We start from the raw sequence: 115,343 nt of genomic DNA, 5'->3' as shown, positions 1-115,343 counted from the left end.
CGCTGGCTCCGCATGGAGCGGTTGTGACCATCAGGCCCTTTGCCTGATCCGCTCCAGCCTATTGTTTTACCGCGATTTCCGAGACGGCAGATGTTTCCATCCGCCTGGCAATCGCTCTAGCGCCTGACCACCAGGATCGCGATGTCGTCGAACTGCGGCGCGGTGCCGACGAAGGCGCCGACCCGGTCGGCGAGGCTGGTGGCGATCGAGCGGGCGGTGCGGTCGGCGGGCAGGGCCGCGAGCGTCTCGACGATGCCCTCGACGGTGAACTGCGCCTCGTCGGCGCGGGTCGCCTCCGACACGCCGTCGGTGAACAGCACCAGCGCATCGCCCTTGTCGAGCCGCACGACCGCGCCGTCGAACGCGACGTCGTCGAACACGCCGAGCGCCATGCCCTCGGGCTTGTCGAGCCGGGTCACGCGGCCATCGGCGCGGAGCAGGTAGGGCGCCTCATGGCCCGCGTCGCTATAGGCGACGGTGCCGTCGCGCAGGTCGATGATCCCGGCGAAGGCGGTGACGAACAGGTTCGCCGCATTGTCGCGCGCCAGTTCGGCATTGACCCGCGCCATCAGGTCGGCGGTCGACACGGCCGACAGCGCGTTCGCCTTGAACAGGGTGCTGGTCATCGCCATGAACAAGGCCGCTGGCACGCCCTTGCCCGACACGTCGCCGATCACGAAGAACAGCCGGTTCTCGTCGATCATCACATAGTTGTAGAGATCGCCGCCGACCTCCTTGGCCGGTTCGAGCAGCGCGTAGATGTCGATGTCGTCGCGCTCGGGGAAGGGCGGGAAGCGGCGCGGGACCATGCCGATCTGGATGTCGCGCGCGGCCGACAGCTCGCCCTCGACCCGCTCGCGCGCCGCCGTCGCCGCCTGGATCTCGATCAGGTAGCGTTGCAGGCGGGAGATCATCCCCGACATCGCCTCGGCCAGGCTGCCCACCTCGTCGGCGCGCGAGCCGCTGATCGCCTGCATCGCGCGCATCTCCTCCTCGTTCGACTGGAAGCTGCGCTCCTCGATATTGCGGGTGTAGGAGGTCAGCCGTTCGAGCGGCCCGGTGATCCGGGTGATCAGCAGCGACCCGACCACCATCGACAGGACGAAGGTCGCGAAGCCGACCAGGATCGAGGTTCGCAGCGCGCCGGCCAGCCGCTGGTCGAGCGAATCGAGCGCGATGTCGGCGCCGATGACGTGGATGCGCCCGTCGGGCGATCGCACCGGCATGTAGATCGACCGGAAGCGGCCGAAGCTGTCCTCATATTCGTCGAAGCGGATGCGGCCGTCCTGGAAGCTGCGGTAGAGCTTGTCGGGGGCGGTGTCGTAGCGGGTGAAGAAGCCGGTCTCGGTGCCCTCGCGGATCTCCCGCTGGGTCGCGCTGGTCGCCACCGTGTAGATGTGCGGCCCGAACCGCATATAGCTGTAGACATAGACGAGGTTCGAGCGGTTGGAGAAGCGCGACAGCCGCGCCTGGAGCCGGTCGAACTCGGCGGTCGGGATCGAATCGGGGCCCTGGATGCGGCGGTGATAGCCCTGCGGGATGATCTCGCGCGCCGCATGCACCGCGGTCATCAGCCGGTCGTCTATGCCGCTGATGATCTCCCGCCGGTCGATCGAATAGAGCATCGTCGAATAGGCGACCGCGGCGACGAGGTTGAGCACGAACAGCAGCAGCAGCAATTGCGGCCGCAGGCCGAAGCGGCGACGGCGCTCGATCTCGGTCACGCGATCTTGCCCCTTGCATCCACCTGCAATCCCCCCGAAGCTGTTGCCCACGCTCGACCAGACCTTGATCGTTTCAGGCTGAATCAGCCTGAAACGTGAATCAAGGTCTCAACATTTTGAAGAGAGCCTGATTCATGCCATCGGCGGAAGCGCAAAGCGCTTCCACCTCAGACGATCAGGCTCTATCGCACCGGCGGGGCGCCAGCGGTAGCCCCAACGGCATGAAGGGGGAACTTTGGGGGGCTTCGTCAACCGGCTGCTGCGCGTCGTCCCCGGCGAATGGCCGAAGCTCGCCCAGTTCGGGCTGCTCGGCTTCCTCCTGCAAATGGGGCTCGGCATCGGCTTCAGCGCCGGCGACGCCGCCTTCCTGGCGCATGCAGGGGCCGACCGGCTGGCGCTGATCTTCATGATGACGCCGGCGATCATGCTGGTCTACACGGCGGCCTTCTCCTACCTGATGGTCCGCTTCTCGATCGACCGGGTGATCGACGCGACGATCGCGCTGCTCGTCGTCGGCGGGCTGCTATCCTACGCCGTGCTCGGGCTCGACCTGCCGCCGCACTGGCAGCTTCCCGTCTATATCGGGCTGAAGCTCTATCTCGCGATGTGGTACATCGCGCTCTACACCCAGTTCTGGAACTATACCGACGGCTATTTCGCCATCCAGGACGGCAAGCGGCTGTTCCCGCTGCTCGCCGCCGCGACCGCGCTGGGCATGACCTGCGGCGGCCTGATCGTCAGCCAGCTCGCCGGCACGGTGTCGCTGCGCGGCTTCTTCCTGATCTGGGCGGGCATCGCCGCCGTCACCTTCCCGGTCGCGCTCGGGCTGCGCCGCCGCTGGACGCGGATCGCCGACAGCGAGGTCGAGGCGGCCGAGGAAGGCGTCGGGCGGCAGGTGCGCCAGGTCGCCGACACCTTCCGCAGCTCGCGCTACACGCTGGTGCTGACGCTGATCCTGTTCGTCACCCTGCTGATGACCAACCTCGCCGAATTCCAATATTCGGCCATGTTCGAACAGGGCCGCAGCGAGGCCGAGCTCGCCAGCCTGCTCGGCACCCTCTACGCGGCGGCGAACATCTTCAACGTCATCGTCTGCCTGTTCGTCTTCAACCGGCTGGTCGGACGGATCGGGGTGCGCAACGTCGCGCTGATCATGCCGCTGTCCTATTTCGCGGCGTTCGGCTTCCTGTTCGTGACCGGCTCGTTCGAAGGGGCGCTGGCCGCCTTCTTCGCCTATCACGGCGTCCTCACCTCGATCGAGTACAACAACCAGAACCTGCTGTTCAACGCCGTCCCGGCCGAGACCAAGCGCCCCGTCCGCACCATCGTCGAGGGGCTGGCCGAGCCGCTGGCCAGCTTCATCGCCGGCGGCTTCCTGCTGGTCTTCGCCGATCGCACCGACATCCGCGACCTGTCGGGGCTCGGCGTCATCCTCGGCCTCGTCCTGCTGCTGGTCGTGATCATGCTGCGCCAGCTCTATCCCGCGGCGATGGCGCGCAACATGCGGTCGATGCTGCTCGACGTCGGCAAGGGGCGCGGGGTGGCGCCCGCCGCCGACACCGGCGGCGCCGATACCGACGCGCTGCTCGAACATTTGCGCTCGCGCGACCCCGCCGTCCGGGCGGAGGCGATCACCCGGCTCGCCGCGGGCCGCGACCTCGAAGCACTGCCCCGCATCCTCGACCGCGCCTCCTGGCTCTCCCCGGCCGACCGCCACGATATCGAGACGATGATCATCGGCTGGGGCGACACCGCCATCCCCCGCCTGGTCTCGGCGGTCCCGGACCCGACCTTCCGCTATCGCGGCCGGGCCATGGCGGCGCGCGCGCTCGCCCAGCTCTCCTATCCGCTCTTCTCGTCGCAGCTCGACGCACTGGTCCGGGCCGAGCTGGAGCGCGCCGAGCCGCGCTTCGTGCTGGCCGAGGCGCTGGAGGCGATGCCCGAGCCGACCCGCGCCACCCGCCTGCTCGCCCGGCTCCAGCGGCAGCTGATCGGCAAGGGCACCGACTTCGTGATCGAGCTGCTCGCGCTCGGCGGCCGGCTGCCCGACTTCGACCTGCTGATCGTCACGCTCCATTCGAAGAATCCGAAGGTTCGCGGCAATGCGATCGAGACGATCGAGAACGGCGTCGACCACGCCACCTTCCTGCTGCTGAAGGGGCTGCTCGACGAGCGCGCGGCGGGGTCGCCGGCCGGCGGTGCGCGGCTGCTCGCGATGCTCGAGGAGCGGCTGGCCTCGCCCGACCCGCTCGAACTGGTCACCGCCGCGCAGTCGATCCGCGACCTGGTGCCGGCCGAAGAGCTTGGCCCCCGACTGCGCAGGGCGCTCCGCCCCGACCTCTACCTGCTCGAACGCGCCGACCTGGCGACGCTGCTCGCCCTGCCCGGCGCGGGGCCGCGCACCATGGTCGACAAGATCGACGCGATCGCCGCCTTCCCCGATTTCGCCGCCGCGTCGATCGACGTGCAGGCGCGGCTGGCGATCAAGCTGCGTGACGCGCCGCCGGAGAAGGACGTCCGCCGGGTCGACGTCGACGGCGTGACGATGTGGCTGTCCAACGCCTATACGCTCGACCTCGCCGCCCGGAATGTCGATCTGGCGCTGGCGATGTACCGCGCCTCGGACGATCGCGCCTATGCGGCGTAGCGGCCTGCCGATCCGGACGCTGCTGCTGCGCGTCTTCCTGCCCGCCGTCGCGGTCGTCGCGATCGGACTGGGGCTGCTCGCCTATGACCGGATCTACACCTCGATCGTCGACGGCTTCGACCGCAAGCTGATCGCGACCAGTGCGCTGACCGGGGCGCTGCTCGACGCGCGCGACCATGACGCGCTGATCGCCATCGCCCGCGCCAAGCCCGACAGCGACGCGGCCGAGCACAGCGCCGAATATCTCCACGCCGTGCTGCCGATGCGGCGCATCCTGCACGAGCTCGACATCACCTATCTCTACACCCAGGTGCTGGGCGGATCGCAGGACGTGATCTACGTGCTCGACGCGACGGTGGGCGAGGACCATTCGCCGATCGGCGCGGAGGACGACCTGCCGGCCGAGACGCTGGCCGGCATCCGCCGCGCGACGGCGCAGGGGACCGTCCACCTCTCGCCGATCGAATTCCAGCAGCAATGGGGGCTGCTCAAGACCGCCGCCGCGCCGGTCCGCGATCAGCGGGGCAGGATCGTCGCCACCGCCGGCGCCGACGTCAACGTCTCGCTGATCCGCGTCGCGACCCAGAACGCGCTGTTCGTCAGCGTCGTGATCGGCCTCGCCTCGCTGCTCGGCTGCGCGTTCGTCACCCTCCTCACCGTGCGCCGCATCGCCGAGCCGCTCGACCGGCTGCGGCGCGAGGCGCTGCGCATCGCCGGCGGCGATCACCGCCCGCTCGACCGCTTCCCCGCGCCGCGCGACATCGCCCAGCTGCAGGCGGCGCTCGCCGCCAGCACCGCCGAAACCACCGGCAAGCTCGCCGACGCCCGCGACCGCCGTGCCGTCGCGATCCGCGCGGCGGGCATCGCCGAAACCGAGGCTGCGCTGGCGCGGCGGGGGCAAGCATCCGACCGCCTGGCCTTCACCGGCGCGGTCGCTGACGACGGCCTGCCGCTGCGCCGGGCGGCAGCGGCGCGACTGGCCGACCGGGTCGCCACCGATCCGGCGCTCGCCGCGCGGATCGAGGCGGAGGGCCCTCCGCTCGCGCTGGCGCCCGGCGAGCGCGCCGCCGTCCGGCTCGACGACGGCCGCGAGCTGCCGATCGGAGCCGGGGCATGATCGAGCGGCTGCGCGCCCTGCCCGGCTTCGAGGCGCTCGACGACGAGGTCCTGGCAAGGATCGTCGCGCGCGCGCCGCTTCGCACGGTAGCGCCCGGCCAGGTCGTGCTGGCGGCCGGCGGCGTCGCCGAAACGCTGTTCGCCTGCATCGAGGGTGGACTGGCCGGGCCGGACGGAAGCGCGCTCCCGCCGGTCTATGACGCGCCCGGCCTGCTGTTCGGCCTCGCCGCGCCCCGCGACGGCCTCGCCGGCCCGGCGGGCGCGACGCTGCTCGCCGTCGCCAAGCCGCACGTCTTCACCATCGCCCGCGAATTCCCCGAATTCGTCGTGTCGCTGATGCATCGCAACGGGATGCCGCGATGAGCGTCCGCACCGTCATCATCCTGCTCGCGCTGCCGCTGTTCCTGTTCCTCGCCGGGATCAACAGTGCCCTGCTCTATCGGCAGGAGACGAGTCACATGGAGGCGGGCCTGCGCGGCGAAGCGCTCGCCGCCGCCGTGACGGTGGCCGAGTTCGCGCGGCAGGCCGACGATCCCTTCGCCGAGCTGGGCGAAACCGGCCGGCGGGCGGCGCTGCGCGACGCGGCGCACAAGATACCGGGGCTCGTCTCGCTCTATCTCGTGCGGCCGGGCGGCCCGCTCCTGAACCTGCTCGATACCCCCGCCGTCGCGCGGAAGGGGCTGGTCCTGCCGGCCAGGGCGCATGTGGTGCGCGACTGGGTCGATGCGGAGGGCGATCCGCTCGTCACCGCGATCGCCCCCGACGGGCATGGCGCGATGGTGGTCGCGGAGATCAGCGCCGAACCGCTCGCGCGTCGCGCCTTCCATCTCAAGCGGCTGTCGGCGGCGCTGATCGCGGGATCGGCGGCGCTCGCGGTGCTGCTCGGCCTGATCGTCGCGCGCCGGGTCGGGCGCGCCTTCAACCGCACCCGCGCGATCATCGAGACGCGGGCCGGCGCGGACGATGACCGGGCGCTCGGCATCCGCGAGGTCCGCGACCTGGCCGACGCGATCGGCCTGCTCGACAAGAGCGTGGCGAGCGAGCTCGAACGCCTCGCCCAGCGCCCCGGCGGCGGCCTGATGGACGGCATCGCGGCGCTGAGGGAGCGCCACCTGCCTGGCATCGAACGGACCGAAGGCGGGGTCGCGCTGTCGATCCGCCCCCTGCCCGAGGCCCCGGCCGGCGCCGTGCACGTCGCCCTGCCCTGCCCCGACGGCGGCTGGGCGATCGCGCTGGGCGTGGCGGACGGCGAGCCTGCCGAGGCGCTCGCCGCCGCGATCGCCGCGCGCGACCATGTCGCGGCCGGGCCAGCCTCCGCCTTCCGCGACCGGCTGGAGCTGGCCGCGCAGGCGTTCGGCATCGACTGGCGGGTGATCGCGACCGGCGCGACCGACGGCGCCTTCGCGCTCGCGGCCGACGCCGCCGCGATCGATGCCTATCGCAGGCTCAATCCGGGCTTGTCGGCGGAGGCGCTGGCCGCCGACCTCGCGATCCTGTTCGCAGAGAGCGGCATCGTCGCCGCGGTGAGGCCGGTCTAGAGATCTATTCCGCTCATCCTGAGGAGCCATTGAGCGAAGGCGAAATGGCATCTCGAAGCTCCTTCGAGACGGGCCTTCGCCAAAGCTCAGTCCCTCCTCAGGACGAGTGGGTCGGACAAATTCTAGCCGAGCGAGGCGATCGCCGCGTCGACGTCGGCTTCGATCGCGAAGATCTTCGAGAAGCCGCTGATATCGAACACCTCGCGCACCGCCGGTGCGACGCCGGTGATGACCAGCCGGTGCCCGGCGGCCTTCGCGCCCTTGGCGCCGATCAGCAGGACGCGCAGCCCGGCCGAACTGACATAGGGGACCCCGGACAGGTCGACGACGACCGCGCCATGATCGCGGACGCGGGCCGGCAACACCGCCTCCAGCTCGCCCGCCGTGGTGCTGTCGATGCGGCCGGCGGCCGAAATCACGAGGGTGCCGTCTCGGCTATTTTCGCTGATGTCCATCTGGTCTAGAATCCGCTCCGGCTCCGGCTCGTCGGCGTCGCTGCATATCAGGAGTGGGTCTCGATTTACCACAGGATTATCGTAGGCGGCGGCGCGGCGAAACGGCGGGCGGCACGGCGACATGGGGGCTAGGTTCGAACGCTCCCTGCCCGCCGGCGCGGCCGGTCTTCCCGCATTGCTCGCGGAGATAGAGACCTGGCTGGACGCCGCCGGGGTCCCGCCCGTCGAGGCGGCGCGGATGATGATCGCGTTCGACGAGGTGCTGAGCAACATCGCCAAGCATGGCGGCGGGATGCTGTCGGTCTCGCTGGCGATCGCCGACCGGCGCCTCGCCGCCACCATCGTCGACGACGGCCCACCCTTCGACCCGCTCGCCCGCGAGGCACCCGATACCGATCTCGACATCGACGACCGCGCGATCGGCGGGCTCGGCATCCACCTGGTCCGGCAATTGATGGACGACGTCGCCTATGCCCGCGACGAGGATCGGAACCGGCTGATCTTTAGCAAGACTTTCTGAGCTTTTCGGCCTATCCTGCCGCCGGGCAAACGGGGACAGGACAGCATGACGTCTGCGCCGGAGTGGGCAACGGCACGGCAGCTTCAGGACGACGAGGCGCTCGACGTCGTGCGTCTCGACGATTCGCGCGGGCTGGGCGTGCGGACGCGGCAGGCGTTCGCGGCGGGCGCCGTCGTCCATCGCTTCGCCGGCGTCGTCAGCGGCGACATCTGCCAGCACAGCCTGCAGATCGACGCCAGCCGCCATATCAGCGGCACCCGCTATATCGGCTATCTCAGCCATGGCTGCGATCCCAATTGCCGGCTCGACATGGTCGGCTTCACCCTCGTCGCGCTGCGCGCGGTCGCGCCCGGCGAGGTGCTGACCGTCGACTATGCCGACACCGAGGACCGCCTCCATCGCCAGTTCGCCTGCTGTTGCGGCGCGGCGACCTGCCGGAGCTGGATCCATGGCCGCCGGGAGAGACCGAACCAGGAGGGCCTGGCCTGGCTGGCGGAGCATGATGCCCGCTGAGTGGTGGGCGCGCGACGACCTGCACCGCGACGCCGACGGCCGGCTGATCTTCGCGGGCGCCGACGTCGAGACCCTCGCCCGCGCGCATGACAGCCCGCTGTTCGTCTACGGCGCCGGCCGCATCCGCGCCAATCTGAACCGGCTGCGCGGCGCGCTGGGCGCGAGCGGCTGCGCGCACCGCGTCTACTATGCGATGAAGTGCAACCGCTTCGCGCCGCTGCTGGAGATGCTGGCAGCGGACGGCGCGGTCGGCGTCGACATCTGCTCGCCCGACGAGCTCGACCTCGCCCTGGCCTGCGGCTTCCGCGCGGGCGACATCAGCTTCACCGGCACCAGCGTCGCCGACCGCGACCTCGACCGGCTGCTCATCCACGACGATCTCCACATCAACTGCGACTCGCTCGGCCAGATCCGCCGGATCGGCGAACGCCGGCCGGGCCGCGCGATCGGCATCCGCATCAATCCCGGCTTCGGCACCGGCTATGGCGATTCCGCGCGGCTCACCTATGCCGGCGCGCGCACCACCAAGTTCGGCATCTATCGCGAGCAATGGGCCGAGGCGCTCGGCCTCGCCGCGCGCCACGATCTCCGCATCACCGCGATCCATTTCCATGTCGGTTGCGGCTATCTGTCGGGCCAGCTCGACGCCTGGGACCGGGCGGTCGGCGCGGCGGCGGATTTCCTCGCCGATCTTCCGGAGGCGACGACGGTCAACATCGGCGGCGGCCTCGGCCTGCCCCACCGCGCCGGCGACGCGCCGCTCGACCTCGCCCGCTGGTCGTCGATCGTCGCCCGCCATTTCAGCGGCCGCGGGCTGACGGTCGCGGTCGAGCCGGGCGACTATCTGGTCAAGGACGCGGGGCTGCTGCTGCTGTCGGTGGTCGGGGTCGAACGCAAGCGCGACACGCTGTTCGTGGCGGTCGACGGCGGGTTCAACCTCCACCCCGAACCCGCGCATTACGACCTGCCCTGCGAGCCCGTCGCCTGCGTCCTGCGCGAGCCGGACCCGGCGCGCTGGCAGCCGGTCAGCGTCGCCGGCAACATCAACGAGGCGCTCGACCTGTGGGCGGAGGATCATCCGATGCCGCCGCTGGAGGAAGGCGACCATGTCGCGCTGATCAATGCCGGCGGCTATGGTTCGGCGATGAGCTCGAACCACTGCATGCGCGGGGCGTTCACCGAGCTACTGGTGTAGCTCCGCGAAGAAGCGCGCCTCGACCGCCGTCGCGCCGAGCGGCTCCGCCAGCAGGAAGCCCTGCAGCACGTCGCAGCCGATGCTCGTCAGGAAGCGCCGCTGCTGCTCGGTCTCCACCCCCTCGGCGGTGGTTTCGAGCCCGCTCAGCCGCGCCAGGTCGACGATCGCCTGGATCACCGGGCTGCCCGCCTGGCCCGGCTGGATCGTCGACACGAAGCTGCGGTCGATCTTGATCCGGTCGACCTCGAAGCCGCGCAGGTGGCGGAAGGAGGAATAGCCGGTGCCGAAGTCGTCGAGCGCGATCCGCACGCCGATGTCGCGCAGCCAGCCGAGATTGGCGCGGCACTTCTCGCTGCTGTCGACGAAGCTCGTCTCGGTGATCTCCAGCTCGAGCCGGCTCGGAGACAGCCGGGTCCGCCGCAGGATCGCATAGACCCGCTCGGCCAGCGCCGGATTGCGGAGCTGCATCGCCGACAGGTTGACCGAGATGGTGCCCGCCGGCCAGCGCGCCGCGACCAGGCAGGCCTGTTCGAGCACCCATTCGCCCAGCGTCTCGATCAGCCCGCACTCCTCGGCGACCGGCACGAACTGGGCGGGCAGCATCCGGCCGCGCACCGGATGGTCCCAGCGGATCAGCGCCTCGGCGCCGAGCAGCAGCCCGCTCTTCGCGGCGAAATAGGGCTGGTAGGCGATGTCGAGCCCTTCGCCGGTGCGCATCGCCTCGCGCAGCTCCGCCTCGATCTCGTGGCGATCGCGGATGCGTTCGCCCATCGTGTCGGCATAGAAGCTGTGCCGGCGGCGGCCGCCACGCTTGGCGTCGTAGAGCGCGATGTCGGCCTTGCGGACCAGCTCGACCCGGTCGAGCCCATCCTGCGGGGCCACCGCGACGCCGATGCTCGCGCCGATCAGCACCTCGCCATTGCCGAGGTCGATCGGCCGCGCCAGCGTCCGATGGATGCTGCGCGCGAGTTGCTCGGCGGTCGCCGCCGAATTGTCGGAGCCGTGGATGATCGCGAACTCGTCCCCGCCCAGCCGGGCGACGACGTCGCCGGGCGCCAGCTCGCTCAATATGTCCGCCAGCGCGCGGATCAGCTGGTCGCCGGTCGGATGGCCGAGATGGTCGTTGACGTTCTTGAAATGGTCGAGATCGACATAGACCAGCGCCAGCGTCTCCCCGGTCAGGCAGATCTCGCCCAGCCGCTCGTTGAGCCGCCGCTCGAACAACGCGCGGTTGGCGAGCCCGGTCAGCGGATCATGGTCGGCGAGATGCTGGGCCTGCGACTTGGCGGCGCTGAGCTGTCGCGTGCCGCGACTGATCCGGTGCAACAGCCAGGCGACCAGCGCGAAGACGAGCAGCAGCGATCCGACCAGCACCGGGCCGACCTGCCGCAGCATCGCGCGGCCGGGCCGGAAGGGCTCCCAGGCGAAATAGCCGATGCCCGCGCCCGATCGGGTCCGCAGCGCGACCGTGCTGTCTTCCGCGTCGCGCGGCGGCCGGCGCGAGAAATGGCCTCCTTCGAGCTGATAGCGGCGGGCGAGGTCGGCGATGAAGCTGCCGTCCAGATAGCGGATGCTGACATGGACATATTCCTTCCCCGGCGGCACCGGCCGCTCGCCGGTGTCGGTGACGATCGGCTTCGCGCTGACGATCGCGGGGCGGCCATGGATGGTGGCGAGGTCGATCGCGCCCGGAGAGAGGACCGTCCCCTGCCGCGATACCTTGGCGCCGGCGCGCATCTTGGCGCGCAGCTCGGCGATCAGCCCCCGGCCGGTCGTGCCGATCGACCGGGCATAGCGCGCCGCGTCCTCGCGCCGGCCGCCGCGCATCGCATGAACCAGCCGATCCTGCGGGTCGACGATGAACACCTCGTCATGGCCGTAATAGGTGTAGAGCCAGACGCCGAGATTATCGTCGATCCAGTCCTGATCGATCGGCCGGCGCGCCAGTTGCTCGACCGCGTCGTCCCAGACGGTCGCCACCTCCTGGTCATGCGCGATCGATCGGAAATTCTGTTCGAGGACGGTGGCGATCAGCTTCTGCTGACGATCGATCGACAGTTCGTCGGCCTTGCGCGCGGCGTACCAGAGGAAACCGCCCAGCATCGCCGCCATGAGCAGCACGATGAAGATCGTCCGCGCGATGATCTGGGAGGTGAGCGCCTCGCGCGGTTCGGTGCCCGCGCGATCGCCGAGGCGCACCAGCCCCGTCAGCAAGATATCGACCCGTTACGCCACATCACCACGAATCGCCGGCTCCTCGCCGCCATCCTATCGCCCGGCGCCGGCTTTGGCCATCGAGAGCGCTCCGCCTGGCCGGGGCGATCAGGGCCTCACGCCGAGCGCCTCGTCGATCGCCTGGGCTTCGCGATCGAACATCGCGGCCATGGCGGCCAGCCGCTCGCGTTCCGCCTCGTCGGCGGTGTTGTGGGCCAGCAGGCGCGCCCTGGCCGCTTCACGCCGCAGCCGCGCGGCGGAGCCCTTCGATCGATCCGGCATGGCGGTCAGGCGGCCTTGCCGAATATCTCGCCGAAGAAGGCGATCATCTCGTCCCAGGAGCGCCGGTCGGCGGCCGCGTCGTAGCGGGCGAAATCGGGCATTCCCATCGCATCGGCGTCCTTGTTGGTGAAGCTGTGGACCACGCCGCCATAGAGCTTCATCTGCCAGTCGACCTTGCCGGCGCGCATCTCCGCCTCGAAGGCGGCGCGCTGCTCGGGGGGAATCCCCGGATCGTCGGCGCCGATCAGCACCAATATCCGCGCCCTTATGTCCTTCGCGTCCTGCGGCCGTCCGGTCGCGAGGCCGCTATGGAAGCCGACCACACCCGCGATCGGCGCGCCGCCGCGCGCCAGTTCGAGCGACATGGTGCCGCCGAAGCAATAGCCGATCGAGGCGATCCGCGCCGGATCGACCTCGTCCCGGCCGAGCAGCGCCTCGAGGCCGCCGCCGGCGCGCGCGCGGATCCGCTCGGGCGCCTCGCGCAGCGGGCCGAACAGCGCCATCATCTGCTCGCGATCGGCCATGAACCGGCCTTCGCCATAGAGGTCGCAGGCCAGCGCGGCATAGCCGAGCCCGGCCAGCCGGCGCGCCCGCTCCTTGGCATGATCGCCCAGGCCGAAGGCTTCGGGGAAGACCAGCACGCCGGGCCGCCGGCCGCTCTGCGCGGGATCGACGAAGAGGTGGCTTTCCATACGCAGGCCGTCGGCCTCGTAGGTCAGAATTTCGGTGTGCATGACTCTCCCCATTCGACCTTCCCACCCCAGATCGCCTGTTAAGCATGTCACGAGCCGTACACAATCGCTGCTTTTCGCCTCTTCTGATCCATCTCGGACCAATAAGGGACGGGTCGGCCTCCCGGTCCTCCGCCCCCTTTCGAATCCCGAAATATCCTACCGGCGCATGAACCCCATCCAGCGGAGCAGCAGATAGGTCGCGCCCGCCGCGGCGCAGGCGAGCAGGGTGGCGAGGAAGGTGCCGTGCGACGTCTGCGCCCAGGGCAGGCCGCCGGTGTTCATGCCGAACAGGCCGGTGACGAAGGTCGCCGGCAGCAACAGGGCGGTCATGATCGACAGGATGTAGAGATTCTGGTTGGTGCGCTGGTCGACCTGGGTCTCGATCTCCTCGCGGAGCTGGCGGAGCTGGCGCTGGACGCCCTCGACGTCGGCGTCGAGCGACTGGAGCCGCTGCGACAGCTTCTCGACGGTGGCGAGCAGCGCCTCGGGAAGCTCCTCGTCCTCTTCGAGGCGCCGGAATACCGTGCTCATCCCGGCGAGCATCCGGTGGAGCTGGGCGAGCCGCCGCCGGATCGCGATCAGGCTCCGCGCGGTCGGCGCGTTGACGTCGTTGAGGAAGCCGTCCTCGGCGCGCTGCACCTCGCCGCTCAGGTCGCGGACCTCGGCGGACAGCCCCTCGGCGATGGTGGTGACGAGCAGGTCGAGCGCATCGCTCGGCTCCTCGATGCGGCGGCCATGCGTCAGCCGGTTGCGGACATTGTCGGCCGAGCGGATCGGGTGGAGCCGCGCGGTGATCATCATCACCGGGGTCAGCGCCATCCGGATCGCGCCGACCTGGGTGCTGCGCTGCTCGAAATCGCGCTCGAAATCGTGGAGCACGCAACCGACCACGCCCTCGTCGACCAGCGCGCGCTGGTGGTTGTCGCCGGCCAGCAACAGTTCCTTGACGTCCTCGGGCAGCGTCTCCAGCCGGTTGATCCAGCTCGCCGTCCCCTGATGCGCCAGGCTGAGGTGCAGCCAGCGGAAGCCGCCGCCCTTCTCCTCGCACCGCTCCGTCGGGTGCGCGCCGGCCGCGTCGAGGTCGAACCCCCAGATCAGCCCCGGCGCCGCCGGGAACGGCGTGATCGGCAATGGATCGCTGTTCGTCGGCACGTCCCGGTCTCGCTCCGTCCCTGCGCCCCGCGCATCCGGCGCGTCCCGCCGAATCGCCGTGCGACGCTTCGGGCACAGCTTAGCCGCGAACGGTGACAAGGGGGAACGATGCAAGGAAGGCTGGCATGACCGCGCGATCCCGATAGAAGCGGCGATGGTGGGCGACGATCCGAATCCTCCTTCCGGCTGGAAACCCTGGCTGGCGCTTGCGCTGCCGATGGCGCTGGGCCTCGCGCTGCGCATCGCCGCGGCGCAAGGCGACTATTGGCTCGACGAGGCCTGGGCCGCGCTGTTCGCGCGCGATGCGCGGACGCCCGGCGAGATGCTGCTCGCGATCGGCCATGGCCATGGCGACCTGCTCACCATCGCCTGGCTGCAATTCGTCGGCTGGGGCGGATCGCCGCTGCTCGGCCGCGCGCTGTCGATCGCCTGCGGCACCGCCGCGATCGGCGTCGCCGGGCTGATCGGGCTGCGGCGCGGACCGGGCGCCGCGCTGCTGACCGCGACGATGGCCGCCGTCTCGCCGATCCTCGTCACCTACGGGTCCGAGGCGAGCGGCCATGCGGCGGCGCTGCTGGCCCTGCTCGCCTCGATCTGGATGGTCGACCGCGCGCTGTTCGGCCGGCCGGTGCGTCACGCCGCCGCATGGCTGAGCCTCGCCGCCCTGCTCGGCATGCTCGCGCATGTGTCGATGCTGTCCGGCGTCGCGGCGCTGAGCGGCTGGGTGCTGATCGAGCGCGGACGGCACATGCCGGCCGGCCGCGCGCTGGCCGCCACCGCCCGGCTGATGGGCGGGCCGGTCGCCGCAGCGGTCGCGGCGCTCCTCATCGTCCTGCTCGGGACCTATGCCGGCGCGGACGGGCCATGGATCGGCGGCCGCGCCGCCTTCACCTGGCCCGGCTTCCTCGACGCGCTCGTCCACATGCTGGCCTTCACGATCGGCTGGACGCCGCTGATCGGCCTGCCGATGCTGGCGCTGCTGCTGCTTCCGCTGACGGTGCGGCGGAAGGGGCCGCTCGCCGACCGGGCGCCCTTCTTCCTGATCGCGATCCTCGGCTTTCCACTGCTGGTGGCGCTGCTCCGCCCCGACGGCAGCGCCCTTCCCGGCTATTATCTGCTCGTCCCGGTCGCGCTGCTGCTGCTGATCGCCGACCTGCTCGCGGCGCTGATCGCGCGGGAGAAGCAGGCGGCGGCGGTCGCGGCCGGCATGATCCTGGTGGCCGGCCTGGTCGCCGACGCGGCGATCATCGGCAGCCGGCGCGGCGATCCCGGCCCGGCGGTCGATGCGATGATCCGCCGCGCGCCGGGCGGCGCGGCGGTGCTGCTCGACCATGGCGCCGACAGCGCGGTGCTCGAAAGCGCGGCGGCGTCGCGGGTCTATCAGCTTCTCGCGCTGGAGAGCTGCGCGCCCGCCCGCTTCGTCTATCTGTCGAGCGACGGCACCCGTCCCCTGCCGCTCGCCGCGCTGCGCTGCGGCGCCGCCTTCCGCCCGATCGCCGCGGGCCATGCCGCCGGGCTGTCGGGCATGGACTGGCAGCTGTACGAGCGGGTGCGATGAGACGGGGCCAAGGCGTCGCGGTTTCGAAACCGTCTGGAGCAAGGGGGGCCGTCGCTCCTCGAAGGGATTGGCACCATGCCATCGCGCCGTGTACAGCGCCGTCCCTAGGGGCCCGGACCCCAGTTCCGTGTGCGGAGAAGCGAGCGGGGACATGAGCAGCACCGGCCTGGAGGCCGTCTTCCTGTCGAGCCGGGGCCGGCTGCTCGCCTTCCTGCGCGCGCATGGGGCGGGCGACGCGGCCGAGGACCTGCTGCAGGAATTGTGGCTGAAGGTCTCGTCCGCGCCGGCCGGGCCGATCGCCCAGCCGCTCTCCTATCTCTACCGCGCCGCCAACAACCTGATGCTGGACCGCTATCGGTCGCAGCAGCAGGCGACCAAGCGCGACCAGGACTGGACCGAGGCCGCCACCACCGTTCCCGGCCAGTCCGACGAGCCCTCGACCGAACGGCGGCTGATCGCGCGCGAGCAGCTCCGCCTCGCCCAGGCGGCGCTCGACGCGCTGGGCGAGCGGCCCGCCGCGATCTTCCGCCGCCACCGCATCGACGGGGTCGGCCAGCGCGAGATCGCAGACGAGTTCGGGGTCAGCATCAGCACGGTCGAAAGCGACCTGCGCCGCGCCTATCGCGCGATGACCGAGCTGAGGAGCAGCTTCGATGAGGGATGAGCCGGTCGATTCCGTCCTGCCTATCAGGGAGCCGTTTTTTCATGGCTGAGGACAGGCACGATATGGAAACCGCGGCACTCGACTGGGTGATCCGCCAGCGCGACCCCGGCTTCGACGGCTGGGAGGAATTCGAGGCATGGCTCGCCGGCGATCCGGCGCGGGCCGAAGCCTATCATCGCCTGGCGATCGCCGATCAGGACATGGCCGCTCTGCTCGCCGCCGCGCCGCCGGTTCCGGCAGAGGTTCCGTCCAACGTCGTCCCGCTGCGGCGCCCGGGGCTGAACCGCCGCGCCTGGCTGGGCGGCGCGATCGCGGCATCGGTCGCGGGCCTGATCGGCTTCGGCATGATCGAGCGCCAGCCGTCGCTCTACCAGATCGAGACCGCGCCGGGCATGCACCGCACCGTCACCCTCGACGACGGCAGCCGGATCGCGCTCAACGGCGGCACCCGCATCACCCTCGACCGCAAGGACCCGCGCCACGCGACGCTGGAGCGGGGCGAGGCGCTGTTCGACGTGGTCCATGACGACGATGCGCCGTTCAAGGTGCTGGTCGGCGACGCGACGCTGGTCGACGTCGGCACCAGCTTCAACGTCGTCCGCGACGGCCGCGTCACCGCCGTCCAGGTCGCCGAGGGCGCGGTCGTCTACAATCCCGACAGCGAGGCGGTGCGGCTCGACGCCGGCCGCCGCCTGCGCGCGGTCGACGGCGATCCGCACATCGAGCTCGCCGCCGTTGCGCCCGGCGCGGTCGCCGGCTGGCGCGAGGGGCGGCTGATCTACGACGGCCAGACCATGGCCGACGTCGCCGCCGACCTCAGCCGCTGGTCGGGCGAGACCGTCCGCGCCGACCCGCGCGTCGCCGGCCAGCGCTTCCGCGGCGTGCTGAGCCTGGGCCGGGACGACGACGTCGCCGGGCTCGCCGCGCTGCTCGACGTCGACGTCCGCCGCAGCGGGCGGGAATGGATATTGTCGCCCCGGACCCCGTGAAGCGCGCCCTCGCCCTCGCCAGCATATCGCTGCTCGTCGTGGCCGCCCCTGCCGGCGCCGCGGAAAGGGCGGCGCTCGACCTGCCGGCGGGCCGGCTGAGCGACGCGGTGGCGGCGCTCGCGGCGCAGACCGGGGCCAGCATCAGCGTCGCCGACGGATCGATCTGGGCGATGCGCGTGGCGCCGCTGCGCGGCCGGATGAGCGCGGAGGACGCGCTGCGCCGCCTGTTGCGCGGCAGCCGCGCCCGGCTCGTCGTGCTCGGCGACCGGAGCTTCCGCATCGTCGCCGCGCGGGATGCCGCCGCGCCGCCCAGGTCCGCCCGCCCCGCGCGCCCCGCCGCGATCGTCGAGGGCGAGGAGCCGCCGATCATCGTCACCGCCTCGAAGCGGGACACGCGGCTGCGCGACTTCCCCGGATCGGTCAGCATCCTCGACGGCGCCGACCTGACCTTCGGCGGAGAGCAGGGGATGGAATCGGTGCTGGCCCGCGTCGCCAGCCTGTCCTCGACCCATCTCGGCGCCGGCCGCAACAAGCTGTTCATCCGCGGCATCGCCGATTCGAGCTTCACCGGGCCGACCCAGGCGACGGTGGGCCAGTATCTGGGCGACATGCGGCTGACCTACAACGCGCCCGATCCCGACCTGCGCCTCTACGACATCCGGTCGGTCGAGATCCTCGAAGGGCCGCAGGGCACGCTCTACGGCGCCGGATCGCTCGGCGGGATCATCCGCATCGTCCGCAACCCGCCCCGGCTCGGCCAGTTCGGCGGCGCGCTGTCGGCGGGCGCCTCGGTCACCGCGCATGGCGATCCCTCCGGCGATCTCGGCGGCATGCTCAACCTGCCGGTGATCGGCGACCGGGTGGCGCTGCGCGCCGTCGCCTACGGGCTGCGCGAGGGCGGCTATATCGACGATGTCTGGCGGCAGAAGAAGGACATCAACCGCACCCGCATCGCCGGCGGCCGCGCGACGCTCCGGATCGATGCCGGCGACGGCTGGACCGTCGACCTCGGCGGCGTCTACCAGGACAATGAGGGCCGCGACAGCCAATATGCCGACCGCAGCCTCGGCGGCCTGAAGCGGTCGAGCCGGACGCCGGGCGGCTTCGACGGCAATTACGCGCTGGGCGAGCTGGTCGTCGCCAAGAGCTGGGACGGGCTGTCCTTCCTCTCCTCGACCGGGCTGGTCCGCCAGAAGCTGGACGAACGCTACGACGCCAGCATGAACGGGGCGGAGCGCCTGTTCACCCAGCGCAACCACACCCGGATGTTCGCGACCGAGAACCGGCTGTGGCGGCCGACCCGCGACGGTTTCGGCTGGGTGATCGGCGCCAGTTACACCCACAATCGCACCGATCTCGACCGGTCGCTGGGCCCGGTCGGCGTGCCGGTCGCGGTCACCGGCGTGTCGAACCGCATCCGCGAGACCACGGTCTACGGCGAGGCGAGCGTCGAGCCGGTGCGCGGGCTGACCGTCACCGGCGGCGCGCGCTACACCTGGTCGAAGCTGGGCGGCGGCGCCGACGACCCTCTGCCGGTCTTCCTGCCCAGCCTGGAGGCGGCGCGCGCGGCGATCGTCGCCAGCCGCAAGGAGAACAGGCTGCTGCCGTCGGCCTCTGTCTCTGCCGCGCTGCTGCCGCGGCTGATCGTCTATGCGCGCTACCAGCAGGGGTTCCGGCCCGGCGGCCTGGCGATCGAGGGCGGCTTCGTCCGCCGCTTCCGCAACGACCATGTCGCGACGATGGAGACGGGCCTGCGCTACGGCGTGCGCGGCGACGATCCGTTCGACCTGTCGCTGAGCCTGTCCTACACCGACTGGCAGGACATCCAGGCCGACTTCATCGACAGTGGCGGGCTGCCCACCACCGACAATATCGGCGACGGCCGCATCTATTCGCTGAGCGCGGCGCTGGGCTGGGCGCCGCTGCCCGGCCTGATCTTCGACGCCGCCGCGACCTATAACGACAGCCGCGTCACCGATCCGTCGCCGTCGCTGCTGTTCGCGCTCGCCTCGGCGGCGGTCAGCGACAAGACCGGCGCCTTCACCGGCGGGCAGAGCCGCATCCCCAACGTCGCGCGTTTCACCACGCGGATCGGCTTCGACTATCGCACCCCGGTCTCCGACGCGATCGAGCTGCGGCTCAACGGCTGGGTCCGCTATATCGGCAAGTCGCGGCTCGGCATCGGCCCGATCCTCGGCGACCTCCAGGGCGACTATCTCGACACCGCGCTGACCGCGCGGATCGGCCGTCCCGATTTCGGCGTCAGCCTGGGCGTCACCAACCTGACCGACGCGATCGGCAACCGCTTCGCGCTCGGCACCCCCTTCCAGGCCTCGGGCGGCCGGCAGATCACCCCGCTGCGCCCGCGCACCATCCGCATCGGCCTCGACAAGAGCTTCTGAAGCCCCCGCAAAAATCTTCCAAGGCTCCGGCGCATCGGCCCCGTCTTCCGGTCATGCGGGAAGGAGGGACGCGCTCCCTTCTCCCCACGACAAAGGGAATGGAAACTCGATGCGCTACCTGCTTGCCTCCACCTGCCTCGCCGCGATCGCCGCCGTGCCCGTCCATGCCGAGACGACCGTCGGCGACAAGCGCACCGCGACGATCCGCACCTCGACGATCAAGGCCGGCGCCGCCGACGACATCCGCATCACCTCGGCCGGGTCGGTCGTGCCGACCGTCGCGGGTCCGGCGGTGGTGCTCGACAGCGCCAACAAGATCGTCAACGAAGGCACGATCCAGGCCACCAACCTCGACAATTCGACCGGCATCCGCGCCGAGGCGGGCGCCGCCGGATCGATCACCAACGCCTCCGGCGGCAAGATCATCCTCGACGAGACCTACACCGCCGAGGACAGCGACAAGGACGGCGACCTCGACGGTCCGTTCGCGGTCGGCACCGGCCGGGTCGGCATCCGCACCGCCGGCGCCTTCACCGGCGACATCGTCAACAGCGGCTCGATCGCGATCGAGGGCAAGGATTCGGCGGGCATCCGGCTCGACGGCCCGCTGACCGGCAAGCTGACCCAGGACGGCACGATCGGCGTCGTCGGCGACCGCTCGGTCGGCGTCCGCGCTGGCGACGTGACCGGCAACGTCCGCATCGCCGGCACGATCACCGCGGTCGGCCAGGACGCGGTCGGCGTCTCGCTGGACGGCACCGTCACCGGCGCGCTGGTGATCCAGGGCGGGGTCACCTCGACCGGCTATCGCAACACCACCCCGCCGAGCGACACGAGCAAGCTCGACGCCGACGACCTGCTGCAGGGCGGCCCCGCCGTCCGCATCGCCGGCAACGTCACCGGCGGCGTCATCTTCGCGGTGCCGCCGAAGGACAACAGCACCACCGACAATGACGAGGACAAGGACGGCATCGAGGACTCCAAGGAGGGCTCCGCGTCGATCACCTCCTACGGCGCGGCGGCCGCGGTCGCGATCGGCGCCGTGGACCATGCCGTCACCCTGGGCGCCGTCGCCGGCAATGCCGACGGCCACGGCCTGGTCAACGAGGGCACGATCCAGGGCGCGGGCACCTATGCCGGCGTCGACGGCAGCGGCATGGTGATCGGCGGCCAGGGCGGCGCGGTGACGATCGCCGGCGGCATGACCAACCGCGGCACGATCAGCGCCTCGGGCGCCAACGCCACCGGCCTGCGGATCGGCGACGGCGCGACCGTGGCCGAGGTCAAGAACATGGGCGTGCTCCAGGCGTCGGGCACCAACGCCGCCAACGCGAAGACGGTGGCGCTGCAGATCGACCAGGGCGCGTTCACCTCCGAGATCGTCAACAGCGGCACGATCAAGGCGGTCGCGAGCGGCACCGCCTCGGCCAACGGCGCGACGGCGACCGCGATCCTCGACCGCTCGGGCGAGGTCGACCTCGTCAGCAACAGCGGCACGATCTCGGCGGCCGGCGCTTCGGCGGGCAGCAACGTCGCGATCGACCTGTCGGCCAATGACCGTGGCGCGCGGATCGGCCAGACGGTGGTCGCGAGCGGCACCGCGCCGTCGATCGTCGGCGACGTCCGCTTCGGCAACGGCAACGACCTGTTCGACATCGCCGACGGCAGCGTGACCGGCGACACCAGCTTCGGCGGCGGCGCGAACAGCCTGCTGCTGTCGGGCGACGCCACCTATGCGGGGAAGGTCCGCTTCGGCGGCGGCAACGACGTCATGACGCTGAGCGGCACCGCTTCCCACAGCGGCGACGTCGACTTCGGCGGCGGCAGCGACAAGCTGACCGTGAACAGCGGCGCCAGGTTCCGCGGCGCCCTCTCCAACGCGCAGGGGCTGGCGGTCGCCGTCAACGGCGGCACGCTCGACATCGGCAAGTCGACCGCCGCGATCCAGTCGCTCGCGGTCAGCGGGTCGGGCACGCTCGGCGTCGCGATCGACGTGGCGAGCAAGAGCAGCACCCTCTACCAGGTCGCGGGCGAGGCGAGCTTCGCGCAAGGCTCCAAGGTCGCGGTCAGCCTCAACGGCATCGCCGGCGCCGAGGGCCGCTACACCTTCCTGAAGGCCGGGACGGTGACCGGCGCGTCCAACGTCGCGACCAGCGATGCCCTGCTGCCCTTCATGTACAAGGGCAGCGTCGCCGCGGTCTCGCCGAACGAGCTGGCGATCGACGTCAAGCGCAAGACCACAAGCGAGCTGGGCCTCAACCGCTCGCAGGCCGCCGCCTATGACGCGATCTTCGCCGCGCTCGGCAAGGATGCCAAGGTCGCCGGCGCCTATCTGGAGACCAACGACGGCGACGCCTTCCGCAAGAAGGTCCGCCAGATGCTGCCCGATCATGCCGGCGGCGCGTTCGAGACGGTGACGATGGGGTCGCGCGCGACCGCGGGCTTCCTGGCCGATCCGAACGCCCCCTTCGCCGACATGGGCAAATGGGGCTACTGGATCCAGCAGGTCGGCTGGGGCACGTCGAAGGGGCTGGGCGACACCGCCTCCTACGACATCACCGGCTGGGGCGTCGCGACCGGCGGCGAGATCAAGACCGACCTCGGCAGCTTCGGCATCTCGCTCGCCTATCTCTACGGCAAGGACGCCGACGGCGGCACCGACAACAAGGTCGACGCCGGCCAGTACGAGATCGGCGCCTATTGGCGCGGCTATTGGGGGCCCTTCCAGGGCTGGACCCGCGCCAGCTACGCCCATGTCGACTTCAAGGGCGAACGCGTCTTCCAGGGCAGCCTGGGCACCGACACGGTCGAGCGGCGCGCCAAGGGCCGGTGGAACGGCAAGCTGATCTCGGCGGCGGCCGGCGCGGCCTACACGCTGCAGATGGGATCGTTCAGCGTCCGGCCGAAGGCGGCGCTCGACTATTACCGGCTGAAGGAGGACGGCTATGCCGAGAAGGGCGGCGGCGACGCGTTCAACCTGATCGTCGGCGGCCGCAAGAGCGACGAGCTGGCGGTCAGCGGCACGGTCGCCGCCGGCTTCGACTTCGGCGGCCAGAACGAGGAAGCGGGCTGGTTCCGGATCGAGGCCGAGGGCGGCCGGCGCGAGCTGGTCGGCGGATCGCTGGGTTCAACCACCGCGCGCTTCGCCGGCGGCACCGCCTTCACCCTGGAGCCCGAGAAGCGCACCAGCGGCTGGATCGGCAAGCTGCGCGCCGTCGGCGGCGGCAACGGCTTCCAGATCGGCGGCGAGGCCGGCGCCGAGCAGCAGCAGGGCCGCGCCGCCATCTCGCTGCGCGCCAGCCTGGTGGTCGGCCTCTGAAGGACGAAACGGATTCCCTCCTTTGAGGAGGGACGGGGTGGGTGATCTCCCCATCGAAAGCGGCACGAGGCCCCCGCCGCTACCCACCCCGACACTATGCCTGCACCCTGTATCTGGTCCCCCGCCCTCCCCTGGGCGGGGGATTTTCTTTCGCCGCGCGCGATTCAAAAATTCCATCCACAGATTCTTTTGTTGCGCCTTCGTTCCGCCCCCATGGCCAAGTGGCTGAGCCGACTCATTATTCCATCGCGTCAAGGGGGTCGGGACTCGTTTCGTCGTGCGACGAACAGAGTCCCCGAACCGTCATTTTGACTCTTGAACTGTGACTCAGATGAGGCACTATAGGTTGTGTAAGGCAACAGGGGCAGCGCTAGAGATGGTGGATCACGTTCGGGAGCTTCGCTCCGGGCGGATGGCCTTCGGCGGCGTTGCGGAAGCCGGGGAATGGGTCAAATCGGTGCTGGTATCGCGCCGAAGACGCACTATCTTCCCAGTGACGCCTGTGTCGAACGGATCACGAACGGGGCCGCTGAACCGGTCCGTTCCAAACGGATGTGCGGAGGCGGCGTAATGGACCTTTCTGGCAGCAGCGAAGTGAGCGCGAGCGACGTGGCGACAACGATGGATTCCCCGGCGAAGGACGCCAAGGCGGCGAAGCCCGCGGCCGCGCCCGAGGCGGAAGCCAAGGCCGCCGCCCCGGCCAAGGCCCGCGTGTCGACCGGCAGCACGGAGATTCGCCCGCAGCTCTACCCGATCGAGGTGGACCATAGCCGCGACGCGCTGCTCACCGACTTCGGCAAGGAGACGCTGACCGACCGCTACCTGCTGCCGGGCGAGAGCTACCAGGATTTGTTCGTCCGCGTCGCATCGGCCTATGCCGACGACCAGCCGCACGCGCAGCGCCTCTACGACTATATCTCGAAGCTGTGGTTCATGCCGGCCACCCCGGTGCTGTCGAACGGCGGCACGGGCCGCGGCCTGCCGATCAGCTGCTATCTCAACTCGGTCGACGACAGCCTGGAGGGCATCGTCAACACCTGGAACGAGAATGTCTGGCTGGCCTCGCGCGGCGGCGGCATCGGCACCTACTGGGGCTCGGTGCGCGGCATCGGCGAGCCGGTCGGCCTCAACGGCAAGACCTCGGGCATCATCCCTTTCGTCCGCGTGATGGACTCGCTGACCCTCGCGATCAGCCAGGGCTCGCTGCGCCGCGGCTCGGCCGCCGTCTATCTCGACGTCTCGCACCCGGAGATCGAGGAGTTCCTCGAGATCCGCAAGCCTTCGGGCGACTTCAACCGCAAGGCGCTCAACCTGCACCATGGCGTGCTGCTGACCGACGCCTTCATGGAAGCGGTCCGCGACGGCGCCGAATGGGATCTGGTCAGCCCGAAGGACGGATCGAAGCGCAGCTCGGTCGACGCCCGCGCGCTGTTCCAGAAGCTGGTCGAGACCCGCCTCGCCACCGGTGAGCCCTATATCGTGTTCAACGACACGGTGAACCGGATGATGCCGAAGCATCATCGCGACGTCGGGCTCAAGGTGTCGACCTCGAACCTCTGCTCGGAGATCACCCTGCCGACCGGGCGCGACCAGCACGGCATGGACCGCACCGCGGTCTGCTGCCTGAGCTCGCTCAACCTCGAGACCTGGGACGAGTGGAACGGCGACAAGCGCTTCATCGAGGACGTGATGCGCTTCCTCGACAATGTGCTGCAGGACTATATCGACCGCGCGCCGGACGAGATGGCGCGCGCCAAGTACAGCGCCAGCCGCGAGCGTTCGGTGGGCCTGGGCGTGATGGGCTTCCACAGCTTCCTCCAGGCGCGCGGCCTGCCCTTCGAGGGCGCGATGGCGAAGAGCTGGAACCTGCGCATCTTCAAGCATATCGCCGCCGCCGCCGCCGAGGCCTCGATGCTGCTGGCCAGCGAGCGCGGGCCGTGCCCCGACGCCGCCGACCTGGGCGTGATGGAGCGCTTCAGCTGCAAGATGGCGATCGCGCCGACCGCGTCGATCTCGATCATCTGCGGCGGCACCAGCGCCTGCATCGAGCCGATCCCGGCCAACATCTACACCCACAAGACGCTGTCGGGCAGCTTCTCGATCAAGAATCCCTATCTGCAGAAGCTGCTCGCCGAGAAGTCGAAGGACAGCGACGCGGTGTGGAACTCGATCCTCGAAAAGGGCGGATCGGTCCAGCATCTCGACTTCCTGACCCAGGACGAGAAGGACGTGTACAAGACCAGCTTCGAGATCGACCAGCGCTGGCTGATCGAACTCGCGGCGGACCGCACGCCCTATATCGACCAGGCGCAGTCGCTGAACCTGTTCATCCCGGCCGACGTCGAGAAGTGGGACCTGCTGATGCTCCACTTCCGCGCCTGGGAGCTGGGCATCAAGTCGCTCTACTATCTCCGCTCCAAGTCGGTGCAGCGCGCCGGCTTCGCGGGCGGGGTCGAGGCGGACAACACCCCCGACCTCAAGCAGATCGAGCTTGAGACCAAGGATTATGACGAATGCCTGGCCTGCCAATAGGCGGACGGAACTGAACGAGGGTTCGGGACGGCCGCGTGAGACGATCACGCGGCCGTTTCGTTTCGCCCCCCCGATCTCCTCATACGTCACCCCAGCGCAGGCTGGGGTCCATGTCTCTCATCCGCCAGATGGCCATCGGGGAGAGAACAGACATGGATGCCAGCCTTCAGCCTTTGGCTGAAGTTTATCCCGAGCGCCTGCCTTGCAGGCAGTCGAGGGGCTGGCATGACGGAGAGGGCACCCCACAGACATAGCGATGGTGTGTGATGTGCAGCCGGACACACAAGCTCTTGTGGAAAACCTCGGAAAAACATTTGTCGGCGAGTCCGGCTTGGCATAGGATGGGCGACGCGCTTCGACGGCAGGGGACTTGGCCTGCGAAGTGGTTGAATCACGGGACGGAAATCCCGATCTACAGGGTGGAGCGATCGGATGTCGCATGCTTCCGAACCGGTGGGCCGGGACTGATCGATGGATGTTTCGGTGCCCCTGATCATCGCCGTCGCGTCGGCGCTCGTCGGCCTGCTCTGCCTGTGGCTGCTGCTGGTCGCGCTGGTCCGGCTGCGCAAGGTGAGGAAAGGCACGGGCGGGTTCACCGACACGCCGGCCGACCTCAAGAGTTTCGCGCTCAGGCAGGGCCTGAGCACCGTCGTCATGTTCGCGCTCGCCGCGTTTATCGTCTTCTATAGCTGAAAGGTCGTCCCATGCCGCTTCTCCAGGCCAGCCGCACCTACAAGCCCTTCGAATATCCGTGGGCGTTCGAATATTGGAAGCGGCAGCAGCAGCTCCACTGGCTGCCCGAGGAAGTGCCGCTGGGCGAGGACTGCCGCGACTGGGCGCAGAAGCTCACCGACCATGAGCGCAACCTGCTGACGCAGATCTTCCGCTTCTTCACCCAGGCCGACGTCGAGGTGCAGGATTGCTACCACGACAAGTACGGCCGCGTGTTCAAGCCGACCGAGATCAAGATGATGCTGACCGCCTTCTCCAACATGGAGACGGTCCACATCGCGGCCTACAGCCACCTGCTCGACACGATCGGCATGCCGGAGACCGAGTATAGCGCCTTCCTCCAGTACAAGGAGATGAAGGACAAGCACGACTATCTGTCGACCTTCGGCGTCGACACCGACGAGGATATCGCCCGCACCCTGGCGATGTTCGGCGGCTTCACCGAGGGGCTCCAGCTCTTCGCCAGCTTCGCGATGCTGATGAACTTCCCGCGCTTCAACAAGATGAAGGGCATGGGGCAGATCGTCACCTGGTCGATCCGCGACGAGACGTTGCACTGCGAGGGCATCGTCCGCCTGTTCCACGCCTTCGTGAAGGAGCGCGACTGCCTGACCGCGTCGGTCAAGGACGACATCCTCGACATGTGCCAGAAGACGGTGCGGATCGAGGACGCCTTCATCGACCTGGTGTTCGAGATGGGCCCGGTCAACGGCATGACGCCCAAGGACATCAAGAAATATGTCCGCTACATCGCCGACTGGCGGCTGGGGCAGCTGGGCCTCAAGCCGATCTACATGATCGAGGACCATCCCCTGCCCTGGCTGGCGCCGCTGCTCAACGGCGTCGAGCACGCCAATTTCTTCGAGACCCGCGCGACCGAATATTCGAAGGCCGCGACCAAGGGCCAGTGGAGCGACGTCTGGGACGCCTTCGACAGCCGCATGAAGGCCAAGAACGCCGCCGCCGCCAATGAGGACAATGCCGACGGCGGGCTGTTCGGCCATGCCGGAGTGGCGGCGGAGTAAGCCGCCCACTCGATCCTGAGGGGATAGAAGAAAGCCCGGCTCCTTCGAGCCGGGCTTTTTCATTATGGCCGTCATTCCGGCGAAAGCCGGAATCTCACTTCTCTTTGTTTTTCGCTCCACGGAAGCGCGAAAAGGCAGGGGGATCCCGGCTTTCGCCGGGATGACGGAGAGTCATCCCTCCTCCCGATCGGCCCGGAGCTGCTGCGACAGCCGGTCGAGGCGCTGGTGCAGCACCGACTCCTCGTTCGCGGTCAGGCGGTTGCCCGAGCGGCGCATATTGGCCTCGTCGCGGCGGATCGAGGCAAGCTCGGCCTGGGCGCGGCGGGCTTCGCTCTTGCTGATCAGGCCGCGGGCGCGCTGGCGATCGATGCGCTGCTCGATCCGGGCGGCGCGGGTGGCGACATCCATGTTGCGGGCGGCGATGTTGACCGGCCCCTGCGAGACCCAGCGGCCGCGCGCGTCATAATAGCCGGTGGTCTGGCCGCGCACCCAGCGGCCGTTCGCGTCATAATGGCCGGGCGCGCTGCGCGCCTCCCAATAGCCGACCGGATCGCCGCCGCGGCTGCCCGGGACCCAGCGGCCATTGGCGTCGTAGCTGCCCGAGGTCGGCCCCGCGACCCAGCGGCCGCGCGTGTCGTAATAGCCGGGCGCGTTCGCCTGCACCCACTGACCGTCGGCGGCGTAATAGCCGCTCACCCCCACCGGCACCCAGCGGCCGTCGCGGTCGCGATAGCCCGAATATTGGGCGTCGCCGTCGAACGCGACCCAGCGGTCGTTGCGGTCGTAATAGCCGTTGGGCGGGCCATCGACCCAGCGATTGCCCCGGTCGTAATAGCCGCGCGGCGCGCGGTCGCCGATCCGGTTGGCGTGCCAGCGGCCGCTCTCGTCATAATAGCCGTAGGCGACCTCGCACTTGTTGTCCTTGGCAAGCTGGTTGCCGGCGACGCCGCCCGCCACGCCGCCGACGATCGTGCCGACCTCCTTGTGGCGGCCGCCGTCGATGACCCGGCCGAGGATCGCGCCGATGCCCGCGCCCGCGATGGTCGCGACGGTGCGGCCGGTATTGTCCTGCTTGCAGACGGTCTCGGCCCCCGCCGCCTGGGCGCCACCCAGCGCGATGACGGCCGTTGCGATCATCAACCTGTACATGTCACTCTCCCGAAACAATCCCTACCAAGAACCCTCGGGTGGAGAGGCGGTTCCCGCGACAGGGCCGGGGAAATTCAGGATCGGCGCGCTTGACGGCCGATGCGGTCGTGACGATGAAGGAACAAAGGAGTTGCGCCGATGCGTCCATTCGTCCTCGCCGCCCTGATCGCCTCCGGCGCCGCGCTGCCGGCCGGCCCCGCCCTCGCCGTCGACATCCCCGCCGCCGATGCCGAGCATGAGGGCGCGCGGATGACGCGGCTGCCCGACGACTGGCTCGACAAGGACATCGCCGCCGATCCGGAGGCCGAGAAGGCCGACATGCGCGAGGCCGAGTCCGAACGCTGGGAAGAACGCGGCCGGGCCGACGGCGATGCGGACGCGCCCGTCGCCGGGATCGACTGCCCCAAGCCAAGCGGCACGACCGGGGCGATCCTGGGCGCGGTCGCGGGCGGGCTGCTCGGCAACGTCGTCGACGGCGGCCGCCACCGTGCGCTCGGCACGATCGTCGGCGCGGGCGGCGGCGCCCTGCTCGGCCGCGAGGTGGAGCAGCGCTCGGCCAAGTGCAAATAGGGACAGCCCTCGCACCCGAGGGATAGATTCCTGATTTCAGGCGTTTTTCCGTCGACCGCCCACCTGTCCGCCGCATGAACCCGTCGTAGTTTTCGGTTCATGCAACCTTGTCGCGCGCCTGTCGTTCTGCCCCCGTCCTATTTTCGGACGGGAGACATGACATGCGTAAGTTCATCCTGGCCGCAGCGCTGATCGCCACCGCCGTCCCGACGGTCGCGATGGCCGATCCGCCACCCTGGGCGCCCGCGCATGGGCGGCGCGATCATGACTGGCGCGAGAACCGCCGCTACGACTGGAACCGGCCCGATCCGCGCTACGGCAACCGCTATGACGCGTCGCGCTATTATCGCGACGGCCGCTACTACAAGGAGCGCCGGCTGAGCCGCAACGACCGCATCTATCGCGGCAATGACGGCCGCTATTATTGCCGCCGTTCGGACGGCACCACCGGCCTGATCATCGGCGCGGTCGGCGGCGGCCTGCTCGGCAACGCGCTCGACAACGGCCGCTCGTCGACCCTGGGCACGATCCTCGGCGCGGGCGCCGGCGCGCTGCTCGGCCGCTCGATCGACCGCGGCGACATGAAGTGCCGTTGAACACCTAAGGCCGTCACCCCGGCGGAGGCCGGGGTCTCGGGAGAGGCGCGATTCGCTTCTCTCATGAGATGCCGGCCTCCGCCGGCATGACGATCAGAGCTCAGTACCAGTTGCGTAACGCTTGACCCTGCCCCTCCGTCGCGCCAATCCGGCGCGACGAGAGGGGATTTTCATGGCAGACAGCGAAGCCAGGCCGTCGACCCGCCGCATCCTGCTGGCGAGCCTGACCGGCACGTCGGTCGAGTTCTACGATTTCTACATCTTCGCGACCGCGGCTTCGCTGGTGTTCGGACCGCTCTTCTTCGGCGGCTTCGCGCACCAGACCCAGCTCATCTGGTCCTACACGCTGCTCGGCCTCGCCTTCCTGTCGCGGCCGCTCGGCGCCTGGGCGTTCGGCCATTTCGGCGACCGGATCGGCCGCAAGTCGACCCTCGTCGCGTCGCTGATGGTGATGGGCCTGTCGACGCTGCTGATCGCCTTCCTGCCCTCCTATGAGACCGCCGGCTGGCTCGGCGCCTTCCTGCTCGCGCTGCTGCGCTTCGGGCAGGGCTTCGGCCTTGGCGGCGAATGGGGCGGCGCGGCGCTGCTCGCGGTCGAGAACGCCCCGCCGGGCAAGCGCGCCCGCTACGGCATGTTCCCGCAACTGGGCGCCCCGGTCGGCTTCATCGCGGCCAATGGGCTGTTCATGCTGCTCGGCCTGGCGATGACCCAGCAACAGTTCATGGACTGGGGCTGGCGCCTGCCCTTCCTCGGATCGGCGGTGCTGGTCGGGGTCGGCCTGTGGGTGCGGCTCAAGCTCACCGAGACCGCCGCGTTCAAGGCTGCCATGGCCGAGGCCGAACCCGCCAAGGTGCCGATCGCCGAGCTGTTCCGCGACCATCTCGTCCCGACCATCGCCGGCACCTTCGCGGCGATCGCCTGCTTCGCGACCTATTATCTCGCGACCGCCTTCGCGCTCGGCTACGCGACCAGCAATCTCGGCATCGCCAAGGAGACCTTCCTCGGCGTCCAGCTCGTCTCGATCCTGTTCATGGCGGGCGGCATCCTGCTCGCCGGCTGGTGGGCCGACATGAGGAGCCCGCGCTACGTCCTCATCGCCGGCTGCGTCGGCACGATCGCGACCGGGCTGCTGATGGGGCCGATGCTGCTGAGCGCCGACCTGACGATCATCGCGCTGTGGCTGATGCTCGCGCTGTTCATGATGGGCTTCGTCTATGGTCCGCTCGGCGCCTTCCTGCCGTCGCTCTTCCCGCCGCGGGTGCGCTATACGGGCGCGTCGATGACCTTCAACATCGCCGGCATCCTCGGCGCCGCGCCGGTGCCGGCGGTCGCGCAATATCTCACCGACCATGGCGGCCTCGGCTATGTCGGCTATTATCTGAGCGGGTCGGCGATCGTCAGCCTCGCCGCGCTCTGGTGGACTCGCCACCACGACGCTAAGGTCCATTGATGTTCTTCGGCTTCCTCGACGAGCTCCGCGCCGCCGGCATCCCCGCCAGCCTCAAGGAGCATCTGACCCTGCTCGAGGCGATGGACCGCGACGTGATCGGCTGGTCGCCCGAGGAATTCTATTATCTCGCCCGCGCCACCTATGTGAAGGACGAGGGCCTGCTCGACCGCTTCGACCGGGTGTTCGGCAAGGTGTTCCGCGGCGTGCTCGACCAGGCCGGCGAGGGGCATGAGATCCCGGAGGACTGGCTGAAGGCGATCGCCCAGAAATTCCTGAGCCCCGAGGAGATGGCCAGGATCGAGGCGCTCGGCTCCTGGGACGAGATCATGGAGACGCTCAAGAAGCGGCTCGAGGAGCAGCAGGGCAAGCACCAGGGCGGCAACAAGTGGATCGGCACCGGAGGCACGTCGCCCTTCGGCAATTCGGGCTATAATCCCGAAGGCGTGCGGATCGGCGGGCAGAGCGTCCACAAGCGCGCGATCAAGGTGTGGGAGAAGCGCGAGTATAAGAATCTCGACAACGACGTCGAGCTGGGCACCCGCAACATCAAGGTGGCGCTGCGCCGCCTGCGCCGCTTCGCGCGCGAGGGGGCGGCGGACGAGCTCGACCTCGACGGCACGATCGACGGCACCGCGCGGCGCGGCTTCCTCGACATCCACATGCGACCGGAGCGGCGCAACGCGGTCAAGCTGCTGCTCTTCCTCGACATCGGCGGATCGATGGACCCGCACGTCAAGCTGTGCGAGGAGCTGTTCTCGGCCGCGACCGCCGAGTTCAAGCATCTCGAATTCTTCTACTTCCACAACTGCATCTACGAAGGCGTGTGGAAGGACAATCGCCGCCGCTTCCAGGAGCGCACGCCGACCTGGGACATCCTCCACAAATATGGCCACGACTATAAGCTGGTGATCGTCGGCGACGCGTCGATGAGCCCCTATGAGATCGCCCAGCCGGGCGGATCGGTCGAGCATTTCAACGAGGAGGCGGGCGAGGTCTGGCTGAAGCGGATGCTCAACGTCTACGCCTCTGCGGTGTGGCTGAACCCGACGCCCGAGGCCTATTGGATGCACACCCAGTCGACCCGCATGATCCGCGAGATCATGCACAACCGCATGTTCGGCCTGACCCTGTCCGGGCTGGAGGACGCGATGCGGAGCCTGGCGCGGAAGAAATAGATCGAAGCGCCCCCCCATCACGTCACCCCGGCGGAGGCCGGGGTCTCGGGAGATGAGGCGAGCCGCGACTCTCCTGAGATGCCGGCCTCCGCCGGCATGACGGCTTGGAATCAGGGCCGGTGCGTCACCCCGCCCGTCAGCGGCTCCGCCACCCCGGTCGTCCCCGGGAAGCTGATCGCCTGCCCTTTCAGCGAGCGCACCGCCATATAGGCGAAGCCCTCCGCCTCGGTCGCGTCGCCGTTCCAGCCGAGCGCCTCGATCGGCTCGGGGGTTATTTTTGTAGCGGTCGCTATCATTTTCATCAGGGTCGGATTGTGCCGCCCGCCACCCGCGACGATCAGCCGGCGGGGCGGCGCCGGCAGGTGGCGCAGCGCGAGCGCCACCGTCTCGGCGGTGAAGGCGGTCAGGGTCGCGGCGCCGTCGGCGGCGGAGAGGCCGCGCGCGGGCTGGATGGTGAAGTCGGCGCGGTCGAGCGACTTGGGCGGCAGCGCGTCGAACCAGTCATTGTCGAGCATCGCCCCGAGCACCGCGCGATCGACAGTGCCGCGCGCGGCGAAGGCGCCGTGCGCGTCATAGGGCGATCCGGTCTCCTGCAGCATCCAGTCGTCGATCAGGCCGTTGGCCGGGCCGGTGTCGAAGGCGATCAGCTCGCCCTCGCCCGCGCCCAGCCAGGTGATGTTGGCGACCCCGCCGAGGTTGAGCACCGCGACCGGCCCCTCCATCCCGGCGGTCAGCGCGCGGTGATAGACCGGCAGCAGCGGCGCCCCCTGCCCGCCCGCGGCGACGTCGGCCGAGCGCAGGTCGTTGACCACCCTGATGCCGAGCGCACGCGCCATCGCGGCGCCGTCGCCGATCTGCCAGGTCCAGCCGCGATCGGGGCGGTGGGCGATCGTCTGCCCGTGGAAGCCGATCACGTCGACCTGCCCCGCCTCGACCCGCGCCGCCGCCAGGAGCTGCCGCACCGCCGCGACGTGGCGATCGGTCAGCATCGCCTCGGCCGCGGCGATCTTCGGGCTCGGGCGCGGCGCGTCGAAGCTCAGCGCCAGCGCCGCCGCCTCGCGCAACTGCTCGCGCGCCTGGGCGGCATAGGGATCGGAGCGGAAGGCGATCGGCCGGATATGCCCCGCCCCGTCGGTCTCGATCAGCGCGGCATCGATCCCGTCGAGCGACGTGCCCGACATCAGCCCCACGGCCAGCATCTTCGTCATGCGCCATTCTTTCGGCGCGATCGCACGCGAGCACAAGGAAGAACATGACGATGGGGCTCCGCCATGCTAACGGCCCGCGCGCTATGACCGAATATAAATCCGACCTCCTGCGCCTGCTCGACGAGCGGGGTTACATCCATCAGGTGACCGACGGCGCCGCGCTCGACGCGCTCGCGCTGTCTTCGGTGATTCCGGGCTATATCGGCTTCGATCCGACCGCGCCGTCGCTGCACGTCGGCAGCCTGGTGCAGATCATGCTGCTGCGCCGCCTGCAACAGGCGGGGCACAAGCCGATCGTGCTGATGGGCGGCGGCACCGGCAAGATCGGCGATCCGAGCTTCAAGGACGAGGCCCGCAAGCTGATGACGACCGAGACGATCGCGGCCAACGTCGCCTCGATCAAGCGGATCTTCGAACGCTTCCTGACCTTCGGGGACGGGCCCAGCGACGCGGTGATGGTCGACAATGCCGACTGGCTCGACACGCTGGAGTACATCCCCTTCCTGCGCGAGGTGGGCCAGCATTTCTCGATCAACCGGATGCTGAGCTTCGACTCGGTGAAGCTGCGCCTCGACCGCGAGCAGTCGCTGAGCTTCCTCGAATTCAACTACATGATCCTGCAAGCCTACGACTTCATGGAGCTGGCCAAGCGCCGCCAATGCCGGCTGCAGATGGGCGGATCGGACCAGTGGGGCAACATCGTCAACGGCATCGAGCTGTCGCGGCGGATGCTGGGCACCGAGGTGTTCGGCGTGACCACCCCGCTGATCACCACCGCCGACGGCGGCAAGATGGGCAAGACCATGTCGGGCGCGGTGTGGCTCAACGAGGAGTCGCTGCCGGCCTATGATTATTGGCAGTTCTGGCGGAACAGCCACGACAAGGACGTCGGCCGCTTCCTGCGCCTGTTCACCGACCTGCCGCTCGACGAGATCGCCCGGCTGGAGGCGCTGGAGGGCCAGGAGATCAACCAGGCCAAGATCGTCCTCGCCAACGAGGCGACCGCGATGTGCCGGGGCGCGGACGCCGCCGCCGCCGCTGCCGAGACCGCGCGACGGACCTTCGAGGAAGGCCAGGCGGGCGGCGACCTGCCGACGCTGGCGGTGCCCGAGGGCGGCATCTCGCTGATCGACGCGCTGGTCGGGCTGGGCTTCGCCGCGTCGAAGGGCGAGGCCAAGCGCAAGCTGGCCGAAGGCGCGGTCCGCGTCGACGGCGAGCCCGAGAAGGACGACCGCCGCGTCGAGATCGGCGCGACCGCGCTCAAGATCAGCCTCGGCAAGAAGAAGCACGGGCTGCTGACCCACTGATCCCCCCGTCATGCTGAACTCGTTTCAGCATCCACCGGGAGGCTGGGCCTTGTCGCTGGGGTTCCTGCGGCAACGCGCTCGCATCCTCTCCCGACCAGTCCGAGTGGCCTGGTGGATGCTGAAACAAGTTCAGCATGACGATGGGGATATGGCGCATTAGGGTGCGGGCCATGACCCGCGCCCTGCTCCTCGCCGCCGCCCTGTTCCTCGCCATCGGCGCCAAGCGCGCGCCGTCGCCGCTCGACGGCATTGCCGCGGACTATGTCCACCTGACGCTGGAGGCGGGGGAGCGCGAGGAGGGCTATGTCGACGCCTATTACGGCCCGAAGGACTGGGCCGAGGCGGCGAAGGCCCATCCCCGCGACGTCGCCACGCTGCGCAGGGACGCCCATGCGCTGGCGCAACGGCTCGCCGCGGTGAAGCCCGCCGCGCTGACCGCCGACGACCGCATCCGCCAGCGCTTCCTCGCCGCCCAGCTCGAGGCCGCCGAGACGCGGCTGGCGATGATGGAAGGCGAGAAGCTGAGCTTCGCCGACGAGGCGCAGGGGTTGTTCGGGGTCCGCCCCGACCTCAAGCCGCTCGCCGCCTATGATCCGATCCTGAAGACGATCGATGCGATGGTCCCGGGCGAAGGGCCGCTGTGGCAGCGGGTGGATGCCTGGCAGAACCGCTTCGTCGTGCCGACCGACAAGCTCGATCCGGTGATGCGCGCCGCGATCGCCGAATGCCGCGCGCGGACGGTGGCGCATATCCGGCTGCCCGAGCAGGAGCGCTTCGACCTCGAATTCGTCACCGGCAAGAGCTGGTCGGGCTACAACTGGTACAAGGGCGACGCGCACAGCCTGATCCAGGTCAACACCGACCTGCCGGTGCGGATCGACCGCGCGGTCGATCTCGGATGCCATGAGGGCTATCCGGGGCACCATGCGCTCAACATGCTGCTCGAACGCAACCTCGCCCGCGCCAGGGGGTGGGTGGAGTTCACCGTCTATCCGCTGTTCAGCCCGCAGAGCTTCATCGCCGAAGGATCGGCCAATGCCGGCATCGACCTGGCTTTCCCGGGGGCCGAGCGCGCGCGGTTCGAGGCGAGCCGCCTCTATCCGATCGCCGGGCTCGATCCGGCCGGGGCCGCCGCCTATGATCGGCTGCTCGACCTGCTCCACCAGCTCGCCGGCGCGCGGATGACGATCGCGGCGATGTATCTCGACGGCAAGGTCGATCGCGCCGCCGCGCTCGACCTGATCCAGACATATCAGCTCGTCAGCCGCAAGCGCGCCGAACAGTCGCTGAGCTTCACCGAGCAATATCGCAGCTATGTGATCAACTACGGCCTGGGCCAGGACATGGTCGCGGCCGACCTCGACCGGGCGGGCCGCGATCCGGCCGCGCGCTGGAAGCGGATGGAGGCGATCATCTCCCAGCCGACCCTGCCCGCCGACCTGCGCCGTTGAGAGCGCATTGGATGGGCGCGGCCTCATCCGAGGGTCGAACTATTCGCGATTAACCCCCGGATAACCGTAACGATTAGGAAGTTGGCAAAGCCGCTGGCCGATTCTCGTGGTTCAACAAGGACATGAAACCATGAGCCAGATTGCGGAACAGTCGACGTCGACGGCCGACGATGACGCAAGATATGCCGAGCAGCGGCGGGCTCCGCGCGACGAGGTGGCGCTGCCGACGCGCATGTTCACCATGGACCACAAGGCGAGCGACGTGCTGCTCGTCAACATCTCGCGCCTCGGCTTCATGGTCCGCGAATATGGCCAGACGCCCAAGGACACGATCGTCCGCCTCGCCCTGCCCCGGCTCGGTCAGGTGACGGCGCGGGTGGTCTGGTCGCTCGGCGGCCGGGTCGGCGCCGAGTTCATCAAGCCGATCGACGAATATGCCTATGCCGCGATGCTGAACGCCGCCCGCGCAAAGCGCCAGCGCTGGCCGATGGGGTGAGGGTCGACGCCTAAGCCCCCCTCCCTTGAAAGGGAGGGGGATTTAGCCCGCCCGCAGCAATCCCACGGCGGCGTCGCGTTCGAACAGATAGAGGGCGATCCGCGCCGCCTGTCCGCGCTCGCTGTCGAGACCACCGTCGCGGTCGACCAGCAGGCGGGCGTCCTGGGTCGCCGCCTCGATCAGCGCGGCGGTCCGTTCGGGGCCGGCCAGGCGGAAGGCCGCCTCGCCCGACTGGCGGGTCCCCAATATCTCGCCCGCGCCGCGCAGGCGCAGATCCTCCTCGGCGATGCGGAAGCCGTCATTGGTCTCGCGCATCAGCGCCAGCCGCGCGCGCGAGGTCTCCGACAACGCATTGCCGCGCAGCAGCAGGCAGACCGATCGCTGGTCGCCGCGCCCCACCCGGCCGCGCAGCTGGTGGAGCTGGGCGAGACCGAAGCGGTCCGCACCCTCGATGATCATCAGCGTCGCGTTGGGAACGTCCACGCCGACCTCGATCACCGTCGTCGCGACCAGCACGCCGATCCGGCCCGCCTGGAACTCGGCCATCACCGCGTCCTTCTCGGGCCCCTTCATCCGGCCATGGACGACGCCGACCTTGTCGCCGAACCATTGCCGCAGGCTCTCCGCCCGCCCCTCGGCGGCGGCGAGGTCGGACTGCTCGCTCTCCTCCACCAGCGGGCAGACCCAATAGGCCTGCCGGCCGGCGGCGAGGTGGCGGCCGAGCGCCTGCGCGACCTCGTCGAGCCGCTCGCCCGAGATCACCCGCGTCTCGATCGGCTGGCGGCCCGGCGGCATCTCGTCCAAGCGGCTGACGTCCATCTCGCCATAATGGCTGAGCGTCAGGGTGCGCGGGATCGGGGTCGCCGTCATCACCAGCAGGTGCGGCGGCCGCTCGGCCTTGGCCTGGAGCATCATCCGCTGGGCGACGCCGAAGCGATGCTGCTCGTCGACCACGGCGAGGCCGAGCTTGCGGTAGCCGACCTTCTCCTGGAAGATCGCATGGGTGCCGACGAGGATGTCGATCGATCCGTCGGCCAGCGCCATCAGCGTCGCCTCGCGCGCCTTGCCCTTCTCCCGCCCCGTCAGGATCGCGACGTTGACGGGCAGGCCGGCGAGGGTGCGGCTCAGCGTCTCGAAATGCTGGCGGGCGAGGATCTCGGTCGGCGCCAGCAGCGCGCCCTGCGCCCCCGCCTCGACCGCGCAGAGCAGCGCCATCGTCGCGACCAGCGTCTTGCCCGAGCCGACATCGCCCTGGAGCAGGCGGGTCATCGGCGCCGGCTGGACGAGGTCGCCCTCGATCTCCGCCACCGCGCGGCTCTGCGCGCCGGTCGGGGCATAGGGAAGCTTGAGCTGGTCGCGCAGCCGGCCGTCGCCCTTGAGCGGCAGGCCGCGCCGCTTGCGCGAGGAGGCGCGCACCAGCATCAGCGCGAGCTGGTTGGCGAACAGCTCGTCATAGGCGAGCCGCGCGCGCGCCGGTTCGTCCTGCGCGTCGGCATGGGCGCGGACGACCGCGTCATGCCAGGACGGCCAGCCCCGCGCCTGGAGCAGGCTCGGCTCGATCCATTCGGGCAGCTCGGGCGCGCGTTCGATCCCCTGCTCGATGAGCTGGCCGAGCCGCCGCGAGGTGATCCCCTCCGACAGCGGATAGACGCTCTCGCGGGTCGGCAGGTCGGCCGCCTCGGCCGGGGGCAGGACATGATCGGGATGGACGATCTGGAGCTCCTGCCCGTAGAGATCCAGCCGGCCCGAGACGATGCGCGGCTCGCCGATCGGCAGCAACTTCTTCGCCCAGCCGGGATTGCCGCCGAAATAGACGAGGCTGACGACGTTGCCCGCCTGGTCGGTCGCGCCGACCCGGAACGGCCCGCGCCCGCCGGACGCGCGATAGCTGGTCGGCACCAGCCGGACGGTGACGATCCGGCCGGCGTCCTCGGCCTCGACCGTGTCGACCGGCTTGCGGTCGATCGATCCGGTGGGAAGATGGAAGAGCAGGTCGACGACCCGTTCGAGCTCCAGCTTGCGCAGCGGCTTGGCGAGCGTCGGCCCGACGCCCTTCAGCGCCTCGACCTCGGCGAACAACGGATTGAGTATATCGGGCCGCATGGATTCGCCTGCTGTCGCATTTTCCGCGTCGCGGGTCGATTGCGCGCGGCTCGAAAATGCTTATTTCCGCTTCTGGCTTTCCGCCGACGGGCCTGTCAATCGCCCGCCGGCCCATCGGCATTGGAAGACGATGAACCACGACGACCGCCTGAAACGCCTGCGCTTCCGCGCCTGGCACCGGGGAACCCGCGAGGCCGACTATATGATCGGCGGCTTCTTCGACCGCCTTCACCAGGGCTGGGACGGCGAAGCCCTCGACTGGTTCGAGGGGCTGCTCGCACAGGAGGACGCCGACATCCTCGGCTGGGTGATGGGCACCATCCCGGTCCCGGCCGAATGGCAGGGCGCGCTGATGGAGCGGATGCAGCGGATCGACTATGTCGACATTCCGCGGTGATCGAAGCGATGCGTCATCCCGGACGTGATCCGGGATCCAGATACGCGGCGATCCGCCTCGATCTCGAACGTAGCGGCAATGGATCCTGACGTTCGTCAGGATGACGAATGACAAGACAGATATGACCGATCTCGACCGCATCCTCTCCGCCTCCGAAGCGCTGACCCTGTCGCGGGCGCCGATGGGCTTCCAGCCCTGGCTGGCCGCCGACCTCGCCCGCGCCGCGGCGGCGAAGCGCGGGCGGCTGGTGTTCGTCGCGGCCGACGACCAGGCGATGCAGTCGCTGGCCGACGCCGCGCGCTTCTTCGCGCCCGAGCTGACGGTGCTGACCTTCCCGGCCTGGGACTGCCTGCCCTATGACCGCGCGAGCCCGGCGCTGCGCGCGACCAGCGAGCGGCTCGCCACCCTCCATGCCTTGCAGGGCAAGCCCAGGGGGCCCGTCCTGGTCGCGACCACGGTCAACGCCGTCACCCAGCGGGTGCTCACCCCGTTCCGCATCCGCCAGCTCGTCGCCCGGCTGGCGCCGGGCGAGCGGGTCGATCGTGACCGGCTCGCCGCGATGCTGCAGGCGAACGGCTATGTCCGCACCGACACCGTCACCGAGCAGGGCGAATATGCGGTGCGCGGCAGCCTGGTCGACCTGTACCCGGCGGGCGAGCCCCATGCCCTGCGCCTCGACTTCTTCGGCGACGAGATCGAGAGCGTCCGCCAGTTCGACGCGACCGACCAGCGGACGATCGGCCCGGTCGACGGCTTCACCCTGCTGCCGGCCTCCGAAGCCCTGCTCGACGAGGAGACGATCAAGCGCTTCCGCGGCCGCTATCGCGAGCGGTTCGGCGCCAGCGCGACCGGCGACCCGATCTACCAGGCGGTGTCGGACGGCCGCCGCCTCGCCGGCATGGACCATTGGCTGCCGCTGTTCGAGGAGCGGCTGGAGACGCTGTTCGACCATTTGGCGCCCGAGGACCTGATCCTGCGCGAGGCCGGATCGATCAAGGCGGCCGAGGCGCGGTTCGAGGCGATCGCCGACTATCACGCCAACCGGGTCCGCGCCCGCACCACCGATCCGGGCAGCTACCGCCCGCTCGAACCGGGCGAACTCTATCTGGCCGCCGACGAATGGCGGACGGCGATCGCCGACCGGCCGATCCACCTCGTCACCCCCTTCGCCGAGCCGGAGAGCGCCCGCGTGCTCGACCTGGGCGTCGATGGCGCGCGCGACTTCGCGCCCGAACGGACGCAGGGCGTCAACATCTACGACGCGGTGATCGAACATGTCGAAGCGCTCGGCAAAGCGGGCAAGCGCGTGGTGCTGGCGAGCTATTCGACCGGCTCGCGCGAGCGTTTCGCCGGGCTGCTGGCGGAACATGGCCTCGACCGGGGCGATCTGGTGGAGGATTGGCAGAGCGCCATAACCCTCCTCCCGCTTGCGGAGGGGCCGGGGTGGGGCCTTCCCCGCAAAGAAAAAACGATGGCGCCCAGGCCGGAGCTCACCCCCGCCCCCTCCCGCAAGCGGGAGGGGAGGCAATATGGTCGCCCTCGCCGTACTGCCGCTCGACCATGGCTTCACCAGCGGCGACATCGCGCTGCTGACCGAGCAGGACATGCTGGGCGACCGGCTGGTCCGGCGGCAGAAGCGCAAGAAGTCGGCCGACGCCTTCCTCGCCGAACTGGCGACGCTCAGCCCCGGCGACCTGGTCGTCCATATGGACCATGGCATCGGCCGCTATGAGGGGCTGACCTCGATCCCGGTCGCCAAGGCGCCGCACGACTGCGTCGCGCTGACCTATGCCGGCGGCGACAAGCTCTACGTGCCGGTCGAGAATATCGACGTGCTGAGCCGCTACGGCGCCGAGAACGACGGCGTCCAGCTCGACAAGCTGGGCGGCGTCGCCTGGCAGGCGCGCAAGGCGCGGATGAAGGAGCGTATCCGCGAGATCGCGGGCGAGCTGATCAAGACCGCCGCCGAACGCGCGCTCCGCCCGGCCGAGGCGATCGAACCCGACAGCGGCTATAACGAGTTCGTCGACCGCTTCCCTTATCAGGAGACCGAGGACCAGGACCGCGCGATCGCCGACGTGATCGAGGACCTGGCGGCGGGCAAGCCGATGGACCGGCTGGTCTGCGGCGACGTCGGCTTCGGCAAGACCGAGGTCGCGCTGCGCGCCGCCTTCGTCGCGGCGCTGGGTGGAATGCAGGTGGCGCTGATCTGCCCCACCACCCTGCTCGCGCGGCAGCATTACCGCAATTTCGTCGAGCGCTTCCACGGCATGCCGGTCAATATCGGCCATCTGTCGCGGCTCGTCTCGGCGGGCGAAGCGAAGAGGACCAAGGACGGTCTCGCCGACGGATCGATCGACATCGTCATCGGCACCCATGCGCTGCTCGCCAAGGGGATCGCGTTCAAGCGGCTCGGCCTCGTCATCGTCGACGAGGAGCAGCGCTTCGGCGTCACCCACAAGGAGCGGCTGAAGGCGCTCAAGACCGACGTCCACATGCTGACGCTGACCGCGACGCCGATCCCGCGCACCTTGCAGATGGCGATGTCGGGCCTGCGCGAGCTGAGCGTGATCCAGACCCCGCCGGTCGACCGGCTGGCGGTGCGCACCTATGTCGCGCCGTGGGACGGCGTGGTGATCCGCGAGGCGCTGCTGCGCGAGCATTATCGCGGCGGGCAGAGCTTCCTCGTCACCCCCCGGATCAAGGACCTGCCCGACATCGAGGACTATCTGCGCAAGGAGGTCCCCGAGGTCAGCTATGTCGTCGCCCACGGCCAGATGGCGGCGGGCGAGGTCGAGGAGCGGATGTCGGCCTTCTACGACAAGAAGTTCGACATCCTCGTGTCGACCACGATCATCGAGAGCGGGCTCGACATCCCGTCGGCCAACACGCTGATCGTCAACCGCGCCGACCGTTTCGGCCTCGCCCAGCTCTATCAGCTGCGCGGCCGGGTCGGCCGGTCGAAGACGCGCGCCTATGCCTATCTGACGACCGGCGACCGGGGGCTCACCGAGACCGCCGAAAAGCGGCTCCACATCCTCCAGAACATCGACACGCTGGGGGCCGGCTTCCAGATCGCCAGCCACGACCTCGACATCCGCGGCGCGGGCAACCTGCTCGGCGACGAGCAGTCGGGCCATATCAAGGAGGTCGGCTTCGAACTCTACCAGTCGATGCTGGAGGAGGCGATCCTCGACGCCAAGGCGGGCGGGCTGGCCGATACGAAGCGCGAGAGCTTCTCGCCGCAGATCAACGTCGACGCGCCGATCCTGATCCCCGAGGACTATGTCCCCGACCTCGACCTGCGCATGGGCCTGTACCGCCGGATGAACGAGGTGGAGACCCGCGCCGAGATCGAGGCCTTCGCCGCCGAGCTGATCGACCGCTTCGGCAAGCTGCCGGCCGCGACCCAGAACCTGCTGACGGTGATCGAGATCAAGCTCAACTGCCGCAAGGCCTGCGTCGCCAAGATCGACACCGGCCCGCGCGGCGCGCTGGTGACCTTCCACAACGACGACTTCCCCGACCTGCCGGGGCTGCTCGCCTATGTCGACCGGCTGAAGGACAGCGCCCGGCTGCGCCCCGACAGCAAGCTGGTGATCACCCGCAACTGGCCGGAACCGTCGCACCGGCTGAACGGCGCGCTGCAATTGTCGCGGGGGCTTGCGAAAATTGTTTAGCCCTCAGGCGCCGGGCGCCGGGCATCCGCCCGGCTTGGCTATCCTCGCATAAGCTCGGGCGCGCGTTCGCGCTTGCGGAGCCCTGTCGGGCTCCGAAGCAGGACCCTTGCGGTGGGACGGGACGCACAGCGTCCCGCAAGGCCGAACGGCCGCCCGAGCTTATGCGAGGATAGCCAAGGTCGCGGATGCGACCGCCGGCGCCTGAGGCCAACTAATCAACAGTGCTCATCGCCTGGTCGACGACCATCGCCTCCAGCGTGCCGCTGTCGATCGGGGGCGAGCAGAGATAGCCCTGGTAATAGTTGCACCCCTCGCGCGCGAGGAGCGAGAGCTGGGCCTTGGTCTCGACCCCCTCGGTGATCACCGCGAGGCCGAGCGAGCGGGCCATCTCGATCACGCCGCGCACGACGATCCGGTCGCGGGTCGATCCGGTGATGTCCTCCGCCAGGGTCTTGTCGATCTTGAGATAGTCGAGCGGCAGCGCCTTGAGATAGGCGAGGCTCGAATAGCCGGTGCCGAAATCGTCGATCGCGACCCGCAGGCCGGCGCCGCGCAATTGCGAGAGCAGCCCGGCCGCCCCGGCGAGATCGGCGATCAGGCCGCTTTCGGTGACCTCGACCGTCAGCCGGTCGCGCGGGAAGCCGGCCTTGTCGACCCGGCCCAGGAAGTCGTCGACGAAATTGGGCTGGGCGATGTCGGCGGCGGTGACGTTCACCGACAGGCGCAGATTGCCCATATGAGCGGGCCAGCTCGCCGCGACCTCGAGCGCGCGCTGCTGCACATAGGTCGAGAGCTGGACGACGAAGTCCGACCGGGCGGCGGTCGCGAACAGCGGGACGGCGCCCAGCTCGCCGAGCTGCGGATGGCGCCAGCGGGCGAGCGCCTCGACCCCCATGATCTGGCCGGACCTGATATCGACCTGCGGCTGGAAGAGGATGTCGATCTGGTCATGATCGAGCGCCCGGCGCAGGTCGATCTCGAGCTGGTTGCGGCGGTGCGCCTCCGCCTCGCTGTCGGCGTCGAGCGCGCGGACCAGGCCGGTGTCGCCATGCTTGGCCGCCGCGAGCGCCGCCGCCGCGCGCTGGAACAGCGTCCCCGCGTCGCGTCGCGCATCGCCGTCGATCGCAGCGATGCCGACACGACAGGACAGCGGGATGAGCGAATCCCCCGACACGAACGGCCAGGCGACGCTTTCGACGAGCCGGTTGGCGATCAGCTCGGCGGTGTCGGCGGTCACCGGCGCGCCGAGGGCGATGGTGAATTCGGAGCCGGCGGTGCGCGCGATCATCGTCTGGTCGAGACCGATGCGGTCGATCACCCGCTCGATCCGCCGCGCGACGCCCTGCAGCACCGCGTCGCCGGTCGGCCGGCCGAAGGCGGCGTTGACCAGGCCGAAGCGCATGATGCCCAGCATCAGCAGGATGCAGCGCGGCTCGGCGAGCTGATCGTCGGCCAGCCGCCGTTCGACCCATTGACGGATGCGGTCGACCGCGGGCAGCCCGGTCAGGGCGTCGCCGTCGTCGCCGGCCGGCTCGCCGTCGCGGCGGTCGACCTCGACCCAGGCGACGACCGCATGCCGCTCCTCGTCATAGGAGATGTGGTGCGCCAGCCGGTCGCCGAGCGCGCGGCTGCGATGGGCGAAGGCGGTCGAGCGGCCGGTCGACAGCAGGCGATCGATCGCCTCCCGCGCCAGGCGGCGGCTCTCGCGGTCCATCAGCCGGAACAGCATCGACATCGGCACCGTCTCGGTCGCCACGCCGATCCGGTCGGCGAGCGCGGCGCTGAGCGTCACCATCCGGTCGCCGGGCTTCCAGATCCACGCCTCCGATTCCGACAGGCGCAGCGCGGCGCGGACCGACGCGGCACGGCCGCCCCCCGCCAGCCGTTCGGCATGGCGATCGGCAAAGGCCAGCGCGATCCGCATCTCCTCCTCCCCGAAGGGCGCCGCCAGATAATGGGTCGCCCCGGCCGCCAGATAGCGATCGAGGCTGGCGATATCGTCGACGATCACGAGCAGCGCGGAGCCCGTCGATCCGACCGCCGCCGCCATCGCGGCGCAGGCCGCGACCGCCTCCTCCTCCGCGTCGCGGGCGTCGATCACGGCGATGGTCGCGCCCGAGGCGATGAAGCGCCGTCCGGCCGCTTCGGCCCGCCGCGCGGCAATCACCCGCCGGCCGGTCCGCTCGATCAATGGCGCCAATTCGTTCCGATAACGAAAGGATATCAGGAAAAGAGGCAACTGCCCCCCTGCGGCGGCGCTGGCAGCCGCTGCCCCGATTGAGCCCACACCCTTCGTCATTGCCGGACTGTTACCGTATCGCAGAACGCTCGCCAATCCGCAAAGCACCGCGAAAACCCGCCGATCACCGAACGATCCACAGCTTCCTAGGCTTGGCGGGATCAGCCTGCTAGGATAAGGCCATGGCTGCTATGGAAAAGCCGGGGGACAGGGGCGGAACGGGCCTGGCCGATGCATTCGGCCGGCGGATCACCTATCTGCGCCTGTCGGTCACCGATCGCTGCGACTTCCGCTGCCGCTACTGCATGGCGGAGAAGATGCAGTTCCTGCCCAAGCGGGAGATATTGACGATCGAGGAGCTGGCGGCGCTCGCCGACGCCTTCATCGCCCGCGGCATCCGCAAGATCCGGCTGACCGGCGGCGAGCCGCTGGTGCGGCGCGGCATCGACGAGCTCGTCCGGCTGATCGGGCGGCGGATCGGCGCCAAGGATGACGGGGGGGGTCTCGACGAGCTGACCGTCACGACCAACGCCAGCCAGCTCCGCCGCCATGCCCCCGCGCTGGCCGAGGCCGGGGTGCGCCGCGTCAACGTCAGCCTCGACAGCCTCGATGCCGAGCGCTTCGGCTTCATCACCCGGGGCGGCGACCTGGCCGTGGTGCTCGACGGCATCGCCGCGGCGCGCGCGGCCGGGATCGCGGTGAAGGTCAACATGGTCGCGCTGCGCGACCTCAACGAGCAGGAGATCGAACCGATGCTGCGCTGGTGCGCGGCGGAGGGCCACGACCTCACCCTGATCGAGACGATGCCGCTGGGCGAGATCGAGGACGACCGCACCGACCGCTACCTGCCGCTCGACGGCGTGCGGCGGCGGATCGAGGAGCATTATACGCTCAGCCCGCTGGACTATCGGACGGGCGGCCCGGCGCGCTATTTCCGGGTCGAGGAGCTCGACGCGCGGCTCGGCCTGATCACGCCGCTGACCAACAATTTCTGCGACGGCTGCAATCGCGTCCGCGTCACCGCGACCGGCCAGATCTATATGTGCCTGGGCCATGAGGACCGGCTCGACCTGCGCCAGGCGCTACGCGCGGGCGACATGGAGGGGCTCGACCGGCTGCTCGACCGGGCGATGCGGCTGAAGCCCGAACGCCACGCCTTCCGGATCGACACGCCCGGCGCGGCCCCCGCCGTTTCCCGGCATATGAGCGTCACCGGCGGATGACCGAACAACGGATGGCGCTCGTCGCGTCCCCCACGACGGCCGCCCAGGAAGCCGCCACCGAGCTGCGCGCCATCTACGAATGGCACCCGATCGAGCGCGCCGACCTGGTCGTCGCGCTGGGCGGCGACGGCTTCATGCTGCGCACCCTGCACGCGATGCTCGACCGGCACCGCATCCTGCCGGTGTTCGGGATGAACCTGGGCACGGTCGGCTTCCTGATGAACGACTGGAAGCCCGACCTGCTCGAGCTGCGGCTGCAGCAGGCGCGGGCGATCACCGTGCTGCCGCTGCGCATGGACGTCGAGACGGTCGAGGGGCAGCGCCATTCGGTGCCGGCGATCAACGAGGTGTCGCTGCTGCGCGAGACGCGCGAGACGGCGAAGATCGAGGTGCTGGTCGACGGCCGCGTCGTCCTGCCCGAGCTGGTCTGCGACGGGGTGCTGGTGTCGACCCCGGCGGGATCGACCGCCTACAACCTGTCGGCGCAGGGACCGATCCTGCCGCTCGAATCGTCGCTGCTGGCGCTGACCCCGATCAGCCCGTTCCGCCCGCGCCGCTGGCGCGGGGCGATCCTGCCGAACAAGAACGCGATCTCCTTCCGGGTGCTCGACGCGATCAAGCGCCCGGTCAGCGCCGTCGCCGACCAGCGCGAGGTGCGCGACGTCTCGCTGATCCGCGTCGGCATCGACAAGACCAGCCCGCTGACCCTGTTGTTCGACCCCGAACACGCCCTGGACGACCGCATCACCATGGAGCAGTTCGCGGTCTGACCCTCGGCATTTCCGCCGCTCCGCGCCACGCCGGCGAGAAGTTTCACCGAACCGCGTCTAAGGGGCTTGCAAGGTTCGAGAAGCCGCTGCTATAGGCGCGCCTCGCTTGAAGCGGAAATGATCCCCGGTAGCTCAGCGGTAGAGCATCCGACTGTTAATCGGACGGCCGCCTGTTCGAATCAGGCCCGGGGAGCCATTTTTCTCACGCTATGACGGCCAATCCGAGATCGTCGCCGAAAAGCGAAAATTCCCCCTATTTTCCGTGGGTTTGCACCGAGCGATTGCGCGCGCGTCGGCGCGGAGACGCATTTGGCCAATCGATATGCGCCAAAGGAGGCCCAAGTCTCCGAGCCCCGATTTTGGGGCCGTTAGATATTTCGAGAACAGGGCTTAGGAACGAAAGGCGGCGCCGAAGCGCCGCCCCTCTTTTCTCGGATGTGACGAGGGTTCAGGAGAAGCCCAGCATCGTTTTCTGACTGTCCCAATTCATCGGCAGATCCGACATGCGGTACAACCGCTTCGACTGCAGCGATGCAGGCTGGGTTCCTTCCATGACGGCCCTGACGATGTCAGGTGCCAGAAAGCTCAGCCGAGCCAGTCGGGCGATGTGGCTGCGTTCCCTGTAGCCGAGATTTTCCGGAAGGGATGGCGGCTTGCCATCAAGCCCAAGCATGCGCCTCGCTTGATGCGCCTTGACGATCAGCTCGACCAGCTTCGGATCGCGCCGCGATGACGATGCCTGCGCATCGAACTGGATGGTCAGCTTCACATCGGTGCCGCGCCGCACCATCAGGGTCGGGATGCTCAGCTCGACGACCTCCCGATCCGCATCGAACTGCTCGACTCCAAGCCGCTCACCCAATGCAGCGTAGCCGACCTTCGCCTCGATACGATCGGCATGAACGATGACCTGCAGCGACAGCTCCAACAGCAGCGCCCGCTGGTCCGATGGCGCTATAGTCGGGATGTTCCGATGCAGCAGCGCTGCGGAGCGCAGCAGGTTGGCGGTCTCATATCCCTCGCTGCCATGCTGCGGATAGAGCAGCGTCAGCTGCGCTCGGTCTCCGATGAGCCGCTCGAGGCTCTCGACGATGGCCTTCTCGATATCGCGAGCGGCGATGCGGATCGGCCTGGGATGCGGTCCCTCCCCTTCATTGACCGAGTTGTAATAGCGATAACGAACATCGCCGCGGCTCGCATGGCTCGGGGTCATCCGGCGCCCTTCGCCATCGCGAATCATCCCGGCCAGCAAGCTGACCTCGTTGGCGTTGGCTTGGTGACGTCGCTCGATGCGGTTGGACGCCAGCTTGTCCTGGACAGCAGTCCAGAGCTTATCGTCTATGATGGCCTCATGCTCACCGGGATGGGCTTCACCCTTATGGACAACGACGCCCCGATACAGCTCGTTGCCGAGGATATGATAAAGAGCCCCCGGTACGATGGGCTTGCCACCCCAGATCTTTCCTTCTTCGCTGCGATGGACCTTAGAGGTGACGCCCTTCGCCCTTAGCTCGGCAGCGAGATCATAGACGCTACCCAGCTCCAGATAGCGGCGCATCATATAGCGGACGGTTTCCGCCTCGGCTTCGTTGACGACGAGCTTGCGGTCTTGGATGTCATAGCCAAGCGGACAGTTACCGCCCATCCACATGCCCTTGCGCTTCGAGGCCGCGACCTTGTCGCGGACCCGTTCGGAGATCACCTCACGCTCGAACTGGGCAAAGCTCAGCAGCACGTTGAGGGTGAGCCGTCCCATGCTGGTCGTGGTGTTGAACGACTGGGTGATGCTGACGAAGCTCGCCCCTGCCGCATCGAGCACATCGACGATCTTAGCGAAGTCCGACAAGGCGCGGGTCAGACGGTCGACCTTGTAGACGACGATGACGTCGACCTTGCCGGCCTCGACATCGGCGAGCAGCTGCTTGAGGCCGGGTCGGTCCATATTGCCGCCGGTGAAGCCACCATCGTCATAATAGTCTGGAACCAGCGTCCAGCCCTCGTGGCGCTGGCTCATGATATAGGCGGCACAGGCCTCGCGCTGGGCATCGAGGCTGTTGAACTCCTGGTCGAGGCCTTCCTCGGTCGACTTGCGCGTGTAGATGGCGCAGCGGATCTTCTCCCGCCGCTGCGGCTCGGGCGCCCTGCCCCGGCTCATGCCGCTGCTCCATTCTTGGTCAGGCCGAAGAAGCGTGGGCCTGACCAATGGGCGCCGGTGATCTTGCGGGCGATCTCGCTCAACGAACCGTAGCGCTCGTCGCGATAGAGATAGGCATCGTCCAGGATCATCACGCGGTGGGTGGCGCCACGCCATTCGCGGACGAGCTGGGTGCCGGGGCGAAGCGTGACCGATACGGAGGCCTTGATCTCCTCACCCTTGCCGAGCTGCCGCACCATCGTCTCGATCTCACGGGTCAGCTTGGCGGAGAGGCTGCCCTTGGCCTTCTCCTGCACCCGATGGGCGATAGCGAGCGCTAGTAGCTTATGGCCGACTGGCGGCGCGGCGGCGCCGAACAGCTGGAGCCATTCGCCGCGCAGCTGCGCCGGCGACATCGTCGCCAGCGCAGCCAGTTTGTCGTCATGCCGCGCCATGATCAGGCAGCCGTGGCGATCTGGTAGCGGGTGATACCCTCCACCTTCGCGCTGTTGATGGCATGGCCCTTCTTGCGCAGCCCGGTCAGGGCGGCGCGCGAGGTGTGCGGCAGCCAGCCGGTCGCCTCGACGATCTCATTGAGCGTCGCTCCGCCCTTGCGCTTGAGCAGGTCGATCACCTGGGCCTGCTTGGTACCCGCGCGGCTTGCCGAAGGAGGCGAGACCGCCGGAACCTCCTTGGCTTTACCCGCGGGCGTTTCTTCAGCAACGGGCGGGTCGATGATAGCGCGGCCGGCATCGGTGACGATGACGCCGATGACGAGATCGCCATCGGTCCGCCAGGCCTGCGGGGCGGCCATGCCTTCCTGTTCGGCGGCAAGGCCCTTCTTGATGAGCGCCTCGACAGCCTTGCGGATGCGGGCGGCTTGGGCGCCGAGGCTATCGGGCGGAGGCAGCAGGCTGCCATCATCGCGCTGGCAGGCGGTGCTGAGCAGGATGAGCTGCATATCGGTGAGCTTGGTCATCTGAGTGGTTCCTTGATCCGGGCCGGCCCTAGTGCCGGTCCCACCACCCAGAGCCCCGCCAGTCGCCTGGTCGGAGCGTGCGCCGGCGACTTCAGCCGGTGCGATTCACACGCACACCAATGCTCCACCCCGCACCGAAGTCGAGCGGAAAGTGCACCGAAAAAGCTGGGTATGGACTGTGCGGCGTCTTCGCGCCTTGGTGTCGGCCGGAGGTGGCTATGGACGAAGAAGAACGGGCAGATCTGGTCGCGAGGCTCTTTGTGCTGATGACCTGCAAGCTTGAGGACGCCGCGGGCGACGCGGCCGACGGTCAGGGTAAGGGACGCCAACCTCGCGAGCAGATCGCCCGAGCGGATCGGATCGAGCTCATCGCGCGGGATATCGGCCTGCTGGCGGAAGCCGCCGCCGCCATCCTGCGCGAGCAACCACCCGACGCGTGAGCTTTCAATCTGCTCGTGGTCTGAGGGCGGCAGCAATCATCGCGGCCAGTGTATCCTCAGCTCTGGCGCGGACTGCCGAATCTTTCGACGCAGATCCTGTCGCACCCAGCCCGGCGCATGTTCCACAACTTTCGCTATCTTCGTTGCAAATCATCGGATGTCATGAGGTCCGTCTGGCGCGGCTCTGGTGACCAAACAGGGACTTTATCCTCGCTATGGCGTATACGGGCTGTCCGCGCCGTTCCGGCAGGGCCTCTCGGAGCGAGGTCTCCTTTGGGCGGTGGGCATCCCCTACAAGCAAAAGGTCTATCCGGTCGATGTCGCCATGATATTCCCTGTCGCTGGTCGTGGCCGTCTCCGCCAGCGCCACATCCCCAACACGAAATCCGTGACGGCAAAGGCCATGCTGGAGGGCGCCAGGTGGCAGAAGGTCAGTTGGCGCAAAGGAACCAAAGACATGCTCGCGGCAAGGTTCGCTGCCGTTCGCGTCAGGGTTGCCGATGGACCGCCCCAGCGCATCCACGATATGGGCGCGCAGCATCTGCCGGGCGAAGAGGCGTGGCTTGTCGGCGAGCATCGTTCGACCGGCGAACGCAAATATTATCTGTCCAACCTGCCCGCCGATACACCGGTCAAGGCCCTCGCCAGAGCCATCAAGGCGCGCTGGGTCTGCGAGCAGGCGCATCAGCAACTCAAGGAAGAACTCGGCCTGGATCACTTCGAGGGGCGATCATGGCAGGGGCTTCACCGACACGGCCTCATGTGCATGATCGCGCTCGCCTTCCTACAAGCCCGGCGGCTCAAACAGGCCGAAGGGGGGAAAAGAATCCACGGACCTCCGCCTCAACCGAGCCTGCCAGCCGTGCGGCTAGCAATCCTCAACGCACTCGCTCAGCCCCCGACAACGCAATGTCCCCATTGCCGCAAAATCATCTATCGTAAAAATCTTCCAAAGTAGTGCTAGCTCGATTTCGGAATTTGCATCTCGCTGGTTGCGAGCGCCGACGCCTTTCGCTGGAAACGAGTGTGGCGTCGCACGCGTTACAAACCAAGCTTGCTGTGGACTTTCGACAGGAAATCGACATCACTCTTGTTCAGGCCCTTTTCTTTCGTCCCCTCATGCGCCCAGTTGTTGCGCAGTGTATTGAAGAGCGAGATCCACTTTATCTTGTCGGCTTTGCTGCCGAACCCGTGCCCGACATCGACTGAAAAATGCTGCTCGAACGACTGGGCATTCGATTTTCCTTCAGGCCTTTTTGCCCAATACTTCTCGATAATCGCCTTATAATCCTTGATAAAGAACTGATCGGTCCAGGGTATTTCTTGGCGCCCCAGTCCCTCCTTATAGTTTTTCTCCATTTGCTCCTTCGCACGCGTTTCGCAGTCGCGCTGGATAGACCCTATCTCGATATCCCAGTTTTCGCCGAACAGGGCCTGCAGCTGATCAATGATGAAATGCTTCATGTGGCGCTCGATCTGCGTGCCCAATTCCCGGCCCTCGGTCTGCAGCGCCTTGTCCTGCCGCTCCTTCCAATCCTGAAGCTCGGGCGGATTGTAATCGGCGAATTTGGCGTGAATGTAGCCCTGAAAAATTCGCAACCACGTGGCTTCCGCGCCGCTGCCGAGCTTGCCCGTCAACGCTTCGGCATTCTCCGGCGAAATCGTCTGCAATGCCTTGAACAGCACGAGCAGATATTTATCGAGCGCCGCTATACGCTCGTCGGTGGTCGATTTGATGGAGATAACACCATGGGCTGTCTCGAACGCATGTAGATCACCGATCAAAGAAACGAAAGCGAAGCTGCCGCGGTTTGAGAGGATATAGGTGTGAAATGCGTCCTGATGCGCCTTAAAGGCATCCTCGGCCAGTTCGTAACAAGCGTTGATCAGACCGACCGTGCGATCGCGCGCCTTCATCATCTCCGAATTATGGTCGACGTTGGCCGCTTCGTAGAGCGACGTTGCCGTGGTCCCGTCGACGAATTTATTCCCTCTCCCTTCCGGGAGCAGTTTACACCGGAGCAGCGCGTCGGCGAACGGCTTGGCCTGGAGCGCAGCCTTGTCCTCGCCAAGCGATATTTTGTTGTAGAGTGGACCGGACGCGTCGCCGCCCAACGCACGGATCACTGACGACCGCAGCGCCTTCAATCGCGAGTCCAGACGACTGGCGTTCCAGTAGAGGTCCTCTTCAAGCGTGATCCGCAACGTCGGGCTCACCGCTTTCTGGTTCTCGTTGATCTGCATGAAGAGTTCGAGCTGATCGCCTGAATCGAGGTTCTTAAAAGCGACAACCGGGATGGTGTTGCTCGCCTTGAATTTCGAGTTTGCGTAGCCGTAGATGCGGTGTTGGCCGTCGATGATATAGGCGATGGCAAACGCGTTCGGGATCTTCAGCAGGCCGGTGCGTGACGCCGAATCCTTGGATCGCGCCTGACCCTGAAACTCGAGCTTTGCTTCGCGTTCATTGAAATTCAGGATCGCCGAATTGGGGAAATATCCGCCACCATCGATGAACTTGGTGATGCCCTTCAGTCGCGACGGTAAAAGCAACCGCTGATAAGTCGGCATCTCCGCTTCGTTCGCCCGGGTCCGATGCAGCACGTACCCAATCTTGAGCAGCGTCTGCGGTTCGAGCGAGAACATATAATAGGTCTTGTCCCCCATCGTGCCTTCAATGGCGGGAACCTCAATCTTGTCCTTGTTGATCGATAGCCCCTTCATGAGCAGCCCCATGAACTGATAATGGGCAGCGTCACGGTACGCCTTCAGCAGGCTGTCTACATATTCGAATGTGTTATCGTTGTAATAAAACCCGCCAGCCTCGGTCAGCCTAATAACATCGGCGGAATCGCGCGCCAGGCGCAGGTTGCGGGACGCGAAGACATATTTGATCCGGCGACCAGGACCAAATGTCTGATCGATGGATTTGCGAAAGCCGTCTAGGCGTAGGCGCAACGCGTCAAACTCGGTCTTGTAGGACGGTGCCTTCGCCGATGCTTCGCTGGACTTGCATTCGACCAACAACACCGTGTCATCATCGACCGCGACGATGTCGATCTGCTTCTTCTCCGCCGCGGTCGGACCGAACGGCAAGCAGAACGTCTCGTCGACATTGAGCTGTCGGTAGCCAAGCCGGTAGAGCTGACACCAGATATCGTCCTCGAACTGCACCTTGTGGCTTTTCGCCTTCCGCAGCCGGGTCTTGGTCTTGAGGGGCGTGCCGAACTCTTCCCAGCCTTCCTCCAGCAGCCCTTCGACCAGACTGTGGTCGACGTTGCGGGTGTGAAACTTGGTGGATTTCGCAGCAAAGATTTTGCCCAACTGCGATTTGTCCGAGCTCATCTTGCTACGAAGCGAAACAGCTTCAGCGGGATCAATAAACGGCACAGCTCCCCCCAGATTCTGTACGACGTCTGAAACTAAAAAACGAATAGCGCCTCGGTGGTGCCGCGCCGCGAATGGGCCGAGCCCGCGATGACCGACGGACGTGAGACGACCTGCGGCGCGCCGAGGTCGACGTAGAGCGCATGGATGCTGGCGTGGTCGGCATTGGTCAGCACGACCTTCGCTCCGCGCCGCTTCGCCCCCCCGACCGCATTCATTAGACGCTTCTGATCATCCCACGTGAAGATCTTCTGGTTGTATTTGACGAAGCCATTGCAATTGTGCGCGGTGGTGTAGGGCGGATCGATGAACAGCAGATCGCCTTCGCCGGCCTCGTCCACGATGGGCTCGAAGTCACTCGTCCGCAGGTCGGCGCGCGCCAGCAATTCGCTCGCCTTCTCAAAGTCATCGTCGACTAGCGTCACCTGTGTCTTCGTACCCAACGGCACATTGAACTGCCCCTTGAGGTTTTCGCGGTAAAGACCGTTAAAGCAGGTGCGGTTGAGGTATAGAAACTGCGCTGCTTGACGATGGGGTTCGGCATACTGGCGCGCCCGCTCGTCATAGTAGAAGTCTTTCGAGTGCTTCTGACCATATTCCGCCAGAAGAGCCTGTACTGGCTGCCATTCATCTCGGATCGAGCGGTAGGTGGCGATCAGGCGCTCGTTGATGTCAGAGAGGATCGCCTGCGCCGGCCCAAGGTGAAAGAACACCGCCCCGCCGCCCAGAAATGGCTCGATGTAGCGCCCGGCGAAGCTCGGCAAACCGAAGTTCGGGTCGTTGAGCAGCCAACGTTTGCCCCCCGCCCATTTTATGAAAGGCTTCAAGTCGACCCACCCTCTCGATCTGACCACAAACCATCAAATAGCGGGATGACTGCGACCGCTGCAACTAGGCGATTGGAAAACAAGGACCAAATCGGCGATTGTTTTCTCTATTAGGGTACACCGCCATTAGCAAAAAAGGCGTCTTCGAAGCCAAAACACCCACCAAAATTGCCGAAGTCGCCCACGATCCCTGATCATCGCGGCGCCGTCGATTTCACTTGGCCTGAGAATTTCCGACGATCGGTCCGGCCACCTTGGTCGGCCCGACCGCAACTGTCGCCTGCGGTGGTGGCAACGCGGGTGCAAGCGAGTTGGGGGGGAACGCCGGTGATGCAACGTCTGCCGGCAAATTAGCGATTGGAGGCGCGACGACGGGCGGCGGCGTCTTGCCCCCGACAGCCTGTGGCCGGATGCCGAATCCGAGAAAGCCAGCGACCAGCAACAGCGACCCTGCCAGGATCGCGTAAAATAGGTCCATCTTGGTCGCCGACCGGATCATCTTCTTCTTAGTGATCCATAGTTTGAACGGGCTGTGCTCTTTGATTTTGGAGCCGAGGTCGACCTTGTAACCGAGATCCTTGAGCGCAGTTTCCGCCTCGATGCCGGCATAAACCGAGCCATCGAGTAATCGGTGATACCAGAGCCGGTCCATGAAGTAGAAGGCAGCGAGCGGGAAGATCGCCGACACCACCACCAATCCGGCAATCGAGATCTCCAGTCCGAACAGCTTGACGACGCCAGCATCCTTTATCGCGTAGCCGCCGAGGCCGAGGAAGGCACCGGTGACGATCAGTGCGAAATTGCGGATACGCAGTTCGAGGTCGTTGAAGTGCTGCTGCACGTCGACGATCTTCTTCCAGATTTCTATCTGCCCCGCCCCGAGCGATGGCACTGCGGGCGGCATCGCCGGTGCGGGTGGCAATGTCGGCGCTGGATCAGGGGCAGCCATCAGGACATCTCGAACAGTGGCAGGATCTGGGCAAAATTCTCGGTCAGGACATGGCTCGGCACGACGCTGCCAGGCTTGAGCGCGGTGCGCTCGCGTTCGACCATCTCGGGCGTCCAGTGCGTGACTTTGCGCAGCAGTTCATATTCGGGCTTGTGCTGGCTCGATCCATAAGCCGCGTGGACGTCGGTGATGCCGGCCTGCTGGGCCATGAAGACGTCCTTCAGCGGATTGTCGCCGACATAGACGACGTCGTCGATCGAGACGCCGAGATCCTTGACGATATCGAGCAGGATCTCGGGATTAGGCTTCACCTCGCCCTCGGGCGTGTAGTGATGGACGGTGTGCTTGAAAGCGTAGCTGTCGGCATCATAATGCCGCGTCGACACCGTCTCGGCCGGAACGCTGTGATCCTCGGGCGAATACAGCACATCGACCAAGCCATCGAGCCCGAGCTTGCGGAAACGATAGTTGGTGTAGAACGCCTTGGACTCGGTGAAGGCGGCGATCCGCACGCCCTTTGCCTTCAACGCGGCAAGCGTGTCGGCGACTGTTGGATAGAGGGCCAGTACGCGCCGACGCGCCTTCCGGAAGGCATCAATCGCCGGCGCCATCACCGTCAGGATATCCTCACCATAAAGCGCGCGGAGCGACGGCAGCTCTTCGAGCAGGTGCGAATATTCGCTGGTGCCATACTTCTGATGGATCACGCTGGCTTCGGCATAAAGCGTGTCGGGATCGACGCCGGAGATTTCGAGCACCGCGCCCATCATGGCCGAAAAAGTCTGATACCAAAGATCCTGCCAATCGAGCAGGGTGTTGTCGACATCGGTAATGAGAACGCGCTTTTGCACCAATTTTGCTCTTCCTGGTCGGCAAGAAAGACGGGTCATCCGTACTTGTGTTGCCGCCCCGGTCTTAGGTGAGAGCGGCGCGTGCGACAATGGACATCGCGACGCCGATATACCGCCCACCATTTCTCGTCTTCAACCGGGAACGGCGGATATCTCTGCGATCGAGTGCCGCGCAGCAACCATCAGCCGCTGCATCCGCAGCCGGTAAGGGTTCGAGGCATCCGCCCTCGACATCACGACCCTAAAACGTCGCAATGTCCGTTCCCGCTGGCAGGTGTTCTAAGACTGGACGCGCTGCTGCCGCCCCGGTATCTTTATTCCGGCCGCAAAATCCCTCCGCTTGCGTTTCGCGACTTCATCGAATGGGACGCGAGTTCACCGCCTGAGCCCAGTATGCCCACCGCCCGTAACAACGATCGCTAAATCATGGCCGTCGCGAACGGCGGCTTTCAGTAGGCTCGGCGGCCAGCTGAATGACCGAAATCAAGCGTGATCCAGACTGGCAGCTTTCAGCACCCGGTTCAGTGGGTCGCTCAACCCGTCAATCGAGCCCGCTCGACTCCTCCTGATCAGGAAAGCAGCATATCCGCGGCCTTCTCCCCGATCATGATCGTCGGTGCATTGGTGTTTGCACTCGGCAGGGTGGGCATAATCGAGGCGTCCGCGACACGGATTCCTTTCAAGCCGCGAACCCGCAACTGCGGATCGACCACGGCATCAGGGTCGCTGCCCATGCGACAGGTGCCGACTGGATGGTACATCAGGAAAGCCTCACGCCGAATATAGGCTTCCCACCCCGCATCGTCCTGTACAGCGGGACCAGGACTGCGCTCGTCGATCCTGTAGGCCGCGAAGGCCGGCGCCTCGAAGATGCGCCGGAGCAGGCGGCAGCCCTCAACCATCAGCCGCATGTCTTTCGCCGATCCGAGCAGAGCATGCTCAATCCGCGGCGCGATCATTGGGTCCGCCGAGCGCAGCGACAGGCGGCCCCGGCTTTCCGGCCGGCAGACATTTACCGCTGCGCCGATGGCGGGCCTCTCGTAGAGCTTCAACCCATTCGGCCCGAAATCATAGGTGATCGGCGAATAGGATATTTGGATGTCGGGATAGTCAGCGTCTTCCGCGATCCGCACGAATGCCGCCGCATGGCCGATTGACGACGTGCCGGGCCCGTGCCCCGCCAGCAGGAAGGCGAGTGCGTGGTGGAGCGCCCTGAGCGGCGTCTTCTCGACGTTGAAGGTCGGGACGTTGACGTGCATCGTCATGATCACGCCGGGATGTTCCTGGAGGTTGCCGCCGACCGCCGGGCGATCGACCCGGCACTCGATGCCGAGCGCGTCGAGCGCATCGCCGTCGCCGATCCCGGACAGCATCAGCAGCTTGGGGCTGGCGATCGCGCCCGCGCTGAGGACGACCTCGCCCCGGCAATATTCGCGGCGCTCGCGCCCGCCCTGGACATAGGCGACGCCGCTCGCCCGATCGCCGTCGAACAGCAGGCGGGTGGCGATCGCGCCGGTCCGCACGGTCAGGTTGCGGCGACGGGCGGCCGAAGCCAGATAGGCGCGGGCCGTGCTGTGCCGCCATCCCTTGCGCTGGGTCGCCTGGACCGGTCCGATCCCTTCCTGGACCGCGCCGTTGGTATCGGGATTGGCGGGGATGCCGACCTCCACGCCCGCATCGATGAAGACCTGGGTCAGGGGATGCGGCGCCCGGCTGTTCGACACCCATAGCGGCCCTTCCCCGCCGCGAAAGGCATCGCCGCCATTCTCGTTGCGCTCGGCCCGGCGGAAATAGGGCAGGACCGATTCATAGTCCCAGCCTTCGTTGCCAAGCCGTGCCCAATGGTCATAGTCGCCGGCATTGCCGCGGACATACATCATGCCGTTGATCGAACTGCCGCCGCCCAGCACCCTGCCCGCCGGCCACATGTCGGCGCGGCCGCCGCGCGACGGGTCGGGCTCGGCCATGTAGCGCCAATTATATCTGGGGCTCATGATCGCCAGCACCTCGCCGGCGGGCACGCGCACCACCGGCGACCAGTCCCAGCCGCCCGCTTCGAGCAGCAGGACGCGCCGGCCGGGGTCGGCGGACAGCCGGTTGGCCAGAACGCAGCCCGCGGACCCGCCGCCGACGATGATGTAATCCCAGGCCATCGAGACAACTCCGCACGCCCGTCCGCCACCGCATCGGCCGACCTTGGATCAGGCCGGCCGATGCGGACGGAAACGGACTAATAATGGAAACCGGCGCGGACGCCGAACTGGCGGGGCGGCGCCACCGTCGCCCGCGTATAGGTCTGGAAGGCGGGGGCGAAGCGGCGGGTGATGTTGAAGCTGTCGAAGACATTGTTGACGAACAGGGTCAGGTCCCAGCGGGCCCCGGCCACCGTCAGCCGCGCGTCGGCACTGTCATAGGACTTGATCGGCAGGATCGGGTCGAACGGAGCCGCGCCGTTGCCGATATAGTGGCTGCCGACATAGCTATAGTCGATGCTTCCCGTCAGCTTCAACGCGTCGCTGAGCGCGATCGTGTAGTCGCCCCCGGCGGCGGCGGTCCATTTCGGCACGAACGGCAGCCGGTCGCCGACCTGGTGGGTTCCGACCGGGCTGGTGATCTTGCGGAATTTGGCGTCGACATAGGCGGTGTTGCCGCGCAGCGTCAGCCCGGCGACCGGCCGTAGCTGAAGCTCGAACTCGACGCCCTTGCTGCGCGAACTGCCGACATTGGTGGTGACGCCGACCGGCACGCCGGTGGTCGGGCTGATCACGGTCGAGGCGAGCTGCTGGTCGTGGATGTCGATCAGGAAACCGACGAGGCTGAAGGTCAGCTTGCGATCGAGCAGCGATCCCTTTGTGCCGATCTCATAGTTGAGCGAGGTTTCGTTGCCGAACGGGATGCCGACCGCCGCCGAACTGCCCGGATATTTGTCGAAGCCGCCCGCCTTGTAGCCGCGCGCTACGGTCGCATAGGTCATGACGTCGTCGGTCCAGTGCATCGCCAGCGACGCCATCGGCGAGAAATTCTTGAAGCTCGCCTTGTTGGTGCCGTCGAAGCTGTCATTGGCGCCGATGCCGGGCAGGAAGATCAGGCCCGCCTGATGGGCTTTCGACGTCTCCCGCGCATAGCGGGCGCCCAGCGTCAGATCGAGCCGGCCGAGATCATAGCTCGCCTGGCCGAACGCCGCCCAGCCGTCGCGCGACAACTTGGTCTGTTCGAGGACGCGATTGGCCGGATCGAAGATCGGCGGGAAGACGCAGGCCGAGCATTGGCCCTGCGCGAAATTGCGATCCTGATCGTGGGTCTCATCGAAATAATAGAGGCCCGCCAGCCAGGTGAGCGGCCCGCTGCCGTCCGAGGCGAGGCGAAGCTCCTCCGACACCAGCGACTGGTTGGTTCGCTGATCCTGGAAATTGCCGAGATCCGGCCCGGAATCGAAGTCGAACCAGTAGCGCGACTTGGTCTTGCTGGCGCCGGTGATCGAGGTCAGCACCGCGCCGTCGAACGTGTAATTGACGGTCAGCGATCCGCCGTAGCCATGGTCGCGCGAGGTCCGCTTCTCGCCGTCGAGAGTGACATAGCGCTTGCTGCCGTCATCCGGCACGCCGAAGCCGAGATAGCCGTAGCGCGAGCGCGACCCTTCGATACGGAGGATCACCTCCAGCGCGTCGCTGGGCGTCGCGCGCAGCGTGAAGCGGCCGGCGAGCTTGTTCGAATTGTCCTGCTTCCGATCGAGCGTGACATTGTGCAGATAGCCGTCGGTCCGCGAATATTGCACGGCCATGCCAGCGAACAGCTTGTCCTCGACGACCGGCCCGCTGGCGCTGCCGCCGAGCTTGTAGCTGTCGAATTCCGCCGCCTCGCCCTGCAGCTTGAACCGGAAATTCCCGTCCGGCTTCGCGGTGACGATATTCAGCGCACCACCCTGGGTGTTGCGGCCGAAAAGCGTACCCTGCGGGCCGCGCAATATCTCCACCCGTTCGAGATCGAGGAAGCCCTGATCGAAGTTCAGGCTGGTCTGATAGACGCCGTCGAGGAAGGTGCCCACCGCCGGATCGTTCGAGGAGGTCGCGCCGACGCCGCGCAGGACCAGATAGGTCTGGTTGGGCGCGGGGCCGAAGGTCTGGTTCTGCGTGGTGAACAGGCTGGGCACCTCGCCGATCAGGTTGCTGACATTGGCGATGCCGGATGCTTCGAGCTTCGCACCGGAGAAGGCCGAAACCGCGACCGGCACGTCGAGCAGGGTCTCCTCGCGCTTGCGCGCCGTGACGATGATGTCGCCGTCGCCGCCCGTCGCGACGCCGGCCGCGGCCTGCTGCGCATGCGCCGCCGGAGCGCACAGCGCCATCAGCGAGGCGCAGCACAGCGCCCGCCGCATCGAATGCCCCATCGTCAGGATGCTCGTCATCGTCCAACCCCCTTCATCGCTCGGGCTTTTCGTCCCTGTGCTCGTTCGAGCCGGATACCGGCCATCCATTGGCTATCAGCGGCGGCGTTCGCATTCATATCCGGTTGCGCGTGGGACCTATTCGACTTCGCAAGATTTGGACGCGCGGCCGGCCGCGCCGGACGCCGGCGGGGCGTCAAAGCGCCGGCACCGCCCGCAACCCGGCCATCGCCTGCCGCACGACCTGACGCGCGCGCGAGACGATCGACCAGCGCCACTCGGCATCGTCGGGATAGAAGGCGTCGAGGAGTTGCGCCTTGATCGCACGTCCCTCGTCCGTCTCGCGGTCGCCGAAGAAGGTCAGCCAATGATCGTCGAGCATGATGTCGAACACCGTCGTCGACGGCCGGGTGCCATATTCCAGCACCATCGCGGTGACGTCGACGCCGGGCAGCATCCGGTCATAGCCGTCGCTGCTATGGCCGGTGACGTCATAGCATTCCTCCGGCGCATTGCGCACGTCGACCCGCGGCGCCCAGATCCACGGCCCATACCAGCGATGGGCGCGTTCGAGCCGCTCGCCCTCGTACATGCAGACCGCCGATCCATGCGACCACGGCCCCAGCCCGCTATGATAATCGACCAAGGCAACGCGCTTCGCGCCCCGCCCATGCTCCTGGACCAGCCCGGTCATCAGCCGGTTCGACCAGGTCGGCCCCCTTCCCCCGAACGATATGCCGTCAGGATGCGCATATTGGCCGGTCATCAGCGCCGTCCCATAGCCGCCCGGGCCATGGACGCGGCGATAGTCCCGCAGCACGGCGAGCGCGGCGTCGCGCGCCGGGCCGCGCCGTTCGGGGCAGGTAAAGGCGGCGTGGACCTCCTCATAGCGGCTGTTGACCGCCGGCGGATCGGAGAAGTCGATGAAGTTGCGACAGAGATCGACATTGTCCTCGTTGTTGCGCCGGACATGGGCCGCGCCCCACGGGTTGATCGCGTGGACCATCAGCACGGCCACGCCCTCGGGCAGCCGCTCGAACCATCCCTCGGTCAGCGCGGCGACCTGGCAGCCCGAGCCGCACATCAGCTCGGGGCCGTGCATTCCCGAGGTGAGCACCAACAGCGTCTCGGCATCGGCCGGGCCGATCCGCAGGGTGTCGGTCGCCAGTGCCTGGCCGGCCGGGCCCTGCAGCGGATGCACGCTGGTCGCGACGTCCAGCCGGGCAAGCTCGGCAGCCTGCAGGAAGGTCTCGCGGGCGCCGTCATAGTCCGGCGCGAAATAGCTGTCCTCGATCATGGCGGCGAGGGTAGGACCGCTCACCGGCCATGTCCTGTGCGAAGCCGCGCGCTTCGTTCGAGAAGGCGTGAATCAGGTCAGGCCGCGCGCCGCCTTGGGCGATATGCCGAAATGGCGCCGGAAGGCGGTCGCGAAATTGCTCGGATGCTCATAGCCCATCTCGAACGCCACCTCGGTCACCGAGATGCGCGATCCCTTGAGCAACTGCATCGAGCGTTCCATCCGGTAATTCTGGCGATAGTCGAAGATCGTCATGCCGGTGACGCGACGGAAGCACTGCATGAGCTGGGTCTCGTTCCAGACGAACTGGCGGACCAGCTCCTGGATCGTCGGCGGGTCGGCGAACCTCTCCTCGAGCAGCACGCAGATGTCCTGCACCTTGCGGACGTCGCGCGGCCGCAACGGCACGCTCGTCTCGCTGTCGTCGGCGAGCGCGCCGAGCGCCAGGCACAACAGCTCGAGGGTCTTCGCCTCCATGTACATCGCCCGCATCGCGCCGCCGAACGGCGGATCGAGGATCTCGGCGACGATGCGGTGGAGGACCGATCGCATCGGCAGGCTCGAACAATGGAAATCGGGATCGCCATGGCGCAGCAGCGAGCGGATCGGCTGGGGCAATGAGGAGGACGGCGAGTCGATGATCCCGTCGAGGAATGCGGGATCGCAGATCAGCGTCACCGACCGCTCGTGCGAGACAGGCCGCGGGCTCTCGCGCTTGGCCGAGGCCATCGGCTGCACGAGGAAGCCGAAAGAGAGCGGATTGAGCTCGGTTTCTCGGCCATGCTCGCTCGTGATCATGCTGTCGCCGTCGAGACGGAAATGAAACTTGATTTGGCCGCCGCCCAGATACTGCTCGGTATATGCAAGGTCACGACGCACGTCCGACACCATGATCAGGCAGCCATCGCGGATGTGGAAGCAGTCGCGCCAGCCCTGCGCGCCGGCCATCTCGGCCCGCATCCGCACGCCGCACGCGCCCCAGCCCTCGTCGGATGCGGCGCCATAATAAGGGCGAAGCGAGTCGATCACCGATTGCAGGGGGGCGAGCAGGGTAACCCCGCCGCCGCCGCTCGAAGACTCGATCCCTGATCGTTCGTCGGTCAAAGCATCCACCTGTCCCAGCATCGAGCATCCCCCAAGCCGGATCACCGGTCCAGCGAAATCCAGCCGCCGCGAGACATCGCATAGGGCTTTTGTCGAAGCGCACAGGACCGTGCGCCGGGCCCATGCCAGTTTTCGATGCATGAGGAAGCGAACCGGCCTGGACATGCGAACGAGCGAGCCGATCGGGCTGCGCCCGCTGATCGCCTATTCTGCGCCGGCGCTGCCGCTATCGATGCTGCTGATGCCGCTGATCCTGTACCTGCCGGCCTATTATGCGACCAGCGTCGGCCTTCCGCTGGCGATGGTCGGCCTGATCTTCTCGCTGGCGCGCGCCTTCGACGGCATCATCGACCCGCTGATCGGCCATCTGTCGGACGCCAGCCGTGGACGATGGGGGCGCAAGCCCTGGCTGCTCGGCGGCGCCCCCCTGCTGGTGATCGCGACATGGTATCTGTGCCGGCCGCCGCACGGAGCAGGGCTCGCCTATCTCGGGCTATGGCTCTTCCTCTTCTATCTCGCCTGGTCGACCGTGCAGATCCCCTATCTGTCCTGGGGCGTCGAACTCTCGCGCGACTATCGGCAGCGCACGCGCATCGCCGGCTTTCGAGAGGGCAATCTGCTGGTCGGGACCCTGCTCGCGACCGGGCTGCCGCTGCTGCTCGGCGGGGGTCATCCCGACCTCGACACGATCCTGGCGGTATTCGTCGGCACGACCGCGATCCTGCTGCCGCTCGCGCTCGTCGCGGCCGTGAGCCTGACGCCCGCGGGCCCTGCGCCGCAGCCGGCGCCCCCCATCGGCCTGATCGCCGGCATCCGGCTGGTCGCGGGCAACGGCCCCTTCCTCAGGCTGATGGGCGCGATCTTCGCCTTCTGGCTGGCGGCGAACATCTGGAACGCCTGCGTGCTGTTGGTCATGGAGCATGTGCTGGGGCTCGACACCGGCACCTTCCTGCTCTTCGTGCTCGGCCAGTTCCTGATCGGGCTGATGGCGCTGCCGCTGGTGACCCGCCTCGCCAACCGCATCGGCAAGCATCACGCGCTCGCGCTCGGCACGCTCGCCTTCTTCTCGATCCTTCTGCTCCTCCTGCTGGTGCCGCGCGGACAGGCGATGATCGCCTTCCTTCCCTTCGCCCTGCTCGGCCTGGTGACCCCCGTCATCTGGGTGCTGCCGGCGGCGACGGCGGGCGACGCGGTCGAGCTCGGCATCCTGCTCAGCGGTCGCGACCAGTCGGCGCTCTACATGGCCTTCTACAATTTCGCGCAGAAGCTGGCGCTCGCCGCGAGCATCGGCATCGCGCTCCCGCTCCTCGGCCTACTCGGCTTCGATCCGGCGCGCGGACAGCCGATGCCGCTGATCCTCGTCGGCATCGTCCTGCCCCTGCTCTGCGCGACGGCCGGCGCGCTGCTGCTGCGCGGCTACCCGATCACCGAGCGCCGCCACGCGGCGATCCGCCGTCGCATCGCCCGGGTCCACCCCCATCTCGCCACCTCTGTCGGATAATCCCTCGATGATCGCTGATGCCTACCCCGATGCCGACCTCCGCCCGATCATAGCCGGCCGCCCGACGGACCCGCGTTCGGATCGGCTGCTCGTGCTGACCGATCCCGCGACCGGGCGCGAAACCGCGCGCTATGCGGGCAGCGGACAGGCGACCGTCGACCAGGCCGTCGCCGCCGCGCGATCCGCCTTCACCGGCGACTGGGGCCTCATGGGTCCCGGCGAGCGGATGGCGATTCTGCATCGTTTCGCCGACCTCGTCGACCGCGAGGGCGATACGATCGCGCGGGCCGACCGTATCGACGTCGGCAAGCCGATCTCGGCCGCGCGCGCCGAGGCCGGCGTCGCGGCGGGCTTCATCCGCTACTACGCCCAGGCGATCGACAAGGCACAACGCGGCATCGTCGCGCCGACCGGCATCGCCGCCACCGAATTGCAGTTGCGCCGGCCGCGCGGCGTGATCGGAATGATCGTCCCCTGGAACTATCCGGTTATCAACCTGGCGTTGAAGATCGCGCCCGCGCTGGCGGCCGGCAACAGCGTGGTCGCCAAGCCGTCGGAGATATCGCCGCGATCGGCGCTGATCCTCGCGAGGCTGGGCGCCGAGGCCGGACTGCCGGCCGGCGCGCTGTCGGTCCTCCCCGGGGACGGCGCGACCGGCGAGGTGATCGCCGTCCATGGCGACATCGACATGATCAGCTTCACCGGCTCGACCGCGACGGGCCGGGCGATCATGCGCGGCATCGGCCAGTCGACGCTCAAGCCAATCCTGCTCGAATGCGGCGGCAAGTCGCCGGAGCTGCTGTTCGACGACATGGCCGGTCAGGACCTCGATGCGATCGCCGCGCATATCGTCGCGGGCGCCTATGCCAACCAGGGCCAGCTCTGCGTCGCGCGGACGCGGCTCTATATCGAGGACGGCCTCTACGAGCCGCTGCTCGATCGGGTCCTCGCCCATGCCGGCGCGTTGAAGGCGGGCGACCCCGACGATCCCGCCACAACCTACGGCCCGCTCGCCAGCGACAAGCAGCGCGCAACCGTCGAGCGCTACATCGTCGACGGGATCGAGGCCGGCGCCGAGATGCTGCTCGACGGCCGGCGGTCGACCACCGGCTGCTTCCTCGAACCGACCGTCTTCGCCGTGCGGGGCTGCGACATCGCCCTGACGCGCAAGGAGATCTTCGGCCCGGTGCTGGCGGTGTCGCGCTTTCGCGGCGAGGCCGAGGCGATCGCGCTCGCCAACGCCACCGCCTACGGCCTCGCCGCCACGATCTGGACCCGCGATATCGGGCGGGCGCATCGCATGGCGCGATCGGTGACGGCGGGGACGGTGAAGATATGCTCGACGCCCAACCCGCGCGAGGGCGCCGGCTTCGCGCACGCCGCCGAGCCCGCCCGCCAATCGGGTTTCGGCATCGAAGGGGGCCTCGCCGCGCTCGACAGCTATTCCCGTCTCCAGTCGGTGGAGTTCCGCTATTAACACCTCCGCTCCTTCAGCCGCACCAGGCCTGAGCCTGGAGGCGATCCGCGCCGCCGCCGCCGAGATCGCGCCGTTCGTCAACCGAACCCCGATCCACCGCTGGCGGGGTCGCGAGATCGACGCGCGGTTGCCCGGCGCCGAGGTGATGCTCAAGCTCGAGCTGTTCCAGCATGGCGGCTCGTTCAAGGCCCGCGGCGCGCTGCTCAACCTGCTGCGGCTCGACGAAGCCCAGCGGGCGCGCGGCGTCACCGCGGTCAGCGCGGGCAATCACGCGATCGCGGTGGCCTTCGCGGCGCACACCCTCGGCGTCGACGCCAAGGTGGTGATGGCCTCGACCGCGAACCCCGCCCGGATCGCCGCCGCCCGTGCTTATGGCGCCGAGGTGATCCTGAGCGGGGATGCTGCGCAGAGTTTCGCCCGCGCCGAACAGATCGCCCGGGACGAGGGACGCTTCCTCGTCCATCCGTTCGACGGCGAGACGACCGCGCTCGGCACCGCCACGCTCGGCCTCGAAATCGCCGAACAGATGGGGCGGCTCGACGCGATCATCGTGCCGATCGGCGGTGGTGGCCTGGCCGGCGGGGTCGCCAGCGCGATCCGGGCGCTACAGCCCGGTTGCCGCATCCACGGCGTCGAGCCGGCCGGTGCCGACGCGATGAGCCGCAGCTTCGCGGCCGGGGCGCCCGTCCGGCTGGAGAAGACCGCGACCATCGCCGACAGCCTCGCGCCCCCAATGGCGCTGCCCTACAGCTATGCGCTCTGCCGGTCGGCGGTAGACGCCATCGTCCGCATCGACGACGACGCGATCTGCCACGCGGGCGCCCTCCTGTTCCGCGAGATGAAGCTGGCCGTCGAACCGGCCGGTGCGGCCGCCACGGCCGCCCTGGTCGGCCCGCTCAGCGCGGAACTCCGCGATGCGCGAACGGCGGTGATCATCTGTGGCGCGAACATCGATATCGAAGACTTCAAACAGATGGTCCAGCAGGGGCAGGCGGTACCATCTCGGTCCGCATGATCAATAGCGCCACGATTTAAAAGCTCGTGTGCCCTGCCGACTCGATGATCGTGCCATTGCGCACGGCGACGCACCTTAACAGTGCGGCAGATACAGTGCTTCTGCAGCGGCGCACACGCCTCTTGCCCACGATGGCCGAGGCGCTTCCAGCTCCGCGACCAGATGCCGACGGCGCATTTATGAAACTCGGAAACAGTTACGCACGTCTGGAATTAAGGCGAAGTTGCCCTATCCGCCAAACCAATTGGCTTGCGATCGATCGCTTTCGGGGCTTGCTGGCTCGATATTCGTCTCTGGGGCTATCGGTCAGGCCGTTTGCGCACGTTCGCCAATGGTCCGCTCGGAGGTCAGCTTAGCAGGATCGGCCGGCGCCAGCGGACCCAACGCACGACACATGATTGCATAATGCTGATCGGCAGTGCCCTGCCAATCATAACGCAGCGAATAGCGCCGGATGAAGGAGCGATCCCACGACCGGGCCATCGCTGCCCGGATGCCGTCGGCGATGGCTGCACTCGACCTCTCCCGGAACAGCAGGCCAATGCGATCATCGGTGATCACCTCGGGCGATCCCCACACAGGCGTCGCCGCGACCGGCGTCCCGCAGGACAGAGCCTCCAGCAGCACGTTGGAGATACCCTCATATTCGGAACAACTCACCAGCAGGTCGGCTGCTTGCAACAGCGTTGCGAGGCGCTCCTGATCGATCGAACCGGTGAAGACTGTCCGCCGTCAGCGCCAATGGCACAGATTTGAGGTTGTGATGTAAGGAGGATTTGGGCTTCGTCGTAGTGACGAAGGAACGAAGATGAAGCCCAAATCCTCAAGCGTAAAATCGGCCCGCAAACCCAAGGCGTCGGCCGAACAGGTGGTGAAGGATATCCGGCGCGCGACACGCCGGCATTTCTCGGCGGAGGACAAGATCCGCGTGGTTCTGGAGGGCTTGCGCGGCGATGACAGCATCGCGGAGCTGTGCCGCAAGGAGGGCATTGCCCAGGGCTTGTATTATACTTGGTCAAAGGAGTTCATGGAGGCCGGGAAGCGTCGGCTGGCGGGCGACACCGCCCGTGCCGCGACGAGCGGCGAGGTACAGGATCTGCGCCGTGAGGCGCGTGCCCTGAAGGAGGCCGTCGCCGACCTCACGCTCGAAAACCGGCTGCTGAAAAAAAGCATGATCGCGGATGGGGGAGACCCCGAATGAGGTATCCGGGATCCGAGAAGCTGGAGATCATCCGCATCGTCGAGCAGTCGCACCTGCCGGCGAAGCGGACCCTCGACCAGTTGGGCGTCGCGCGGCGGACCTTCTACCGATGGTATGATCGCTATCTCGAAGGCGGCCCCGAGGCGCTGGAGGATCGTCCTTCCGCGCCGAGCCGGGTCTGGAACCGCCTCCCCGGCGCCATTCAGGACCAGATCGTCGAGATGGCACTGGAGCAGTCCGATCTGTCGCCCCGCGAACTGGCGGTGCGCTTCACCGATGAGAAGGACTATTTCGTCTCGGAATCAACGGTCTACCGCCTGCTCAAGGCGCATGACCTGATCACCAGCCCGGCCTTCGTCGTGGTCAAGGCGGCCGACGAGTTCCATCGCAAGACCAGCCGCCCGAACGAGATGTGGCAGACCGATTTCACCTACTTCAAGATCATCGGCTGGGGATGGATGTACCTCTCCACCGTGCTCGACGATTTCTCGCGCTACATCATCGCCTGGAAGCTGTGCACCACGATGCGGGCCGAGGACGTGACCGACACGCTGCAACTCGCGCTCGAAGCCTCAGGCTGCGACCACGCCACCGTCAGGCACAAACCAAAGCTGCTCAGCGACAACGGACCGAGCTACATCGCCGGCGAACTCGCCGACTGGATCAAAGCCCATGACATGAGCCATGTTCGCGGCGCTCCGCTACATCCCCAGACCCAGGGCAAGATCGAGCGCTGGCACCAGACCCTGAAAAACCGCATCCTGCTGGAGCACTACTTCCTGCCTGGCGATCTCGAACGGCAGGTCGAGGCCTTCGTCGAGCATTATAACCATCGCCGCTATCACGAGAGCCTCGACAACGTGACACCGGCCGACGCCTATTTCGGCAGGGCCGCCGCCATTATCGAACGGAGGAAACGCATCAAGCGAAAGACCATCGAACAGCGACGCTTGCTTCACCGCAAGCTCGCCGCCTAAACATCAACCCCAGACGAGGCCCGATCTCCTCTTCTCTGCGCAACCATCTGCGCCAAATGTCCCGACGACGGACATATCGGTGAAATCTCTCCAATTGCCTTGGAGAATAGACGCAGAGGATATTTCTCCACCTCTATTTTTCGCAGAGGTTTTCGAACTCCTATAAATTTACGATCGATCATCCATTACACCTCATCGAACAGAACAGAACAGGCCATGCCATTCCGGTTCACGCGTTTTTCTCGCCTTCCCGGCAACATGGATCATGCGCGGCAGCACGTTGCGCGACGCCTGATGTCATCGCACGTCATGGCATTCGCATCGGCGGACTTCGGAAGCGCGAATACTCCTCCACGAGCAATGAGCAGCTGCATCGCCCAGGCCCAACTTCGTCCTCGAAATTGCCCGAACGATCTTTTTAGAAAAATAGGTATGTTCCATCGCAGCAAACCCTGTCAAGCAGTTATCTGATCGGATGCGCATTGCGCGGCGCGGAACGGCACAATGTCGAAACGCTCCGACAACCGGGCCAAGATCATGTTTTAAACGAAGAAAATGGGCATTTTATGGGAGTATCACGCTCTCTCATGCGGAACGGGCTCACGACATCACAATCCGTCGGCAACCGCGCCTTGTGGAGATTCGCTCCCTCCGACCGACCAGGCCGGCATGCCAAAACTTGGCATAGGAAGATTTAATAAAAAATATAGTATGCCATCCGCCCAGTCTGGAAAGGCCCTTCCGGATCGATGGAACCGGTCGCAAGGCGCCCCGGCCGGCCCGACCCGCCTCACCGCTTTCGCGCAGGGGGGATCGCAGGGCGTCGCATTTGAGCGGTCGTAACGTTGCTTGAGTCCGGCTGCTTGGTGTACCCCCCGGCAAACTAGAGGTCCCACAATGAATTTCCCCAAGGAAAAACGCCCGACAAAGCCCATTGCGACGGCCGGCAAGAAGGCGACGGCGCGAGTTGGCGGAAAGTCCACGCAGCGGTTCGAGGCCAAACGCGACGCCATTATTTCGGCCGGTTCCGAGCTCATCAATCGCGAAGGCGTGAAGGGGATGACGCTCGCCGGCGTTGCCGAGCGGGTCGGACTTTCGACGACGAGCGTGACCTACTATTTCAAGCTCAAGGAAGACCTTGCCGTTGCCTGCATCCTGCGCGGCATCGAACAGCTCGAGCAACTGATCCTGGGTGCGAGCGGAGACACCCCACCCGCACGGATCGCCAGCTTCCTGACCGCCTATTTCGATCTGGCCGCGCGGATCGCAAACGGGTTGGAACCGCCCTTCTGCGTGTTCAATGATATTCGTGCGCTGAGCAAGCCGAACGCGGCGACCTTGCTGCGCGCGCACAATCGCATGCTGGCCCATATGCGCGGTTTCTTCTGGATCAGTTCGACGCCACCGGAACTCGAGCAGGTTCTGAACATCCGGACGCTTCTGCTCGCGGCCGCGCTATATTGGACGCCGCTTTGGACGCGTCAGTATGATACGGAGGATTATCCGCGCATATGCGCGCGGATGATCGACATCCTGCTGAACGGCATAGCCCCCGACAAGAAGGCGACGTGGAATCCCGCCCAGCTGCACTTTCGCTTCGAGAATGAGCCGGATCAGAAAGAGCAGTTTCTTATCGCGGCCACCCAGTTGATCAACGAACAGGGCTATCACGGCGCGTCGATCGACAAGATCTCTGCACGGCTCGATCTCACCAAGGGCTCCTTCTATCACCATCTCGACACCAAGGACGACCTGGTGGCGATGTGCTTCCAACGTACGTTCGGCGTGATCGCGGCGGCGCAACGCTCGGCCATGGCCCAAAAGGGCAACGGGTGGATGAAGCTGACCTCGGCCTGCGCCGCGCTTATGCAGTTCCAGTTTTCCAATGCGGGCCCGCTTCTCGAATTTGCCGCATTCTCCGCGCTTCCATCGACGATGGTCAACACGACCGTGCAGCTTTCGGGCCGGGTGCCGCACCGCTTTTCCGAGATGATCTCCGATGGGATTATCGACGGATCCGTTCGCCCGGTAGATGCCTATATCGCCGCACAGATCATAACCGCGGCCATCGTCTCCGCTCCCGAATTCGTTCACACGGTATCGGTCCAGACCGCGGACGAGGCCATTGCCCTTCTGCTGCAACCGATCTTTTCGGGCTTGCTCAAACTGTAGCTGGAGATTTCCAGGACAGCGGATCTGATATGATCAGATCATGCGCCGCTCCAACCGACCATCGCGCGATCATGGCAGTGATCACGCGATGGCGGGAGCGATTTCGAAGCAGCAGCCATCAGCTACCGGCTCGGAAACCACGACAGCAGAACTAGCGAACGCGGACGGCCTCAGACACGCCCGTACAAGGTCACGACACCGGCGCTGCCCAGTCCGAGATTATGCTGCAGAGCATGGCGAGCGCCGTCAACTTGCCGCGCCTCCGCATTACCGCGCAATTGCTGCGTCAGTTCATAGCATTGCGCCAGGCCGGTCGCTCCCAGGGGGTGCCCTTTCGAGAGCAGGCCACCCGATGGATTGACGACATGCTTGCCGCCATAGCTGTTGTCGCCATCCCATATATACTGTTCCGCCTGCCCTTCGGGACAAAGGCGGAGCGCCTCATACATGATCAGCTCATTTGGCGTGAAACAATCATGGAGTTCGACGACCTGTATGTCGTTCGGACCCAGCCCGGCCTCTTCATAGACCTGATCGGCCGCCGACTGCGATATGCCATAGCCGATCGCATCGATCATCGATCCCGTCCCAAACGACGCGTCGGTATCGGACGTCATCGCCTGCGCCTTGATCTCGACCACCGCGCTCAAGCCATGCTTCGCCGCGAATTTGGGCGATACGATCACGGCAGCCGCCGCACCGCAGGTCGGCGCGCAAGCTTGCAATCGCGTCACCGGTCCGAAAAGCTGCTTCGCGGCCATCACCTCTTCGAGCGTGATCGGCGTACGGAAAAGCGCCAGCGGATTATTCGCGGCATGCCTGCGCGCCTTCACGGAGATCTGCGCGAAGGTTTCGTCCTTGGCGCCGTATCGTTTCTGATAATCCATGCCGACGCCGCCGAATTGCTGCACCGCCATCGGACCATTGGGATCCCAGCCGGGGATCGATTGCGACTCTTCCGTATGCTTTTCGAGAACGGCCTTCCGGTCGTTGAAAATCCAACCCAGAGCACCAGGCAGCATCTGTTCGAAGCCGACGGCGATCGCGCAGTCCGCCCCGCCCAGTTCCACGATCTGGCGCGCCAGGTACAACGCGGTCGATCCGGTGGCGCAATTATTGTTGACGTTGACGATGGGAATCCCCGTGACGCCGACCCGATAGAAGGCGGATTGGCCCGCCGTGGAATCGGCATACATGAAGCCCGCATAGGCGGCCTGCACCAGATCATAACCGATCCCGGCATCGCTCAACGCCATGCGGATGGCCTTTTCGGCCATCATATCCCAATCCTCGCTCTGGCCCGGCTTCGTGAAGGGAATCATTCCCACGCCAGCGACTAACGGCTTGCTCCTCATGCATCTTCCTTTCTCGTTTAACGCACGCCCGTGCGCCACGGTGAACTTCCTGTAGGAGGGAGATTTTTGACAAAATCGAATATACAGTATGTTTCTGCATCTAGATATGTCAATGGATATATGCATGTATAGGATATCAGGTACGCTTCTTTAGCGAATCGTTGCAACAAGGGATGATGCCATGGAGCCGAGGAATGATGCGGCATTGACGCAGGTTCGGTATGAGACTCCGCGTCCGCACGTTGCCAGGATCGTCCTGAACCGCCCTGGGAAGCGCAACGCACAAGGCACGATCATGACCTATCAGCTGGACCGCGCCTTTCGAAACGCGTGCCACGACGACGACGTCCACGTGATCATCCTCGCCGCCGAAGGCGACCATTTCTGCGCCGGACATGATCTCGGCGGCACGGAACCGGAATTCCCGACCACCGAGGAAACCGTCGGACTGTGGGGCCAATATGGCGGTCCCGGCTGGGAGGGCTATTTCTCCCGCGAACGTGAACTTTATTTCGATATCACGGAGCGGTGGCGCAATATTCCCAAGCCCACCATCGCCGAAGTGCAAGGCGCCTGCATCGCCGGCGGCAACATGCTGGCCTGGGCCTGCGATCTCATCGTGTGCGCGGATGACGCCCGCTTCAAGGACAACACGATCGACATGGCGATGCCCGGCGCCGAATTCTTCGCGCATCCGTGGGAACTGGGCGTTCGCAAGGCCAAGGAATGGTTGTTCACCGGAGACTGGATCACCGCGGCCGACGCCGAGAAGCGCGGCATGGTCAACCATGTGGTCCCGCGCGCCGAGCTGGCCGACTTCACCCTCGATCTCGCCTCGCGAATTGCCGGGAAGGACAGATTCGCGCTGAAGCTCGCGAAGGAAGCCTGCAACGCAGCCCAGGATTCAGCCGGCCGGCGCCAGGCCATGAGCACGGCCTTCATGCTTCACCAGATAGGTCACATGCAGAATATGATGGTGCATGGCTTCCTGATCGATACCAGCAACCTGACACCCAGCGTGCGCCAAGCGCTCGAAGCGGCAAAGCGGGACCGCACAGCGCGGCGTGGCGCGCAATGAGCTCCTCCACGCCCCCATTCGAGTTTGCCGGCCCGCTTTGGCTGGCGGCGGCGGCCGATCTCTTCGCGGACATGGCGCGCAGAGAACCCGATCGCCAGTTTCCCATCGTCTGCGAAGTGTATCGCAACATCCCTGCGCATCTTTGCGTCGATGGGCGGACATCCATCGCGTGGACGCGGCGCGCCGGGGATGGCGTCGCATCGCTTGCCCTGGAAGAGTGTTGCGAAACCGAGGCCGATGTAAAGATCGTGGGCGACTATGCGGCTTGCAGGGAACTGGCCCGCTTCGTCGTCTCGCCGGAAACCGCCGAAGCCTATCGCTCCCTGATAGCCAAGGCGGTCGCGGAGCAACGGATGTCGGTTATCGACAAGCGCTCACCGGATATCCCGCCCAATTATGAAGCGCATAACGCGATCGCGCGCTTCACCCTATGATATCAGAGGCAATCATGAACGATAGCTCCGCCGCATTATCAGAAATACTTACAAAGCTCGCCAGATTGGTAGAGCAGAGGGATGCGACCATCATCGCTGATATTTTTCACGAAGGTGCGGAATATCACGATCTGTTTTATGGAGTATTTCGTGGTCATGAGGATATTTTCCATATGATCACGGATCGTTTCCATCGAGATGGCGAAGATTTCAAATGGATCTTCCGCGATCCCGTTGGAACCGAAGAGATCGGCTATGCCTGGTACGACTTCTCCTACGCCTCCAAACTCGATGGCCTCGAGGGGTGCCGGACGGTGCTCACCGGCGCGGCGCTGGTCCGTCTGCACGGCGGCCGCATTCTATCATACCGTGAATTCGGTAACTCCGGCGCCACGCTCGCAAAGCTCGGCGCGTCCGACGATCTGATCCTGAAGCACGTCCGCCGCCGCGCCGACGAACTAGCATTGGTTTGACCCACGATGACGATCCGCATCTTCACGCGCCTGAACGCCCCCCTGAAACGCGTCGCCGACGAAGCACGGGAGATCGAATCCCTGGGCTTTGACGGGGTCCTGGCGGATGAGATAGCGCACGACCCCTTCTATCCGCTGCTCATTGTCGCGGAACACACCAAGAAGCTGCAGGTCATGACCGGCATCGCCGTCGGCTTCGCACGCTCGCCGATGACGCTCGCCGTCCTGGCGCATGATCTGAACGCCCTGTCAGGCGGGCGCTTTTCTCTCGGGCTGGGCTCGCAGATCGCGCCGCACATCACGCGCCGCTTCAGCATGCCATGGTCCAGCCCGGCATCGCGCATGCGCGAGATGGTACAGGCGATACGCGCGATCTTCGCGAATTGGTACTCTGACGCGCCCCTGTGTTTCGAGGGCGAATTCTACACGCACACATTGATGCCACCCCTGTTCAGGCCCGAGGACATCGAACATGGCGCCGCACGGATCGGCGTCGCCGCCGTGGGGCCCCTGATGACGGAAACCGCTGCATCGGTCGCGGATTTTCTGCTGGTCCACTCGTTCACGACGGAGGACTACATCCGTCAACATTCGCTTCCCCACGTCCATGCAGGACTTGCGAAAACCGGGCGCGAGGCATCCGCCCTGCGGCTGTTCTACCCGCCCTTCATCATCACCGGAGCAACCGAAGAGAAATTCGCCGAATGTCGCGCCGCGGCCAAGGAACGCATCGCTTTCTACGCGTCGACCCCCGCCTATCGGCCCATCCTGGAACGACATGGGTGGGGCGAATTGCAAACCGAGCTGCAAGCATTGACGCGCGCAAATCGCTGGGCCGAAATGCCGTCGCTGATCTCCGATGAAATGCTCGCGACCTTCGGGGCCGTGGGCGAGGCGAAGGATATCGCTCCCGTGCTCTGGCGGCGCTACGGCGACGTGATCCAGGATTTCTCGCTCATCTGCCCGTTCATCTCGCTAGAGACCCTCGCCGGGATCGGTGCGGATCTTCGCCTATTGTCCGAACAGGATGCCGCCTCGCGCCAGCCCACGCCATGACGCCACCGGCACCGATGCCCGTCACGACAGGGGCCGGGCCGGTCGGCGATCACTTCCCGAGACCAGGACCACCCCAGGCGGAAGCGCAATCCGCGGATTGACAGCACCCCGCCATGAACATACTCATTATTCGAAAATTCACCGACAACCGGTTTCGGCGAACGAGATCCCACCCAGCCGAGGATAGCAAGATGAGCGGCTCCGTCGATGGAATTGAAGGCATCTACCACATCAATCTGAACTGCCGGGATTTTGAAACCTCGCTGGCATTCTACAAGAAGCTCGGCTTCGAGGTCGTGATGCACTTCCCCGCCGCCAGCAACGAGGAGATGGGGCGCGGACTGGGCGTATCGGGGCAGCGGATGTTCGGAGCATTGCTGCGCCTCGGCACGAACCGGCTCAGCGCGCGCCTGGACTTGCTGCAATGGACATCGCCCGCGGCGAACAACGACGCCGCGGCCGCGGTCCAGGACCTCGGCTTCGTGCGCCTGGCGCTCTGGTGTTCCGCCCCCAGCTTCGACAGCGTCGTCGATCGGCTGCGCGCGAGCGGGATTGCGTTCATCGCCGATCCGGTTCGCATCGAAACCGGCGCGGAGCCCGTGCGCTTCGTCTGCTTTCGAGATCCCGACGGCAATATCGTGGAACTCGTCGCCCGACCCGCTGGAAAAGACGCTGGCAAGGCCAGCGCCCCGCGAACGGACGACATCGAGAATCTCACCGGGATGGGAGAATGAACATGCCCCGACAACTGAGATCGACCCGCGTCAGCGCCATGGAGGGCGTAGGCGTTTCCCGAGACAGGAACCCCACCGGGCTCAACCTCTCCTTGCCTCCGAATACGACCATCGTCTCGGCCGACGGGCATTGGGCGGTCGCCGACGACATCTGGTTCGCGCATGCACCCGCGCATATTCGCGATCGCCTGCCCCGCATTTGGTATGATGAAAATTTGCAGCTGTGGAACATCGGCATCGGCGGCAAGGGTCTTTATAACGCGGCGGGAGCCGATGTCATAAAGAGCTTCGAGGATCGTGCCGGCGCCCATGCATTGCGCGAGCGCCTGGCGGATCTGGACGCCGACGGCGTGGAAAAGGAAATTGTCTTTCCTCAGGTACTGCAAGCCTATTTCCATCATCCGGATTATGAAGCCCGCGAATGGATCTTCCGCATTTACAATGATTATCTGGCGGATCTGGGCCGACAGTCGCTTGGGCGCTTCTGCGGCGTCGGAGTCCCGAATTTCTGGGACCCGGACAAAGCGGCTGATTCCATCCAGCATATCAAGGATATCGGCCTGAAGACGTACATGATACCGATCAATCCCGGACGCCATGAGGATGGCGCGCCCATCATTTACGCCAGCAAGCGCATGGCCCCTTTCTGGTCCGCCGCCGAGAAGGCCGGATTGCCGATTTCCTATCATATCGGTGAGAGCCTCGGATTTGCTGGGCCTGGCGGCCTGGCGATCCAGGGCATGATCAATTTCACACCGTTCCGGCGCAGTTTCGCTGAACTGGTGTTCGGCGGCATCCTCGATCGGCATCCCGGCCTGCGGGTTGTCTTTGCCGAAGCCGGAATCAATTGGGTGCCAGGTGTTCTGCAGGACGCGGAGATGTTCTTCGACACCTATGAGCCTTTGCTCGATCCGCGCATCGCGCACCGACCGACCCATTATTGGCAGCAACATTGCCATGCGACGTTCATCGCCGATAAGGTCGGACTTGAGATGATCGACTATATCGGTGTCGAGAATGTCATGTGGTCGACCGACTATCCGCACAACGAAGGCACGCTCGGATATGCGTCGCCCATCGTCGAAGCCCTGCTGGCGGCGGTGCCGCCCGACGATGCGAGCAAGATTCTCGGCGGCAACGCCATTCGGGTTTTCGGTCTGAACTAGAACACCGCCTTGCGGCGTTTCGAGAGGTGTCATGCGCGAACAGCTGAACTTCTATATTGACGGCCAATGGGTTCCGCCCGCCGTCAAGCACGACTTCGACGTGATAAACCCCGCGAATGAGGAGCCCTGCGCCCGAATTTCGCTAGGTTCGGAGGCGGATGTCGAGCGAGCGGTCGCGGCTGCCAGGCGTGCCTTTGACAGCTTCTCCAGAACCAGCATTTCCGAACGCGCAGCGTTGCTGGACAAGATCATAGAGATCTACAAACGCCGCCTGCCCGAAATGGCTCACGCCATTTCGATCGAGATGGGCGCCCCCATGCCGCTCGCTCTCAGCGCGCAGGCGCCAGCCGGACTTGGCTATCTGATCGATGCCCGGTCGCAGCTCGACAGGTTCGAATTCGAACATGACGTCGGCAGCGCGCGGATCATCCGCGAGCCTATTGGCGTCGTCGGGATGATCACGCCCTGGAACTGGCCACAGAACCAGATATGCGCGAAGCTCGGCGCGGCGCTCGCCGCCGGTTGCACCATGGTGTTGAAACCATCGGAGCTGGCGCCGCTCGATGCCATGCTGCTTTCCGAGATCATCGATGAAGCCGGCGTCCCCGCCGGCGTCTTCAACCTGGTGAACGGCGACGGGGCTCGCGTTGGCGCGGCGCTTCCCGCGCATCCCGACATCGACATGATAAGCTTCACGGGTTCGACGCGCGCCGGCCGTTCGATCATGCAGGCGGCCGCCGGCACGATCAAACGTGTCGCGCTCGAACTGGGAGGCAAGAGCCCCAACATCATCCTGGAAAGCGCCGATCTGGAACGCGCCGTGACTCGCGGGATGATCCATATGGCAAGCAATACGGGACAAAGCTGCAATGCCCCGTCCCGTATGTTGGCGCCGCGCAAATTCTACGACCAGATCGTCGCGATCGCTGCGAAGGCCGCCACTGCCTTGAAGGTCATGCCGCCGGATGAGGCCGTGAAAGGCGCGATTGGGCCACTCGCCAACGCCGCCCAGTTTCACAAGGTGCAGTTGCTCATCCAGAAAGGCATCGAGGAAGGCGCCACGGTCGCCGCGGGTGGCACGGGACGACCGGAGGGCTTCGCTCGCGGTTATTATGTGCGTCCCACGGTATTTGCCGACGTCACCAATCAGATGACGATCGCGCGGGAGGAAATCTTTGGGCCGGTCCTCTGCATCATCCCATATGATACGGTCGAGGAGGCTATCGCACTCGCCAACGATACCGATTACGGGCTCGCGGCCTATGTCCACGGCGATCAGGAAGAAGCGCGTTGGGTGGCGCGTCGCCTGCGCGCAGGCAATGTGCACCTGAACGGCGGATATTCGGAGGCCAGCACCCCATTTGGCGGCTATAAGCAGTCGGGCCTCGGACGCGAAGGTGGCCCTTTTGGCCTGGAGGAATTCCTCGAGGTGAAGGCCGCCATAGGCTGGGACAACTGATGCGGCATTCGAGCCACATCGCGCGGCGATAGCCAGTCCTCCCCTCTTGGCGCCCCATCTCCGTGGGGGCCGGTCACCACTACCCTAGAGCCGCCGCCGCGCTATCACACCGCACAGCGCCAAGGCGCTGCGACGACGGTGCGATTATGGGCCAGCAGCCTCCTCCTGAACGGCCCTCGGGCGTGGTCGCCGCCAAGCCGCCGATCGGCGCTTCCATGTTTTTGGCCTAGACATTTTTCGAAGAATAGGTATGTATATTTCCGCTTGTAAAAAATTAGAATGACCGCAAAAATGACTGGTATATCCGCAGACGATCTCCAAAATTTCGAAGAAACACCATGCATTCTGGCGCTTCGCGACGGTGAGATCAGGGGGATCGAACGGGACAGCGTCCGGATCTTCAAGGGCGTCCCGTTCGCCGCCGCTCCGGTCGGCGACCTGCGGTTCCGTCCTCCGCAGCGGCCGACGCCCTGGTCCGGCGTCCGGGAAGCGGACGAATATGGCCCCGCCCCCATGCAGGGCGGACTTTCCGGCACCGCCAGCCTTGCCTATCTCGGCGCGCCACGCAACGAGGACTGCCTCTATCTCAACGTCTGGGCGCCGGCGGCGCCCGGCCCCCATCCGGTCCTGGTCTGGATCTTCGGCGGCTCCAACCAGACGGGTTCGGCGTCCTTCCCGTTGTTCGACGGCGCCGTCTTCGCGCGACGCGGGATCGTCTGCGTGACCATCTCCTATCGCGTCGGCGTCTACGGCTTCCTGGAACTCGGCGAGGTGCTGGGCCCTGACTATCGCGGGAGCAGCGAGAACGGATTGCGCGATATCGTCGCCGCGCTCGAGTGGGTGCAGGAGAACATCGCGGCGTTCGGCGGCGACCCCGCGCGCGTCACGGCGGGCGGCGAATCCGCGGGCGGAATGAACATCTGCTCCCTCATGGCGGCTCCCGCGGCGCGCGACCTCTTCCAGTCGGCGATCGTCCAGAGCGGCGGCGAAGTGGTCGCGAGCCTGGAGGAGGCGAACGCCGTCGCCCGCATCTTCAATGAGGGACTGCTGGAGGCCGGTGGCGTCGCGAGCGACCTGCTGGCGATGCCGGCCGAGGAGATCACGACGCTTCAGTCCCGCCTGCTCGACGGTAGACCGCGATCGTTCCGCGGCGTGTTTGGCGGCGACTTGATCCCTGTACGCCCGCTGGACGCGATCGCGCAGGGCGCCTCGAGCCAGGTACGGCTGCTGATCGGCACGAACCGCGACGAATCGATCATGTTCATCCCGTCGACCGGCACCGCCGGACAGCAGATATCGAACGCCGACCTCGCGGCCAATGACCCCGTCTTCAATCGCTATGCGCCCCGGTTTGCGGGCCTGTCGCCGCTCGAACAGCGCGTCCGCTTCATGACGGCGCGCGACTTCTGGCGCTCGAGCAGCCAGATCGCGCTTGCGAGGGCTCGGCAGGGAGCCGCGGAGACCTACGTCTACCGCTTCGATCAGACGGCCGCGACCGGCGCCTGGGCCGGCAGGGCCGTTCACGCCGCCGAGTTGCCCTATGTCTGGAACGCCCTCGATGCGCCAAGCGCCGTGGCCTTCCTGACCGGCCAAGCGGACGCGGGTCGCCGGCGCCTCGGCGCGGAGATATGCGACCGGTGGGCCAACTTCATTCACGGCCATCCACCGGACGCCGACGGGGCGCTTCCATGGCCATGTTTCGACCGCGACCATGCCGTCCTGCTGTTCGACGAGAAGGTACGGCTCGAGCCGTTGGATGAAGCCGAGCTGGAGCTCTGGACGTGACGATGCGCCCTCAAGTGACCCCGCAACAGATGCGCGAACGGGTCGCCATCTTCCGGGAAACCAGACCCAGCCAGATGCCGCTGATCGACGCGGTGATGCCGCAGTTCCAGCGCGAGCTCTTTAGCATGATCGGCAACGGCGTCGCAGAGGATCCAAGCGTGCGTCCGCCGATCCCGGCGGATGGCTTCCACCTCTCGATCGTCCGGGCGGGGCCGGGAAAGGGCAGCGCGCTCCACAGCCATCAGACCGTCGAGGTCTTCATGCCGCTCACCGGCCGCTTCTCGGTGCAATGGGGCGACGAGGGTGAACATGAACTGACCCTCGAACAATACGACGTGATCTCGCTGCCCACCGGCGTCCTGCGCGGCTTCCGCAACGAGAGCGCGGAGGACGCCATGATGCTGGTTGTCATCGGCGGCGACGATCCTGGTCAGGTCGATTGGATCGGCGAGGTTCGCGACGCCGCGCGCGCGGGCGGCTTCGACCTCGACGAGAATGGCAAGATCACCGGCAACCCGCGCCCGTGACCTCCGAAGAGGTCTGCTTTCTGCCGGCCACCCGGCTCGCGCGCCTGATCGCGGCGCGGGAGCTTTCGCCGGTGGATGCGGTCGAGGCGGTGCTCGACCGCGCCCAGCAACTCAACCCGTCGCTCAACGCCTTCGCCCACCTCGCCGCGGACCAGGCGCGCACGGCAGCGCGCCGGGCGCAGGCGGCCGTGATGGCGGGGGACCGGCTTGGGCCGCTCCACGGCGTGCCGATCACGGTCAAGGACAACGTCGCCGTCGCGGGGTTGCCGCTTGGACATGGCTCCATCGCAATCGAGCCGGTCATCCCGGACCGGGATGCGATCGCGGTCGCGCGGGCTCGCGCGGCCGGCGCAGTCATCATCGGCAAGACGACCCTTCCGGAATTCGCCCACAAGGTGCTGACCGTGAACAATGCCCAGGGCGTCACGCACAACCCCTGGAACCTCGCTCATTCCCCGGGCGGCTCCAGCGGCGGCGGCGGGGCGGCCCTGGCCGCCGGCATCGCACCCCTCGCCATCGCCACGGACGGCGGCGGCTCCATACGCTGTCCCGCCTCCTGGAACGGGGTCGTTGGCCTCAAGCCGACGCTGGGGCGAATTCCGGGCGAAGCCATGCCGGACGGATTCGGCAACTTCGCCTATATCGGCCCGATGGCGCGGCACACCGACGACCTCGCCCTGCTGCTTTCCGTGATGGAAGGTCCCTCCCCGGCAGACCCCTTCGCCCTGCGACCACCACCGGCGGACGCGCCGGTCGCCGTGCAGGGGATGCGGATCGGCTGGCTGCCACATGTCGGGGAGCACCGCACGGATGCCGTGACGGCCGCGATCACGGAGCGCGCGGTCGGCGCACTTGCGAACGCAGGCGCCGAGGTCGAGACCCTTTCCGCTCCTTGCTTCGAGGGGCTCTATGCCGTCTACGCCGTGCTGGCCAGCACGGCGCGCGCCGCTCGCTACGGACATATCCTGGACACTGCCGGCGACAGGATGACGCCGACGCTGAGAGACTGCATCGTCCAGGGCAGAGGCTGGTCGGCCGTCCAGTGGCTCGCGGCCCATGATCGGCGCACCGCCCTGTTCCGCGCCGTGCAGGCGTTGTTCGAACGCTTCGACATCCTGGCGACCCCGACCACGACGACGACGGCGCCCCGGCTCGACTCGATCGATCCCGGCTACCCCGGCGGCTATCCCGCCTGGGCGGTCGCCCTGCATCCCTTCAACCTGTCGGGACACCCCGCGCTGTCGACGCCGGCCGGCTTCACCGACGACGGGTTGCCGGTCGGACTGCAACTGGTTGGGCCTTGGTTCGGAGAGAGGCGGCTCCTGGTGGCTTCGGCGGCGCTCGAAGCCATGCTTGGCCAGGCTGAACGCAGGCCCCCCGTCGCGCCTGTCCCGGCTCACATCTGAGAGGAACGTTCCCGTGGCCTTGCACCAACTGGCGGCGACGCCCGAGACGGTTCGGATCGGCATGTTCGACGCGAGCTTTCCACCGGTTCTCAGCATCGATCCCGGCGACACGGTGGTGATCGAAACGGTGTCGGGCTGGCGCCAACATCTGCCGCCGGCGGATTCCGGCATCGCCATCCCGCCTGCCTTGAACCGCATCATCGCGGCCGACCTGCCGCGGATGGCCGGACATACGATCACCGGCCCGGTCGAGGTGGTCGGCGCCGAGCCCGGCGACATGCTGGAGGTACGAATCGAGGCCGTCGAGCTCGGCTCGGACTGGGGCTACACCTTCATACGCCCTCTCGACGGCGCCCTGCCGGAAGAATTCCCGGAGACGGTCATCACCCGTACGCCGATAGATCGCGCGCGGGGGCTGGCGAAGCTGCCGTGGGGCCTCGACCTTCCGACCGCGCCGTTCTTCGGCGTCATGGGCGTGGCGCCGCCGGTCGCATTCGGGCGCATCTCCTCGAAGGAGCCCCGGGTCCACGGCGGAAACATCGACAACAAGGAACTGACGGCCGGAAGCACCCTGTTCCTGCCGGTGCATGTCGCAGGGGCCTTGTTCTCCGCAGGCGACGGCCATGGCCTGCAGGGGGATGGCGAAGTCTGCGTCACCGCGCTCGAGACCTGCCTCACCGGCCGCTTCACCCTGATCCTGCACAAGGGCGGCGGATTGCAGAAGCCCCGCTTGCGGTTCCCCAGGGCGGAAACCCCGACCCACTTCATCAGCATGGGCATGAACGAGGACCTGGATCAGGCGATGAAGCAGGCGTTGCGCGAGATGCTGTCCCTGATCTGCAGCCGGACAAACCTCTCTCGCGAGGAGGCCTATCAATTCTGCTCCCTGGCCGTGGACTTCAGGGTCACCCAGGTCGTCAACGGGCATAAGGGCGTCCACGGCATGTTGCGGAAGGGGCTGTTGTTCTGATTGCCCGCGCCGGCGCAGGACCAATTTCGCGCCATCCGTGCGGATTGATTTTGTAATCGATTACAGTATATCAGCCGTCGCGATCCGACAGTCGACCGGGTCTCGGGGAGATATTGGGTGACGGCACCGAGCGAGAAGCTGCTGTTGTTTGGTGCGACGGGAGACCTGTCGCAGCGGATGCTGCTGCCGTCGCTGTACGGGCTGGCGGCGGATGGGCTGCTGCCGTCGGGTCTGGCGATCGTGGGGACGGCGCGCAGCGGGCATGACGACGCGGCGTTCCGGGGGTTCGTCGAGCAGGCGCTGCGCCGCTTCGTGCCGGCCGAGCGGCTCGACGAGGCGGCGCTGGGCGGCTTCCTCGCGCGGGTCGGCTATGTCCCGGTCGACGCCTCGAAGGAGGGCGACTTTGCCGCGCTCGCGGAGAAGGTCGGGTCGACCGAGCGGGGGCTGTCGATCTTCCTGTCGACCGCGCCGTCGCTGTTCGGGGCGACGATCGACGGTCTCGCCAAGGCGGGGCTGGCGGGCGACGGGGCGCGGATCGGGCTGGAGAAGCCGCTCGGCTACGACATGGCGTCGAGCCGCGAGATCAACGACGCGGTCGGATCGGTCTTCCCCGAGGAGCGGATCTTCCGGATCGACCATTATCTGGGCAAGGAGACGGTCCAGAACCTGCTGGCGCTGCGCTTCGCCAACGGGCTGTTCGAGCCGCTGTGGCGCGAGGGCGGGATCGACCATGTCCAGATCACCGTGTCGGAGACGGTCGGGCTGGAGGGCCGGGTCGGCTTCTACGACGGGGCGGGGGCGCTCAGGGACATGGTGCAGAACCACATGCTCCAGCTGCTGGCGCTGGTGGCGATGGAGCCGCCGGCGCGGTTCGACGCGGCGGCGGTGCGCGACGAGAAGGTGAAGGTGTTCCGCTCGCTGCGCCCGATCGACCGGGCGACGGCGGCGAGCCACAGCGTGATCGGGCAATATGGCGCCGGCGCGGTCGCGGGCGGGCCGGTGCCGGGCTATGTCGACGAGCTGGGCAAGCCGTCGGACACCGAGACCTTCGTCGCGCTGAAGGCGAACATCGACAATTGGCGGTGGAAGGGGGTTCCCTTCTACCTGCGCACGGGCAAGCGGCTGCCGAGCCGTCAGTCGGAGATCTTCATCCAGTTCAAGGGGGTGCCGCACTCGATCTTCGACGGGCGGGGCGCGGTGCTGCAACCCAACAAGCTGATCATCCGTTTGCAGCCCGACGAGAATGTCCGGCTGCTGCTGATGGCGAAGGAGCCGGGGCTCGACCGCGACGGGATCCGGCTGAGGGAGGTGCCGCTCGACATATCGATGCCGAACGCCTTCGCCGACAGCCGGCGGCGGATCGCCTATGAGCGGCTGCTGCTCGACCTGGTCGAGGGCGACCAGACGCTGTTCGTGCGGCGCGACGAGGTCGAGGCGCAGTGGGAATGGGTCGACGCCATCCGCGACGGCTGGGCCGCCAACGCCATGAAGCCCAAGCCCTATATGGCCGGAACATGGGGCCCCTCCGCCGCCATCGCCCTCACCGAACGCGACGGCGTCACGTGGCATGATTGATTGATGAAATCCTCCCCACGCTTCGCGTAGGTAGGACCTCAAAGGACGGGAAGATGATCGGATTGAGGGAAGCGCCGGAGGCGGGGCGATGAGCCTGCATGCGGCGGTGGAGGCGGTGACGTCTCGGATCGTGGAGCGGTCGCGGGCGGGCCGCCGGACCTATCTGGAGCTGATCGCGCGCGAGCGGGATACGGGGGTGGACCGTCCGCGGCTGTCGTGCGGCAACCTGGCGCACGGCTTCGCGGCGAGCGGAGAGGACAAGCCGGCGATCCGCGAGGGGCGGGCGATGAACATCGGCATCGTCACCGCCTATAACGACATGCTGTCGGCGCATCAGCCCTATGGCGGCTATCCGGACCGGATGAAGCTGTGGGCGCGCGAGGCGGGGATCACGGCGCAGGTGGCCGGCGGGGTCCCGGCGATGTGCGACGGGGTGACGCAGGGGCAGCGCGGCATGGAGCTGTCGCTGTTCAGCCGCGACACGATCGCGCTGTCGACGGCGGTGGCGCTCAGCCACGGCATGTTCGAGGGGGCGGCGCTGCTCGGCATCTGCGACAAGATCGTCCCCGGCCTGCTGATCGGGGCGCTGCGCTTCGGCCATCTGCCGACGATCCTTGTGCCGGCCGGGCCGATGCCCTCGGGGCTCGCCAACAAGGAGAAGCAGCGCGTCCGCCAGCTCTATGCCGAGGGCAAGGCCGGCCGCGCCGAGCTGCTCGAGGCGGAGAGCGCCTCCTATCATGGCGCGGGCACCTGCACCTTCTACGGCACCGCCAATTCGAACCAGATGATGATGGAGGTGATGGGCCTGCACATGCCGGGCGCCGCCTTCGTCAACCCGGGCACGAAGCTCAGGCAGGAACTGACCCGCGCGGCGGTCCACCGGCTGGGGGAGATCGGCTGGGACGGCGGCGACTATCGGCCGCTGGGCTTGTGCGTCGACGAGAAGGCGATCGTCAACGCGGCGGTGGGCTTGCTGGCGACCGGGGGCTCGACCAACCATGTCATCCACCTGCCCGCGATCGCGCGGGCGGCGGGGATCATGATCGACTGGGAGGACATCGACCGGCTGTCGGCGGCGGTGCCGCTGATCGCGCGGGTCTATCCCAACGGCGCGGGCGACGTGAACCATTTCCAGGCGGCGGGCGGCATGGCCTATGTGATCGCGACGCTGCTCGACGGCGGCTATCTCCACCGCGACATCCTGACCGTGGCGGGCGACGATCTCGGCGCCTATGCGCGGGAGCCGCTGCTCGACGGCGAGGCGCTGGCCTGGGCCGCCGCGCCCGCCGCGCCGCTCGACCCGGCGATGCTGCGGTCGCACGCCGATCCCTTCCTGCCCGACGGCGGCATGCGGCTGGTGCGGGGCAATCTCGGGCGCGGCACCTTCAAGACCAGCGCGGTCGATCGGTCGCGCTGGACGATCGAGGCGCCGGTGCGGCTGTTCGACGACCAGGACCAGGTGACGGCGGCGTTCAGGGCGGGCGAGCTCGACCGCGACGTGGTGGTGGTGGTGCGCTTCCAGGGCCCGAGGGCGAACGGCATGCCCGAGCTGCACAAGCTCACCCCGCCGCTGGGCGTGCTCCAGGACAAGGGCCACAAGGTGGCGCTGGTGACCGACGGTCGGATGTCGGGGGCCTCGGGCAAGGTGCCCGCCGCGATCCACCTGACCCCGGAGGCGTTCGCCGGGGGCCCGATCGCGAAGCTGCGGGACGGCGACGTCGTCCGGCTGTGCGCCGAGCGGGGCGAGATACTGGCGCTGGTCGACGCGGCCGAATGGGAGGCGCGCGAGCCTGCCGCCCCGCCGCCCCGGCAGCCCGGCACCGGCCGCGAGCTGTTCGCCTTCATGCGCGCCGGCGCCGACACCGCCGAGCGCGGCGCCTCGGCCATGCTCGACGCAGCAGGGTTGTGAGGCCGATGACCATCGTCGCGGTCGACCTGGGCGGGACCAATGCGCGCTTCGCGGTGGCGGAGCTGCACGACGAGCGGCGTCCGACGCTGGGTACGGTCCACGTCTACAAGACCGCCGACTTCTCGGGGCTCCCCGCCGCCTGGGCCGCCTTCGCGCGCGACCTCGGCCGTGCGCCGCCGTCGGTCGCGAGCATCGCCGTGGCGGGGCCGGTCGAGGGCGAGCTGATCCGCTTCACCAACAATGACTGGACGATCCGCCCGGCGACTGTCGCGCGCGAGCTCGGCATCGAGCGGGTCGCCTTGTACAACGACTTCGCCGCGATGGCGGCGGCGGTGGGCGTGCTCGACGGCGACGAGCTGGTCCCCCTCGGCGGGCCGGAAGGGCCGCTGCCGGATGAGGGCGTCACCACCGTGCTCGGGCCCGGCACCGGGCTCGGCGTCGCCCAGCTGCTGCGCCGGCGCGGGCGCCGCATCGTGCTGCCGACCGAGGGCGGGCATGTCGACTTCGCGGCGCTCGACGGCTTCGAGGAGACGCTGCTCGCCCGGCTGCGCGCACGCCATCGCCGGGTGTCGGTCGAGCGGATCGTCTCGGGACCGGCGCTCGCCGCCATCCACGAAACGCTGGCGATGATCGACGGCCGGGCGATCGTGCCGCGGGACGACGCCGCGCTGTGGCAGGCGGCGACCGGCGGCGACGATCCGCTGGCGGCGCAGGCGCTCGACCGCCTGACCATGGCCTTGGGCGCGGTCGCGGGCGATCTCGCGCTCGCGCACGGCGCCAACGCCGTGGTGATCACCGGCGGGCTCGCCAACCGGATCGAGGCCCGGCTCAAAAGCCCGCTGTTCCACGACCGCTTCCGTGCCAAGGGCCGTTTCGAGACGCGCATGGCGCAGCTCCCGGTCCGCCTCGCCCGCCACGCGCAGGCGGGGCTGCTCGGCGCGGCGGCCGCCTATCAGGAGGATGGACGAAGATGACGGTCGATCAGGTGATGACGCTGGCGCCGGTGATTCCGGTGCTGGTGGTGCATGATGTGAAACATGCGCGGCCGATCGCGGAGGCGCTGGTCGAGGGCGGGCTGCCCGCGCTGGAGGTGACGCTGCGCACGCCGGTCGCGCTCGACGTGATCCGGGAGATGGCGAAGGTCGAGGGCGCGGTGGTCGGCGCGGGGACGGTGCTCAACCCGGACGACGTCAGGGCGAGCGTCGACGCGGGCGCGCGCTTCCTCGTCTCGCCGGGGCTGACCGACCGGCTCGCCAATGCGGCGATCGGCTGCGGGCTGCCCTTCCTGCCCGGCACCGCCAATGCCGGCGACATCATGCGCGGGCTCGACATGGGGCTGACCCATTTCAAATTCTTCCCGGCCATGGCCAATGGCGGGGTGCCGGCGCTCAAGGCGCTGGCCGCGCCGCTGGCCGCCGCGCGCTTCTGCCCGACCGGGGGGATCAGCGAGGCGAATGCGCCCGACTGGCTCGCGCTCGACGCGGTGCTGTGCGTCGGCGGCTCCTGGATCGTCCCGCCCGGCAAGCCCGACACCGCCGAGATCACGCGACGCGCCAAGGCAGCGGCCGCGCTCGCCAAATATCGAGGGGCATGATGACATTCCATCCTCTGGCTTCGGACATCGGCTGGGGAAGCTGGCGGCTGTGCGAGGATGGCAGCCATCCGCTCGAACGCATCGACGCGGCGATCGAAGCTGGCTTCACCCTGTTCGACACCGCCGACATCTATGGAACGGATTCCGCAGGCTTCGGCGCCGCGGAGGCGCTTCTGGGCGAGATGCTGCGCGACCGGCCGGGCCTGCGCGATCATATCTGCCTCGCGACCAAGGGCGGCATCCGCCCCGGCATCCCCTATGACAGCTCGCGAAGCCATCTGCTGGAGGCGCTGGAGGCCTCGCTGCGGCGCCTGCGCGTCGAACGGATCGACCTGTACCAGATCCACCGCCGGGATTGGCTCACCCGGCCCGACGAACTGGCGGCCACGCTGGACATGATGGTGGACAGCGGAAAGGTCGGGGCCGTCGGCGTGTCCAACTATGCGCCGTCGGAACTGGCGGCGCTACGGGCCTTCGCCAGGACGCCGATCCTGACGACGCAGCCCGAATTCTCCCTGTGGCATCCGCAGCCCCTCCACGACGGCACGCTGGACGATGCGATGACGCAGGGGATGACCGTCCTCGCCTGGTCGCCCCTCGGCGGCGGGCGGCTGGCGGGCTGCACCGATCGGCTGGCGGAGACCCTCGGCGCGCTGGCCGGGCAGCAGGGCGTGGACGTCGCCGCGATCGCCCTGTCCTGGGTGATGGCGCATCCGGCCGGCGTGATCCCGATCGTCGGGTCCCAATCGCCCGAGCGAATCCGGCGGGCGGCCGATGCCAGGAAGGTCAGATGGACCCGCGAGGACTGGTACCGCCTGCTGGAAGCGGCGATCGGCCGGAGGCTTCCCTGAAGCGCCCCGGCCGATCCGCCTCGATCATTTGAAACCTTGCTTCAGCAGATAGCCGGCGCTGTTCCTGAGCGCGGTCTCGGGATCGGCGACGGTATCCTGCTCGACGAAATAATGCTCGACCCCGGACGTCTCGGCCATGGCGAGGACCGCCGGCAGGTCGATCGCGCCGTCGCCCAGATAGGTCATGTAGGGGAACATCTTGATCCACTGGTCCGGCGTACCGCCGTCACCTTCGAAATGGTGGATTTCCTTCATGTCCTTCAGGTGGATCATCTTATAGCGGCCGCTGTGGCGCCTCAGGAGATCGATCGGATCGGCGCCGCCGGCAACGGTCCAGTACAGGTCCAGCTCGAGGAAGACCTTGGTCGGATCGGTGGCCTTGAGCAACAGTTCGAGCGGCACCTGGCCATCGACCGGCTTCAGGCCATAGCCATGATTGTGATAGGCGAATTTCACGCCATGCTTGATGGCGTCGGCCCCGACCTGGTTGAAGATGTCGGCCGTGCGCCTGTAATCGTCGAGCGTCTGGCGATGGTCCGCGGGTATCGACGGCAGGGTGACATAGGTGGCGCCCAACTGATGCGCGGCCTCCGCCAGCGGCCCCATCCGGCCTTGCAGCGTGAGCAGGTCGGTGTGCATCGACGGAACGGAGATGCCGTTGGCCTTCAGGATCGTGCGCGCCTCGGCCAGTGTCTTGCCGAAGAAACCGCTGCCCGAGAAACCGAGCTCGGGCGTGATGCGCTTCCAATGCGCGATCTGCGTGGGATCGCTGAACGTATAGGGGCCGTAGGTCTCGACCTCCCGATAGCCGAGCTTGGCGAGGAAGCCGATGGCCTTCGCGAAGTCCTGCTCCAGCATCTTCGGGATCGAGAAGAGCTGGACGCCGAAATGCCTTGCCCGCGAACGGGCGAGCGATGGCGCGGCACTGAGCAGCAGGGCTGCCGCGCCCGCATTGGAGAGGAAACGCCTTCTGTCCATCATCATCGTTCGGCTCCCTAAAAACCCGTCCGGCCACCGGGCGCCGGCGTTGTGCCGCGCGTCCGGTGCGCCCGTCCATGCCATATTCTCGTTGGCATATGTAATCGTTATCAACGTCTATCGACTTAGCCCAAATGTCAATATCTCCGGAGATCTTCAAACTATCCCAGTCCTGGCTTCATTGACACGCGCGCCCTGCGCGTTGATGATCGTAATCGGTTACATGCGAGGACAGGCCAGTGAAGGAAAGAGCCCATGGAAGGATCATCGGTGCGATCGTCGCCGGCCTGGCCGCAACCAGCCTGATGGCCACCCCTGCCCGATCGGCCGAGCTTCCCCAGAAATTCGTCCATCATGTCTATTTCTGGCTCAAGCAGCCGGGCGATGCCGGCGACAGGGCGCGCCTGATCGACGGCCTCCGGAAGCTGGCGGCGGTCAAGACGATCCGAACCCATCATATCGGCGTCCCGGCGGCAACCGATCGCGAGGTGATCGACCGCTCCTACGCAGTGTCATGGATGCTGACGTTCGACGACAAGGCCGATCAGGACGCCTATCAGGTCGACCCGATCCACCTGCGCTTCGTCGACGAATGCTCGCCGCTCTGGGAGCGGGTCGTCGTCTATGATTCCGAAGCGATCGAATGAACGAGGCGTCCACCCGTCAGGGCGCGCCGCCAGCCAGTTCCAATATCTCGATGCGGCGGAAATCGATCGGATGCCCCTCGCCCTGGAGCGAGATATAGCCCGAGGTCAGCGCGACCGAACGGGCGCCGCCCGCCAGATAGATCGGCATGGCGGTGAGATCGGTGGGGTCGAGCTCGGGCTTGTCGAAACGGACCACCTCGACACCGTCGACCTCCACGACCGTGCGGCCGCCGGATCGCACCTCGATCTCGACATGGACCCAGTCCTCGCCCGCATAGGGGCGCGAGACGGAGAGGACGCAATGGCTGGTCGCGCGCTGGCCGCCGATCTCCACATTGGTGCCCGGCGTGCAGATATTGCCCGTCGTGCGCTGGTCGGCGCCCTCGCCGTTGAGCAACTGGATCTCGATCGAGATGGGAAAGGGCTGGTCGCGGCCGATGGTCTCCGGCGCCTGGCCGTAGATCATCACGCCGCTGTTGCGCTTGCTCCACGGCGGGCCGCCGGGCGTATCGACGCCGACAAAGCGATAGTCGAAGCGCAGCCGATAGCTCGAGAAGGGCTGCCGATAGACGAGATGCGCGAACTCGTCGAAGAAGCCGCGATAGCCGTCATAACGGACGTGGAGGATGCCGCCCTCCGCCACGAAGGTACCGTGGGCGTTGTCGCCGAGCGGATGATGGTTGATCTTGGCGACCCAGCCGTCGAGGTCGTGGCCGTTGAACAGCGGCCGCCACGCGGACGCCTCTGGCGAGGCATTCCCCAGCAAAGCCAGGGCGGCCAGGGCGCATGATGCCCTGACCGCCCGGCCGCCTCGCCGCCGCTTTCGCGAAAGCGACCGGAGGCCCATCAGAAGTTGTAGGTGAGCCGCGCGCCATAGGTGCGCGGCGGAGCCAGCTGATAGGTATAGGCTCCGAACAGACCGCTGGCCGATGCCGCCGTGATCACGATCTTGTTCTCGAGGTTGCGGACATAGCCCTGCAGGCTCCATCGATTGTCCGGGGCGTTGTAGGTCAGCATCAGGTCGGTGCGCGAGAATTTGCGGTTCCGCTCGCGCTCGAAATTGGTGAAGGCGAGGTAGGACTCGCTCTCATAATGGGTCTGGACGCGCGGGGTCAGCGTGCCGTCGCCCAGGGCGAGCTCATATTGGAGGCCGGCGCCCAGCTGCCATTTGGGCGAGCTCGGCGGCTTATTGCCGGCATATTGGACGTTGCTGACCAGGAAATCGATGAACTTCGCGTCCAGATAGGCGATCGATCCGTCGAACCGCAGCGCCGGCACCGGCTGCGCCACCGCCTCGACCTCGACACCCTTGATCCGCGACTTGCCGGCATTGAAAATGGCGGTGAAGCCATTGTTGAACTGGCTGATCTGCTGATCCTTGTAGTTGTAGCGATAAGCCGAGACGTTGAGCTGCAACCGGTTGTCGAGGAAGCGGTTCTTCGAACCGATCTCATAGGAGGTGATGTTCTCCGGGCCGTAGGGCACGTTGCCGATATTCTGGACGTCGCTGAAGCCGCCCGCCTTGTAGCCGGTATCGCGCTTCACATAGAGCAGGTTGCGCGGGGTGAACTGCCAGTTCACCGCGAAATGGGTCGTGGTCTTGCTGCTGCTCGCGTTCACGTCGGTCGGAACGTTGCCGATGCCGGTATAGGCGGTGCCGGTGGTGTTGGAATAGCCGCGACGCGCCTTGTAGTCCTTCGAGTAGCGGATGCCCGCCTCCAGCGACAGGCCGGGAACCACTTCATAGGAAGCCTGCCCGAAGACCGCCTTCGATCGCGCGATCACGCTCGGATAGCGGAAGGCGAAACGCGCCACCGGCTGGCCCGGATTGATCGGGTTGGTGAAGCTGGAGAAGTCGGTGTTGGTGTTGTTCTTCTCGTGGAAATAGAAGACGCCGGCCTGCCACTTGAACGGGCCGTCGCCGTTCGAGGTCAGCCGCGCCTCATGCTGCCAGTCGCGGGCATCCTCGCTCGGCAGGAAATAGGCGTCGGACTTCACGACGCCGTCGAGATCGCGCACCTGGCGATATTTCTGGTTCCGGAAGCCGCCGAGATAGGTGAGCGTGGCGATGCCGAAATCATAGGTCGCGGTGAGCTGGATCGACTTGTTGGTGCCGTCGATGCTCTGCCGCGGCGAGCCGAGGACGGAACCGTCGCGGTCGATCGCGGGGCGGACATTGTTGTTGACCGGACCGTTGAACAGCACGCCGTAGAAGGTCGGGCCGACGCCGCCGATGCTGGTGGTCTGCGCGGAGAACAGGAAGGACAGGCGCTCGGTGGGGTCGAACTTGACCTGGAAGCGCGCCGACACGGCGTCGGCATCGTCGCCGTCCTTGCCCGCATAGTTGTTCTTCCGATAGCCGTCGCGCTTCTGCATGTAGACCGACGCGCGGGTCTGGAGATTGTCGGCCAGCGGAACGTTGACCGCGGCCTCGGCGGTGACGAGATTATAGTCGCCGACGCCCACGGTGGCGAAGCCGCCGAACTCCTTGCCCGGCTTCGCGGTGATGAAGTTGATCGCGCCGCCGGTCGCGTTGCGGCCGTACAGGGTGCCCTGCGGACCGCGCAGCACCTCCACGCGCTCGAGATCGTAGAGCGTGTCGTTGAAGCCGAAGGGGCGCTGATAATAGAAGCCGTCGATGGCGATCGAGACCGCCGGGTCGCCGATCTCGGTGGTGTCGCGGCTCGAAACGCCGCGGATGGTGATGATCGTATTGACCGAATTCTGCGCGAAGTTGAGGCTCGGCGTCAGCGACGACAGATCGACCAGGCTGTTCACCCCGTTCCGCCGGATCGCGTCCGCATCCAGGACGGAGACGGCGATCGGCGTCTTCTGGACGGTCGTCTCGCGCTTCTCTGCGGTCACGACGATCTCGCCGATGCCGCCCTCGTCGGCGGCGGCGGCTTCCTGGGCCATCGCGGCCCCCGGCATCATCACCGCCATCACCATCGCGGCACCCGCGAGCAGGCCGCGCTTGCCGCCGAACGACTTGAAGCTCTTCATAAGGTTCCCCTTTCCAACCCTGATAAAATCAAATCGATGGGAAGCGCCATGGCGGGCCGGCCGAAATCCGTCCGATGTCGGCAGGGCCCGTCCGTAACGGGTCATCCGACACATCCGTTCGACTGAGATTCGCGTCCCGTTCATGCCCCGCGCCTCCTCCCTACATATGGTATCGATTACATTTTAGCCCGGAACCGGGCCGTATTTTCTTATCCACTTGCCAACATCATCGAACCAACGCGGCAATGGTAACGATTACATCACTCATTTTGCCACAGAATGGAAGCCCCATTTTCCATGAAGCTTCTATATTGCGTTTTGCCGCACCCTCTCGGCGGCATGGGCAGCCGCGCGTGCCGTCAGCGCCATGTAGGTGAGCGACGGATTCTGGCAGGCCGACGACGCCATCGCGGCACCGTCGGTGACGAACAGATTGGCGACGTCATGCGCCTGGTTATGCGCGTTGAGCACCGACGTCGCGGGGTCACGGCCCATGCGCGCGCCGCCCATTTCGTGCACCGCGGTGCCGCCGGGGCCCGGGTCTTCCGAATAGCTGACCAGCTTCGCGCCGAGCAACGCCACCATATCCTTGGCCTCCTGCCCCGCCTTCGCCAGCAGGCGCCGCTCATTGTCGCCATAGACGAAGTCGATGCGCGTCTGACGGATGCCGAACGGATCGGTCATCGCCGGATCGAGCGAGATGCGGTTCTCCGCGCGCGGAAGACATTCGGCGAAGGCGCCGAGCAGGAAATTCCATTCGCCCGGCGCGTGCAGCTCCTGCTTGAAGGCCTTGCCCACCCCCGCCCGGTTCGCGCCGCGCGTCCAGCCGCGACGGTAGGCGCCGCCCTGATAGGAATAGCCGCGCACCAGATCGCCCTGCCGATTGTCGAGATTATAGTAGCGCGGCACGATGATGCCGTTCGGCCGATTGCCGAAATAGCCATGATCGAGGAAGCCGGGCACTTCGGCGACAACCGACATCGTCAGGGCGTGATCCATGAAATAACGCCCCAGGGTTCCGCTGCCATTGGCGAGCCCGTTGGGCTGGTCGGCGCTCGCCGAGCGCAGCAGCACGCTCACGCTGTTGATCGTGCCGGCGCAGAGGAACACGACCTTGGCGGTGTAGATCTTCCGCTCCCGCGACGCGGTGTTCAGCACCCGTACGCCGGAGACGCGCCGCGTCTTCGGATCATAGTCGAGCGAGTCGACGAGGCTGTCCGTGATCAGGGTGAGCCGGCCGGTCGCCCGCGCCGCCGGCAAGGTCGAGCTCTGCGTGCTGAAATAGGCGCCGAACGAACAGCCGCGCGCGCATATGTTGCGATATTGGCAGGCCGACCGTCCCTCCTTCTCCTCGGTCATGTTGGCGCTGCGGCCGATCACCAGCTTGCGGTCGGGATAGGCCGCCTCGAGCCTGGCCTTCAGCGCCAGCTCGACGGCGTTCATCGCCATCGGCCTCTGGAAATGCCCGTCGGGAAGCTGCGGCAGCCCTTCCTTCGATCCCGAAACGCCGATGAACTGCTCGACATGATCATACCAGGGGCTGACATCCTGATAGCGGATCGGCCAGTCGCAGCCATGGCCGTCGGCCGCATTGGCGCCGAAATCGAGATCGCTCCACCGATAGCATTGCCGGCCCCACAGCAGCGACTTGCCGCCGAGCTGATAGCCTCGCCGCCATTGGAACGGATTCTCCGCCGTCGTCTGATAGGGATTTTCGCGATCATTGACGAAGTGCCGGTAGGTCCATTCGTTGAAGGACATGCCCTTGCTCTGGATCGCATAATCGCGCGCGAACAGCTCGGCATCGCCCTGACCGCGATATTGCAGCTCCCACGGCGCCAGCATCTCGGTCTTGTAGTCGACCTGATGCTCCACCATCGGGCCCCGCTCGATCAGCAGGACCGTCAGGCCACGCTCCGTCAACTCCTTCGCGGCCCATCCCCCGCTGATGCCGGAACCGACGACGATCGCGTCGAACTGCGTGCTCATGACGGGGTCACTTCCTTCCTGATCGACAGGCCGGTCCAGTCGTTGGAAAGCGCCCGATAACCCTTGCCGGTCGGGATATCGGGATCATAGCGGCCGGGCACGGGCTGATAGTCCAGTTCCCGGGAGCCGCCGGCCTCGCCGGTATAATAGCCAACGAGAATCAGCGCCTTGGTCATGCACCACGGGCTTTCCCCCATGGTGCCCGGCCGGTAGCTTTCGGCGTCGAGCGCGGCGACCAGCGCCTCCTGCCGGGCGGCCGGAAGGCGCAGGAAATCGCCGCCCGCGCGCGCATCCAGTTCGGCCCGCAGGCGCGCGAACAGATCGGCCGGCACGCCGAACAGGCCCTTCTCCACGGCGCGCGAGGCGAAGGCGAAAACCTCCGCCGCCCCCGCCCCGGGCGTTCCGGTGGCAGGGAGCACGATCTCGCCCAGCCGCTGGAAGAGAGGCGCCGAACCCGCATCGGCGGCGACCGGCCCGGCGAGCAGGCCGGACATCCAGACGGCCCCCAGCACCCCGCCCGCAACGCCCATGAAGCCGCGTCGGCCCAGCGGCACATGCGCCAGGCTCTCGATCGAAGGGGAAAATGGATCCTCTGCCATCCGCGTTCCTGCTTGTCCGACTTGGGCGACGAGGATGCAGGTCGAAGCTGCCGGATCGCGCCCCTGACGATCTTTATGAAACCGATTTCATCATGCGTCCGCCTAAGTCGGCTGTCAAGCACGACCTATTTTTGGCGATTCTTTCACGATATCCGCTGATTTTCCCGGTCACACAGAAGCCTGTCGTTCGCAACTATTGTAATTGTTTACATTGCCCCGTAGAGGAAAGCCCAGGAAAGGGGTTGGCCATGAATCCGGTACGAATGGCTATGATTGGAGGCGGTCCGGGCTCGTTCATGGGGCCGGTCCATCGGCGCGCGGCTTCGCTGGACGGCCTCGTCCGGCTGGTCGCGGGCGCTTTCAGCCCGGACGAGGCGCGCAACAGGCGCACCGCCGAGGAAACGGACGTTCCCGCGACGCGCAGCTCGACCGACGCGATCGCGCTGCTCGATCGCGAAGCCGCGTTGCCCGAGGACGAGCGAGCGGAGCTGGTCAGCATCGTCGCGCCCAATCATGTCCATGCGGAGGTCGCGGCGGCGGCCCTGAAACGGGGCTTCGCCTTGTTCTGCGAAAAGCCGCTCGCGCGCGATATCGCCGAAGCCCGCCTGGTCGTCGAATTGGCCGCATCGCAGCCGGAACGGGTGGCGATGGCCTATACCTATCAAGGCTATCCGATGGTCCATGAGGCGCGCGCGCTGATCGCGGCCGGCGCCATCGGCGATCTGCGCCGCGTCTCCGCCAGCTATACCCAGGGATGGCTGGCCGAACGCGCGGAGCAGCAGGGCAATGCGCAGGCGGCGTGGCGCACCGACCCGACCCGTTCGGGAGCCAGCGGCTGCTTCGGCGACATCGGCGTCCATGCCCAGACCATGATCGAGTTCCTGTCGGGCGAGCCGATCGCCGAGGTGATGGCCGACATCCAGGCCGCCGTGCCGGGCCGGCGGCTCGACGACGACGGCGGCGTGCTGTTGCGGATGGCTGGCGGCGCGCGCGGCGCGCTGGTCGCCAGCCAGGTCTGCGCGGGCGAGCAGAATCGGTTCGAGGTGGCACTGTTCGGCTCGAAAGGGTCGCTGCGCTGGGCGCAGGAGCAGCCGTCCCAGATCATCCTCACCGATGCGGCGGGACGCGCGACGACCATCTCTGCCAATCCCGCGATGATGACCGATCCCGCCGCGCGCGCGGCCCTGCGGCTGCCCGGCGGTCATCCCGAAGGCTATATCGAAGCCTTGGCGAACCTGTATCGCGCCTTTGCATGGCGGCTCCGGGGCATCGGCGAATGTCCGTTCCCCCTGCCCGGCATCGATCGCGGCCTGAGCAGCCTCGCCTTCGTCGAGGCCGTTCTCGAAAGCAGCCGAACCCGCGGCTGGATCGCGGTGAAGAGCTGATCGCCCTGGAGTCGGACATGCGCACCATCAAAGGCCCCGCCCTCTTCCTGGCCCAGTTCATGGGCGACGCCGCGCCGTTCGATCGGCTGGAGGCGATCGCGCCCTGGGTGGCCGACTGCGGCTATGTCGGCGTCCAGCTTCCTTCCAACGACGCGCGCTGCATGGATCTGGCGCTGGCGGCGGAAAGCGACGCCTATTGCGACGATCTCAAGGGCCTGCTGGCGAATCATGGCCTGGTCGTCACCGAGCTTTCGACCCATATCCAGGGCCAGATGATCGCCGTTCATCCGGCCGTCCGCCCGTTGTTCGAGACCTTTCTCCCCGAGCCGCTGCGCAAGGCCTCGGACGGCGAACGGCTGGAATGGGCGACCGATCAATTGCGGCTCGCCGCCCGTGCCAGCCGGCGCCTCGGCCTCGACGCATCGGCGACCTTCTCGGGCGCCCTGCTATGGCCGATGGTCTATCCCTGGCCGCAGCGGCCGGCGGGACTGGTCGAGGAGGGTTTCACCGAGCTCGCGCGTCGCTGGAGGCCCATCCTCGACGCCTATGAGGATGCGGGCGTCGACCTGTGCTACGAAATCCATCCCGGCGAGGACCTGCACGACGGCGCGAGCTTCGAGCGCTTCCTCGACGCCGTGGACCATCATCGCCGGGCATCGATCCTCTATGATCCGAGCCACCTGCTGTTGCAGCAGCTCGACTATCTCGCCTTTCTCGACATCTACCACGACCGCATCAGGATGATGCATGTGAAGGACGCCGAGTTCCGCCCCGATGGGCGCAGCGGGGTCTATGGGGGCTATCAGGGCTGGACCGAGCGCGCGGGCCGCTTCCGGTCGCTGGGCGACGGGCAGATCGATTTCGGCGCGATCTTCTCCAAGCTCGCCCAATATGACTTTGCCGGATGGGCCGTGGTCGAATGGGAATGCGCCCTCAAGGACTCGGCGGTCGGCGCGCGCGAGGGCGCGGCCTTCGTCAGGCGGCACATCATTCCCGTCACCGGGCACAGCTTCGACGATTTCGTCGGCGGCGGCGCGCGGGACGATCAGCGCAATCGCCGGATTCTCGGCCTCTGAAATCGCCTTGCCCGCCGCCCGGCCCCGGCCGGACGGCGAAGCGTAGACCGTCCTATGCGGAGGCGTTCCCGTCGAGCCGGGCGCGCGCCGCCTGGGCGGCATAGCCGCCCTTCCGCCGATCGTTCAGCGCGACCGTCCCGAGCAGCAGGCAGACCAGCGCGGCGAAGGGCACGAGATAGCGGAAGGACAGCAGGCCCGAGCGGTTCTCGCCGGCATGGAGCAGCGGCGCGGCGGTGGCGGCGACGGCCGGCCCCGCTTCGCCCGCCGTGGCGCGGCGCAGGAAGTCGCGTGTCGCCTCGGGTGACGCCCGCCCGTCCACGATCGCGCGCGCGGCGCCCTGCAGCGGGCCGGTCCGCTCCTGCGCATCGGCGGCGACGGCACGGACGGCAGCCGGCGGGATCGCGTCGAGCAGATGCGCGTCGGCGACCCGGCCGAGCAGCGGCGTCGTCACCACGCCGACGGCCAGCGAGCCGACCGCCGCCATCAGGCCGAGCCCCAGCGCCCCGGTCCGCGGCGCCCGTTCGGCGACGAAGCCCATCATCGTCGGCCAGACCACGGATATGCCGATGGCGAAGACCAGCGCGGCGGCGACGGTCTGCGCCAGCCCCTGCGCGAAGCTCAGCCCCAGCAGGCCGACCCCGGCGACCGCGACGCACCCCGTCAGCAGCACCGGCGGCGAGACGCGATCGAGGATGGCATGGGCGTTGGCGCGGGTGAGCGCCATCACCCCGTTGATCAGCACGAGGACGAGGATGCCCGGCAAGCCGCCGGCCTCCAGCACGGCGGGAATCCAGCGGTTCGGCCCCAGTTCGAGGCTCATCGTCACCATCATCAGGATCAGGAACAGCCAGAGGATCGGGGTCGACGCGACCGCCCTGAACGCATCGCCCAGCGGCGCGCCATGTTCGGCCGCCTCGGTCGGCGGGAAATGGGCACGCCAGAGCAGCCCCGCATAGACGAGCACCGGCACGATCACCGCGATCAGCTTCACCCGCCAGTCGACGGCGAGCAGGTCCAGGCCCCAGATGGCGAGCCCGCCGATCACGATGCCGCCCGGAAACCAGAGGTGGAGCCGGTTGAGCATCGCCGCCTTGCGGTCGCGATACAGCGTGGCGACCAGCGGATTGCACACCGCCTCGACCATGCCGTTGGCGATCGCCAGCACGAGGGCGCCGGCGAACAGCCCGGCGAAGCTGCCGGCGGTGACGAACAGCAGCACGCCGCCGACATGGCCGAGGCAGGCAAGCCGCATCAGGTTCCGCATGCCGAACACGTCGCACAACGAGGAGAAACCGATCTGCGAGATCGCCATGCCCCACAGCGCGGCGCCGCCGATCAGGCCGACCTGGGCATTGTCGAGGAGGAACTCGCCCTTGAGGTCGTACATCACGCCGCTCATCGCGGCGAAGCTGAACGCCAGCGCCGTCACGGCGGCACAGCTGCCGGCGAACAAGCGCCCTCTCGACTCCGTCCCCTCCATTCCGACGACTCCCATATTTATGTAATGCTTTACAGAACGAATTGCGCATGCCATCGCTTCCGTCAAGCCTCCTTCTCCGGGCGTTGACTTTATCGGGGATTCAATGGCGACTGGCCGTCGATGCGGCTTTGATCCGCATGTGGGATCCATTACATGCGGCATCAGGGTCGGCGGGAGGGGCGATGAGTACGATCAAGATGGTTGCGGCCCGCGCGGGCGTTTCGACGGCGACCGTGTCGCGCGCGCTCAGCAATCCCGACATCGTCGTCCCGGAAACGCGCGCCAAGGTGCAGGCCGCGATCGAGGAGCTCGGCTACGCTCCCAATTTCGCGGCGAAGAGCCTGCGGATGCTGCGCACCTCGAAGATCGTCATGATGGTGCCCGACGTCTCCAATCCCTTCTTCTCGGAGGTCCTGCGCCGGGCCGAGGACATGGCGGAACAGGCCGGCTATTCGGTGCTGCTGGGCGACACCCGCGACGACGCCAACCGTGAAGCCCAGTTCGCCGACATGCTCCAGCGCAAGGAAGTGGACGGGGTGATCTTCCTCGGCCACCGCATGCCGGTGACGCTGGTCAACGCGGTCAAGGACAAGGGGCCTCGGGCGCCGATCGTCAACAGCTGCGACTTCTCCCCGGCCTTCGGCGTTTCCGGCGTGCATATCGACAATGTCCGCGCGGCGCAGGAGGCGATGGCGCTGCTCCAGTCGATGGGGCATCGGCGGATCGGCATCATCACCGGCCCCGTCGAAAGCAACATCACCAGCGACCGGCTGACCGGGGTGAAGCGCGCCGCCGAGACGCCGGGACGCGAGACCGAGCTGCTGATCCGCCATGCCGATTACACGATCGAGGCCGGGCAGCGCGAGACCGAGCGCCTCCTCGCCCTGCCCGCGCGTCCGACCGCGATCTTCTGCTTCAGCGACGAGATGGCGGTGGGCGCGCTCGCCGCGTGTCGCGCCTATGATCTCGAGTGCCCGCGCGACCTGTCGATCGTCGGCTTCGACGACATCCGCTACGCCCGCTATCTCGATCCGCCGTTGACGACCGTGCGCCAGCCCATGGAACTGATCGGCAAGACCGCCGTCAGGCTATTGCTCGCCATCATCGACGGCACCGCCACCGAAACCCGGGTGGTGACGCTGGACCATGAACTGGTCGTGCGCGGCAGCACCGGTCCGGCTCCCGTCCTCCGCTGATTCACCCCGGCATCCGTTTGCCACTGCGCCGGCTTCAGACCTGCCGCCGCCGTAGTTTCATGCGCGAAGGCCGGCCTCGTCAACACCGGTGTCGCCTGGCATGAAGGGCGCAAGTCCCCCGACGGTTCACACCAATGCAATCACCTCGCGGGTGTCCCGGCCCCATCGATCAGGCCCGAATGCTTGTCGCGATACTGGCGATAGGCGCTCGCCGCCCGGCGTATGTGGTTGTGGACGATCGACCCCGCCCATTCGGCGTCCCGCATTTCCAGCGCGGTGATCAGGTCGCGATGGTCGCCCTGGCTGCGGACCATGTCCAGCGCGGTATAACGCTCGGCGGTGCGGTGCACCACGATCTGGCTGACGATGAGGCGCATCAGCTGGTTTAGCCGCTCGGACTGAGCGGCACTCATCAAGACGCGGTGGAAGCGTCGATTGCCTTCGACGAAATCCGTGACGCTGGCGCCGGAGGGCCGGTTGATCGCGCGCTCGATGAACTCGTAATGCTCCTTGAGCTCGGCGATTTGCTCCTCGGTGACGAACCGCGCGGCGCGCTGCGCGCAGTGGCTCTCCAGATAGGCCCGCAGCGTGAACAGCTCCTCGTCGTCGTCGTCCGACCAGGTCGGTACGAAGACACGGTTGGTATCGGACCGCTGCAGCAGCATTTCCGCAACGAGCTGGGCGATCGCCTCCCGCACGGGGGTTCGGGACATGCCGCAATATTGGGCAAACTCGTCCTCGGGCACGAACTGTCCGGCTGGAAAATGTCCCGACAGAATTCCCCGTCGGATCTCGGCATAGGCCTGATCGGATGCCTTGGACATGTCTTCTCCCGGGGGGCTCAACTCGCCGATCGAGCGCGCAGCCCTTAACAATCTCGCCTATGCTTTTCCAACCTTTCGTTCGAACGGCGTGGCTGGACGTCCGGTCGCCGCCACGGGCCGATCTCCACGCTGGGCTCCCATCGGGACATATGGCGTTCGAGGGTCTCAGCCAAGGTATTCCATTGTCCGACGAAACAATTTTGTGCACATTGCTGACATCTAAAACTCTCCTCCCTTCCAGCGCAGAGGGAGAAGGTCCGACGGAATATCCAGAAAAATAGGCATATTCTGGCCTCAGCAAAGCCCTGGAAGGGCGGGCTTCTAAATTTCCGTAGATATGTTGACAGGCAATTTTGTGCACATTAGCTTTCTCGAATACAAAATAGGGAGCGGTTGTGAGCGACAAACGTGTCAAGGTGATCGTCCCCATTCCGATGGATGCGGCCGGGGTTGCCAATCGGGCATCTCAGCTACCGCCGGAATTGATCGCGCCGGGGTTCCGGCCCGAATATGTCGCCGTCACATGGGGCGCGGCCCTGGGCGACAGCTATCATGACATGCTGCTGATGGACTGGACGGTGTTCCAGGCCGGCGTTCGGGCGGAAGAGGAGGGCTATAGCGCCTGTCCGCCGTCAGCGCCAATGGCACAGATTTGAGGTTGTGATGTAAGGAGGATTTGGGCTTCGTCGTAGTGACGAAGGAACGAAGATGAAGCCCAAATCCTCAAGCGTAAAATCGGCCCGCAAACCCAAGGCGTCGGCCGAACAGGTGGTGAAGGATATCCGGCGCGCGACACGCCGGCATTTCTCGGCGGAGGACAAGATCCGCGTGGTTCTGGAGGGCTTGCGCGGCGATGACAGCATCGCGGAGCTGTGCCGCAAGGAGGGCATTGCCCAGGGCTTGTATTATACTTGGTCAAAGGAGTTCATGGAGGCCGGGAAGCGTCGGCTGGCGGGCGACACCGCCCGTGCCGCGACGAGCGGCGAGGTACAGGATCTGCGCCGTGAGGCGCGTGCCCTGAAGGAGGCCGTCGCCGACCTCACGCTCGAAAACCGGCTGCTGAAAAAAAGCATGATCGCGGATGGGGGAGACCCCGAATGAGGTATCCGGGATCCGAGAAGCTGGAGATCATCCGCATCGTCGAGCAGTCGCACCTGCCGGCGAAGCGGACCCTCGACCAGTTGGGCGTCGCGCGGCGGACCTTCTACCGATGGTATGATCGCTATCTCGAAGGCGGCCCCGAGGCGCTGGAGGATCGTCCTTCCGCGCCGAGCCGGGTCTGGAACCGCCTCCCCGGCGCCATTCAGGACCAGATCGTCGAGATGGCACTGGAGCAGTCCGATCTGTCGCCCCGCGAACTGGCGGTGCGCTTCACCGATGAGAAGGACTATTTCGTCTCGGAATCAACGGTCTACCGCCTGCTCAAGGCGCATGACCTGATCACCAGCCCGGCCTTCGTCGTGGTCAAGGCGGCCGACGAGTTCCATCGCAAGACCAGCCGCCCGAACGAGATGTGGCAGACCGATTTCACCTACTTCAAGATCATCGGCTGGGGATGGATGTACCTCTCCACCGTGCTCGACGATTTCTCGCGCTACATCATCGCCTGGAAGCTGTGCACCACGATGCGGGCCGAGGACGTGACCGACACGCTGCAACTCGCGCTCGAAGCCTCAGGCTGCGACCACGCCACCGTCAGGCACAAACCAAAGCTGCTCAGCGACAACGGACCGAGCTACATCGCCGGCGAACTCGCCGACTGGATCAAAGCCCATGACATGAGCCATGTTCGCGGCGCTCCGCTACATCCCCAGACCCAGGGCAAGATCGAGCGCTGGCACCAGACCCTGAAAAACCGCATCCTGCTGGAGCACTACTTCCTGCCTGGCGATCTCGAACGGCAGGTCGAGGCCTTCGTCGAGCATTATAACCATCGCCGCTATCACGAGAGCCTCGACAACGTGACACCGGCCGACGCCTATTTCGGCAGGGCCGCCGCCATTATCGAACGGAGGAAACGCATCAAGCGAAAGACCATCGAACAGCGACGCTTGCTTCACCGCAAGCTCGCCGCCTAAACATCAACCCCAGACGAGGCCCGATCTCCTCTTCTCTGCGCAACCATCTGCGCCAAATGTCCCGACGACGGACAGTCGGTATAGCTGAAGCCGCCTTGCTGGAGGCCGACCTGGACGTTCTTCCAATCGATGACATAGCCGGCGACGTTGATGATCGCGGCGCCGTTCAGGAAGCTCGACTTGATGCCGGCCTCATAGTTCCACAGCGAATCCGAGTCGTAGGAACGCGGGATCGTGCCGAGCGTCGCGCCCGAATTGAACCCGCCGGTGCGGAAGCCCTTTGCGGCCTGGGCATAGATGTTGAGCGACCGGTTGGGCTTGAACGAGATCGCGATCTTGGGATTGAAGCCGTTGTCCTTGGCGACGTCTCGCGGATCGGTGACCGGCGCGGCCAGGCCGAACAGGCGGCCGGACCGGACCAGGTCGAACGTCAGGCGCGTATCGAAATACCGGCCGCCGCCGGTGATCTCGACCTTGGGGATGCCGGTGAAGGTCAGCTCGCCGAACAGCGACTTCTCCTTCTGGGTGATGTCGGCATCGACCGTCAGCAGGTCGCCCCCCGGAAACAGCGCCGGTTGCAGCGTGCCGAAGTCCGGCGCGATGATCGACTGGAAGAAGCCGCCCGTCTTGTGCGAATAATATCCGCCGACGGTCCATTTGAAGACGTCCGACCGCGCCGAGGAGAGCCGCACCTCCTGCGTGAAGAAATGGGATCGCGTGAGGCCGGTCAGCTGCGCCGGCGTCGCCGTGTAGAGCGGCACCGCCGGAGCGCCGAAGAACAGCCGCGCGACCACGCCGGCTCGACCGCTATCGTCGTTATAGGCGTTGACGTCCTTCTTCGAATAGCTGGTGACCGAAATGAGGTCCGCGAAACCCAGCCCGGCGTTCACGGTGAGCGACCCCAGCGTGTATTTCGAGCGGTTGGTGTCCGGGATGCGGCCCTGATAGCTATAATCATTGCCGCCGACCGGGGCGTAGAAGGTCCGGCCGTCATTGTCGGGGCGGCTGACCTGATGGACCAGCATCGCGTCGATGGTGAGGTCGTCGGTCGGCTTGAACCGGGCGATCGCCCGGCCGCCGGCGGCATAGCCGTCATTGACGTTGCGGGCACCGGTCTGGATGTTGTCGACATAGCCCGGCATCGCGACATAATAGCCGGCGGCGCGTACCGCGAGCTTGCCGTAGATCAGCGGCACGTTGATCGCGGCGTTGTAGTCGCCGCCCCATTCGCCGCCCTCGACATGCTGTTCGGTGATCTCGGCGATCGCCTCGAACCGGTCGAGCTTGGGCTTGGCGGTGATCAGCCGGACGGTGCCCGACAGCGATCCCGATCCGAACAGCGTGCCTTGCGGGCCGCGCAGCACCTCGATCCGTTCGAGGTCGAAGGTGCGCAGGTCGACCGTCGAGCGACCGCCATAGGAGATGTCGACCGGGCTCTCGTCGATATAGAAGCCCACGGTCGACGACTGGGTGATCGCCTGGTTCGACGTGGTGACGCCGCGGACGAACACGTTCGAGATCGCCGGACCCGTCGTATTATAGGCGAGACCGGGGACCAGGCGGATATAGTCTTCGAGGCGGCGGACGCCGCGGTCCACCAGATCCTCGCCCGAAATGGCGGTGACCGCGAGCGGCACGTCCTGCAGGCGCTCCTCGCGCCGCGTCGCCGTCACGATGATGTCGCCATCCTGTCGCGCCTCGGCGTCGATCGGGACCCGCACCTGCGCCCAAGTCGCCGAAGCGGACAGCGCGATAGCTGACGCACCGGCGATCATTGCCGAAACCTTGCCCACACCCCTGAGCATAATCCTACCTCCCATTTCTTGTTGAGAAAACGTTTACTCATGATTGCACTTTTGAGTCAAGCACTACGAAAAAATCAAACAACCTACTGATTATTAATGATTTACTTAATCGACTCGGACGATTTCGGCGGTCGAGCGGCGTCCATTGCCGACGTTCGAATCGCGGGCTGATCGACCGGCGGATGGCGGCGCGACGCGCGACGCGCGCAGACATAGCCAATGATGACCAGCGGCATCATTCCCACCGTCAGCCATTGCAGCGCGTGCCGCAGCGCATCGCTGCCGTCCGCCGCCAGCCGGTCGCTCAGGAAGCCGACCAGCAGAGGTCCCCCGCCAACCCCGACAATCCCCGAGACGAGACCCGACATCGCCGAGACCGTCGCTCGCTGCTCGGGCGGGGCGATCGTCTGCAAGGTCGCGAGCTCGGGGCCCATCGCCACCGCCGCGAGCAGGCCAGCCAGCGCCGAGAGGATGAAGGCGAGGGTGGAATCCGCGACGAAATAGACGCCGATCGTAGGCGCCGCCGCGAGCAGATAGGCGCCGATGATCACCGCGAAGGGCGCCAGCCGGTCGCGCGCCACCAGCCGGTCGGCGAGCAGCCCTCCGGCGATCATGCCGACCATCATTCCGGCACCGCGGCTGAGTGCGATCATCGTGCCGATCTCGTGCCGTTCCATCCCGAAGCTTCGTTCGAAGAAAGCAGGCAACCATTGGAGCTGACCGAAGGTGAGCAGGTTGGCGAGCCCCTGAGCGAGCAGCAGCCAGAGCAGCGCGCGGTTCGACAGCAGGCTCGTGAAGCGCGCCCGCGACGCCGCGTCGCCCGTCGGTCGCGGCGCAGCCGCCGGGCCCAGCGCGAGCCACAGCCAGACGGCCAGCAGCAGGCCCGGCAGGCCGACCGCAACGAAGGTTCCGCGCCAGCCGAGCCACGCCTCGAGCCAGCTGCCGATGGCGAAGCCGCCGAGCAGGCCGGCCGCGGCGCCGCCGGTGAAGATCGCCATAGCGGTCGCCCGTTCGCGGAGCGGAAAGCTGCTCGCGATCAGCGCGTGCGACGCGGGCACGCCGCCGGCCTCGCCGACGCCGACGCCCATCCGCGCCGCGAAGAGCTGGCCGAAGGACTGGACCGCGCCGCACAGCGCCGTCATCACGCTCCATGCGACCAGCGAGAGGGTGAGCACCATCCGACGCGAGCCGCGATCGGCGATGCGGGCGATCGGCAGGGCGGCGATCGCATAGACCGCGGCGAAGGCGAGGCCGGTCAGCAGGCCGATCCGGGTATCGCTGAGCCCCAGTTCCACCTTGATCGGCTGGACCAGGATCGCGAGGATGAAGCGATCGATATAGCTGCAGAACATCAACAGGGTGAGCAGGGCGAGCAGATAATATCGCCGCGCCCTGGGAAGCGCATTATCGATCACATGCCCGTCCGTCATGCCATCCCTCCGATGCCGTGCCCTGCCTTCAGGCCGCGTTGATCTCAACCGCGAGCTTGCCGAAATGCCGCCCCTCGCCGAGCCGCGTGACCACCTCGTCGAGCTCGTCGAGCGGGCTCACCGCATCGACCACCGGCCGGATCCGGTGTTCGGCGAGGAAGGCGTTCATCCGCGCGAATTCGGCCACCGAGCCGACATAAACGCCGTGGACGTGAAGAAGCTTCTCCTTGACCTGATCATAGGGAATGGCGCCGCCGAAGCCGGTCAGCACGCCGATCAGGCCGATGCTCCCGCCGGGCCCCAGCGCCTCGAACGAGCGCGCCATCGTCGCCTCGCCGCCGACCTCGACGATATGATCGACGCCGCCGCCGGTCATGTCGCGGGCCGGGACCTGCCAATCGGGCACCGCGCGATAGTTGATCAGCTCGTCGGCGCCGAGCTTTCGCGCCCGTTCGAGCTTCTCGTCGGAGGAGGAGAGCAGGATCACCCGCGCGCCCATCGCCTTGGCGATCTGGAGCGCGAAGAGCGAGACGCCGCCAGTGCCCTGAACGAGAACGGTCTGCCCAGCCCGCAGCCGGCCATATTCGACCAGCGAGACCCACGCCGTCAGTCCCGCGCAGGTGAGCGTGGCGGCTTCGGCGTCGCTCATATGCGCAGGCGCGGCGACGCAGGCGGCCGCCGGCACCACCAGATATTGCTGGGCCGTCCCGCCCGCCGCCGCCGCGCCGAGCGCGTGCGCCAGCCCGTCCGGCGTCGGCGCTCCATTGCACCAGCCGGGAAAGAAGCCGGGGCAGACGCGGTCGCCCACCGCCCATCCGGACACGCCTTCGCCCAGCTCGTCGATCACGCCGACACCGTCCGACAGCGGCACGCGTCCCCGCATGTCGCCGCCATAGCTGCTCTGCGGATGGAGGCGGATGAAATGGTCGCGATAATTGACGCTCGCCGCGCGCAGCTTCAGCCGCAATTGTCCGGGCCCGGGTTCGGGCAAGGCCAGTTCTGCGGGGACGTAGCGGCTTTCACCAGCCGGATCGAGAACCATGGCACGCATCTGAAATCCTTTGGAAATCGTTTTCTCAAATATCACGAAAAAGCGATATGGTCAGTCGCTCAACCGCTCGTGGAAATAGGTGAACTCCAGCCCCGCCCGCTCGGTGGAACCGCACGGCCCGCCCTCGCCCTTGCCGGCATGGCCGCCGTCCGGCGCCTCGTCATAGTAGAAGGGGACTCCGAGCTGTTCGAGCCGGGCGGCCAGCTTGCGGCTATGACCGGGATGGACGCGATCGTCGTTGGTCGCCGTCATGATCAGCGGCGGTGGATAGGTCACGCCCGCCTTGAGATTGTGATAGGGCGAGATCGTCTTGAGGAACGCCCCTTCGACAGGGTCCGCCGGATCGCCGAACTCGCTCATCCAGGACGCGCCCGCCAACATATGGGTGTAGTTGAGCATGTCGTAGAGCCCGACGTTGAGCAACGCGGCGTTCCACAGCTCGGGATGCTGGGTGAACTCGACGCCCGCCAATAGCCCGCCGTTCGACGATCCGCGGATGCCGAGCCGCCGGCTGCTCGTCAGCCCGCGCGCGATCATGTCCCGGGCGACCGCGGCGAAGTCGTCGAACGCGACCTGGCGCCTGGCCCGCTGCGCCGCGCGATGCCATTTCGGCCCGAACTCGCCGCCGCCGCGGATATGCGCGATCGCAAGGCTGCCGCCCTGTTCCAGCCACAGCTTGCCCGTGACCGGGAAATAGGAGGGCGCGTTGACATATTGCAGGCCGCCATAGGCGCACAGGATGGTCGGATTGCCGCCATCCTTCCGCATCGCGCGCGGATGGACCAGATAATAGGGAATCCTGGTCCCGTCCTCGGCAACCGCCTCGAGCTGCTCGACGACATGGCCACTCGCATCGAACTGCGGGGGAGCGGCGCTCGCCTGCCGGGCCTCCCCAGTCGCCGCGTCGCCGACGAACAGGGTCTCGGGCTGGAGGTAGCTCTCGGTGAGATAGGCGAAGCCATCGTCGACCGATGAGGTGGAGACGATCCGGACCGCGGACATCGGCGGAGTCCGGAAGGGTTTCGTCGTCCAGTCGCCGTCGGCGTCGCGCTCCGCGGTCAGCAACTGGCCCTGCACGTTGGTGTAGACCCCGATGAGCACGCGATCCCGCGTGACCAGTACCTGGTCGATCGCCTGGCGATCGCCGGGCGCCATCACCAGCACGGGACGGAGCCGGGCGGGATCGGCGACCGCCTGGTCGACGTCGATCGCCACCACCGCGCCCTCCGGGAAGGTTCGTCCGGCGAAGGTCCAAGGCTCGCGCAGGGTCACCAGCAGCTGGCCGTCGATCAGCCCGCGCGCCGTGACGCCCTTGGGCAACGGCAGCGCCACCGGACCATGATCGGTGAGCACGGCATATTCGACCTCGAAGAAGCCCAACCGGCGCGCCACCAGCGCGACCTGCCTGCCGCGGCCGTCACGGAAGACGAGCGGCGCCGCGCTGACGTCGCCGGGCCGGCCGCGATAGACCTCTTCGGCCTGGCCGATCGGCTGGCCGCGCCGCAGCTTCTTGACCACGAAGCCATAGCCCGCCGCCGTCGCGGTGTCGGGCGTCCAGATCCGCGTCGCTATCACGCTGTCCCCGTCGATCCAGGCCACCGGAAGGTCGGTGACCTCGAGATGGGTGGGCGCGCCCTTGGTCGCGGGCAGGCGGATGCCGTCCTCGACGAAAGCCCGCTTGCCGACGTCGAACTCGCGAATCTCCCAAGCGTCTCCGCCGCCATCCGACAGCACCAGCAGGCAGCGGTAGGGCCGGTCGGGGTTGCAGGTGGCGCCGCGCCACGCCCAGGACTTTCCCTCGGCCGCAGCCAATGCATCGAGATCGAGCACCGGCTCCCAATCCGGCTGGCCGCCGCGATAGCTTTCGAGCGACGCGCGTTCCCACAGGCCGCGCGGCCGGGCCGCGTCGGTGCGCAGGCGGTAGACATGGTCGCCGAAGAAGGTCGGCGGAATCACCTTGTCCTGCGCGGCGAGGATCGTCTTCGCCGCTGCGGCATAATCCCGATAGTGGGCGTCGTTGGCGAGCCGCTCGCGCGTTGCCGCATTCCATCGCCCGACCTGGGCCAGCGCCCGCGCGCCCTCCACCTCTTCCAGCCAGCGAAACGGATCGTCCATCGCCACATTCTCCCTGGCCGCGGCCAATGCCGGTTGAGCAGGCACCAGCGACGCGCCGATCGCGCCGGCCGCGATCCCAGCGGCAACCAGCCCCTTCATCCGAAACGGTCCGCTCATAGCTGCAATACCCTCCCTGCGACTCCATGATCCTCTCTTGGCTATCCAAATTTTTGCCTTGAGAAAACCTTTTCTTGAAATCGGCCGCGACGGCTTTGTGCTGCTCGGGCTTTCGGCTAAACAGGCGCGATCGACCAGCGGGGACAGGATGGCCACAATCACGATCCATGACGTGGCGCGCGCAGCGGGCGTATCGATCGCCACCGCTTCGCGTGTGCTCAATGGCCGCCCCACGGTCGGCGAGGAAATCCGCAAGCGGGTGCAGAAGGCCGTGGACGAGCTCGGCTATTCGCCCGATATCCTTGCCCAGAGCATGCGGCTCGGCCGGACCCAGATGATCGCCTTCGTCATCCGCGACATCACGGTGGCGCCGCTCGCCAGCCTCGTCCGCGCCACCCAGGACGTGTTGCACGCCGCCGATCACGAGCTGCTGATCGCCTGTTCGGAAGGCGAGCGCGACCGCGAGGTAGACCTGCTCCGCCGGATGAGCCGCCGTCGGGCCGACGGCCTGATCCTCACCACGTCCACCGAGGACGATCCGGTGCTGGTCGATGCCTGGAAGTCGGCCGGGCTGCCGACGGTGATGTTCGACCGCGAAGCGCACGGACTGTGCGACAATGTGCTGATCGCGCATTCGGAAGGCCTGCGCCAGGCGCTCGACCATCTGTTCGGGCTGGGCCACACGCGCATCGCGATGCTGACCGGCCAGCCCACCGTCTGGCCTGCCCGCAGCCGCGTCGAGACCTACCGCGAGGAGTTCGCGAAGCGCGGGCTGCCGGTCGACGAGGAACTGCTGCGGGCGCGCAGCTTCGACACCGACACCGGTTTCATGGAGGCCTCGTCGCTGCTCAGCCTCGCCAATCCGCCGACCGCGATCATCGCCGGCGGCACGTCGATCCTGCCGGCGGTGCTGCGCGCGACGCAATCGCGCGGGCTGCGGGTGCCCGACGACATCTCGATCATCGGTGACAGCGACTCGGACCTGGCGATGTTGGCGACGCCTTCGATTACCGTCGTGCGCTGGAACAGCAGCGACGTCGGCCAGACCTGCGCCCGGCTGATCCTCGAGCGCCTGGCCGATCCCGATGCCCCGCCGCGCCAGATCATCTTCCCCACCGAGTTCGTCTCCCGCAAGTCCTGCGCCCCGCCAAAAGCCTGAGCCACGTGTCCGCTTGACGTCGACCGATGCCGCATTTAAGCATGAGTAAACGTTTTCTCAAAAAGGTTCGGGACCAGGATGCTGTCTGCTACTCCGCTGTCCGGCACGACGATCGTCGAAATCGGCCACAGCGTTGCCGCCCCCTATGCTGGCATGATCCTCGGCGAGCTGGGGGCCACCGTCATCAAGATCGAGAATCCGCAGACCGGCGGCGACTATGCCCGCGGATGGGGGCCGCCCTTCACCGGCGACACCGCGACCGCCTTCAACGCGATCAACCGCGCGAAGCGGAGCGTGGCGCTCGACCTCGCGCTCGACGCGGACCGCGACGCCCTGCGCCGCCTGATTCTCGAGCGCGCCGATGCCGTCATCCACAATTTCAAGTTCGGCGCGATGGAGCGGCTCGGCCTGGGCGGCGAGGCGCTGGTCGCGGAGAAGCCCGGCCTCGTCTATTGCAACCTCGGGGCGTTCGGTGCCGACGGCCCCGATCGCGCGCGGCCCGGCTATGATCCGCTGATCCAGGCGGCGTCGGGCCTCATGAGCATCCAGGGCGAGCCGGGCGGCGATCCCTGCCGGATCGGCATCTCGATCATCGACATGTCCGCCGGCCTCTGGTCGGTGATCGGCATCCTCGCGGCGCTGCGGGAAGCGGCGCGAACCGGGCGCGGCGGCGTGGTCGATACCTCGCTCTACGAATCCGCGCTGGCCTGGATGGCGGTGCCGATCGCCTCCTATCTCGCCTCGGGCGCGCTTCCCCGGAAGAGCGGATCGGGGACCGCGCACATCGTCCCCTATCAAGCCTTCCGCACCGGCGACGGCTTCCTGATGGTCTCGGCCGGCAACGACGCGCTGTTCCGGCGAATGGCGGCGGCCATGGGACTCGACGCGCTGGCCGAGGATGCCCGCTTCAGGACCAACGCCGATCGCGTCATCCATCGCGACGCGCTGGTACCGCTGCTGCAGGCCCGCTTCCTCGAAGAGCCTTCGGCATTCTGGTCGGCGCGGCTCGACGAGGCCGGCGTGCCCAACGGCCCCGTCCGCACCATCGACGAGGTCGTCAGCGACGCCCAGACCGCCGCGCTCGGCATCCTGCAAGCGGCGCCCGACGGCGGCGAGCGCCTGATCGGCCTGCCGCTCAGCTTCGACGGCCACAGGCCCCCCTATCGCCGGCCGGCGCCGCGCCTCGGCGCCGACAATGCCATCCTCGGCACGCCGGCCGAACGATGAGCGAAGCGCTCCTCATCCGCGAGGTCGGGCTGCGCGACGGCCTGCAGAGCATCGCCCAGGTCCTGCCCACGGACGCCAAGCGCGCCTGGTGCCGCGCCCAATATGCGGCGGGCATGCGCGAGGTCGAGATCGGCGCAATGGTCCCAGCGCATCTGCTGCCCCAGCTCGCCGACGGTGACGAAATGGTCGAGGCCGGCCTCGCCTTGCCCGGGCTGACCGTGTCGGTGCTGGCGCCCAACGCCAGGGGCGCCCAACGCGCGCTGGCGCTCGGCGTGCACAAGATCAACTATGTGCTGTCGGCCAGCGAGAGCCACAACCGCGCCAATGTACGGCGGACGACCGAGGCGTCGCTCGAGGATTTCACCCGGATCGGCGCGCTGGCCGACGCCGCCGGCGGTCGGACGACGCTGGCCGCCGGCATCTCGACCGCGTTCGGCTGCACGATCGAGGGCGCGATAGACGAGGGCCGGGTGCTGGCGCGGGGCGAACGGCTGGTGGCGCTCGGCGCGCGCGAACTGATCGTCGCCGACACGGTCGGCTATGCCGAGCCGCGCGGTGTGCGCCGCCTGTTCCGGGCTTTCCGCGATCGGCTGGGTCCCGACGTCCCGCTGGTCGGCCATTTCCACGACACCCGCGGCCTTGGCCTCGCCAACAGCCTGGCGGCGATCGAGGCGGGTGTGCGACGGTTCGACGTCTCGCTGGGTGGGCTGGGCGGCTGCCCCCATGCGCCCGGCGCGACCGGCAATGTCGCGACCGAAGACATGGTGTTCATGGCCGAGGCGATGGGCTTCGACACCGGCTACGACGTCGAGGCGCTCCTGCGCTGCCGGGCGATGCTCGCCACGATGCTGCCCGACACGCCGCTTCCGGGGGCGATCGCCCGTGCCGGGCTGCCCCTCACCTTCGGGAACCGCCATGCGGGACTATGAGACCCTCTCGGTCGCGGAGGCCGCGCCCCACGTCCTTGTGGTCACGCTCGACCGGCCGGCCGCGGC

General features: G+C 67.0%; 94 protein-coding genes, 1 tRNA gene and 2 pseudogenes (2 of these 97 cut by a window edge). 62 read left to right on the top strand and 35 right to left on the bottom strand.

All coding sequences use genetic code 11. The features are described from left to right. Positions 1-27, top strand: partial view of a hypothetical protein gene (locus tag HRJ34_RS25505; RefSeq protein WP_208632821.1) — the 3' portion only. It extends 1,845 nt beyond the left edge of the window; 27 of the gene's 1,872 nt are visible here — the last part of the coding sequence; its start codon lies beyond the left edge, outside the window; it ends in the stop codon at positions 25-27. Positions 28-116: 89 nt separating this feature from the next. Here HRJ34_RS25505 and HRJ34_RS25500 read toward each other — a convergent pair whose 3' ends face one another. Beyond that, complete coding sequence (locus HRJ34_RS25500) at positions 117-1,724, bottom strand: PP2C family protein-serine/threonine phosphatase (RefSeq protein ID WP_011952328.1); 1,608 nt, start codon at positions 1,722-1,724, stop codon at positions 117-119. Between the two features lie 235 nt (positions 1,725-1,959). Between HRJ34_RS25500 and HRJ34_RS25495 the strand changes: the two genes are divergently transcribed. Genes HRJ34_RS25495 through HRJ34_RS25480 form a run of 4 tightly spaced genes read left to right on the top strand, consistent with a single transcriptional unit; the run spans position 1,960 to position 7,025 of the window. Beyond that, a complete protein-coding gene (locus HRJ34_RS25495; protein WP_208632820.1) occupies positions 1,960-4,371 on the top strand; it encodes an MFS transporter in 2,412 nt (803 codons plus the stop codon). Further along, entirely contained in the window at positions 4,361-5,488 is a 1,128-nt protein-coding gene (locus tag HRJ34_RS25490) for a histidine kinase (protein ID WP_208632819.1), read from the top strand. Before HRJ34_RS25495 ends, HRJ34_RS25490 begins: the two co-directional genes overlap by 11 nt. Then, positions 5,485-5,850 carry a cyclic nucleotide-binding domain-containing protein gene (locus tag HRJ34_RS25485; RefSeq protein ID WP_016746064.1) on the top strand — a complete coding sequence of 122 codons (366 nt, stop codon included), beginning with the start codon at positions 5,485-5,487 and terminating at the stop codon, positions 5,848-5,850. Before HRJ34_RS25490 ends, HRJ34_RS25485 begins: the two co-directional genes overlap by 4 nt. Next, complete coding sequence (locus tag HRJ34_RS25480; protein ID WP_208632818.1) at positions 5,847-7,025, top strand: hypothetical protein; 1,179 nt, start codon at positions 5,847-5,849, stop codon at positions 7,023-7,025. Before HRJ34_RS25485 ends, HRJ34_RS25480 begins: the two co-directional genes overlap by 4 nt. Before the next feature lie 122 nt (positions 7,026-7,147). On the opposite strand, the gene HRJ34_RS25475 is transcribed toward HRJ34_RS25480, so the two are convergent. Continuing rightward, on the bottom strand, positions 7,148-7,480 hold the full coding sequence (locus HRJ34_RS25475) for an STAS domain-containing protein (RefSeq protein ID WP_037506278.1): 333 nt from the start codon (positions 7,478-7,480) through the stop codon (positions 7,148-7,150). 121 nt (positions 7,481-7,601) lie between these two features. Between HRJ34_RS25475 and HRJ34_RS25470 the strand changes: the two genes are divergently transcribed. Genes HRJ34_RS25470 through HRJ34_RS25460 form a run of 3 tightly spaced genes read left to right on the top strand, consistent with a single transcriptional unit; the run spans position 7,602 to position 9,708 of the window. Further along, entirely contained in the window at positions 7,602-8,000 is a 399-nt protein-coding gene (locus HRJ34_RS25470; protein ID WP_011952334.1) for an ATP-binding protein, read from the top strand. 45 nt (positions 8,001-8,045) lie between these two features. After that, on the top strand, positions 8,046-8,513 hold the full coding sequence (locus tag HRJ34_RS25465) for an SET domain-containing protein-lysine N-methyltransferase (protein WP_208632817.1): 468 nt from the start codon (positions 8,046-8,048) through the stop codon (positions 8,511-8,513). Beyond that, entirely contained in the window at positions 8,500-9,708 is a 1,209-nt protein-coding gene (locus tag HRJ34_RS25460) for a diaminopimelate decarboxylase (protein WP_208632816.1), read from the top strand. Before HRJ34_RS25465 ends, HRJ34_RS25460 begins: the two co-directional genes overlap by 14 nt. Here HRJ34_RS25460 and HRJ34_RS25455 read toward each other — a convergent pair. The 4 genes from HRJ34_RS25455 to HRJ34_RS25440 form a co-directional block, all read right to left on the bottom strand. Continuing rightward, positions 9,697-11,922 (bottom strand): putative bifunctional diguanylate cyclase/phosphodiesterase, encoded by a 2,226-nt coding sequence (locus HRJ34_RS25455; protein ID WP_208632815.1) that lies wholly within the window; start codon positions 11,920-11,922, stop codon positions 9,697-9,699. The two genes, HRJ34_RS25460 and HRJ34_RS25455, sit on opposite strands and share 12 nt — an antisense overlap. A gap of 108 nt (positions 11,923-12,030) precedes the next feature. Beyond that, positions 12,031-12,204, bottom strand: coding sequence for a hypothetical protein (locus HRJ34_RS25450; protein ID WP_158305144.1), 174 nt, complete (start codon positions 12,202-12,204; stop codon positions 12,031-12,033). Positions 12,205-12,209: 5 nt separating this feature from the next. Next, a complete protein-coding gene (locus HRJ34_RS25445) occupies positions 12,210-12,938 on the bottom strand; it encodes a dienelactone hydrolase family protein (protein WP_029548820.1) in 729 nt (242 codons plus the stop codon). 156 nt (positions 12,939-13,094) lie between these two features. Beyond that, the gene (locus tag HRJ34_RS25440) at positions 13,095-14,090 is read right to left on the bottom strand and encodes a transporter (RefSeq protein ID WP_011952339.1); all 996 of its coding nucleotides are present in this window, start codon (positions 14,088-14,090) and stop codon (positions 13,095-13,097) included. 157 nt (positions 14,091-14,247) lie between these two features. On the opposite strand from HRJ34_RS25440, the gene HRJ34_RS25435 reads away from it, so the two are divergent. The 8 genes from HRJ34_RS25435 to HRJ34_RS25400 all read left to right on the top strand — a co-directional run bounded on the left by HRJ34_RS25435 (position 14,248) and on the right by HRJ34_RS25400 (position 27,311). After that, positions 14,248-15,648, top strand: coding sequence for a hypothetical protein (locus HRJ34_RS25435; RefSeq protein ID WP_208632814.1), 1,401 nt, complete (start codon positions 14,248-14,250; stop codon positions 15,646-15,648). Positions 15,649-15,799: 151 nt separating this feature from the next. Beyond that, the gene (locus HRJ34_RS25430) at positions 15,800-16,312 is read left to right on the top strand and encodes an RNA polymerase sigma factor (RefSeq protein ID WP_208632813.1); all 513 of its coding nucleotides are present in this window, start codon (positions 15,800-15,802) and stop codon (positions 16,310-16,312) included. Positions 16,313-16,353: 41 nt separating this feature from the next. Continuing rightward, the gene (locus HRJ34_RS25425; RefSeq protein ID WP_029992722.1) at positions 16,354-17,301 is read left to right on the top strand and encodes a FecR family protein; all 948 of its coding nucleotides are present in this window, start codon (positions 16,354-16,356) and stop codon (positions 17,299-17,301) included. Next, positions 17,298-19,703, top strand: a complete 2,406-nt coding sequence (locus HRJ34_RS25420; protein ID WP_208632812.1) for a TonB-dependent receptor domain-containing protein — start codon at positions 17,298-17,300, stop codon at positions 19,701-19,703. Before HRJ34_RS25425 ends, HRJ34_RS25420 begins: the two co-directional genes overlap by 4 nt. Positions 19,704-19,812: 109 nt before the next feature. After that, positions 19,813-23,022, top strand: coding sequence for an autotransporter outer membrane beta-barrel domain-containing protein (locus HRJ34_RS25415; RefSeq protein ID WP_208632811.1), 3,210 nt, complete (start codon positions 19,813-19,815; stop codon positions 23,020-23,022). Positions 23,023-23,592: 570 nt separating this feature from the next. Further along, on the top strand, positions 23,593-25,554 hold the full coding sequence (locus HRJ34_RS25410) for a ribonucleoside-diphosphate reductase subunit alpha (protein WP_016746053.1): 1,962 nt from the start codon (positions 23,593-23,595) through the stop codon (positions 25,552-25,554). 483 nt (positions 25,555-26,037) lie between these two features. After that, a complete protein-coding gene (locus HRJ34_RS25405; protein WP_226948655.1) occupies positions 26,038-26,247 on the top strand; it encodes a hypothetical protein in 210 nt (69 codons plus the stop codon). Positions 26,248-26,258: 11 nt separating this feature from the next. Beyond that, entirely contained in the window at positions 26,259-27,311 is a 1,053-nt protein-coding gene (locus tag HRJ34_RS25400) for a ribonucleotide-diphosphate reductase subunit beta (RefSeq protein ID WP_011952347.1), read from the top strand. Positions 27,312-27,482: 171 nt separating this feature from the next. Here the strand turns inward: HRJ34_RS25400 and HRJ34_RS25395 are convergent, their stop codons facing one another. Then, positions 27,483-28,460, bottom strand: a complete 978-nt coding sequence (locus HRJ34_RS25395) for a glycine zipper 2TM domain-containing protein (RefSeq protein WP_029548817.1) — start codon at positions 28,458-28,460, stop codon at positions 27,483-27,485. A gap of 138 nt (positions 28,461-28,598) precedes the next feature. Between HRJ34_RS25395 and HRJ34_RS25390 the strand changes: the two genes are divergently transcribed. From HRJ34_RS25390 to HRJ34_RS25375, 4 genes are all read left to right on the top strand, one after another. Next, entirely contained in the window at positions 28,599-29,030 is a 432-nt protein-coding gene (locus tag HRJ34_RS25390; protein ID WP_208632810.1) for a glycine zipper 2TM domain-containing protein, read from the top strand. Positions 29,031-29,191: 161 nt separating this feature from the next. Next, positions 29,192-29,626 (top strand): glycine zipper 2TM domain-containing protein, encoded by a 435-nt coding sequence (locus tag HRJ34_RS25385; RefSeq protein WP_011952350.1) that lies wholly within the window; start codon positions 29,192-29,194, stop codon positions 29,624-29,626. Between the two features lie 172 nt (positions 29,627-29,798). Further along, on the top strand, positions 29,799-31,076 hold the full coding sequence (locus HRJ34_RS25380; RefSeq protein ID WP_208632809.1) for an MFS transporter: 1,278 nt from the start codon (positions 29,799-29,801) through the stop codon (positions 31,074-31,076). Beyond that, a complete protein-coding gene (locus HRJ34_RS25375; protein ID WP_016746049.1) occupies positions 31,076-32,251 on the top strand; it encodes a vWA domain-containing protein in 1,176 nt (391 codons plus the stop codon). The genes HRJ34_RS25380 and HRJ34_RS25375 overlap by 1 nt, the downstream gene beginning before the upstream one ends. A gap of 110 nt (positions 32,252-32,361) precedes the next feature. Here the strand turns inward: HRJ34_RS25375 and HRJ34_RS25370 are convergent, their stop codons facing one another. Then, the gene (locus HRJ34_RS25370) at positions 32,362-33,459 is read right to left on the bottom strand and encodes an anhydro-N-acetylmuramic acid kinase (RefSeq protein ID WP_208632808.1); all 1,098 of its coding nucleotides are present in this window, start codon (positions 33,457-33,459) and stop codon (positions 32,362-32,364) included. An 83-nt stretch (positions 33,460-33,542) separates the two neighbouring features. Here HRJ34_RS25370 and tyrS point away from each other — a divergent pair, with 83 nt between their 5' ends. The 3 genes from tyrS to HRJ34_RS25355 all read left to right on the top strand — a co-directional run bounded on the left by tyrS (position 33,543) and on the right by HRJ34_RS25355 (position 36,713). After that, the gene (gene tyrS, locus HRJ34_RS25365) at positions 33,543-34,766 is read left to right on the top strand and encodes a tyrosine--tRNA ligase (protein WP_208632807.1); all 1,224 of its coding nucleotides are present in this window, start codon (positions 33,543-33,545) and stop codon (positions 34,764-34,766) included. A 170-nt stretch (positions 34,767-34,936) separates the two neighbouring features. Beyond that, a complete protein-coding gene (locus HRJ34_RS25360) occupies positions 34,937-36,217 on the top strand; it encodes a hypothetical protein (RefSeq protein WP_011952355.1) in 1,281 nt (426 codons plus the stop codon). A 130-nt stretch (positions 36,218-36,347) separates the two neighbouring features. After that, positions 36,348-36,713 carry a PilZ domain-containing protein gene (locus tag HRJ34_RS25355; protein ID WP_011952356.1) on the top strand — a complete coding sequence of 122 codons (366 nt, stop codon included), beginning with the start codon at positions 36,348-36,350 and terminating at the stop codon, positions 36,711-36,713. Between the two features lie 42 nt (positions 36,714-36,755). Here the strand turns inward: HRJ34_RS25355 and recG are convergent, their stop codons facing one another. Further along, a complete protein-coding gene (recG, locus tag HRJ34_RS25350; protein WP_208632806.1) occupies positions 36,756-38,816 on the bottom strand; it encodes an ATP-dependent DNA helicase RecG in 2,061 nt (686 codons plus the stop codon). Positions 38,817-38,946: 130 nt separating this feature from the next. On the opposite strand from recG, the gene HRJ34_RS25345 reads away from it, so the two are divergent. From HRJ34_RS25345 to mfd, 3 genes are all read left to right on the top strand, one after another. Further along, positions 38,947-39,213: an FAD assembly factor SdhE gene (locus tag HRJ34_RS25345; protein ID WP_011952358.1), complete on the top strand. Its 267-nt coding sequence runs from the start codon at positions 38,947-38,949 to the stop codon at positions 39,211-39,213. A gap of 121 nt (positions 39,214-39,334) precedes the next feature. Then, the gene (locus tag HRJ34_RS29680) at positions 39,335-40,945 is read left to right on the top strand and encodes a transcription-repair coupling factor family protein (protein ID WP_404947157.1); all 1,611 of its coding nucleotides are present in this window, start codon (positions 39,335-39,337) and stop codon (positions 40,943-40,945) included. Further along, the gene (mfd, locus tag HRJ34_RS29675) at positions 40,833-42,893 is read left to right on the top strand and encodes a transcription-repair coupling factor (RefSeq protein ID WP_404947176.1); all 2,061 of its coding nucleotides are present in this window, start codon (positions 40,833-40,835) and stop codon (positions 42,891-42,893) included. Before HRJ34_RS29680 ends, mfd begins: the two co-directional genes overlap by 113 nt. A 211-nt stretch (positions 42,894-43,104) precedes the next feature. On the opposite strand, the gene HRJ34_RS25335 is transcribed toward mfd, so the two are convergent. Further along, positions 43,105-45,084, bottom strand: a complete 1,980-nt coding sequence (locus HRJ34_RS25335; protein ID WP_226948950.1) for a putative bifunctional diguanylate cyclase/phosphodiesterase — start codon at positions 45,082-45,084, stop codon at positions 43,105-43,107. A gap of 230 nt (positions 45,085-45,314) precedes the next feature. Between HRJ34_RS25335 and moaA the strand changes: the two genes are divergently transcribed. The 3 genes from moaA (at position 45,315) to HRJ34_RS25320 (ending at position 47,321) form a co-directional block, all read left to right on the top strand. Beyond that, positions 45,315-46,355: a GTP 3',8-cyclase MoaA gene (gene moaA, locus HRJ34_RS25330; protein WP_208632805.1), complete on the top strand. Its 1,041-nt coding sequence runs from the start codon at positions 45,315-45,317 to the stop codon at positions 46,353-46,355. Then, positions 46,352-47,125 (top strand): NAD kinase, encoded by a 774-nt coding sequence (locus tag HRJ34_RS25325; protein ID WP_011952362.1) that lies wholly within the window; start codon positions 46,352-46,354, stop codon positions 47,123-47,125. The genes moaA and HRJ34_RS25325 overlap by 4 nt, the downstream gene beginning before the upstream one ends. Before the next feature lie 121 nt (positions 47,126-47,246). Beyond that, a tRNA-Asn gene (locus HRJ34_RS25320) sits at positions 47,247-47,321 on the top strand. 252 nt (positions 47,322-47,573) lie between these two features. Here HRJ34_RS25320 and HRJ34_RS25315 read toward each other — a convergent pair. The 3 genes from HRJ34_RS25315 to HRJ34_RS25305 are packed head-to-tail and all read right to left on the bottom strand — an operon-like array spanning position 47,574 to position 50,238. Continuing rightward, on the bottom strand, positions 47,574-49,280 hold the full coding sequence (locus tag HRJ34_RS25315; RefSeq protein WP_208632804.1) for a recombinase family protein: 1,707 nt from the start codon (positions 49,278-49,280) through the stop codon (positions 47,574-47,576). Then, on the bottom strand, positions 49,277-49,714 hold the full coding sequence (locus HRJ34_RS25310) for a DUF2924 domain-containing protein (protein WP_208632803.1): 438 nt from the start codon (positions 49,712-49,714) through the stop codon (positions 49,277-49,279). The genes HRJ34_RS25315 and HRJ34_RS25310 overlap by 4 nt, the downstream gene beginning before the upstream one ends. Positions 49,715-49,716: 2 nt before the next feature. Continuing rightward, the gene (locus tag HRJ34_RS25305) at positions 49,717-50,238 is read right to left on the bottom strand and encodes a DUF3489 domain-containing protein (RefSeq protein ID WP_208632802.1); all 522 of its coding nucleotides are present in this window, start codon (positions 50,236-50,238) and stop codon (positions 49,717-49,719) included. A 218-nt stretch (positions 50,239-50,456) separates the two neighbouring features. Here HRJ34_RS25305 and HRJ34_RS25300 point away from each other — a divergent pair, with 218 nt between their 5' ends. Continuing rightward, a complete protein-coding gene (locus HRJ34_RS25300; protein ID WP_208632801.1) occupies positions 50,457-50,678 on the top strand; it encodes a hypothetical protein in 222 nt (73 codons plus the stop codon). A gap of 223 nt (positions 50,679-50,901) precedes the next feature. Continuing rightward, a pseudogene (locus HRJ34_RS25295) lies at positions 50,902-51,620 on the top strand (IS701 family transposase); the annotation flags it as partial. 99 nt (positions 51,621-51,719) lie between these two features. Here HRJ34_RS25295 and HRJ34_RS25290 read toward each other — a convergent pair. The 8 genes from HRJ34_RS25290 to HRJ34_RS25255 form a co-directional block, all read right to left on the bottom strand. Continuing rightward, positions 51,720-54,020 (bottom strand): DGQHR domain-containing protein, encoded by a 2,301-nt coding sequence (locus HRJ34_RS25290; RefSeq protein WP_208632800.1) that lies wholly within the window; start codon positions 54,018-54,020, stop codon positions 51,720-51,722. A gap of 77 nt (positions 54,021-54,097) precedes the next feature. Next, positions 54,098-54,889 carry a DNA adenine methylase gene (locus HRJ34_RS25285; RefSeq protein ID WP_208632799.1) on the bottom strand — a complete coding sequence of 264 codons (792 nt, stop codon included), beginning with the start codon at positions 54,887-54,889 and terminating at the stop codon, positions 54,098-54,100. 214 nt (positions 54,890-55,103) lie between these two features. After that, positions 55,104-55,838 (bottom strand): hypothetical protein, encoded by a 735-nt coding sequence (locus HRJ34_RS25280; protein ID WP_208632798.1) that lies wholly within the window; start codon positions 55,836-55,838, stop codon positions 55,104-55,106. Continuing rightward, positions 55,838-56,728 (bottom strand): HAD family hydrolase, encoded by an 891-nt coding sequence (locus tag HRJ34_RS25275; protein WP_208632797.1) that lies wholly within the window; start codon positions 56,726-56,728, stop codon positions 55,838-55,840. Before HRJ34_RS25275 ends, HRJ34_RS25280 begins: the two co-directional genes overlap by 1 nt. A gap of 530 nt (positions 56,729-57,258) precedes the next feature. Next, the gene (locus HRJ34_RS25270) at positions 57,259-58,842 is read right to left on the bottom strand and encodes a GMC family oxidoreductase (protein ID WP_208632796.1); all 1,584 of its coding nucleotides are present in this window, start codon (positions 58,840-58,842) and stop codon (positions 57,259-57,261) included. A gap of 77 nt (positions 58,843-58,919) precedes the next feature. Beyond that, on the bottom strand, positions 58,920-61,094 hold the full coding sequence (locus HRJ34_RS25265) for a TonB-dependent receptor (protein WP_208632795.1): 2,175 nt from the start codon (positions 61,092-61,094) through the stop codon (positions 58,920-58,922). A gap of 175 nt (positions 61,095-61,269) precedes the next feature. Beyond that, positions 61,270-62,394: a M14 family metallopeptidase gene (locus HRJ34_RS25260; protein ID WP_226948949.1), complete on the bottom strand. Its 1,125-nt coding sequence runs from the start codon at positions 62,392-62,394 to the stop codon at positions 61,270-61,272. A gap of 48 nt (positions 62,395-62,442) precedes the next feature. Next, the gene (locus HRJ34_RS25255) at positions 62,443-63,495 is read right to left on the bottom strand and encodes a helix-turn-helix transcriptional regulator (RefSeq protein ID WP_208632794.1); all 1,053 of its coding nucleotides are present in this window, start codon (positions 63,493-63,495) and stop codon (positions 62,443-62,445) included. Positions 63,496-63,613: 118 nt separating this feature from the next. On the opposite strand from HRJ34_RS25255, the gene HRJ34_RS25250 reads away from it, so the two are divergent. Together HRJ34_RS25250 and HRJ34_RS25245 are read left to right on the top strand one after the other, a co-directional pair. Next, positions 63,614-64,975 carry an MFS transporter gene (locus HRJ34_RS25250; RefSeq protein ID WP_208632793.1) on the top strand — a complete coding sequence of 454 codons (1,362 nt, stop codon included), beginning with the start codon at positions 63,614-63,616 and terminating at the stop codon, positions 64,973-64,975. A 7-nt stretch (positions 64,976-64,982) separates the two neighbouring features. Continuing rightward, positions 64,983-66,452: an aldehyde dehydrogenase family protein gene (locus tag HRJ34_RS25245; RefSeq protein ID WP_208632792.1), complete on the top strand. Its 1,470-nt coding sequence runs from the start codon at positions 64,983-64,985 to the stop codon at positions 66,450-66,452. A 13-nt stretch (positions 66,453-66,465) separates the two neighbouring features. Here the strand turns inward: HRJ34_RS25245 and HRJ34_RS29320 are convergent, their stop codons facing one another. Next, positions 66,466-66,624, bottom strand: a complete 159-nt coding sequence (locus HRJ34_RS29320) for a hypothetical protein (RefSeq protein ID WP_226948948.1) — start codon at positions 66,622-66,624, stop codon at positions 66,466-66,468. Between HRJ34_RS29320 and HRJ34_RS25240 the strand changes: the two genes are divergently transcribed. Then, complete coding sequence (locus HRJ34_RS25240; RefSeq protein WP_264319408.1) at positions 66,580-67,467, top strand: threonine/serine dehydratase; 888 nt, start codon at positions 66,580-66,582, stop codon at positions 67,465-67,467. The genes HRJ34_RS29320 and HRJ34_RS25240 overlap by 45 nt on opposite strands. Positions 67,468-67,773: 306 nt before the next feature. On the opposite strand, the pseudogene HRJ34_RS25235 reads toward HRJ34_RS25240, so the two are convergent. Further along, a pseudogene (locus HRJ34_RS25235) lies at positions 67,774-68,184 on the bottom strand (glycosyltransferase); the annotation flags it as partial. A gap of 91 nt (positions 68,185-68,275) precedes the next feature. Here HRJ34_RS25235 and HRJ34_RS25230 point away from each other — a divergent pair. Together HRJ34_RS25230 and HRJ34_RS25225 are read left to right on the top strand one after the other, a co-directional pair. Next, a protein-coding gene (locus tag HRJ34_RS25230; protein ID WP_150289884.1) for an IS3 family transposase occupies positions 68,276-69,645 on the top strand; the annotation gives its coding sequence in 2 pieces (ribosomal slippage) (positions 68,276-68,630 and positions 68,630-69,645; 1,371 coding nt in all). 897 nt (positions 69,646-70,542) lie between these two features. Further along, positions 70,543-71,817: a TetR/AcrR family transcriptional regulator gene (locus HRJ34_RS25225; RefSeq protein WP_208632791.1), complete on the top strand. Its 1,275-nt coding sequence runs from the start codon at positions 70,543-70,545 to the stop codon at positions 71,815-71,817. A gap of 170 nt (positions 71,818-71,987) precedes the next feature. Here the strand turns inward: HRJ34_RS25225 and HRJ34_RS25220 are convergent, their stop codons facing one another. Continuing rightward, positions 71,988-73,172 carry a lipid-transfer protein gene (locus tag HRJ34_RS25220; protein WP_208632790.1) on the bottom strand — a complete coding sequence of 395 codons (1,185 nt, stop codon included), beginning with the start codon at positions 73,170-73,172 and terminating at the stop codon, positions 71,988-71,990. Between the two features lie 181 nt (positions 73,173-73,353). On the opposite strand from HRJ34_RS25220, the gene HRJ34_RS25215 reads away from it, so the two are divergent. The 16 genes from HRJ34_RS25215 (at position 73,354) to HRJ34_RS25140 (ending at position 90,189) form a co-directional block, all read left to right on the top strand. Then, positions 73,354-74,250 (top strand): enoyl-CoA hydratase, encoded by an 897-nt coding sequence (locus tag HRJ34_RS25215; RefSeq protein ID WP_208632789.1) that lies wholly within the window; start codon positions 73,354-73,356, stop codon positions 74,248-74,250. Then, positions 74,247-74,684, top strand: coding sequence for a hypothetical protein (locus tag HRJ34_RS25210; RefSeq protein ID WP_208632788.1), 438 nt, complete (start codon positions 74,247-74,249; stop codon positions 74,682-74,684). Before HRJ34_RS25215 ends, HRJ34_RS25210 begins: the two co-directional genes overlap by 4 nt. 14 nt (positions 74,685-74,698) lie before the next feature. Beyond that, positions 74,699-75,157 carry a nuclear transport factor 2 family protein gene (locus tag HRJ34_RS25205; RefSeq protein ID WP_208632787.1) on the top strand — a complete coding sequence of 153 codons (459 nt, stop codon included), beginning with the start codon at positions 74,699-74,701 and terminating at the stop codon, positions 75,155-75,157. 6 nt (positions 75,158-75,163) lie between these two features. Then, a complete protein-coding gene (locus HRJ34_RS25200; protein WP_208632786.1) occupies positions 75,164-76,213 on the top strand; it encodes a TIGR03617 family F420-dependent LLM class oxidoreductase in 1,050 nt (349 codons plus the stop codon). A 191-nt stretch (positions 76,214-76,404) separates the two neighbouring features. After that, a complete protein-coding gene (locus tag HRJ34_RS25195) occupies positions 76,405-76,947 on the top strand; it encodes a VOC family protein (protein ID WP_011952457.1) in 543 nt (180 codons plus the stop codon). 2 nt (positions 76,948-76,949) lie between these two features. Continuing rightward, positions 76,950-78,113, top strand: coding sequence for an amidohydrolase family protein (locus HRJ34_RS25190; RefSeq protein ID WP_226948947.1), 1,164 nt, complete (start codon positions 76,950-76,952; stop codon positions 78,111-78,113). Between the two features lie 31 nt (positions 78,114-78,144). Continuing rightward, on the top strand, positions 78,145-79,572 hold the full coding sequence (locus HRJ34_RS25185) for an aldehyde dehydrogenase family protein (RefSeq protein WP_208632785.1): 1,428 nt from the start codon (positions 78,145-78,147) through the stop codon (positions 79,570-79,572). Positions 79,573-79,851: 279 nt separating this feature from the next. Next, positions 79,852-81,357, top strand: coding sequence for a carboxylesterase/lipase family protein (locus HRJ34_RS25180; protein ID WP_208632784.1), 1,506 nt, complete (start codon positions 79,852-79,854; stop codon positions 81,355-81,357). A 2-nt stretch (positions 81,358-81,359) separates the two neighbouring features. After that, positions 81,360-81,884: a cupin domain-containing protein gene (locus tag HRJ34_RS25175; protein ID WP_037505728.1), complete on the top strand. Its 525-nt coding sequence runs from the start codon at positions 81,360-81,362 to the stop codon at positions 81,882-81,884. Beyond that, positions 81,881-83,290: an amidase gene (locus tag HRJ34_RS25170; RefSeq protein WP_208632783.1), complete on the top strand. Its 1,410-nt coding sequence runs from the start codon at positions 81,881-81,883 to the stop codon at positions 83,288-83,290. The genes HRJ34_RS25175 and HRJ34_RS25170 overlap by 4 nt, the downstream gene beginning before the upstream one ends. Before the next feature lie 13 nt (positions 83,291-83,303). Next, positions 83,304-84,260 carry an acetamidase/formamidase family protein gene (locus HRJ34_RS25165; protein ID WP_011952463.1) on the top strand — a complete coding sequence of 319 codons (957 nt, stop codon included), beginning with the start codon at positions 83,304-83,306 and terminating at the stop codon, positions 84,258-84,260. 117 nt (positions 84,261-84,377) lie between these two features. Then, positions 84,378-85,835, top strand: coding sequence for a glucose-6-phosphate dehydrogenase (zwf, locus tag HRJ34_RS25160; protein ID WP_208632782.1), 1,458 nt, complete (start codon positions 84,378-84,380; stop codon positions 85,833-85,835). 88 nt (positions 85,836-85,923) lie between these two features. Beyond that, positions 85,924-87,744 (top strand): phosphogluconate dehydratase, encoded by a 1,821-nt coding sequence (edd, locus tag HRJ34_RS25155; RefSeq protein ID WP_208632781.1) that lies wholly within the window; start codon positions 85,924-85,926, stop codon positions 87,742-87,744. Between the two features lie 5 nt (positions 87,745-87,749). Further along, the gene (locus HRJ34_RS25150; RefSeq protein WP_208632780.1) at positions 87,750-88,718 is read left to right on the top strand and encodes a glucokinase; all 969 of its coding nucleotides are present in this window, start codon (positions 87,750-87,752) and stop codon (positions 88,716-88,718) included. Next, positions 88,715-89,338 (top strand): bifunctional 4-hydroxy-2-oxoglutarate aldolase/2-dehydro-3-deoxy-phosphogluconate aldolase, encoded by a 624-nt coding sequence (gene eda, locus HRJ34_RS25145; RefSeq protein WP_208632779.1) that lies wholly within the window; start codon positions 88,715-88,717, stop codon positions 89,336-89,338. Before HRJ34_RS25150 ends, eda begins: the two co-directional genes overlap by 4 nt. Next, positions 89,335-90,189 (top strand): aldo/keto reductase, encoded by an 855-nt coding sequence (locus HRJ34_RS25140; RefSeq protein ID WP_029993378.1) that lies wholly within the window; start codon positions 89,335-89,337, stop codon positions 90,187-90,189. The genes eda and HRJ34_RS25140 overlap by 4 nt, the downstream gene beginning before the upstream one ends. Positions 90,190-90,213: 24 nt before the next feature. On the opposite strand, the gene HRJ34_RS25135 is transcribed toward HRJ34_RS25140, so the two are convergent. Further along, positions 90,214-91,173, bottom strand: a complete 960-nt coding sequence (locus tag HRJ34_RS25135) for a sugar phosphate isomerase/epimerase family protein (protein ID WP_011952469.1) — start codon at positions 91,171-91,173, stop codon at positions 90,214-90,216. Between the two features lie 233 nt (positions 91,174-91,406). Here HRJ34_RS25135 and HRJ34_RS25130 point away from each other — a divergent pair, with 233 nt between their 5' ends. Next, the gene (locus tag HRJ34_RS25130) at positions 91,407-91,814 is read left to right on the top strand and encodes a Dabb family protein (protein WP_011952470.1); all 408 of its coding nucleotides are present in this window, start codon (positions 91,407-91,409) and stop codon (positions 91,812-91,814) included. 16 nt (positions 91,815-91,830) lie between these two features. On the opposite strand, the gene HRJ34_RS25125 is transcribed toward HRJ34_RS25130, so the two are convergent. The 4 genes from HRJ34_RS25125 to HRJ34_RS25110 form a co-directional block, all read right to left on the bottom strand. Continuing rightward, the gene (locus tag HRJ34_RS25125; protein ID WP_041379144.1) at positions 91,831-92,580 is read right to left on the bottom strand and encodes a 3-keto-disaccharide hydrolase; all 750 of its coding nucleotides are present in this window, start codon (positions 92,578-92,580) and stop codon (positions 91,831-91,833) included. An 80-nt stretch (positions 92,581-92,660) separates the two neighbouring features. Continuing rightward, the gene (locus HRJ34_RS25120; RefSeq protein ID WP_208632778.1) at positions 92,661-94,817 is read right to left on the bottom strand and encodes a TonB-dependent receptor; all 2,157 of its coding nucleotides are present in this window, start codon (positions 94,815-94,817) and stop codon (positions 92,661-92,663) included. A 306-nt stretch (positions 94,818-95,123) separates the two neighbouring features. Beyond that, positions 95,124-96,806, bottom strand: coding sequence for an FAD-dependent oxidoreductase (locus HRJ34_RS25115; protein ID WP_208632777.1), 1,683 nt, complete (start codon positions 96,804-96,806; stop codon positions 95,124-95,126). Then, positions 96,803-97,405, bottom strand: a complete 603-nt coding sequence (locus HRJ34_RS25110; protein ID WP_226948946.1) for a gluconate 2-dehydrogenase subunit 3 family protein — start codon at positions 97,403-97,405, stop codon at positions 96,803-96,805. The genes HRJ34_RS25115 and HRJ34_RS25110 overlap by 4 nt, the downstream gene beginning before the upstream one ends. Between HRJ34_RS25110 and HRJ34_RS25105 the strand changes: the two genes are divergently transcribed. Both HRJ34_RS25105 and HRJ34_RS25100 read left to right on the top strand, forming a co-directional pair. Continuing rightward, positions 97,390-98,790, top strand: a complete 1,401-nt coding sequence (locus HRJ34_RS25105) for a Gfo/Idh/MocA family protein (protein WP_226948945.1) — start codon at positions 97,390-97,392, stop codon at positions 98,788-98,790. The genes HRJ34_RS25110 and HRJ34_RS25105 overlap by 16 nt on opposite strands. A gap of 17 nt (positions 98,791-98,807) precedes the next feature. After that, positions 98,808-99,866: a sugar phosphate isomerase/epimerase family protein gene (locus HRJ34_RS25100; RefSeq protein ID WP_208632776.1), complete on the top strand. Its 1,059-nt coding sequence runs from the start codon at positions 98,808-98,810 to the stop codon at positions 99,864-99,866. Positions 99,867-99,918: 52 nt separating this feature from the next. On the opposite strand, the gene HRJ34_RS25095 is transcribed toward HRJ34_RS25100, so the two are convergent. Further along, positions 99,919-101,295, bottom strand: coding sequence for an MFS transporter (locus HRJ34_RS25095; protein ID WP_208632775.1), 1,377 nt, complete (start codon positions 101,293-101,295; stop codon positions 99,919-99,921). A 233-nt stretch (positions 101,296-101,528) separates the two neighbouring features. Here HRJ34_RS25095 and HRJ34_RS25090 point away from each other — a divergent pair, with 233 nt between their 5' ends. Then, entirely contained in the window at positions 101,529-102,542 is a 1,014-nt protein-coding gene (locus HRJ34_RS25090; protein WP_016746998.1) for a LacI family DNA-binding transcriptional regulator, read from the top strand. 140 nt (positions 102,543-102,682) lie between these two features. Here HRJ34_RS25090 and HRJ34_RS25085 read toward each other — a convergent pair whose 3' ends face one another. Beyond that, positions 102,683-103,366 (bottom strand): GntR family transcriptional regulator, encoded by a 684-nt coding sequence (locus HRJ34_RS25085; protein WP_029993369.1) that lies wholly within the window; start codon positions 103,364-103,366, stop codon positions 102,683-102,685. A 395-nt stretch (positions 103,367-103,761) separates the two neighbouring features. Between HRJ34_RS25085 and HRJ34_RS25080 the strand changes: the two genes are divergently transcribed. Then, on the top strand, positions 103,762-104,022 hold the full coding sequence (locus HRJ34_RS25080; RefSeq protein WP_226948943.1) for a hypothetical protein: 261 nt from the start codon (positions 103,762-103,764) through the stop codon (positions 104,020-104,022). Between the two features lie 52 nt (positions 104,023-104,074). Beyond that, positions 104,075-105,444 (top strand): IS3 family transposase gene (locus tag HRJ34_RS25075; RefSeq protein WP_150289884.1). Its coding sequence is split into 2 segments (ribosomal slippage): positions 104,075-104,429 and positions 104,429-105,444, totalling 1,371 coding nucleotides; the frame shifts between segments, so codons are not numbered across the junction. On the opposite strand, the gene HRJ34_RS25070 is transcribed toward HRJ34_RS25075, so the two are convergent. From HRJ34_RS25070 to HRJ34_RS25055, 4 genes are all read right to left on the bottom strand, one after another. Continuing rightward, a complete protein-coding gene (locus HRJ34_RS25070; protein WP_208632774.1) occupies positions 105,441-107,249 on the bottom strand; it encodes a TonB-dependent receptor in 1,809 nt (602 codons plus the stop codon). The genes HRJ34_RS25075 and HRJ34_RS25070 overlap by 4 nt on opposite strands. 101 nt (positions 107,250-107,350) lie before the next feature. Continuing rightward, positions 107,351-108,679, bottom strand: coding sequence for an MFS transporter (locus HRJ34_RS25065; protein WP_208632773.1), 1,329 nt, complete (start codon positions 108,677-108,679; stop codon positions 107,351-107,353). A 28-nt stretch (positions 108,680-108,707) separates the two neighbouring features. Next, positions 108,708-109,730 (bottom strand): zinc-dependent alcohol dehydrogenase family protein, encoded by a 1,023-nt coding sequence (locus HRJ34_RS25060; protein WP_208632772.1) that lies wholly within the window; start codon positions 109,728-109,730, stop codon positions 108,708-108,710. A gap of 51 nt (positions 109,731-109,781) precedes the next feature. Then, the gene (locus tag HRJ34_RS25055; protein ID WP_208632771.1) at positions 109,782-111,962 is read right to left on the bottom strand and encodes a prolyl oligopeptidase family serine peptidase; all 2,181 of its coding nucleotides are present in this window, start codon (positions 111,960-111,962) and stop codon (positions 109,782-109,784) included. 148 nt (positions 111,963-112,110) lie between these two features. Between HRJ34_RS25055 and HRJ34_RS25050 the strand changes: the two genes are divergently transcribed. From HRJ34_RS25050 to HRJ34_RS25035, 4 genes are all read left to right on the top strand, one after another. Beyond that, positions 112,111-113,121: a LacI family DNA-binding transcriptional regulator gene (locus HRJ34_RS25050; protein WP_029993340.1), complete on the top strand. Its 1,011-nt coding sequence runs from the start codon at positions 112,111-112,113 to the stop codon at positions 113,119-113,121. Between the two features lie 78 nt (positions 113,122-113,199). Continuing rightward, positions 113,200-114,348 (top strand): CaiB/BaiF CoA transferase family protein, encoded by a 1,149-nt coding sequence (locus HRJ34_RS25045; RefSeq protein WP_029993339.1) that lies wholly within the window; start codon positions 113,200-113,202, stop codon positions 114,346-114,348. Next, the gene (locus HRJ34_RS25040; protein WP_208632770.1) at positions 114,345-115,277 is read left to right on the top strand and encodes a hydroxymethylglutaryl-CoA lyase; all 933 of its coding nucleotides are present in this window, start codon (positions 114,345-114,347) and stop codon (positions 115,275-115,277) included. The genes HRJ34_RS25045 and HRJ34_RS25040 overlap by 4 nt, the downstream gene beginning before the upstream one ends. Then, positions 115,264-115,343 carry the 5' portion of an enoyl-CoA hydratase/isomerase family protein gene (locus HRJ34_RS25035; protein WP_208632769.1) on the top strand. It continues 709 nt past the right edge of the window, so the window shows 80 of its 789 coding nt (coding positions 1-80); the start codon lies at positions 115,264-115,266; its stop codon lies beyond the right edge, outside the window. The genes HRJ34_RS25040 and HRJ34_RS25035 overlap by 14 nt, the downstream gene beginning before the upstream one ends.

Origin of the sequence: Rhizorhabdus wittichii (genome assembly GCF_017607425.1) — a bacterium.
Taxonomy (GTDB): Bacteria; Pseudomonadota; Alphaproteobacteria; order Sphingomonadales; family Sphingomonadaceae; genus Rhizorhabdus; species Rhizorhabdus wittichii.
Note: the sequence above shows the minus strand (reverse complement) of the source record. Positions and strands in the feature narration are given on the sequence as shown.

Coding starts and splice junctions, on each gene's coding strand:
- tyrS (WP_208632807.1), top strand. CDS start 33,543: ATGACCGAATATAAATCCGACCTCCTGCGCCTGCTCGACGAGCGGGGT.
- HRJ34_RS25185 (WP_208632785.1), top strand. CDS start 78,145: ATGCGCGAACAGCTGAACTTCTATATTGACGGCCAATGGGTTCCGCCC.
- HRJ34_RS29320 (WP_226948948.1), bottom strand. CDS start 66,624: ATGCTGGAACAGCTCGAGCTTGAGCATCACCTCGGCGCCGGGCAACCG.
- HRJ34_RS25225 (WP_208632791.1), top strand. CDS start 70,543: ATGAATTTCCCCAAGGAAAAACGCCCGACAAAGCCCATTGCGACGGCC.
- HRJ34_RS25450 (WP_158305144.1), bottom strand. CDS start 12,204: ATGCCGGATCGATCGAAGGGCTCCGCCGCGCGGCTGCGGCGTGAAGCG.
- HRJ34_RS25370 (WP_208632808.1), bottom strand. CDS start 33,459: ATGACGAAGATGCTGGCCGTGGGGCTGATGTCGGGCACGTCGCTCGAC.
- HRJ34_RS25355 (WP_011952356.1), top strand. CDS start 36,348: ATGAGCCAGATTGCGGAACAGTCGACGTCGACGGCCGACGATGACGCA.
- HRJ34_RS25445 (WP_029548820.1), bottom strand. CDS start 12,938: ATGCACACCGAAATTCTGACCTACGAGGCCGACGGCCTGCGTATGGAA.
- HRJ34_RS25070 (WP_208632774.1), bottom strand. CDS start 107,249: ATGCTCAGGGGTGTGGGCAAGGTTTCGGCAATGATCGCCGGTGCGTCA.
- HRJ34_RS25090 (WP_016746998.1), top strand. CDS start 101,529: ATGAGTACGATCAAGATGGTTGCGGCCCGCGCGGGCGTTTCGACGGCG.
- HRJ34_RS25385 (WP_011952350.1), top strand. CDS start 29,192: ATGCGTAAGTTCATCCTGGCCGCAGCGCTGATCGCCACCGCCGTCCCG.
- HRJ34_RS25265 (WP_208632795.1), bottom strand. CDS start 61,094: ATGACGAGCATCCTGACGATGGGGCATTCGATGCGGCGGGCGCTGTGC.
- HRJ34_RS25290 (WP_208632800.1), bottom strand. CDS start 54,020: ATGAGCTCGGACAAATCGCAGTTGGGCAAAATCTTTGCTGCGAAATCC.
- HRJ34_RS29680 (WP_404947157.1), top strand. CDS start 39,335: ATGACCGATCTCGACCGCATCCTCTCCGCCTCCGAAGCGCTGACCCTG.
- HRJ34_RS25250 (WP_208632793.1), top strand. CDS start 63,614: ATGAGGAAGCGAACCGGCCTGGACATGCGAACGAGCGAGCCGATCGGG.
- HRJ34_RS25140 (WP_029993378.1), top strand. CDS start 89,335: ATGATGACATTCCATCCTCTGGCTTCGGACATCGGCTGGGGAAGCTGG.
- HRJ34_RS25120 (WP_208632778.1), bottom strand. CDS start 94,817: ATGAAGAGCTTCAAGTCGTTCGGCGGCAAGCGCGGCCTGCTCGCGGGT.
- HRJ34_RS25060 (WP_208632772.1), bottom strand. CDS start 109,730: ATGCGTGCCATGGTTCTCGATCCGGCTGGTGAAAGCCGCTACGTCCCC.
- HRJ34_RS25055 (WP_208632771.1), bottom strand. CDS start 111,962: ATGAGCGGACCGTTTCGGATGAAGGGGCTGGTTGCCGCTGGGATCGCG.
- HRJ34_RS25310 (WP_208632803.1), bottom strand. CDS start 49,714: ATGGCGCGGCATGACGACAAACTGGCTGCGCTGGCGACGATGTCGCCG.
- HRJ34_RS25400 (WP_011952347.1), top strand. CDS start 26,259: ATGCCGCTTCTCCAGGCCAGCCGCACCTACAAGCCCTTCGAATATCCG.
- HRJ34_RS25085 (WP_029993369.1), bottom strand. CDS start 103,366: ATGTCCAAGGCATCCGATCAGGCCTATGCCGAGATCCGACGGGGAATT.
- HRJ34_RS25175 (WP_037505728.1), top strand. CDS start 81,360: ATGCGCCCTCAAGTGACCCCGCAACAGATGCGCGAACGGGTCGCCATC.
- eda (WP_208632779.1), top strand. CDS start 88,715: ATGACGGTCGATCAGGTGATGACGCTGGCGCCGGTGATTCCGGTGCTG.
- recG (WP_208632806.1), bottom strand. CDS start 38,816: ATGCGGCCCGATATACTCAATCCGTTGTTCGCCGAGGTCGAGGCGCTG.
- edd (WP_208632781.1), top strand. CDS start 85,924: ATGAGCCTGCATGCGGCGGTGGAGGCGGTGACGTCTCGGATCGTGGAG.
- HRJ34_RS25180 (WP_208632784.1), top strand. CDS start 79,852: ATGACCGCAAAAATGACTGGTATATCCGCAGACGATCTCCAAAATTTC.
- HRJ34_RS25485 (WP_016746064.1), top strand. CDS start 5,485: ATGATCGAGCGGCTGCGCGCCCTGCCCGGCTTCGAGGCGCTCGACGAC.
- HRJ34_RS25360 (WP_011952355.1), top strand. CDS start 34,937: ATGACCCGCGCCCTGCTCCTCGCCGCCGCCCTGTTCCTCGCCATCGGC.
- HRJ34_RS25470 (WP_011952334.1), top strand. CDS start 7,602: ATGGGGGCTAGGTTCGAACGCTCCCTGCCCGCCGGCGCGGCCGGTCTT.
- HRJ34_RS25465 (WP_208632817.1), top strand. CDS start 8,046: ATGACGTCTGCGCCGGAGTGGGCAACGGCACGGCAGCTTCAGGACGAC.
- HRJ34_RS25315 (WP_208632804.1), bottom strand. CDS start 49,280: ATGAGCCGGGGCAGGGCGCCCGAGCCGCAGCGGCGGGAGAAGATCCGC.
- HRJ34_RS25280 (WP_208632798.1), bottom strand. CDS start 55,838: ATGGCTGCCCCTGATCCAGCGCCGACATTGCCACCCGCACCGGCGATG.
- HRJ34_RS25430 (WP_208632813.1), top strand. CDS start 15,800: ATGAGCAGCACCGGCCTGGAGGCCGTCTTCCTGTCGAGCCGGGGCCGG.
- HRJ34_RS25100 (WP_208632776.1), top strand. CDS start 98,808: ATGCGCACCATCAAAGGCCCCGCCCTCTTCCTGGCCCAGTTCATGGGC.
- HRJ34_RS25270 (WP_208632796.1), bottom strand. CDS start 58,842: ATGGCCTGGGATTACATCATCGTCGGCGGCGGGTCCGCGGGCTGCGTT.
- HRJ34_RS25065 (WP_208632773.1), bottom strand. CDS start 108,679: ATGACGGACGGGCATGTGATCGATAATGCGCTTCCCAGGGCGCGGCGA.
- HRJ34_RS25190 (WP_226948947.1), top strand. CDS start 76,950: ATGCCCCGACAACTGAGATCGACCCGCGTCAGCGCCATGGAGGGCGTA.
- HRJ34_RS25300 (WP_208632801.1), top strand. CDS start 50,457: ATGGACGAAGAAGAACGGGCAGATCTGGTCGCGAGGCTCTTTGTGCTG.
- HRJ34_RS25305 (WP_208632802.1), bottom strand. CDS start 50,238: ATGACCAAGCTCACCGATATGCAGCTCATCCTGCTCAGCACCGCCTGC.
- HRJ34_RS25380 (WP_208632809.1), top strand. CDS start 29,799: ATGGCAGACAGCGAAGCCAGGCCGTCGACCCGCCGCATCCTGCTGGCG.
- HRJ34_RS25410 (WP_016746053.1), top strand. CDS start 23,593: ATGGACCTTTCTGGCAGCAGCGAAGTGAGCGCGAGCGACGTGGCGACA.
- HRJ34_RS25460 (WP_208632816.1), top strand. CDS start 8,500: ATGATGCCCGCTGAGTGGTGGGCGCGCGACGACCTGCACCGCGACGCC.
- HRJ34_RS25415 (WP_208632811.1), top strand. CDS start 19,813: ATGCGCTACCTGCTTGCCTCCACCTGCCTCGCCGCGATCGCCGCCGTG.
- HRJ34_RS25345 (WP_011952358.1), top strand. CDS start 38,947: ATGAACCACGACGACCGCCTGAAACGCCTGCGCTTCCGCGCCTGGCAC.
- HRJ34_RS25395 (WP_029548817.1), bottom strand. CDS start 28,460: ATGTACAGGTTGATGATCGCAACGGCCGTCATCGCGCTGGGTGGCGCC.
- HRJ34_RS25255 (WP_208632794.1), bottom strand. CDS start 63,495: ATGCTGGGACAGGTGGATGCTTTGACCGACGAACGATCAGGGATCGAG.
- HRJ34_RS25215 (WP_208632789.1), top strand. CDS start 73,354: ATGGAGCCGAGGAATGATGCGGCATTGACGCAGGTTCGGTATGAGACT.
- HRJ34_RS25220 (WP_208632790.1), bottom strand. CDS start 73,172: ATGAGGAGCAAGCCGTTAGTCGCTGGCGTGGGAATGATTCCCTTCACG.
- HRJ34_RS25135 (WP_011952469.1), bottom strand. CDS start 91,173: ATGATGATGGACAGAAGGCGTTTCCTCTCCAATGCGGGCGCGGCAGCC.
- HRJ34_RS25105 (WP_226948945.1), top strand. CDS start 97,390: ATGGATCCTCTGCCATCCGCGTTCCTGCTTGTCCGACTTGGGCGACGA.
- moaA (WP_208632805.1), top strand. CDS start 45,315: ATGGCTGCTATGGAAAAGCCGGGGGACAGGGGCGGAACGGGCCTGGCC.
- HRJ34_RS25050 (WP_029993340.1), top strand. CDS start 112,111: ATGGCCACAATCACGATCCATGACGTGGCGCGCGCAGCGGGCGTATCG.
- HRJ34_RS25150 (WP_208632780.1), top strand. CDS start 87,750: ATGACCATCGTCGCGGTCGACCTGGGCGGGACCAATGCGCGCTTCGCG.
- HRJ34_RS25110 (WP_226948946.1), bottom strand. CDS start 97,405: ATGGCAGAGGATCCATTTTCCCCTTCGATCGAGAGCCTGGCGCATGTG.
- HRJ34_RS25040 (WP_208632770.1), top strand. CDS start 114,345: ATGAGCGAAGCGCTCCTCATCCGCGAGGTCGGGCTGCGCGACGGCCTG.
- HRJ34_RS25200 (WP_208632786.1), top strand. CDS start 75,164: ATGACGATCCGCATCTTCACGCGCCTGAACGCCCCCCTGAAACGCGTC.
- HRJ34_RS25475 (WP_037506278.1), bottom strand. CDS start 7,480: ATGGACATCAGCGAAAATAGCCGAGACGGCACCCTCGTGATTTCGGCC.
- HRJ34_RS25205 (WP_208632787.1), top strand. CDS start 74,699: ATGAACGATAGCTCCGCCGCATTATCAGAAATACTTACAAAGCTCGCC.
- HRJ34_RS25325 (WP_011952362.1), top strand. CDS start 46,352: ATGACCGAACAACGGATGGCGCTCGTCGCGTCCCCCACGACGGCCGCC.
- HRJ34_RS25115 (WP_208632777.1), bottom strand. CDS start 96,806: ATGAGCACGCAGTTCGACGCGATCGTCGTCGGTTCCGGCATCAGCGGG.
- HRJ34_RS25195 (WP_011952457.1), top strand. CDS start 76,405: ATGAGCGGCTCCGTCGATGGAATTGAAGGCATCTACCACATCAATCTG.
- HRJ34_RS25490 (WP_208632819.1), top strand. CDS start 4,361: ATGCGGCGTAGCGGCCTGCCGATCCGGACGCTGCTGCTGCGCGTCTTC.
- HRJ34_RS25390 (WP_208632810.1), top strand. CDS start 28,599: ATGCGTCCATTCGTCCTCGCCGCCCTGATCGCCTCCGGCGCCGCGCTG.
- HRJ34_RS25425 (WP_029992722.1), top strand. CDS start 16,354: ATGGCTGAGGACAGGCACGATATGGAAACCGCGGCACTCGACTGGGTG.
- HRJ34_RS25245 (WP_208632792.1), top strand. CDS start 64,983: ATGATCGCTGATGCCTACCCCGATGCCGACCTCCGCCCGATCATAGCC.
- HRJ34_RS25480 (WP_208632818.1), top strand. CDS start 5,847: ATGAGCGTCCGCACCGTCATCATCCTGCTCGCGCTGCCGCTGTTCCTG.
- HRJ34_RS25045 (WP_029993339.1), top strand. CDS start 113,200: ATGCTGTCTGCTACTCCGCTGTCCGGCACGACGATCGTCGAAATCGGC.
- HRJ34_RS25375 (WP_016746049.1), top strand. CDS start 31,076: ATGTTCTTCGGCTTCCTCGACGAGCTCCGCGCCGCCGGCATCCCCGCC.
- HRJ34_RS25210 (WP_208632788.1), top strand. CDS start 74,247: ATGAGCTCCTCCACGCCCCCATTCGAGTTTGCCGGCCCGCTTTGGCTG.
- HRJ34_RS25275 (WP_208632797.1), bottom strand. CDS start 56,728: ATGACCCGTCTTTCTTGCCGACCAGGAAGAGCAAAATTGGTGCAAAAG.